Genomic DNA, 115,343 nt, shown 5'->3' on the forward strand with positions numbered 1-115,343 from the left:
TCGCTCTGAATATTTTATCTAAAAATTCAGGACTAACTGTTACCGGTAAAATACCAATGTTCAAAGAGTTTCCTTTGAAGATATCAGCAAAGAAGCTTGATATCACACAACGGAATCCGTAATCGTAAATTGCCCATGCAGCATGCTCACGACTACTACCACTACCAAAGTTTTTACCACCTACTAAAATTTTACCTGAGTAGATAGGATTGTTCAACACGAAATCTTTTTTCGGAGTATCGTCACCGTTATAGCGCCAGTCTCTGAAAAGATTATCTCCAAAACCTTCACGTTTTGTTGCTTTTAAAAATCTTGCAGGAATAATTTGATCTGTATCTACGTTCTCAATTGGTAAAGGAACTGCTGTAGAGCGTAGTACTGTGAATTTATCGTAAGCCATTGTATTTAGTTAAAAGTTATTAGTTATTAGTTTTGCTTTGTTGCCATCCGCACTGCTGATGAAAGGATTGCGACGCAACGATGATGCTATGAAAAACCGAAGCTGGTATTAAAATAAATAAAACACAATCTTCGCACCCCCCCCTTTAGGGGATGGGGGCGACTATGCTTCTTCAAGTAACTCCCTCGGATCAGTAACCACCCCAGTAACCGCAGCAGCAGCAGCCACATAAGGACTAGCCAACAACGTACGACTGTTAGGGCCTTGACGACCTTCGAAGTTTCTGTTGCTCGTGCTCACCGCATATTTACCTGCAGGAACTTTATCATCGTTCATTGCCAAACAAGCTGAACAGCCCGGTTGACGCAATTCAAAACCGGCTTCATTCAAAATATCTAAAATACCTTCTTCTTTAATTTGAGATTCCACAACATGAGAACCAGGAACCAACCATGCAGTGATGTTGTCCGCTTTTTTTCTTCCTTTTACGATAGATGCAAACGCTCTGAAATCTTCAATGCGTCCGTTGGTACAACTTCCCAAGAAAACGTAATCGATTTTTTTACCAAGGATAGATTCATCTTCATGAAAACCCATGTACTCCAACGATTTTTTGTAAGAAGCAGCACCATCCTGTACATCAGCAGCCATTGGAATATGTTTGCTGATACCGGTTCCTAAACCTGGGTTAGTACCGTAAGTAATTTGCGGTTCAATGTCTGCAGCATTATAGGTTAATTCGTAATCAAATGTTGCATCAGCATCTGTTTTCAAAGTTTTCCAATAAGCTAAAGCTTTATCCCATGCTTCACCTTTCGGTGCAAGATCTTTTCCTTTTAAATAATTGAAAGTAGTTTCATCAGGAGCGATCATACCGCCACGGGCACCCATTTCAATTGATAAATTACAAACAGTCATTCTTCCTTCCATGCTCATTTTCTCAAAAACCTCTCCGGCAAATTCGATGAAATATCCGGTAGCACCACTTGCACTGATCTGAGATAATATATATAAAGGAACATCTTTTGGTAAAACACCTTTTCCTAAACTACCGTTGATGGTTATACGCATTTTTTTAGGTTTCGGCTGCATAATACATTGAGAAGACAATACCATCTCAACTTCTGAAGTACCTATACCAAAAGCGATACAACCAAATGCACCATGAGTAGAAGTGTGTGAGTCACCACAAACGATGGTCATACCCGGAAGAGTGATACCATTTTCAGGTCCAACTACGTGTACAATACCGTTTTTAGGATTTCCTAAGCCCCAATGTGAGATGCCATATTTAGCAGAATTTTTTTCCAAAGCATTCAACTGATTGGCAGATAACGGGTCTTTTACCGGTAAATGCTGGTTGATTGTAGGAGTATTATGATCAGCAGTTGCGAATGTACGCTCAGGGAACATTACTCCAAGGCCTCTGCTTTCCAATCCAACAAAAGCCACCGGACTTGTTACTTCATGAATAAAATGGCGGTCGATCAGAAATACATCCGGACCATCTTCAATTTTGCGGACAACGTGGGCATCCCAAACTTTGTCGAATAAAGTACTACTCATAATTTTTGTATTAGGGGTGTCAAATTTAGCGATTAAACCAGCAATTACATAATATCAATCGCCAATTAGAGCACAAATATATTTTAATTCCTAAATTTGTAAAACCGTATTTTTCTATCGTTATCATTGATAAAACCGATTGATCATGGAGCTTCGACAACTTAGATATTTTATCCGTTCAGCAGAACTGCTCAATTTTACTGAGGCTGCAGGTACATTGTATATCAGTCAGAGTACTTTATCGCAGCAGATCAAGCAGTTAGAGGACGAATTGGGGATTCCCTTATTTGACAGGATCGGGAAACGGGTACATTTAACTGAAGCAGGTAATTTGTTTTTGCCCTATGCCCGACAATCATTGGTGGATGCAGAAAGCGGTAGGTTCGTAATTGATGATTTGAAAGGATTAAAAATAGGCGAACTTAGAATAGGTGTTACATACGGGTTATCAGCAGTGCTAACCCCAGTGTTGTTGCAGTTTTCCGAACTATATCCCGATATTAAGATCATCGTTGAATTTGGTACTTCAGAAGATATGCTGGATAAATTGAAGTCAACAAAAGTTGACTTTCTTCTTTCTTTTCTTGAATTGCAGGATAATGAAAAATTTATTTCTCAACGATTATATGATTCGCCTTTGGCATTAGCGGTACACCCGTCCAATATTCTATCAAAGAAAACCTCTATCAACATAAAAGACCTAAAGGACATTCCGTTGGTACTTCCTTCCACGGGTTTTCATACCCGACATTTTCTCAATGAAGCTTTGGCGAAAAACAATATTCAACCAAATATAAAAATGGAATTGAATGATATTAATGTATTGCTCCAATTGGTTGAAACAGGTAACTGGTGCACTGTCATGACTGTTGCTGCTGTAAAAGGCAGGCACACATTGAAGGCCATTCCTGTTAAAGGTTTGAATATTGTAAGCCAGGCTTCTATTACTTGGCCGAAAGAAAGCTATCGAAAAAAGGCAGCGTTGGTTTTTACCGAGATGATCAAAAAGCAGATGAAATAAATTAATATAATATTTTTTTGTACAGTATAAGATATTAATTATCTTGAAATATAATCTAATATCTTAAAATTTCATGAAACTAGTATACTTTACATTTTTATTTTCCATCTTCATAAGTCCATTTAAGTTAATTGGTCAAACTCCCAATTATATCAATCTCGATACTTCTAATTGCAAATTCCATAGTAGAAAAGTAAATCCAAGAATAGAGAAAGATTTTAAAGCATTGAAAAGTGCTGAAAAATATATTATTTCAATTGTAGGTAGGTCGGTTGCGAAAAACATTTGGTTTGACTGTTCACTTTCTACTAAAGTAATAATTCCACGATATTCTTCTAAACCAAAAGAATACAGAGGATTAGGTGTAGATACCTGTTATGAACTTTATTACTATGTTTTAGACAAGAAGAGAGTAATTGGAAATTTCGACTTATCAATTGATAGTTCTGGAGGTTTAGTAAGAAGTGAGTTTGGTTGTCCAATAGGTACTCGTCCAGCATTAATCAGAGGATTTAAAAAACATTTTGAGGGGAATTTAAAATTTAGTTTGGATATGGCTATAAAATTAGGTAGACAAAAAGGATTTGAATTTGCGCCAACTCTCGAATGTCAATTAGAAAGTATATTTAGCTCATCAAAACAAACTAAAGAATATGTTGGGATTCAATATTATTGGAGATTTTTTGAAGTCAAAAATGGAGGCGATATAGGAATTTTAGAAATAGATGCACAGAATGGAGAAATTATTAAAGAGGAGTATAGCCCGAGAATGCCTCAATAAATATAATTGAGTGTATCTAATAGTTTTTTAATCTGGCAAAGGCCCATAGGGCCAATATTTTGGTAGAAGAAATTTTGTACAATCTTATTGAGCCCCGAAGGGGCGACATTTTAATCAATCCTGTTATGGCTAATACATATTCGCAAGTTTTTATTCACGCTGTTTTTTCTGTAAAAGGTAGAGAAAATTTAATTGCATGTAATTGGCGAGATGATTTACATAAATATATTTCGGGCATTATCACAGGCAATGGTGCTAAGTCTTTAGCTGTAGGTGGTTGGAAAGATCATGTACATATTTTTTTCGGCTTGCCGATGACAACAACCATTGCTGATTTTATGAGTATTGTAAAAGCAAATAGTAGTAAATGGATTAATGAAAAGCAGTTTGTAAAAGGAAAATTTCAATGGCAATCTGGTTATGGTGCATTTTCACATTCAAAAAGTCAAAGAGATGTAGTTATAAATTACATTATGACTCAAGAAGAACATCATAAAGTCAAAACATTTCGCAAAGAATACATAAAAATGTTAAACGATTTTGAAGTAGAATACAACGATAAATATATCTTTGAGTTTTATGATTAACATTAGAGGGGGTTTAAAAATGTCGCTCCTACAGAGCTTAGAATCATGTTAAATATTTCTACCAAATTATCGGCCATACTGGCCTTGGCAACTTAAATATTTGTATTTCTAAAATTATATACTGTCAAAAATATTCATGTAGCATAAAATTATTATCTTACAATAACCTTCCTATGATTGATTGTTAGACTTTTTAATAACATCATCATGAAGCGACTTAATATACCCATTTGGAAAACAGCGCCGTTCCTGCGTCTGCTGTTACCATTCATTGCAGGAATATTATTAGAATGGTATCTGCAAATTCCATTGACTATCATTTGTATCAGCATTGTTTGTTTTACCACAGCTTATTTATTGTTTTATTTTTTGCCAATTGGGGTAAGATTTAAACTTCAATCATTGCAGGGCTTATTGCTTAATCTGATATTGATAAATTTTGGATTATTTATCACCTGGCAAAAAGATATACGGCATACCAATAATTGGTATGGACAAAATTATCATGACAGTGATTATTTGGTAGTGTGTATCAATGAACCGATTGTAGAAAAAACAAAATCGTATAAGGCAGATGGTTATATAGAATCTATGATCAGAAGCGATTCTGTTATAAAAGGCAAAGGAAAATTGCTTTTATATTTTTCGAAAGACTCTTCAGTAAAACAATTACACTATGGCGACAAAATTCTGATCAGTAAAAATTTACAAGCGATAAAAAACTCAGGTAACCCTGGTGCATTCAATTATGAACGGTATGCTGCCTTTCAACAAACTTTTCACAATGTATTTTTAAAAGATAAAGATTGGGTTAAATTGAAAGAGACAAAGGTGAATTGGTTTAATCAATTTATTTTTTCGGCAAGAGATAAAATTTTAGCAACGCTTGAGAAAACTGTTGGTGCTAATACCAATGAATTAGGAATAGCCGAAGCCTTGTTGATTGGTTATACAAATGATCTTGATAAGGATCTGGTGCAGGCTTACAGCAATACAGGCGTAGTGCATATCATCGCAATATCCGGTATGCACCTCGGTTTGATATATGTTATGCTCGTATGGATCTTTGCAAGAACACCACTAATAAAAAAATCGAAAATCACTCAGGTTGTATTGATATTATCCTGTTTGTGGTTGTTCTCAATTCTTACAGGAGGTTCAGCATCTGTTTTACGCTCCGCAGTAATGTTTAGTTTTATTACTGTTGGAAAAACATTTTTCAGACAAGCATCTATTTATAATTCATTAGCAGCGTCAGCATTTGTAATGCTATGTTACAATCCATATTATTTGTGGGATGTAGGTTTTCAGTTATCTTACTTAGCAGTAGTTGGAATCATTGTTTTTCAAAAACCTATTTATAATTTATTCTATGTAAAAAATAAATGGATAGATAAAGTTTGGCAATTGGCTGCAGTTTCATTGGCAGCACAAATATTGACTTTCCCAATTTGCATTTATTATTTTCATCAGTTTCCGAATTTGTTTTTGATCACTAATATTATTGCAGTGCCTTTATCTACTATAATATTATTTGCAGAAATAGGATTGGTCGCTTTAGCATGGGTTCCATTTGTTGGAATATATTTAGGAAAGGCAGTTGCATGGCTTGTTTGGTTGATGAATAAAATTATTCTTTCAGTCAATGATATACCTTTTGCCGTATGGGATAGAATCCCTGCAACTGTATTCACTACATGGTCGTTATATATAGTGGTTATTTGTTTAGCTGTATGGTTACTAAATAAGAATAAACAATTATTAGAAATCTCCTTGTTTTGTTTGCTGACTTTTACAATTGCACAGGTGTATGGGAAATGGCAAATAGCTAACCAACACAAATTAATTGTATATAATGTACCACAACATCAGGCAATAGATTTTATTGAAGGTAATAATTATCAATTTGTAGGAGATTCTGCTTTGTTAGCTGACGGGATGCTGCAAAATTTTCATTTAAAACCCGGCAGAATACAAATGCAGTTGAATAAGCAAGTTGATTCTGTAAAAAATATTTTCACTGCTCAGGATTTGTTCTATCAATTTGGTAATAAAAAGATTTTATTGATCGATAAATCGATTTCTTTTGAAGTGCCACAAGAAAAAATTAATGTTGATATAATAATTATTTCAAAAAGTCCAAAGCTCTACATCCCACAACTGACCAATGTTTTCAATTGTAAGCAAATTATTTTTGATGCGTCGAACAGTTTGTGGAAAATTGAAAAATGGAAAAAAGATTGTGAAAGATTACATTTGCAAAATTATTCAGTTCCTCAACAAGGAGCGTTCATTTTGGAGCTATAATTACCTCACACAACATGCAAAAAAAGATACAATCAGCGTTAATTTCAGTTTTTTACAAAGATGGGTTGGAGAATATTGTACGAGAGTTAAATAGACTTGGTGTTAAAATTTATTCAACCGGCGGCACACAAAAATTTATTGAAGACCTAAATGTCTCTTGTGTTCCAGTTGAGTCATTAACTACTTATCCATCTATCTTAGGCGGAAGAGTAAAAACTTTACATCCTGCTGTATTCGGTGGCATCTTAGGTAAAAGAGATGAAGCTCAACATGTTGATGAAATGAAGCAATTCAACATTCCGGAAATTGATCTGGTAATTGTAGATCTGTATCCGTTTGAAGAAACTGTTGCATCTACAAGCGATGAAAAATTAATTATTGAGAAAATAGATATTGGTGGTCCGAGCATGATACGTGCTGCTGCAAAAAATCACAAAGATGTGGTAGTGGTTGCTGCAAAAAAAGATTACTCATTATTAGAAGAAATTTTAAAATCTCAAAACGGTGAAACGACATTAGATCAACGTAGAGCATTTGCCATTAAAGCATTTGATGTTTGTACAGGATATGATCTGGCTATTTCTAATTATTTCAACCAAACTAATTTTGATAATCCTTTCAATAAAGAAAAATCAATATTACGTTACGGAGAAAATCCTCATCAACAAGGGTTTTTTTACGGCAATCAAAATGAAATATTTGATAAGCTACATGGCAAAGAGTTATCTTATAATAATTTGGTAGATGTTGATGCTTCAGTACAATTAATTGCTGAAGTAACATCTACAACATTTGCAATCATTAAACATACCAATGTTTGCGGCGTTGCACAAAGAGGAACGTTGAAAGAAAGCTGGGATGCAGCACTAGCAGGTGATCCTGAAAGCGCCTTCGGCGGTGTATTGGTTTGTAATGCAACAGTTGATAGAGCAACGGCAGAAGCTATCAATGAAATATTTTTTGAAGTGTTGATCGCTCCTTCATTTGATGCAGATGCTTTGACTATTCTTCAAACAAAGAAGAACAGAATTCTATTGAAACAAAAATCAGGATTGTCAACAACGCATCAATATAAGTCTGTATTAAATGGAATATTGACTCAACAAAATGATGTGGGCAATTTTACAGAATGGAAAGAAGTAGGTGGCAGAGAAACTACTGCGTCTGAAAAAGAAGATTTGGCTTTTGCAAATATTATTGCCAAACATTTAAAAAGCAATTCTATTGCTTTAGTAAAAAACAAACAGCTCATCGGTAAAGGTTGCGGACAAACATCAAGAATAGATTCTCTTCGTCAATCAATAGAAAAAGCCAAGCAATTTAATTTTGATTTGAATGGGGCGGCATTGGCAAGTGACGCATTCTTTCCTTTCGATGATTGTGTAAAAATTTCACATGCTGCAGGTATCACTTCGTTTATACAACCAGGTGGTTCTATAAGAGATAACGACAGCATTGAATATTGTAAGCAAAATAATTTGGCAATGGTCATTACAGGCCTCAGACATTTTAAACATTAACTTCGCTTTTATAAGCGAACTGTTGATGAAAAATTTTCCCAATCAAATGTTATCTAATTCCCCCTTCAGGGGGCCAGGGGGTAAAGCCTACTTTGCACTTGCATGGGTAAGTATTTTTTGGGGTACTACGTGGCTGGCTTCAAAGATCGCCGTATCCAGTATGCCTGCCTTTCAAATGATCGGTTTCAGGCAGTTATTCGGAGGATTAATGTTCGTTTCATTCTTTCTTTTTAGAAAAGAAGCATTGCCAAAGGGTAAACAGTGGCGCAGTATTCTGATAATGAGTTGTCTGAACTTTATGTTTAGTAACGGGTTTGTTATTTGGGCTGTAAGATATATTCCCAGTGGATTAGGAGCAATCATCGGAGCCATATTCCCTTTGTGGTTAGTTGTCATCACTTTATTTCAAGGAAAAAAAATGCAGCCGCAGGCATTGTTGGGATTTCTATTAGGTTTTGGCGGTGTATGTATTATTTTTTACGAACACATACACGATTTTTTCAATGCAGATTTTCGTTTCGGAATCATCCTTTCTCTTATAGCCTCTGTTACCTGGGCTTTCGGCACGTTGTTTACACAAAAAAATGCGGAGGGCTTCAATCCTTATTTTGGCATTGGTATACAAATGATGATCTCAAGCATGGTATTTTTAGGCCATGCATATATTAGTGGAGATGCAATTGCTCTAGCTGCAATTCCTGCGGAAGCTTGGTGGTCAATCTTATATTTAATAACAATTGGTTCTACTGCAACTTTTGTCGCATACATCTATGCACTGAAACATTTGCCTGTTTCGCTTACATCTGTGTATGCTTACATCAATCCGATTGTAGCTGTTTTATTGGGTGCTTTTGCTTTGAATGAAAAGATAACAATGCTTGTTGTTATTGGTGGTTTGGTTGCACTGCTTGGTGTGTATTTGGTAAACAATAGTTTTAGAAAGCAGATTACTTAGCTACCTGTTGCAAAAATTGTTCATACATCTTACCCCAACCTTCAAATAATTTATCGGAGCCGATCATGTGGTTATGGAAGATGGTAATTAAAGTGCCATTTGCTTCTTTACAAATTTTGTAGTAATGCATTAATTCATCAAATGCTTGCTCAGGTGAAAGTTTTTGTTCATAAAAACTATTGGCTTCCATAAAACAAAACGGATGAATTCGCAGCGTTGTTTGTTCCTCATGCAAAAGATCATACCAATAAAATGACGATGCTACTGAAGCTCTGAAGCCATTAATGCTGCCATACCCCATGCTATATTCATCTGTGATATCATCAGCAATCAATTTTCTGTAAGTCTCTGGTAAATGAAAGCGAATATAATGTTGTCTTGATTTTGTTATTCTCGACTCACTTAATTCTCTTAATAAGTGTTTTTCTTTCTGCAAAGAATATGCGTCGTCGCCGCTTTGCCAGCTTGGATGAATACCAAACACATATTTGTTGGTAAGGCGTTTTATTAATGCCTTCATGATATCTGTATTAGGCAAAATGTTTTTATCATATATACCATTCTTCTGCGCTAGTAAAAAAAAGTAAATAGGATATAGTTGATATCTTTCATGCAAACTATCCAGCCAATCATAAGTATCAAACGGATCTTTTTTGGTGCCTAATAAAACCTGTAATCTTTCCAACGATGGGGATCTTAAAAAACCACCTGCACTTCTTATAAACCCTTTGCCTTTGTAAGAGTAAGCAATGTCAATATCGTAGGTTGGGAGGAAGTTGAATGCTGGATATTGAATATTGAATATTGAATATTTCTTTTGTATGGTTTCAGCAAAATCTTTCAGCCAGATATTGATCAAAGGAAGATGAAGAAAATTTTCTTTGTATGCCAATGAATTTTCGTGAGCATACCTGCCATACATATCTTTTTTGTACGGAAGATATTCCTCATATCGACTGAGTAAATAAAACGATGCAGCGAAAATATCGAATGGGAAATCACTGTCAGTGGTTTTGTAAAACGCTTTGTAGTTGTTGATTTCAAAGCATTCTATTGTTTGCTCTTTTATACCTTTTTCATATAAGAGATTGCCGGCTCTGACAAAGATTTCATCTCCTGTAATTTGCTTTGATGAATAATTTATTTTAGGCCCATTGTGTTCTTTGAAAGAAGTGATATGTGTAGTAACAGAAAAATCTACCCCCATTAATTCTTTAAAAATAAAAGAACAGATATAAGAAAGGCGTACGGATGTATTATGGGAATAAACTAAGACCATAAAGAAAATGATTGATTAATTATATTTTTCTATGGGCTGTATGAGATGAAATTATTTATATTTTTTGCAATTGTCACCATAAAATGCTTTTCTCAAATTTACTATATTTTTTTTACTTATAGATAAGTGTTGTTAGTTATAGTTGACCTTAATTTGTCTTTTTTCGTTTGTCTTTAATCATTTGTATTAACACAAAAATTAGAAGAGTAACAAACCCTAAAAAGCTAATGCCAGCTCCAATAATTCTCCACTTTTCACCTATATTAATTGCTTTTAAAAAGATTAAGAATGTGGTAATTGAAAGGGCCGAACCTAAAACTATTGGGACTATATATTTTTTATTCATATTTCTTAATTTACATTTACTCCTACTTTCAGAATGTTCCGTCCAAAAAAAATCCGCCAAAACAAAAATGGAATGTCTGGAATTACCATTTTTGTTTTAGCGGATAAGATTCTAATACGAATATATTATAAAAATTTAGTTTTCAAAAAAATCTAAAAAATTTATATCGTACTAAATAAAAGTTTATGTCATAAATAACAAGTAGGAATAATGAGTTATCATTTTTTAAACTGTTCCTTCCACATTTCGTTGAATGTTTTTTTACTGAAATCCAAATCACTTCTGTTTTGTTTCCAGCCTTTGAATAAGCCGTTCACCACTTTGTTCTTTAAATTACCATTGCCCATATTCATGAAACCTCTTTTCAGACTTGCCATCTTCCACATTTTCCAGGCCATTTTTTCGGTTAATGTAGTGTAGCCTTCCTCAACACTTTCTTTTCTGTTCTCCAGTAAAAGTTCATGCAGGTTTATTTTCACAGCACATACTTCTGTACAATTACCACATAACGATGATGCATAACTCAAATGCTTGTAATTTTCCATGCCACTTAAATGTGGTGTAATAACACTGCCGATCGGTCCGCTATACGTTGCACCATACGCATGACCTCCAATATTTTTGTAAATAGGGCAGGCATTCAAGCAAGCACCACATCTTATACAATATAAACTCTCTCTTGTTTTTGGGTTTTGCAAGATGTTTGTTCTTCCATTATCAAGCAGTATCACATACATTTCTTCCGGGCCGTCCACTTCGCCGGCTTGTTTCGGGCCTGTAACGATTGTGTTATACACTGTAACTTTTTGTCCTGTACCAAATGTAGAAAGCAGTGGCCAGAATAATGCAAGATCCGTCATAGACGGGATCATCTTTTCTATACCAACAATTACAATATGCGTTTTAGGAAAAGCGCAACTTAATCTTGCATTGCCCTCATTTTCTGTAACTGCAATGCCGCCAATATCACTAATGATAAAATTTGCACCCGTAACACCCACTTCGGCCGCAGTATATTTTTTTCTTAAAACATCTCTTGCAACAAGTGTTAATTCCTGTGGGGTAAGGTTAGGCGCTGTGCCTAATTTCTGACTGAATAGTTTTGCAACATCCTCTTTGCTTTTGTGCATGGCGGGTGTTACAATATGGTAAGGGGCTTCGCCGTCTAATTGTTGGATGTATTCGCCAAGATCTGTTTCAATACTTTCAATACCGTTTTTTTCTAGTGCATCGTTCAGGTGAATTTCTTCCGTAACCATGCTTTTGCTTTTTACAAGCGTTTTGCAGTTTCTCTCTTTACAAATGGTCAATATCTCTTCAATGGCCTGAGTGGCATTTTCTGCCCAGATCACTTTGCCGCCTCTTTTGGTAAAATTCAGTTCAAATTCTTCTAATTGCTGATCAAGTGTTTCAATGGCCCGCCATTTAATATTTTTGGCTCTTTCTCTCACTAAATGAACATCAGCAAACTGCTCTTTACCCTCAGGCACCTTTTCGTTATACTTACCTATATTGAAATTGATCTTCCGTCTGTGCTCCAGATCGGCTGCTTTAATGGCACTTTTGGCTATAAATATTTGAGAATTTTCGCTCATTCTTAAACTTTCGGGGCTTTAAACGGGGTTTATTATTAGGGTAAAGTTACCTAAATGATGCAATTAATCGGACTTGACAATATATTAACTAATAAATAGGAGCTCATTTTTACCCAAAACCCTTATTCCAACTAAATTTTGTTACTTTTGCAGCCCTAAGTTCAGCCGGATATCGGTAAGATTATATGAGTTTAAAACATACTATAGATATGAACCGCCTGCCAAGGCATATTGCCATCATCATGGATGGTAACGGCCGATGGGCAAAAGAACAAGGTCAGGACAGACTTTTCGGGCATTTTCATGGCGTAGAAAGTGTAAGAAATATTGTGGAAGGAAGCGCTGAATTGGGTATAGAATATCTTACATTGTATGCTTTTAGTACCGAAAATTGGGACAGACCAGAATATGAAGTAACCGGTTTAATGGAGTTATTGGTAGATACTATTCGTAAAGAAGTACCTACGCTGAATAAGAATAATATCAGGCTCCATGTTATTGGAGATATGAGTATGTTACCCGATTCCGCAAAGAATGAATTGAATGAGGCATTGGCCGAAACTGCCACCAATACAGGACTTAACCTGATTATGGCTTTAAGTTACAGCAGTCGTTGGGAAATAACTGCCGCCATTAAACACATGGCGAAAGATATTGAAAATGGCAAACTGCATTCCGGTGATATTGATCAGTCAACCTTACAGCAATACCTTTCCACCAGTGAGTTTCCTGATCCCGAACTGATGATCAGAACAAGCGGCGAGTATCGTATCAGCAACTTTTTATTGTATCAACTTGCTTATGCAGAGCTATATTTTACCAATACAAGATGGCCGGATTTCAGAAAGGAAAACCTTTATGAAGCCATATTGGATTTTCAAGGGAGAGAAAGACGTTTTGGTAAGACAGGTGAGCAGATAAAACAGGAAGCAACAACAAATAATTAGTCATTTTATAGTTTTCTTTTCACTAAATAGAGTGTTAAAGATGTTTAACAAATAGTTTTCATTATTGGGCTTAATTTGCCGATCGTAAAAAACCAATTGGATGCAGCGTATTTACCGGACCATTTTCTCACTAGCAATATTATTTTCTTTTGGCATTTCAGCAAAGGCCCACAGTATTTCCGATACCACTCAACCGGTATCCATTGACCCTAGATTAATGGAGATATTCAATGCAAAAACTCCTGTTGAATATACCATTTCAGACATACAGGTTTCCGGTACAAAGGCATTCGATCCAAATCTAATCATATCAATTTCAGGATTAGCAATAGGTGATAAAGTGCAGATTCCCGGAACAGATGCATTCAGCAAAGCCATCGGAAAACTCTGGCGACAAAACCTGATTGCCGATGTTGAAGTTTTCATTACAAAGCTGGTTGATAAAAATATTACTGTTGAACTTGCCGTTACAGAAAGACCACGATTAGCAGATTTTAAATTTATTGGGGTTAAAAAAGGTGAGCAGGATGACCTTGAAACGAAAGTAGGACTTTCCAGAGACAGGGTTGTAACAGAGAACATGAAGCTTTCGGCTATAGAACTCATTAAAAAACATTATTACGATAAGGCTTACCGTAATGTAACAGTTGATGTGAAAGAAGAAGCAATGCCTGAATTAACAAATGCGGTATCACTAACTTTTTATATCAACAAGGGAAATAAAGTAAAAGTAAATTCATTGAACTTTTACGGTAACGACAATTTGCCGGATGCAAAGCTGAAAAAACAAATGAGAGGCACAAAGGAAATGAGCCGCTTTACGCTTTATCCACCTAAATACAGCAGCCCTTTTATTTCCGATAGTTTGAGAAATACTCAACTTACGTTTAAAGAATATTTAGGAGATTTCGGATTCTTATCAATTTCCAAAACAAAACAATTACTTGACCCATATTTCAGATTTAAACTCTTCAGCTCTGCTAAGTATAATGAAACAAAGCATGAAGAAGATAAAGAATCGCTTTTAAATTATTATAATGCTCAGGGATACAGAGATGCTGTTATTGTTGCAGATACACAAGTATATAACAAAGCTGGTAATGTAGATATTCATGTTAAAGTAAACGAAGGCCGCCGGTATTATTTTGGTGATATTGTTTGGCGAGGAAATACTAAATACTCCGATTCTATTTTAAATGTTTTATTGGGGATAAGGAAAGGAGATATTTACAATCTTGATATCTTAAATAAAAGATTAGGGAAACAATTATCTGCCGAAGGTGGCGATATCAGTAGTTTATACATGGACGACGGATACCTATTCTTTAGGGTGGATCCCGTTGAAACATCTGTTTATAACGATACCATCAACTTTGAAATAAGAATGATGGAAGGGCCGCAGGCTACTATTGGTAAGATTGGAATTACCGGAAATGATAAGACAAAAGATTATGTTATCCGCAGAGAACTCAGAACCATTCCTGGAGAAAAATTCAGTCGTGCAGATATTATCCGTACACAAAGGGAACTTGGACAGTTAGGGTTTTTTAATCCGGAAAAAACAACACCGAATGTAGTGCCGAATGCTGATAATGGAACAGTGGATATTGACTGGGGCGTAGAAGAAAAATCGAATGATCAGCTGGAATTATCTGCCGGTTTTGGCGGCGGTATTGGTCTAACTGGTACATTAGGGATTACCTTCAATAATTTCTCGATCAATAATATTTTCAGAAAGTCCACGTGGGATCCTTTACCGTCAGGCGATGGACAAAAATTGAGTGCAAGGATACAATCTAACGGTAAGGCATACAGGTCGTACAACTTCTCTTTTACAGAGCCATGGTTAGGAGGAAAAAAACGTAATGCATTTACAGTAAGTTATTTTAATACAAAATATGCTAATGCGTACGATCCGTTTACCGGATCTTATTGCAGATCTTGCGGAGATACATCTTTCATTAAAACTGTAGGTATTGGGGTTTCATTGGGAAAACAATTGAAATGGCCGGACGATTATTTTTCATTGATCTATGCATTCAATCTACAGCAGTATAAATTGAAAAACTACTCAAATATTTTTAAGGGAATCGATAACGGAACTTCTACCAATATCAGTTTAAAAATTGCTTTGGCAAGAAGTGCCACACAGGGTAATCCTATATTCCCGACAGGCGGTTCAAACTTCATGCTGAGCGGTCAATTTACACTACCTTACTCTTTGATGGGTATTACAAAGCCTGAAGACAATCCGTATCGTTATCCGGAGTTCCACAAATGGCGTTTTAATGGAGAATATTATGTGCCGTTGGGAGTTGGTCATGGAGCAGATAAGAGCAAACAGTTTATTTTGAAAGCTGCTGCAAAATTCGGTTTTATCGGAAAATATAACAGAGACCTGGAAGTTTCTCCTTTCGAACGTTTTCAAGTAGGTGATGCAGGGCTGAGCAACAATTTTGCATTACTTGGTTATGATATCATTGCACAGAGAGGATACCCGGTTTATTCAACTTCTAACCCTAAAGTAAACCCGGATAATATTACACCATCAGAGTTTTTTACTATTTTCAATAAATATACATTGGAGTTGAGGTATCCTTTCAGCACCAACCCGAGCAGTACTATTTATGGCTTAACATTTTTTGAAGCAGCAAACGGATGGTACAAATTCAAAGATTATAACCCTTTCAGATTACGTAGGTCTGCAGGTGTTGGTATGCGTTTCTTCCTGCCAATGTTTGGATTGCTTGGTTTTGATTATGGCATAGGCCTTGATAGGATAAAAGCAGGCGAACCACTTAAAAGTGCTTTCAAGTTTACTTTTATGTTAGGACAGGAGCCTGAATAATATTTGATCAAAAATTCTAACAATATGAAAAAAACATTACTGATAGCTTTTGGGCTATTATTAGCAGCACTAATTACCAATGCACAACGTTATGCCGTAATTGATTCAAAATATATTTTGGAAAAACTACCTGAATATAAAGAGTCGCAAACCAAGCTGGATAAGTTCAGTGAACAATGGCAACAGGAAATAGACAACAAACAGGCTGCCTTGGATAAGATGTACAAAGATTATGATGCTGAACAGATTATGCTGCCCGATGATCTGAAAAAGAAAAGAGAAGACGAGTTGTTTAACAAGGAAAAAGAACTAAGAGACCTTCAAAAAAAACGTTTCGGCTTTGAAGGTGATCTTTTTAAAAAGAGACAAGAGCTTATCAAGCCAATACAAGACAAGGTTTATAACGCCATTCAGAAGCTGGCAGTAGAAAAATCATTCGATTTTATTTTGGATAAAAGTGAAGGAATTACCGTTATATTTGCCGACCCAAAACTGGATAGAAGCGAAGATGTCCTTAAAATTTTGGGTGTTAAATAAATTATAAAGCGTATTGGTAAATGCAGCCAATTACCTTTAAAAACAAACTATATAAATTAAACAAGAACAATGAAAAAAGTATTTACTGTATTAGCGATCGGGGTTTCAATTTTAGGAATTTCAACAACAAGTAACGCTCAATCTAAAATTGGTTACATCAGCACAGAAGATCTAATTGGTGCAATGCCAGAAGCAAAATCAGCAGATTCTATTCTGCAGGATTACCAAGCATCACTTGAAATGCAAAGAGATGAGTATATCATGGAATTAAATGAAAAAGACAGCATATTTATTGCAGATTCAAGTAAAATGACTGCAGGTCAAAAAGAGTTAAAAAGAAACGATCTTTTTGCTTTATACCAAAAAGTACAAAACTGGAATCAAACAATGCAACAAATGATCGGTGAAAAAAATCAAGTGTTGGTTGGGCCAATCCGCAAAAAAGCATCTGATGCCATTAAAGCTGTTGCAAAAGCAAACGGGTACGGATATATTTTAGATGCCAATACGCTTATTGTTATGCCTCCGGCAGATGATATCTTACCATTGGTGAAAAAACAATTAGGTATTAAAGATCCGGCTCCTGCCAAAGCTCCTGTTAAAACCGGTGCAGGTCAATAATTCATTTGAATAAAAATTTTTGAAACCATCCTGTATAAGGATGGTTTTTTTATTTAGCTGATATTTTATTTAAACTTATTTTTGGATCATGGCAAACAAGGGAGCAATTGGAGTTTTTGATAGTGGTTACGGTGGGCTGACTGTTTTGAAAGAAATAGTCAATATGCTGCCTGCTTATGACTACTTGTATCTGGGAGATAATGCCCGTGCACCTTATGGACCAAGAAGCTTTGCTACCGTTTACGAATACACGCTGGAATGTGTAAAGTGGTTTTTCGATCAAGGTTGTCCGTTGGTAATTCTGGCCTGTAACACCGCCTCTGCAAAAGCCTTAAGAACCATTCAGCAAAATGATCTGGAAAAAATCGATCCCACCAAAAGAGTATTAGGTGTTATTAGGCCCACAACAGAAATCATAGGCAATATTACTACCACAAAACATATTGGAATTTTAGGAACAGCCGGAACGATTCAATCTAATTCATACCCGATAGAAATAGAAAAATTTTACCCGGATGTAAAAGTTTATCAGGAAGCCTGCCCGATGTGGGTGCCATTGGTAGAAAACAATGAACACAATATGCATGGCGCCGATTACTTTGTAAAACGCCATATCGACAATATAATGGATCAATCTCCTCAAATTGATACCTTATTGTTGGCTTGTACGCATTACCCCTTATTGATAGATAAGATCAGGCACTTCGTTCCCTCGAATATTCAAATTGTTTCGCAGGGACAGATCGTGGCAAAAAGTTTAGCCAATTACCTTGAAAGACATCCGGAAATTGATCAAAACCTATCGAAAAATGGCCAAATCGGCTTTTTTACGACCGATTCTGCGGAAGATTTTGATGATCATGCCTCCATTTTCTTCGGAAAACCAATAAAATCGACGCATTTAGCCTTATAAAAACCAATAAATTCAATATTCATAACTCATAATTCATAATTATTTACTACTTTTGCCGTCCTTTCACAATCAACGGGGATGGTGCCCCGATGGATGTTAGTAGAAATTAATTTTGTAAAAGGAAAAAACTAATAAAATGCCAGGTAAAAAAAGAACCTTCCAGCCCCATGTACGCCGTCGTAAATCGGTGCATGGTTTTCGTCAACGTATGCAAACTGCTAACGGCCGCAAGGTTTTGGCAAGTCGCCGTAAAAAAGGACGTGTTAAGTTAACAGTGTCTGACGAAAGATTCGGTAAAAAATAGAATAACAAAATTCTGTAATACGGATTTTAAAAATATTCAGCTCTCCTTTGGAGGGCTTTTTTAATTTTGTATAATTGGAGAAGAAGATACGATACACACTTGGTAAGAACGAAAGGTTGAAAAGCCGTAAGGCAATAGATCAATTGTTTAAGGAGGGTAAGTCCTTTTCTGTATTCCCATTCAGAATTATTTATTTGTTGGCGTCAGACGATGGAGGGCAGACGACGGACAATAGTTCAGTGGTCAGTAGCCCGTTGGTTGTCGTTAAAAGAACATTGCTTCAAGCAGGGTTTACCGTAAGTAGTAAAAACTTTAAACGTGCAGTAGATAGAAATAAAGTTAAGCGACTGATGAGAGAGGCTTATCGCTTACAAAAAAAGGAACTACAACAACTAGTGATTACCGGTAATAAAGGGATGAATGTATTTTTTATTTTTAGCGGAAATGAAATCCCGGAGTATGATCTTGTGTTTTCTAAAATGACAAAAGCACTAAAGCAATTGCAAAAATTATTAAATGAAAACACTGCTACAAATACTTAGTTTCCCTTTTATTGTAGCAATAAAATTATACCAGTGGATCATTTCTCCATGGTTGGGCAATAAATGTAGGTACACGCCAACCTGCTCACAGTACGGAATAGACGCTTTTAAAAAATATGGCCCGGTAAAAGGGTTTTGGTTGACATTGAAGAGAGTTTCACGCTGTCATCCATGGGGTGGGCATGGACATGACCCGGTGCCCTAGATAGGAACACGGATGACCCGTATTTTTTTGGATCAACACAGATTTATCCATGTTCCCTACAAATAAAAACGCCATCCTTTTGTAGGGACGGCGTTTTTAAATAAAATTGAAAATACTATTTAGCAGCACTAAATCTTTCAGCTACTTTACTCCAGTTAACTACACTCCAAAACGCAGCCAAGTAATCAGCACGGCGGTTTTGATATTTTAAGTAGTAAGCATGTTCCCATACATCACAACCTAAAATTGGTGTGCCTTTTACATCAGCAACATCCATTAAAGGATTGTCTTGATTTGGTGTAGATGAAACTTCTAATTTGCCGTCTTTAACAATTAGCCATGCCCAACCGCTACCAAAACGAGTCATACCTGCAGCAGCAAATTTTTCTTTGAATGCATCGAATGAACCGAAGGCTGAATCAATTGCAGCGGCTAAATCTCCTGAAGGAGTACCTCCTGTAGTAGGAGCTAAACTTTCCCAGAAAAAAGTATGGTTCCAATGCCCGCCACCATTGTTACGAACAGCCGGACTGATACTACCTGCAGCAGCAACCAATTGCTCTAACGTTTTACTTTCGTTATCCGTACCTGCAATAGCTTTGTTTAAATTATCTACATACGCCTGATGGTGTTTACCATGGTGTATTTGCATTGTTGTTGTGTCGATATGTGGCTCTAATGCATCGTGTGCATATGGTAAAGCCGGTAGTGAAAATGCCATAATTGTATTTTTAATGATTGTTTTAAATGGATGACAAAATTACTATCTAAATAATGAAAAACAACGGGCTAATTTTTTGTTTTTCGTAATTCGAAAACTATCTCCTGGCTTTGAAAAAATCTTTCATGAGTTGGGCGCATTCTTGTTGAAGAATGCCGCTTACCAATTCAGTTTTGGGGTGAAACGGGTTATTGGGCGAAGTGTTTTTTCTGTGCCCGTTCTTTTCATCATCGGTACCCCAAACGATCTTACCGATCTTGCTCCAGTAAAGTGCCCCTGAGCACATTAAACAGGGCTCAACGGTAACGTATAAAGTAGCTTCGGGCAGGTATTTGCTACCGAGAAAATTAAATGCAGCGGTCAATGCAATGATCTCTGCATGAGCTGTGCTGTCAGCTAATTTTTCAACTTGATTATAACCTTTGGCAATTATTCTGTCGTTCATTACCACAACAGCACCCACAGGCACTTCGCCTTCATCAAAAGCACGTTTGGCTTCTTTTAGTGCCAACTGCATATATTGTTCATCCGTCATAAAATTGTTTTGTGGTATCTTGCCAAAGAATAAAAATAAAGAGATTACGTGACTATACGACAAAAGTTTTTGCAGTTTGTGTACCCGATATGGATGATTCTTGCAAAGTTGATAAGAAAGGTAAAGCCCGTACAAACCAATGATCAGATGATTCAGCCATTACAATCATTTTATGATTTGAATGCAGTAAAAAATGACAGACTTCTATTTGGATTTTCCGGTTTGAAAAATAAAAAAGTATTGATCGTCAACACGGCATCTAATTGTGCCTATACAAATCAATATAGCGATTTAGAAAAACTATATCAATTACATAAAGATAAATTAGTAGTATTAGCATTTCCAGCAAATGATTTTAAAGAGGAAGAAAAAGGGAGTGATGAAGAAATTGCCGGATTCTGTAAAATCAATTTTGGCATCAGCTTTCCGATTATGCAAAAAAGCGTGGTAGTTAAAAAAAGCAACCAGCATGAGGTGTACCAATGGCTTACCAATACGGAGAAGAACGGTTGGAACAAACAAAGACCAACATGGAACTTCGCAAAATATCTTATCAATGAAAATGGTATACTTACACATTATTTTGAGCCATCTGTTTCTCCTTTAAGCGAAGAAGTTCTAAATGCTGTACAGCAATAATTTTGTTATCTTACATGGAAATTATTGCTATATGTTTTCTAAGACTGATATTGAAAAATATTTTATTGCGGAAAAAAATGAAAGCCTGTTATTTATCATTGTAGGAGTTGCTGCTATTATTCTTGCTTTGATCTTTTTCTTTTACTTAAAAACAAATTGGTACAAAGGGGCTGCTATTCCTTTTTTTGTAGTAGGTATTATGCATTTGGTAGTTGGTATAACTGTTTACAAAAGAAGTGATGGAGATCGACAATGTAATGTATATGCCTATGATCTAAATCCCGGCGAATTAAAAGCAAAGGAACTTCCCAGAATGGAAAAGGTAAATAAGAATTTTGTTGCTATCCGTTATTTTGAAATAGCGTTATTACTTATCGGGCTTGGACTAATTGTTTCCTTTAAGAATAATTTAGATAAAACTTTTTGGGTTGGATTGGGTATTGCTTTAGCAATAGAAGCAGTGGTGAGTTTAGGAGCCGATTATTTTGCAGAGAAGAGAGCGAAGGAATATACAAAGGGATTGAAAGAGTTTGTAGGGAAATAGAATCCAGTTCATAATCTTTATAAAATCTTTATACCTAACTTCAATAGTTTTACAAGCTGCTTATAAGTTCTGGTTTACTTTTGTATTGTCAATTAAAAATAAATGACAGCACTACTATTACATAAGTTCAGTAAGCCAAAACAATACATTATAAGTGGGTTACTTGTTTTGGCAGTAACTATATTTTGTCATTTCCTTTCAACTTATATCGGATATAGAGTAATAGCTTTTATTTTATTAATAACTATTTCTTTGCTTGCTGTTGTATTTGATATACTGCCTGTACTACTTTCCGCAGTATTAACTGCATTGATCTGGAATTTCTTTTTTATACCGCCACATTTTACTTTCAGGATTGATTCAACCGAAGATCGTATTTTATTCTTAATGTATTTTATCATTGCATTGGTCAATGCTGCACTGACCTATAAAATAAGACAGATAGAAAAAATTGCTGCCCAAAAAGAAGAAAAAGCAAATACAATAAAGCTATACAATACTTTGCTTAATTCCCTTTCGCATGAATTGAGAACACCCATTGCCACTATCATTGCAGCTACAGATAATTTACAGACCAATAGTAAAAACTTGTCTTTATTACAAAATCATGAACTAATAGACGAAATTTCAAAAGCATCATTTCGATTAAATAATCAGGTTGATAATTTATTGAATATGTCGAGAATAGATTCAGGAATTATTCAGCCTAAGAAAGACTGGTGCGATATTGAAGAGCTTATTTATAGTACGGTTAAGAAAGTGGAAGAGAATAGTAGCCCCTTACAAAAAATCACAGTTAACATCAACCCTTCTATTCCATTTTTTAAGATTGATAAAGGAATTTTGGAACAGGTGGTTTATAATATTTTAAACAATGCTGTATTGTATACGGCACCGAATTGCCGAATAGATATTGTAGCGCTCTGCCACACAGATCTTTTGCAAATAATTATCGAAGATAACGGAGAGGGCTTTCCTACAAATGAAATCAGCAATGTATTTAATAAATTTTATCGTTTGAATAACAGCAAACCGGGAGGTACGGGTTTGGGGCTATCAATTGTAAAAGGATTTACAGAAGCAATGGGCGGCTCAGTGCATCTTGAAAACACCAGTACCGGCGGTGCAAGGTTCACTATCAGTATTGCCGCAGAAACATCTTACCTTAAAAATTTAAAAAATGAATAGGGCAGAGATTTTAGTAATTGACGACGAAGCCGCTATACAAAAGTTGCTCGAAATAACATTGGAGAGTAATGGTTTTATGGTAAAGCTTGCTAAAACTGCAAAAGAAGGGTTTGTTGTTGCAGCCAATCATCCTCCGGATCTTATTATTTTAGACCTTGGTTTGCCGGATGAAAGCGGTCATGCTGTTTTGGTGAAATTAAGAGAATGGTTTACTAATCCTGTTATTATACTATCTGCACTTGCAAACGAAGAAAATATTGTTAAAGCGCTGGATAATGGGGCCAACGATTATTTAGTGAAGCCTTTTAGAACAGGAGAGCTGCTTGCACGTATTCGGTCTGCATTACGTGGAAGTATAAACGCAGGAAATACACCAGTGATTCATTGTGGAAATATTCAGATAGATTTATTATTACGTGTAGTTAAAAAGGATGATGTTGTCGTAAAGCTTACTGTGACAGAATATAGTCTACTCTCACTATTTGCTAAAAATGAAGGAAAGGTTTTAACACATCAGTATTTATTAAAAGAAGTATGGGGCCCTGGATACATCAATCAATCGCAATACTTACGGGTTTTTATAGCACAATTAAGAAAAAAAATTGAAGCGGATGCTAACAGACCGGAAATTATTGTTACGGAATCCGGAATCGGCTATCGCTTTGTAGTAAAAGAATAATCACAATCACATATTAATTTTTTAAGATGAATTCAAATCATAAAAGTTTGAACAGGGTAACTATTGCCTCATTGCTAGTAGCATTAGGAATTATTTACGGAGATATTGGTACCAGCCCTTTGTATGTTTTAAAAGCTATTGTTGGTGAAAGGCAAATCGATGAAACGCTTGTTTATGGCGGAGTTTCATTGGTCTTTTGGACATTGTTTTTTCAGACTACGATAAAATATATCTGGCTTACTTTAAAAGCCGATAACCATGGTGAAGGTGGCGTTTTTTCTTTATTTGCCTTGGTAAAAAGATATAATAAAAAGTTGGCCATTATAACGATATTGGGAGCTACAACCTTACTGGCCGATGGAATTATTACGCCACCTATCTCTATTGCTTCTGCAATTGAAGGGTTGGGTACAGTAAATGGGTTAGAGCATGTTTTTGCTCCCGGGAGTACTATCACTATTGCTATAGTCATTGGGATTATTTCTTCACTTTTCTTTTTCCAAAGATTTGGTACGCAAAAAATTGGTAAAGCTTTTGGCCCGGTAATGACCATTTGGTTTACAATGTTATTAGTTGTTGGGCTTAAAGAATTGATACATTCCCCTGGTGTATTAAAATCATTGAATCCTTATTACGGGTATCAATTATTAGTAAATTATCCAAAAGGGTTTTGGTTGTTGGGCGCCGTTTTCTTAGCTACAACAGGGGCAGAAGCATTGTATAGCGATCTTGGCCATTGTGGTATAAGAAACATTCGTATCACTTGGATCTTTGTTAAAATAAGTTTGGTGATCAATTATATTGGTCAAGCTGCATGGATCATGAATTTAAAATCGTCAACATTGAATGGCTTAAATCCGTTTTTTGAAATGATGCCACATTGGTTTTTAGTTCCCAGTATAATCATTGCCACCGCTGCTGCTATCATTGCATCTCAGGCCTTGATCAGCGGTTCATTCACATTGGTTAGCGAAGCAATGAACTTGAATTTTTGGCCAAGGGTAACTGTAAGGCAACCGTCAGATATTAAGGGACAAATTTATATTCCGAGTGTAAACACAATTTTGTGGTTTGGTTGTGTGTTGATGATCTTGTATTTTAAAACATCTTCTTCAATGGAAGCGGCTTATGGTTTTTCCATCACCATTGCCATGATGATGACAACCGTGTTGCTTAATTTTTATCTGAAGTTCAGGCTTAAGTGGAATCAGGTTTATGTTACATTAGTAATTGGTTTGCTTACTATTATTGAAACATCTTTCTTTATAGCCAATGTTGCCAAAATAAAAGAACGCTGGATGTTTTTGTTTTTTGAATTGTTCATTTTTATGATCATGTATGTTTGGTATTATGCAAGAAAAATAAATAACAGATTTACCAAGTTTGTTGATCTTGGAAAATATACTCCACAATTGATTGAGCTAAGCAATGATGATTCCATTCCAAAATTTTCTACACACCTTATTTATCTGACAAAAGCAAATAGTCGTACACAAATTGAAGAGAAATTGATGAAATCGATTTTCTCTAAGAAGCCTAAAAGAGCTGATGTGTATTGGTTTGTACACATCAATCGAACAGAAGAGCCGTTTACAATGAGTTATGATATATCTGAATTGGTAGATGATAAAGTAATAAAAGTAAATATCAATATTGGTTTCAGAATTCAGCCTAAAACAGAAATGTATTTTAAAAAAATTGTTCAGGAGTTGGTTGCAAATAAAGAATTGAATTTGCATATTCGACCCGACGGCTCTACAAAATATAATAATGAACCTGATTTTAAATTTGTGGTGATTGAAAAATTTATTTCTGTTGAAAATGAGTTTGCTTTAAAAGATAGCCTTTTATTACAGGCGTATTTTAAACTTAAAAGTCTTGGACAAAGAGATGAAAAGGCTTTTGGGTTGGATAAAAGTGATGTAGTGATTGAAGAAATACCATTGGTGTATCAATCGAGCCAAAATGCGACTTTGAGTAGAGTTGGGGCGCTATAATACCCCGACTCTAATTTATCGGACACTTCTCATGATAATTGATCAATTCGATCGGAGTTTTTTCAAACTCATAACCTGCATATTTCGTTACGATCTCATCTAGCACTGCATCAATTTCTTCAACCGTTTTTAAAGTAACCAATTGTAGGCGATAATCTTTTATGCCCGGTAGCCCTTTTAAATAATTGGTATAATGACGACGCATTTCAAAGATACCAACCACAGGCCCTTTCCATTCGTAAGATTTATGTAAATGTTTTTTGCAAACTTCTACTCTGTCTTCAATGCTTGGAGCAGGCAACATTTCACCGGTTTTGATAAAATGTTTGATCTCATCAAATATCCATGGGTAGCCAATTGCGGCCCTGCCGATCATCACTCCATCTACACCATATTTATTTTTATATTCTACTGCTTTTTGCGGACTATCAATATCGCCGTTTCCGAAGATGGGTATTTTAATACGTGGATTGTTTTTCACTTTACCGATCAACTCCCAATCCGCTTCGCCTTTATACATTTGCGTACGGGTACGTCCGTGAATGGCTAAAGCTTTTATACCAACATCCTGTAAACGCTCTGCTACCTCTTCGATATTTTTTGTGTGCTCATCCCAACCCAATCTTGTTTTAACCGTAACGGGTAATGAAGTTGATTTTACAACGGCGCTGGTTAAACGAACCATCAGATCAAGATCTTTTAGTACACCGGCGCCGGCTCCTTTCAAAGCCACTTTTTTTACAGGGCAACCAAAGTTTATATCCAACAGATCAGGATTGGTAACATCAACAATTTTAGCCGCTAATGCTAAACTCTCTTCATCGCCACCAAAAATTTGTATGCCTACAGGTTTTTCATAATCGAAAATGTCTAACTTTTTTCTGCTTTTAATAGCATCTCTTATCAAACCTTCACTGCTGATGAATTCTGTGTACATAAGATCTGCACCCTTGTCCTTACACACGGCACGGAACGGCGGATCGCTTACATCTTCCATAGGTGCAAGAAGTAGTGGAAAATCAGGGAGTTCTATTTTATCTACGTAAATCATTACTTATTTTACATCCTTTCAATTCAGGGAAAAGGAATAATTCCTGCAAAGTTCATGTTTTTTTTACAAAGATGGGCAATGATGCCTTAAACAAGTTTCAGATGAAAACCGAAGTGTTAGTGTTGACCGTTTGTCAATTAGGCATTGCAGCACAAGTATTTCATGTAAATTTGCATCTAAATTATTTTATTAATGCAATATAAAAGTGCCAGAGGATTTACAGGTTGGGCTCAATTGGGAATTCTGTTTGGTTTTCTAGGAGTGGGACTAATACTTGCCGGAGCTATTCAACTTTATTTTGGGTATAAAGCTTTAGGCGCAAATTCGCTGCCGCTTTCAAAAGTTGCAGATGCAATGCTTGAAGCCTTAATGAAACCAGAGAATGCAGTTTATATGCAGTTGTCACAGATATTTGGAACATTTTTTCTTTTATTTATTCCTTCTGTTGCGTTTATCATTGTTTGTCATAAAAAATTCAGTTGGGCCGGCTTCAATGCACATTTTAATTTATTGCAGATCGGGTTGGCATTTTTGATCATTCTGGCCACCACGCCGTTTGCTACGCCATTTGCAGATATCAGTAAATCTGTTTTGGCACATTTTCCTGCAATTGACAAACTTGCACAAGGTGCGGAAGAAACCTATAACAAAGCCGTGATGGCCATGAGCGGATTGAAAACATGGCCGCAATTTTTTACCGGTGTTTTTATTATTGCTTTTTTACCTGCATTATTTGAAGAACTGGCATTTAGAGGAGTGCTTCAAAATTTGTTAGTTAAATGGATAAAGAAACCGATCGTAGCTATTGTTATTACTTCTTTGGTTTTTAGTTTGGTACATGCTTCATATTATCTTTTTATAAGCAGGTTTATTCTTGGGCTTTCGCTCGGATTGCTTTTTTATAGAAGCAAAAATATTTGGGTAAACACTTTTGCTCATTTTATGAATAATTTGATGGCATTAACGCAACTCTTCTTTCTGAATAAAACTAAGGGAGCCAAAATTGATGTGAATGATATGGATATGAAAATGCCAATATGGAGTTTATTTATTACGTTGACAATACTGATTGGGCTATTCATCGTTTTTGAAAAATTAAGTTCTAAGAACCGCCAAGCGATTGAAGCGAAAGAAGCAGCAGAGGTGCCATATAGTGATAACCCATTTACTAATTACGCATAATTTTTATGGCACTAAATGTCGAGACTTTAAAAACACGTTCGTTAACTGCAGCAATTTTTGTAGTGGTTATGTTAACCGGGCTTTTCTGGAATTTCTGGAGTTTTTTAATTTTATTTTCAATCATTCATATAGGCTGTTGGATAGAATTTGTAAACCTTTTAAAGAAAATATATGGTGATCAATATAAAAAATACATTCTTTCAGGTGTATTGTATATTTCTCTTCCTATTGTTTTGTTGGCACATCTATCAACAAAATGGGAGCTGAATGCATCAATAGATATTTCTAACGGCACCTATTCTTATTTACTTCCATGCGCTATAATATTTTCTATCTGGATAAATGATACAATGGCCTATATCGTTGGTTCATTGATCGGCAAAACACCATTCTCAAAAATATCTCCCAAAAAAACCTGGGAAGGAACCATAGGTGGTGCCATACTTTGTATTGCGGTAATAGGACTATTAGGATACTATGTACCAATGGCAAAAGAGATAACAGTAAAACACTGGTTAGCAATAGCTGCTATTTGTGCCGTATTTGGCACAGCAGGAGATCTGTTAGAAAGTAAGATCAAGCGTATGGCCAATGTAAAAGACAGCGGTACTATCATGCCCGGACACGGAGGTTTTCTAGATAGATTTGATTCATTATTAATAGCAACACCATTTGTTTGGGTATATATTCAACTATTTATTTGAGTTTCAATTTAATAGTTTGTTTCTAAATTGTTTTGCTTGTCCCTTGCTGCTTGCATCTTGTAGCGTATCTTTGTTCCTCAATTTTAAAGCATGACGATTCACAGAGAAGGTTATAAAAGTATTGCTATTGGAAGTTTGATCTTTGGAGCAATTAATTTCCTTTATTTTTATTTTTTTAGTGCAGACTGTCCACTTTTGGGTTGGATCATATTTTTTGCCACATTAGGCCTATTGCTTTTTCTTATATCTTTTTTTAGGATACCGAATCGTAAACTTACCATTAACGAAAGTTCTATTGTGTCTCCTTGCGATGGCAAAGTAGTGGTAATTGAAGAAATTGTTGATGAGGAATATTTTAAAGATAAGCGTTTGCAAATATCAATTTTTATGAGCCCTGCAAATGTGCATGTAAACAGAAATCCTTTAAGTGGCGATGTAGTCTATAACCAGTATCACAAAGGAAAGTACCTGGTAGCATGGCATCCAAAATCATCTACCGAAAATGAAAGACATAGTGTGGTAATAAGAAAAGGAGATACGCAGGTGTTGGTGAAACAAATTGCAGGAGCATTGGCAAAGCGTATCGTAAATTATTTGCAGGTGGGCCAAAAGGTTAATCAGGCCGAAGAAATGGGCTTTATTAAATTTGGAAGTAGGGTAGACCTGATTTTACCTGTTGGTACTAAGGTTAATGTTGAATTGAATCAAAAAGTGCAAGGCGGTGTATCAGTTATAGCAACAATTTAATTATTTACAATAAAATTAAAGGCATGAAAAGAATATTTTTATTAGCTACTGCAGCATTCTTAGTTACAGGAGTAAGTTTTGCAAATGATGGGGGTAAAAAGAAAAAGAAGTGCTGTAAAAAAAGCGGCAAAACTTGTTGTAAGAAAGAAACAAAATCTTGTTGCAAGAAAAAAGCAGCAACTGCAGCTTTATAATTTTGTTTAACTGATTTATAAAAGTCTTCCGGTATTTGTCGGAAGGCTTTTGTTTTAAAAGATGGTGGTCAGTTCCTTTAAATTAGTTACGATGTATGTAGGGTTGAGCTCGGTTGTTTCGGCAATATGGTTAACAAATACACAGTCCATACCTGCATTGATAGCTCCCTGAATATCGGCCTCCAGATTATCTCCCAGCATAATACTTTCGTGTAAATGTGCACCGGCTTTTTCTAAAGCATAATCGAATATTGCTTTTTTGGGCTTAAGGCTATTGCTGGCTTCGGAGGTTATCACTTGTTCAAAGTATTTATCCAGTCCACTGCTTTTTAATTTATGACCCTGTACTATTTCAAACCCGTTTGTAATAAGGTGTAGTTTGTATTTTTTTTCTGTGAGATAATTCAGTACTTCAACTGTATCGGGGAAAAGATTTTTTTTGTAAGGTAGTATCTCTAAAAAGCTTTTGCTCATCTTATTTGCCAAAACTTCATCTCCTATTTTAAATTCAAGCAACGTTCGCCACATACGTTTCCATTTCAATTCATCAGCAGTTATTAATCCGTTATGATATTTGTTCCATAACGTTTGATTGTGCTGGATATAGTGAGCATAAAAAGCTTCAAAAGGAGCAACACCCTTTTTGTCTAACTCATAAATAGCATAAATTTCTGTAAGCGATTCACGGGCATTGGTATCAAAATCCCAAAGGGTATGATCGAGGTCAAAAAAAAGATGTTTATATTTATTCATTGCAGCATGTAGATTTGCAAAGAAAGGCGAAATATTCAATATTCGAACTTATGTTAATTATCAAATTTTAATCAAATGAATGTTGTCATTACCGGCGCAAGTAAAGGAATAGGGAAAGCATTGGCATTGGCTTTTGCTGCTGAAGGAGCCAACCTGTTATTATGTTCAAGAAATGAAACGGTTTTGAATGCAACAGCAAAGGAGATAGCCGCTCAATATCCTTCTATAAAAATAAAATGCAAAGCAGCAGACCTTTCTATTAAAACAGCAGCACAGGGCTTCGGCTTATGGGTGTTAAGCCAAACAGATTCTATTGATATTCTGGTGAACAATGCCGGTCTGTTTATCCCTGGCAATGTATATGATGAAGAAGATGGTTCGGTAGAACAAATGATGAATACAAATTTTTACAGTGCATATCATCTTACACGTGTGCTGCTGTTAAAAATGATAGAAAAAAAAGCCGGGCATATTTTTAATGTCTGTTCGGTAGCTTCATTAAAAGCCTATAAAGATGGTGGCAGTTACAGCATCAGTAAATTTGCTTTGATGGGATTTAGTAAAAATCTTCGTCAGGAATTAATGCCATTTAATATAAAAGTAACAGGAGTTTATCCCGGAGCGGTAATGACAGATTCGTGGAAAGGATTTGACAATTCTAATAAACGCATTATGGAGGCAAGTGATATTGCCACAATGGTTGTTGCAGCTTCAAAGTTAACGCCACAAGCAGTTGTAGAAGATATTGTAATAAGACCACAGTTGGGAGATCTGTAAAAATCTTTTAACTCTGATCGCATTGTACTACTTTTGCAAAAAAAATCGAGGAGTGTCTCTATTAAAGCAATCCATAGCTTTCATTTTTATTCTTTCGTTTGGGGCACAAACGTTTACTAAATCTTTGATCGTATTTGATTATTACTCCAATACAAAGGCTTATGCAAAAAATTGCGAAAACAAAGCCAAGCCGAAAATGCATTGTAAGGGGAAATGTCAGATGATGAAAAAATTGAAACAGGAAGAAAAGAAAGACGAACAAAATCCTGAAAGAAAATCAGAAAATAAGAACGAGATCACACTTTCTTCTAAATCATTTTATCCTGCGCTTAAATACACAAACAACCATGCGGACAATATTTATCCGGTGATCAATTACTGTAAAGAAACAAAAATGCCCAGGGCGCTTCTACGACCTCCCATTTCGGATCTCCTATTTATTTAATTCTATTTCATAGCCATTGTTTGTTATGAGATCGCCTGATCGCATTCTATAAAATTTTGTGGAATGACGAGAGCAATTTATTTACTCCGGTCGTAATTAAAAACCTTGACAGGTTAATTATGTCGGTGTGCTTATTCGTTAATTTTTAAAATAATAATTCAACAATGAAACATATATTGTTTTTTGGACTGATCGTTTCTGTCCTACTTACCTCATGCAAAAAATCGGCAAAATATGATCCTTCGGTGAAAGCAGCATTATCGGTGGAATTTGACAATATCGTCGGAGGCTCAGATCTTCAATTAACCACAGGTTCATACACCAATGCAGCAGGAGAGAGCTTTACTGTAAATAAGCTGAAATACTATGTAAGTAATTTTAAATTAACCAATGTAGATGGTTCCACTTATACGGTACCACAAGATGATTCTTATTTTTTAATAGATGAAAGTGATGCTACTACGCATGAACCGGAGCTTGAAATTCCCGAAGGTGAATACAAAACGTTAAGCTTCACCTTAGGAGTTGATAGTTTAAGGTGTACGAAAGACATTAGCGAACGTAGCGGTGTATTGGATCCTACTGCAACCGGAGGTGATATGTATTGGGGTTGGAACAGCGGCTATATTTTCTTTAAAATGGAAGGCTCATCGCCAGCAGCTGCAATGGGTTATATGTATCATATTGGAGGATTTGGCGGATATTCATCCTCTACCATCAATAATATAAAGCAAATAACTATCGATCTAACGGGAAGGGGTACTGCACAGGTAAAAGCGAATAAGGAAACCAATATTCATTTGATGGTGGATGTATTGAAAGTATTTAATGGAGCCGCTAATGTTAGCATTGCAACTAATTCAATGGTAATGTTTTCAGCTTTCAGTACCACAGTTGCCAATAATTACACAGTAATGTTTCAACACGATCATACTGAAAATTAATTGAGATGAACCGGAAACATTTCATAGTTATTTTTTTTCTTGTTGCAGGAATTGTTGCCTGTGATAAGGATAATCTTGATGCAATTTTCCCGGGCTTCCATAAGCCCGGGAATTTCCCGGAGCCAACGTATCATTTTACAACTAACCCTGTAACGCAGGATGGCTTTGAGTTAGGTAAGAAGCTATTTTACGATCCTGTTTTATCGGTAAACAATACCATTAGTTGTGGTAGTTGCCATATTCAATCTTCGGGGTTTACACAGCATGGGCATAGTGTTAGTCATGGAATATTCGATAGAATAGGTACACGAAACAGTCAACCCATAATGAACCTTGCATGGAGCCCAAGCTTTATGTGGGATGGGGGTGTTTTTGATCTGGACCTACAACCAATAGCGCCTATCACCAATCATGTAGAAATGGGAGAGAGTGTTTCGAGTGTGTTAGGAAAATTAAAAAAAAGTACGGTCTATCCACCTTTATTCAAAAAAGCTTTTGGTACAACCGATATAACAACAGCTAGTTTTTTGAAAGCATTATCTCAGTTTATGGTTATGTGTGTAAGTAACAATGCAAAGTATGATAGCGTAAAAAGAAACCAGTCTGTGTTTAGTGATGATGAACGGGCAGGCTATTCAGTGTATCAGCAAAAATGTAGTTCTTGTCATACTGAGCCATTATTCACAGGTCATTCATTTCGTAACAATGGCCTTAGTATTAGTTTGATCAATGATATGGGAAGATATGCTGTTACTTTACAGAACAGCGATAAATATACCTTCAAAACACCAAGCCTGCGTAACCTTGCCTTTACACCACCATACATGCATGATGGAAGGTTTTTTACTTTGGATGCAGTGTTGGATCATTACACCAGTCAGGTACAAGCAACACCGAATCTTGATCCGATTTTGCAAAACGGTTCACAATTAGGCATTGAGTTAACAACTGTAGAAAGACAACAATTACTTACTTTTTTGAAAACATTGAATGACAAAACTTTTGTGACAGACAAAAGGTTTGCCGAATGATTGGATCAAGAAATAAAACCATTTAAATAGTGATTATGAAAAAAAAATATGCATTGCTTTTAGCAGTAATTATTTTACCTGTATTTACAATGGCCTGCGATATTTGCGGCTGTGGTGTTGGCAATAGTTATATTGGTATACTGCCAGATTTTCACAAGCATATTTTTGGTATCAGGTACAGATATAATTCGATGTACACTCATTTAGGAGTTGGCGGAAGTACTACTTATCTCACAACAAAAGAAATGTATAATACTGTAGAGGCCTGGGGAGGTTGGAACATCGGAGAAAAAACAAGAATCATTTTATCTGTTCCTTATGGAGTGAATACAAGAAAAAATCAAGGTGAGAGTAATAGCAAAAACGGATTAGGAGATATTACTTTGTCAGGATACTATCAGTTGCTCAATAGCCGAAGAACCGTTTTGAATCAAAAATTATTTGTGCAAAGTCTTTGGATTGGCGCAGGTGTAAAATTTGCAACAGGTAAGTATAACTCGGCTGATAAAAATGTATCAGGAAACAATGTTAATCTGTTTCAATTGGGCACAGGTAGCAATGATTTTAATGTGGGCTTGATGTATGATGCTCGTCTACAGGATTTTGGTATCAATGTATCATCTAACTATAAAATATCTACCGTAAATAAAGATGATTATCGTTATGGCAATAAGCTCACCATTAATACACAGGCTTATTACAAATGCAGAATAAATAAGAAGATCATGCTGGCTCCGAATGCCGGTATTCAATATGAAAATGGAAGTACAGATACAGATAATAATTTCAAAGTAACAGCTTCCGGAGGTAGATTGCTGCTTGGTACAATTGGTGTTGAAACAGTACTTGGTCGGTTTGCAGTAGGAGCAAATGTGCAAACGCCATTATCACAAAATTTGGCTAATGGTATTGTAAAAGCCAATGGCCGTTTTATGCTGCATGTAGCAATAGCCTTGTAATATGCGCTAGTAAGGAAGAAATTAATATTCAGTAAACTTATAACCAATGCCCCTTACAGAGTGGAAATATTTCGGGTTGCGACTGTCTTCTTCGAAATATTTTCTGAAGCTGAGAATAAAATTATCAATGGTACGTGTAGTAGGATAAACGTTGTAACCCCAAACCGCTTGTAATATCTTTTCTCTTGTTACAACTTCGTTCTTGTTTTCGATCAATAATTTCAGTAACATTATTTCCTTTTTGGTAAGGGCTACTTTTTCGCCATCTTTAGTAATGCATTCCAGGGCTTTAAAGTCGATTGAATTTTTACCGAACTGATATTGTTGTTCCAAAGGTTTTCTAACGGCCAATCGCTGACTTTTTTCTACCAGTTTACTTACTCTCAATAAAAGTTCTTCTAAATTAAATGGTTTAGTAAGGTAATCATCGGCACCTTTTTTTAAACCCAGTACTCTATCTGCGCTGCTGTTTTTTGCACTTAAAATCAGAATAGGTATATCATTATTTTGGAGCCGAATGTTTTCGCAAACACTTATGCCGTCTAATTCGGGAAGCATTACATCCAAAATGATCAGATCAAAATGTTCGTGTTGAACGGCCTGCAAAGCTTCTACACCATCGTACACACCGGTAACCTCATAGTTTTCCAACTCAAGATTTAGCTTTAAGGCTTCTTGTAAGTTTTCTTCATCTTCAACCAGTAGTATCGAAATTTTTCTATCGCTCATGATGCACTCTTGAAATTAATGGTAAAAATACATCCTGAAGGGGTGTTATCTGTCATAGAAATGTTAGCATTGTGTTGCTGCGCTATTTTTTTTGTAAGATACAATCCCAACCCCGTTCCTTTTGCCGCCTTGGTTGCAGCGTTTCCGATGCGATAGTATTTATCGAATACTTTTTTCTTTTCTTGTACTTCAATTCCTCTGCCTTCATCTTTTACAGAAAGTAAGATTCGGTTTTGATCTTGTATCAAGTCGATTGTTACAACAGAGTCTTTTGGTGAATACTTGATGGCGTTATCAATTAAGTTGTTGATACCCATTTGCAGTAATAATCTATCGCCAATTATAAACAGATCATCGACAATATTACTCTGTAATATTCTTTGCGGAAAACGCATCTTAAAATCCTGCACACATTCATGTAATGCTTCGCTTAAATTGATCTCTTCTTTGGTAGTATTATGTCTGCCTGCTTCAATTTGCGATGCCAACAACATGTTATTACACAAAGTGTTTAAGCGGTTAGCTTCCTGAATGGTATTTTGTATGAGCCTTTGTTGTTGAGATTCATCGAGTTTTCTTCGCTGAAGTGTTTCCAGATTCAATTTTGTAACAGCAATCGGTGTTTTTAGTTCATGTGTAATGGCCATCATGAAATTATGTTGTTGCTGATTAGACTTGAATTGGCGGCGTACGGCTCTAAAAATAAAAACTGCACCGGCAATGATCAATAATAAAAAAATACTTCCCTCGCCGATATATTGTGCTGTTTTTCGTCTTTCAGTTTCCTTTATGGTTTCCACCATGCCTTCATAACGAACATCATCTTTGTTGATCTCAGATATTTTGTACAATGCCATCTGGTGATTTTGTGTATTTAATGCAATAAACCACCACACTAATGCAGCAATAATATATACCAGCAGAAACCAGTACACAATGAAGATGAGACGAAGGCGTTTTGTTTTATACAATGACATTATGGTTGTTGATACTTATTGTATTTTCTCAACTCTTATACCCACGCTAAGAATATTCGGCAACGGATTTTCTCTCATTACCTGGCCGATGGTGTATTTGTATTTACCCGGTTTTTTGAATTGGAAGGGTCGTGGTATTATCAATGTTCGTACCTCCCAAATATCATCCATACCTGTTCCTTCCCAACCTGTGGCATCAGTGCCTAATTGGAAATCATATTTCTGAAACCACATTGTATCGGCGGGTGCTTGTGTTCCGATGTTTAGCCAGATATTGTTATACTTATAGGCATCGGTATGTCTTATTACAGCATACAAATTATATTTAGCTGCTGTATCGGTTATATTAAACTCAAAATCAGGTTGAAAATTATAGCTCCATTGGTTTTTAGGGATAGAGGCATTTCTTTCAAAAACATCTATTTGGTTACAGCTTGTAATACAAGCAATAAGTAGAAAGCAATAAGTAATAAGTAAATGGGTTCTTTTCACAATAGATCTTTTCACAAAAATAATAAACTCTTTGCAAGCTGTATATAAATCAACAGTAGGCTTTATAAAACATTCAAAATTTGTTCTTTGGCTTTTTCAAGTTCATCTTTCATCATTACAACACATTTTTGTATTTCTGCATCGTAAGCTTTGCTGCCGGTAGTATTTATTTCTCTACCGATCTCCTGTATAATGAAAGACAATTTTTTTCCTTTTGAAGGTTCATCGTTATTCAATAGTTGCCTGAAATAATCGCAATGTTGTTTTAGCCTTACCTGTTCTTCGTGTATATCGATCTTTTCTATGTAGTAAATTAATTCCTGCTCTAAACGGTTGCCATCGTAATTTTCCTTACCTACATGTGTTTCCAATAATTGCTTAATTTCTTCTCTGATTCTTTTAATACGGTTGGGTTCAAGTTTAACGATCGCTTCTTCTTGTTCGTTGATATTATTAATGCGTTTGATCAGATCTTTTTCAAGACTTGCTCCTTCATCTATTCTGTGTTGATTCAATTCTGTAAGAGCGGCTTGCAATACATTTTTAAACTCCTCAAAATCTTTGTCGTTCAAAATATCGTTGGTAGGGGTTACTACTTCCGGTAGTCTTAACAATGCACTTAAAACAGAGTTGGTGTCAATTTTTAATTCAGCAGATAATTGCTCTATCTGATGATAGTAGGCTTTTATCAGATCAGTGTTTATGTTTACGGGCTTAGAAGTGCCGTTTTGTTTTATGGTGATGATGCAGTCTATAGTACCACGAACCAGTTGTTCCTGTAAAATATTACGGATATCAAATTCATAGGGTCTGAGTAACGGAGGTAAACGCAATTGCATTTCAAATTGCTTTCCATTAAGTGATTTTATTTCTACCAAAAAGGTTTTGTCGTTTACAGTCTGTTCGGCTCTTCCAAAACCGGTCATTGATTTTAGCATTGGGAATAATATAGTTTTGGGTTACAAGTTATATGATTTTGTCTGTATCGGTTTATTCAGGCATTAAAAAAGCAATTTATATAGCTCTTTTTCAGAAAATACCCTCATTTCTCCCGGATGCAGACCGTCAATAGTGCAGTTTTCTATCCTGTATCTGATAAGACGAAGAGTTGGGAAGCCTACGGCCGCAGTCATCTTCCGAACCTGCCGGTTTTTACCTTCTGTGAGGGTCAGTTTCACCCAGCTGGTAGGGATGTCTTTCCGGTACCGGATAGGAGGGTTTCTGTCTGGTACTTTTGGTTCGGTTGAAAATAGCTGTGCTCTACATTTTTGTGTTTGATACCACTTGCCATCTACAGTAATGGTAACACCATTTTGTAATTGTTGTAATGCCTCTTTTGTTATGGTACCATCTACCTGTACCCAATACTCCCGTTTATGTTTATACGAAGGATTTAATAACAGATTGTTTATTTTTTTATCGTTTGTAAGAATTAATAAACCCTCACTATCATAATCCAATCTTCCAACCGGATATACATCTGTTGGTACGTCAAAATAATCTTTCAATGTTTGTTTTCCTTCCTGAGAAGAAAATTGAGACAACACATTGAATGGTTTATAAATGATAAAATAGTTGTTCAAAATAGATAAGTAAGAGAAAAATTTGTTAGTGTATTTCAGTAAAGTAAAACTAAAAAATTACTTTAAACAAACATTGTAAAAATAATAAAGCCCGACATTTTATAGCCAGGCTTTGTTATATGGATGGGTTAGTAAGTACCAGGAAATAAATTTCCTTGCACAATATTAAAAATAATTTTTTCTAAACAAAAAAATATTTAAACATATTTTATTCACATTTTAAAATGGGCTGTGGATAAGGGTATATGGTTTGAGTGCAGTTATTTTTTTTCAAAAGAAGATAACAACATTTATTATTGCGTCTGTTTTTTTTAGCATAGCCTGAAAGTATTGATTTTACAGCTATTTCAGCGGATGATATTTTATTTAGAAAAAATATTTTTATCGTTGATACAAAAAAATACATTCAGTTTTTTCGATGGTATATTAATGATATTGAAATCAAAAATAATTCAATTTTTTTTGAAGAAATGACTTGTTTTGAGACTAAAACTGCCTTAATTCTTTATATCGACAATAATATCAAACCATGTTACCTTTGATAAAATTTTAGCTTATGCAATTTCCATCACCGATTTCTGTAAAATGGCTGGCCGAATTTATCAACGCTGAAGTAGCAGGAAATGAAAATTTATTTGCAACAGGTATCAACGAAATACATAAAGTAGAAAATGGAGATATTGTATTTGTTGATCATCCAAAGTATTACGATAAGTGTATTAATAGCAATGCAAATTTTATTATCATTAATAAAAAAGTTGATCATCCCGATAATAAAGTTTTATTGATTGTAGAAAATCCGTTTGATGCATATTGTAAAATTGTAGATCATTTCAGGCCGTTTGCACCATCGACTAAAACGATCAGCGAAACTGCGAAAATTGGTGAAGGAAGTTTTTTATATCCAAATACAGTTGTCGGTAATCATGTTGTTATTGGAAAAAATTGTATCATTCATCCTAACGTAACCATCATGGATTTTTGTGTGATCGGCGATAATGTAGTGATACAATCGGGAACAGTAATAGGTAGCAATGCTTTCTATTATAACACAAAAAAAGATCGTGAAATCTGGTATAAAAAGATGCCCGATTGCGGCAGGGTAATAATTGAAGATTTTGTAGAAATTGGCGCAAACTGTACTATCGACAGAGGGGTAAGCCATGATACAATTATTGGCAAAGGAACCAAGATCGATAACCTGGTGCATATCGGCCATGATACGGTAGTTGGTAGCAATTGTCTTTTTGCCGCTCAGGTGGGTATAGCAGGCGCCACAACCATTGGGAACGGAGTGATCTTATGGGGGCAGGTAGGGGTAAGCAAAACGCTTACCATCGGAGATAATGCGGTGGTATATGCCCAAAGTGGTGTGCCGGCATCCATCGATGGAAATAAGGTTTACTTTGGTTCTCCTGTAGAAAATGCCAAGGATAAGATGAAGGAATTGGTCTGGATCAAACGAATTCCTGAATTGTGGGAGAAGGTGACAGGGAAACAGTAAGGCTATTCATTTCCCAATCTTTTTTTGAAAGCATCACAAGTGTCTATAATTGTTTCTTCTATTGATCTGTATTTGAAGTCGGGTAGGTATTTAAAAAGTTTAACATTGCTAAAGTTTGATATTGCTAAACCGGTGGTAGCTGTTTCTTTTGTTACCAAAGGTTTTTTTCCTGTAAAGAAACTTCTGATGGCTTCTAACCGCCACACAATTTTAGCAAGGAGCGGAGTAACTTTTTTATGCGGTGCTTTTTTCCCGAAACCTGATGCAATAAGACCAAATATATCTTTATAGCTTCTGTTTTCGGCATTTAAAATAAATCGTTGTCCACTTATATCACTTTCCATTAATCGGATCATTGCTTTTGCAACATCTCTCACATCTACAAAACCATTTACCCCTTCGCTATACCATGGAAATTCGTTGTAGATACTTTTGAATATTTGTGAACTACCACTTTTCCAATTACCGGCACCTAAAATAATGGTAGGGTTAACAACGACTGCATCTAATCCTTCGCCAGAACCACGCCATACTTCCAGTTCACTGAGGTATTTACTTTTACTGTAATTACTATTGCTGGTTTCTTCGGTCCAGTTCATGGTTTCATCGATCGATTTTCCATTCCTTGTTTTACCGAGGGCTGCAACACTGCTTACATGTATTAACTTTTTCACGCCATTGTTAAGAGCAGCATTTACAATGTTTGCAGTACCTTCTACATTGATCTTAAAAAGATGATTTTTTTGTCCCTGTTCAAATGTAACAACTGCAGCACAATGATATACCTGTTCAATGCCTTGCATGATCTCTTCAAGACGTATTACGTCTAAAATATCACATTGATGTTGGGTTAAGTGAGGAGAATTAAAATCGGCCAATGGCGTTTTATTAAACAGGGCAACTACGTCTTTACCTTCAGCAAGTAACTGACTAATTAACTCCTTTCCAACTAATCCTGATCCGCCGGTTACAAGAACCATTAATTGCGAAGATTAAAAATGAATAATCATCAAAAGTACTAAAGTGTAGTTAGAAAAAAGCCTCCCCAATTAGTTGGGGAGGCTTTTTTATGAGTGAAAATTATTTTTGTTCTAACAACAAGAGTCTTTTTTCTAAATTCTCAAGTCTAATGTTTTGAGCTTCGATCGTTTTTTGTTGTTCCTGTACTGCTTCAATTAAAGGAACCACAAATGTTGCATAACGTAATGCATATCTTCCACCCGGTTTAGATGGTTTAACAACCCCGCTGAAGTTATAACCTACATTATTAGCAGCGGTTTCTACTTCCTGTGCAATAAAACCATTGTACAAACGACCTTCGCTTGTAGCAATTTTCTTTCTGTAAGCAGGAGAATTGTATTTAGCCAATACTTTGTCAAGGTCTTCACCTCTTCCATTTTGGTTAGATCTGTTACGAGTTTTCAACTGATTGATCTTAGCATCAACCATTTTTTGAATATTGTAATGATAATTTACCGGACGTAATTGCATAATGAAATCCAAACCTCCGTTTTCATTTTTAATATCTTTTTTAAATCTTCCGTCACTAATCACACTCCAATCAACTGCACCACCAATTTGCGATACATTTTCATCACCGATCCTAACCATGTCATCAACATCAGCCAACGCACCGGCACCAATAGCAGTAGAGTTGTTTACATCTACTTGACCAAGCGTATCGAAACAGTTTGCAAAGAAACCAACAGCGGTATTACCTGCACCACTATAGTTATCGATCATTGTATAACCACCCACACCTGTATTATAATAACCATCAATATTGTATGATAAAGCATTGCTACCTACGCCGGTGTTAACGTTTCCACCACCATAGTAATCATCATTATCAAATAACGAAAAATCACCAATAGCTACAGTGCTTTGGTCAATTGTATTTTGATACATTGCATAAGCACCAATTGCCACATTATAAGAAGTTGAATCGGCGTTTTGTAATGCTTTGAAACCTATACCAACGTTAGCTGCAGTAAAGTTTTCTCTTGCAACAACAGCAGCACTATCTCCCATAAAAATATTGCTACGGCTAAAATAACCGGCTTTAAAATTATTTATTCTGAAACGAATTGGTTGAGCATCTGTAGTACCTAGAAAATTTGCTGTAGTAGTACCTGCATTACCGGTAAGTCCCCAGCCTGAAGCACCGCCTGCATCACCTGTATTCAATAATTTTTTCCAAACAGGAGAAGCAGGTGTACCACTATTAAAGTAATAACCTACGCCTACGGTAGCATTGGTATTATAAACCAAAAGACTTGTAGCAGGAGCAGAAATTGTTGCATTGTCTGTTAGTGTTGTAAGGCTAACACGAGGAATTAATAAACCTTTGTTGGTAGCAGCTATTTCCAATCTTGCACTGTTATCGGGAATGTTTGTTCCAATACCCACGCTCTGTTGTGCATGAGCAGTAACATTCAATAACAACAAACCAATAGCCGAAAGTGATGTGTAAAGTACTTTTTTCATTTGCTTTTTTGTTTTAGTAATATTATAAACTAGTGTTGTATGGGTTATATACAATGATATGTGTAGTTGATTTTTTGAACAGAAGAAAGCCAATATCAAATAAACATTACCTCTAAGGTAAAAAGAACTGCTGAAAATCTCTTGTTTTTTATAAAAAAAGACAAAAAAAGGACCTTCATTCAATAAATATTGCAGAAAATATATATTTCTATGTAAAACAGAAGAAGTCTTGAAAACTTCTTTCGGCCATTAAAGTCCAATAATATTACATTTGCATCGATTATGGTCCCCGTCTTTGGCGGGGTTAAATGGGAAGCCGGTCTAAATCCGGCGCTATCCCCGTAGCTGTAAGAAAGCCATCATTGATTTGATGTACAATTGTTGAAATTATAACCACTGTTCCGATGCAATTGGGATGGGAAGGGTTCAAACAAGCTTTAAGCCAGAAGACCTGCCAAAATCGATCTAACATTTATTCAGCTTTCGGGTGAAAGGCTTGAGGATTTAAGGGTATAAGGGTACTCTTTTATTTTCTTCTCTTATTTTCCACGAAAGCAGTCACAAAAAAAATTTTTCAAAAATGAAAAAGAGAATTTTTATTGCGACTGCTGTATTATTCAGTAGTCAGTTGTATGCTCAGCAGGACAGTACAAAAACTTTAAACAAGATTGTGTTGACAGCAACAAAGTCGAGTATTAAACAATCCCAAACAGGTAAAGTGGTAACAATTATCGATCAATCTGTTTTAGAAAAAAGTAAAGGCAAAGATCTTGCACAATTATTAACCGAGCAGGCCAATATTATTGTGAACGGTGCTACCAGTAATCCGGGGAAAGACAAGCCGCTTTATATAAGAGGAGCAAAAAATGATAATACGGTTATTCTGATCGATGGTATTCCAATGGCAGATCCATCCGGTGTAACAGGTGCGTTTGATCCGAGATTGATACCAATGGAGAATATAGAAAGAATTGAAATTGTAAAAGGTGCTCAATCTGCTTTGTATGGAAGTAATGCAGTAGCAGGTGTTATCAATATCATTACAAAAAAAGGAGCCGGTAAAGAAGCTGTTGGTTACGGAACCATATCGGCAGGTAGTTATAAAAGTTTTAATGCAAATATTGGTGTAAGAGGTACAATTGAAAAATCGTCGTACGATGTTGGTTATATTCACAGACAAACTGATGGTATCTCCGAAGCAAAAGATATTGCAGGCAATCAAAATTTTGATAATGATGGTTTTGTTTCGAATGGTGCTTATTTGAATTTTGATGCTGCTATTACAGATAAGTTTCATTTCAAACCTTTTTTCCGCTATCAATATTTTACAGGTGGGTATGATGCTGATGCTTTTACTGATGGTGCAGATCAATACACTTCATCTGTTTTATCAACAGGAACAATTTTTAAATATGACGATAAAAAATTATCCCTGACCGCTCAGTATGCTCATGATGAAACGTCAAGATTGTATGATGGCGTATATGGTAAAACGCCTTATGAAGGAAGAAGCAATACCGCCGAAACATACGCTACTTATCGTATCAATGATATGTTTCAGGTTTTAGCCGGATTGGATTTCAGAGCACAACAATCATTGGATGATAATGCTACACCAAAACGTCCGAAAATAAATATTTTCAGTCCTTATACTTCAGTGTTGTACAAAAATGCAAATGGCATTAATGTAGAGTTAGGGGGTAGATATAATAAGCATTCTAAGTTTGGAGATAATTTTAATTACAGTATCAATCCATCTTACTTAATAAAAAATAAAGTGAAAGTATTTGCAAATATCGCATCTGCTTTCAGAGCTCCTTCTTTGGGTGAGCTTTACGGACAATACGGAAGCAATCCTGATCTGAAACCCGAAACATCTAAAACTTTTGAAGGTGGCGCACAGGCCTTCTTTAATAAAGGAGATATTCGTGCAGTATATTTTAACAGAGAAATAAAAAATATCATCAGCTCCGGTCCTGCATTTAGTTTATGGAATTACGATAGACAAAATGATCACGGATTTGAAGTTGAATCGAACATTGCGGTAAACAAAGATATAAAAGTGACTTTCTTTTATTCTTTTGTAGATGGAGAGATCACAAAGAAGAAAGGTAGCAAGGATACTACTTATTACAACTTGTTGAAATTGCCTAAGCATTCTTTTGGTGTAACAGTTGGCTACCAGGTAACACCACAATTATTTGTAAGCACGAATGGTTACAGTTATGGAAAAAGAAACGATTTATTCTTTAATCCAAATCCGCCATATGACAACTACGCAGTAGAATTGAGAAGTTATTTTATGTGGAATGCGTATGCACAATACAGCATCCTATCAAACAGAATAAAGGTTTTTGTAGATGTGAAGAATATTTTGGATAAAGATTATTATGAAGTGTACGGTTATGGTGTGCAAGGGTTTAATACAACCGCAGGGTTAAGTTTTAAACTATAATTTTTTTTGCAATAAGGTGGTCGACCTTTCAAAGGTCAACCACCTTTATTAAACTCGTTATTATGTGTCAGCACGAGAAAAAAATATGCCCCAAATGTAATATCAGCTTCGAGTGTAAAGTTGGCAATATCAGTCAGTGTCAATGTACAGCTGTTGTCTTATCTGTTGAAGAAAGAAATTATATTCAATCGGTTTACAGCGACTGCCTTTGCGCTAACTGTTTGTTAGCAATGAAGAACAAGCATCATAATGCATCAAAAGATAAACATATTGCTCAAGCAAGATTAAATAGGTAGCAGTTAATGAACAATATTTAATTTGCTGAAAAATTCCTCTTCTTCTATTTCTTGTATTTTACCAGGCTCCAAATTTCCCATCGTCATATTTTCAATGCTTACACGAATTAATCTTTTGCATTTGTGTTTTATAGCAGCTATCATTTTTCTTACCTGATGAAATTTACCTTCGGTAATTGTAATTAAAAGCCAGGTGTTTGGGTCATAAGCGGTCAACCTCTTTGACATCTTGCATAACGATTCAGGATTCTCTACTATTGAAACTTCACAAGGGCCGGTAGTGTACATAACATTGTCTTTAATTTTAAAACTTACGCCGGTTCTTAACCGATGTAACTTTTCTTCACTGATGATATTGTTGATCTGCACCAAGTAAGTTCTTTTATGTGGCACTTTACTTAAAAATAATAAACGAGTAACTTTTTTATTGGTTGTTAAAAGTAACAACCCTTCAGAATGATTATCTAATCTACCAATGGCATGAGTGCTCTCTGGAAAATCGAAATCAAGATCACCTAATAAACCAACGTCGTGGGAACTTACAAATTGCGACACCATATTAAATGGCTTATTCAAAATAAAATAACGATGGTTTGTAACTGACATAAATTGTGTTGCAAGTTCTGCAATTTCAGGCGTACAAAATATTAAAACTACCTTTGCTTTACATTTTACAGGTATGACATTTGACGATTTAAATTTAAACACCCCATTACTGACCGCATTGGATGATCTGGGATACACGAATCCTACAACTATACAACACAAGGTTTTCCCAATTGTGATGTCCGGAAGAGATGTGTGTGGGATCGCTCAAACGGGTACCGGTAAAACATTTGCTTACTTATTGCCTTGTTTGCGTCAATGGAAATTCAGTAAGGATAAAGATCCGCAAATTTTGGTGATAGTGCCCACAAGAGAGTTGGTTGCACAGGTGGTAGAAACGGTAAAAAAATTAACTCCGTACATGACGTTAACTGTTGTAGGTGTTTATGGTGGTGCAAATATCAATACACAGAAACTGGAAGTAGAAAAAGGGTTGGATGTGTTGGTAGCTACACCAGGTAGATTGTATGATCTTGCAATGGCGGGTGCGTTCAAAGTAAAAACGATCAAAAAGTTGGTGATCGATGAAGTAGATGAAATGTTGAATCTTGGTTTCAGAACGCAGTTAAAAAATATTTTAGATCTCTTACCGCAAAAAAGGCAAAATCTTTTATTCTCTGCAACGATCACAGAAGATGTAGAGGCATTGATAGAAACATATTTTAACGATCCGATAAGAGTAGAAGCGGCACCAACCGGAACACCACTGGAAAATATTATTCAGTCTGCTTATGAAGTACCAAACTTTTATACAAAAGTAAATTTGCTGGAGTTGTTATTGACCGAAGATAAAACCATGACCAAGGTATTGATTTTTGCGGCCACCAAGCAATTAGCAGATCAGTTGTACGAACAATTAGAAAATAAATTTCCGGGTACAGCAGGTGTGATACATTCCAACAAAGAACAGAATCATCGTTTCAATACAGTAAAACAATTTCAGGAAGGGAATTATAGATTTATCATAGCAACAGATATTGTTGCAAGGGGAATTGATATAGCAGAAGTAACACATGTCATTAATTTCGACACACCGGAAGTGCCGGAAAATTATATACATAGAATTGGTCGTACAGGAAGATTTGATAAAAAGGGTATTGCCATAACTTTTATTACTGAAAGGGAAAAGCCTCAGCAGGAGGCCATTGAAACTTTGATGAAATATCAAATCCCTATTGAGCCATTACCTGCCAATCTTGTTATTTCAGATGTATTAACTGAAGATGAGCTGCCGAAAGTGTTCATGAAGATCATTCAACCTAAATTGTCGAAGTCAGATGAGGCTGGCCCTGCTTTTCATGAAAAATCGGCCAAAAATAAAAAGACGAATTTTATTGTGAAAAAGAAAGATAGAATGATGAAGAAATACGGCAAGCCTAAAACAAGGGGGCAAAAAAAATAGCGCACTTTAAACAGCGTAAAAACAAAAACTTATCTTCGTAAAAACATTAAACCTTTGAATTTTTCAGAGATAGCCATAAAAGAAATTCTTACTGTGTCATTTACCTTGTTTGCGGTAATTGATGTGGTTGGCTCTGTGCCCATACTTGTTTCCTTAAGAGATAAGATGGGAGGGCATATAAAATCCACACAGGCAACATTGGTGTCGGGTGCTTTGATGGTATTATTCTTATTTGTTGGGCAGGAGTTCTTGAAAATATTGGGGGTAGATGTAAAGTCGTTTGCCGTAGCCGGTAGTATTGTAATTTTTATTTTAGGGTTGGAAATGGTTTTAGGGATTGAATTTTTTAAGCCCGATAAAAATGCAAAAACCGGTAGTGTGGTGCCTATAGCCTTTCCATTGATAGCCGGTAGCGGAACGTTAACCACTGTAATGAGTTTAAAAGCGAATTATGCGGATGTAAATATATTAGTTGGCATATTGATCAACTGTATGGTGATCTATCTTGTTTTAAAATCCTTGAAATGGATAGAGAAATTTTTAGGGCCAAGTGGTATGTCGGTGATACGGAAGTTTTTCGGTGTGATATTATTAGCGATCGCAGTAAAAATATTCGGTAGTAATATTGTTAAGTTTGGGAAGTAATTTGTATTTACGAATTACGATTTGGGATTTACGATTTTGTAGAGTTCTTTAAATCGTAGATCGTACATCACAAATCGTAAATAAATTGGCCTCGTAGTACAATGGATAGTATAAGAGTTTCCGAAGCTCCAGATTCAGGTTCGATTCCTGACGAGGCCACTAATATTTGTAAAAAATAGCAAGCAGTCGTTGTTTACTCAGTAATGTTTTCTAATAGTCTTTCGGCTAAAGGGAATAAGATATTATTTTCTAAATGCACATGTTTGTGCAGGTCTTCCTCAAACTCTTTTAATTCAGCCAGCGTTACTTTAAATGTTGTACAGGCATCTGCAGGCGGTGTGTAGTTGCTGGTTAGATTTCTTATTTCATAGAGTATTTCTCCTGCATGATCATGCTCTTGCTCCATTGAATTCACCGGCGCACTAATGTAGTTTCCCGAAATTTTTAGTTTTCTTTTTTCGTTTAATAGATTTTCAATTTCTTTTATTCTAGGGAACAAGACCATTTCTTCTTTTTGCATGTGCAAGGTCATTTCTTCATTGATCACAGTAAATAATTGAAAAACTTTAACCATGTATGGAAATCTGTCGCCATGTTTAGTTGCTACCTTTTGTAAATGGGGCAAAATTGTAAGCATTGATTGCTTTACATAAAAATGATGATGGATAAGAATGTAACTGATCAGTTGTTCTGCAGTCATTTGATTAAAGGGCAGACGATTGTTGTTTTCTGTTTCAGCTACATTTTCCAATTCATTGATAAGTTCTTCTACCGATACGCCTTTTTCAGTGCAGGCTTCAGCAAGTGTTCTTTTTCCTTTACAACAAAAATCAAGGTGATGTTTTTCAAGGATAGGAACAACCTGGTGGTTTTGTGTTACGATACTGGCGAGTGTTTGTTCTGATATATTTGTCATGATACATATTTTTTACAAAGGTGTATCAGTTTAATAATTTCAATTGTGATTGAAATCATCTTCAGTATTTAATTTCAAATTTGTAATAAGAATTAACAATCCTATGAACATGATCAGCGCAGCCAGCAACAAAGCTTCATTGATGAAAGGAATCGTTATATATGTCAGTGCCGATACGCCTTGGGTCATTAAAAATATTTCGTTAATAATAATGCCTGCTATAAATATACCTGCACTTATTGCAGTTGTTTTACTGATTGTAAATGTGTTGATCACAAACATGTATCCTAATAGAAAAATAGTGGTGACGCCTAATAATACTAAATGTAAATAACCAATTACAATAGGCCTGAAACCAAATGCCAATGTGCTTAACGAAGGAATGGTAGAGCCTAGTTGTAACAATAATTTTATGCTTAATGCTATTCCGGAAAAGATGAATAACCATTTAGAAATTGGAGTAAAAGCTAATTTGGTAGTGTTGCTTTTTATTAAATAGATCGTGTACATCCAGCCAAATACTTGTGCAAAAGCTGCAACAACAATCAAAATATAAACCCATACAGGTATGTGCATCCAAAGGGTAGATAAAAAATACGCCGGTGCAATTGCTCCGGCAAACAGTAGAAAAATTCTTTTTAATTTTTCAGGAGAAACAATAACTGATAGTTTGCTTACGATCAAACCCATACAGGCAAAAAAGAACCAGCCGTTGTATTGAAAATGCAGATAAAAATATTCAGCTGCTAAATACCAGTTTTGATGAACAATTTTTGCTGCCATCATTATAGCCAATGCAAAAGCTCCTAGTGAAGAAAATGAATTCAACAAAATAGCTGTCTTAAACCACGAATGTGCCGGGTTGTTTTCTTTTAGCTTGTTGAGGTCCTTCCAGTAGATAACCATAAATATGTACGATACAAAAATGGAACAGGTAGAAAAAATAATGGAGAACAAACCATAACCTTCAACTGGAAATGCAATCAGCATTGCATAAGCGGTGAATAGATTGCCATAAAGAAGCCATTGGTATTTTCTTAAACGTGCTGTTGGATTTTGCTTCGATAGATAAGCAACCAGTAGTGTCATAATAGCCTGCGATATCCATCCGGCAAAAGCAAAATGTGAATGACCATGTAATAAATGTTTTTGGTCGATAAAGGGGAGAGAAAAGGCGATCTTATATCTTAAGATCACCCCAAGCGTTGCAACGATCAATAAATTGATCAGAGAAATTTTAATCCATCGTTGCAGATTCAAAGACATAGATAATATTTATACAAAGAAAATAGTTGCAACGGCTTTTGGCTATGATTCAAATCATATTAGCAGTACACTTTGCCTTTTTCAATTACCAATTGCCCCTTGGTTTGCATATTTTTCATTGTGCGGATAACCGTCTCTACTCTTAACCCTGTCATATCTGCAATTTGTTGACGGGTAAGCTTTAATCTATTACACTTAGTGCAAATATTTTTCTGGTGCTCTTTAAAATAGCTGAGTAAGGTAGAAATACTTTGTTCCGGATTGTGATTGGCCATCTCTTTCAGGATAAAAAATTTGAACCTTAATCGTTGACTTAAGAGTTTACTAAAAGCCGAATGTATTTCGGGGTTCTCTTTTATTAATTCGTTAAAAGTGGATCTATGCAGGCGGATGATCACTGAATCTTCATTTGCTATTGCAGTAGCGGCAAAGGGTTCATCATCAAACAAAGGCAATTCCCCAAAACATTCCCCGGGCTCTATCATAACCTGTAAAAATTCTTTTCCCTCTTCATTGATATTTACCCAACGAATACTACCACTCACTAGTTGATAATAAAATTGGGCTGGCATTCCTTCGTGGAATATTATTTCATTAGCGCCTACTTTTTTAAAAGAAGCGCCCCAGGCTAATAGTGTATCAACATCAATCATCATAACATAAGATTTAAGTTCTATCGAAACAGTCCGTAAAGCTATATGGATAATGTTTTTTACTATATGATATTAGTTATCAAGGGATATGATTGTGGTCATATTCAAGGTGCTTTTTTATTAAAATGGTATCAATATGATTCAACGCATAAATAAACTGTAACAGGCTGCGTAAAATTGTGTAATCATTTAAAACAAAACATAAGTATCATGAAAAAATTAATAATTATTACAAGCATAGCTTTTTTTATGGTTGCATGCGGTGGTGGCGCCGGTAGCGATGTTAAACCAACCACCGATCCATATGATACAAAAGCAACTACAGAAAGTGGTAACCCTTCTTACGACCCCAAAAGAGGTGAAGGTAAATTCACGAAAGTTGAGGTTGGAGCTAGCCTTGATGCACCGATGGCTACCAATGGTGAAAAAGTTTTTGGTGTAAAGTGTAGCGGCTGCCACAAACTTTCAGATGAAAAATTAGTAGGGCCCGGTTGGAAAGATGTAACTAAAAGACATACCGCTGAATGGATCATGAATTTTGTAACCAACACAGATGAAATGTTGAATAAAGATCCAAAAGCACAAGCACAATTAGAAATTTGTCTGGTGCGTATGCCTAATCAAAACCTATCTGATGATGATGCAAGGTCATTATATGAATTCATGCGTAAAAATGACGGGATAAAATAATATTCAACAACTAGCGAAAACAATCAATATGAGAAATATAAAGTTTATAACAGCAGCTGTTTTAGTAATCAGTCTGGTGTTGGGTTTCAATGCCTGTAAACCAAAAAATGCAGGCAATGCGGTAAGTTCTGATGCAGCTGCAAAGGCATATGTTGCTCCCGGTAAATATGATGAGTTCTATAATTTTGTATCTGGTGGGTTTAGCGGACAAATGAGCGTATATGGGTTGCCGTCAGGTCGTCTTCTTCGGGTGATCCCGGTTTTTTCTGTTGACCCGGAAAAAGGCTATGGGTATAGTGAAGAAACAAAACCCATGTTAAATACGTCGCATGGATTTGTGCCATGGGATGATCTGCACCACGTTCAACTTTCAAAAACTGGTGGAGAGTATGATGGACGATGGGCATTTGGTAATGCAAATAATACACCAAGGGTTGCAAGAATAGATCTGAAAACTTTCCGTACTCAGGAAATCATTGAATTGCCCAATAGTGGTGGTAATCACTCATCACCTTTTATTACAGAAAATACAGAGTATGTAGTTGCTGGTACAAGGTTTAGTGTTCCTCCCGATGATAAAAATGGAGACATTGCTATCAATACCTACAAGCAGAATTTTAAAGGCACTTTGAGTTTTATTAGTGTTAGCAAGGAAGAAGGTAAAATGGATATCGCCTTTCAAATACAATGCCCGGGTGTGAATTTCGATTTAAGCCGTGCCGGTAAAGGGGTTTCACATGGCTGGTTCTTTTTCTCTTGTTATAATACAGAACAAGCCAACACCCTGTTGGAAGTAAATGCTTCACAAAAGGATAAAGATTTTATCATGGCAGTTAACTGGAAAAAAGCGGAGGAGTATTTGAAAGCCGGAAAAGGAAGAAAGCAAGCGGTAAAATATGCTCACAACGTTTATAGTGACAAAACGCATTCTGCTACATCTGAAATAAAAACAGAAGTGACTGTGCTTGATTCAAAAGAATTAAAAGATATCTGCTACTTTTTCCCATGCCCTAAATCACCGCATGGTTGTGATGTTAGTCCAACGGGTGAGTATATAGTTGGTAGTGGCAAACTAGCTGCACTTATTCCGGTGTTTAGTTTTGATAAAATGACAAAAGCCATTGCGGCAAAAGATTTTATCGGCGAATACGATGGCATTCCGGTACTTAAATACGAATCTGTGTTGTACGGGGAAGTTAGAAAACCAGGCCTTGGTCCTTTACATACTGAGTTTGATAATAAAGGAAATGCTTACACTTCCATGTTTGTTTCATCAGAAGTGGTGAAATGGAACATTAAAGACTTGAAAGTTTTAGACAGGGTTCCTACTTATTATTCTGTTGGTCACTTAACAGTAGCTGGTGGAGACACCAAAACTCCAAATGGGAAATATCTTGTGGCGTACAACAAAATAACCAAAGACAGGTATTTACCAACTGGTCCTGAATTATCACAAAGTGCTCAGTTATATGATATCAGTGGAGATAAGATGCAACTGATATTAGATTTTCCAACGATCGGTGAGCCGCATTATGCTCAGATAGCTCCGGCAGATGTGATCAGGAAAAACTCTTTGAAGTTTTTTAAAATGGAAGAAAACAAAAATCCATATTTCACTAACGGGGAAGCTGCAACTAAAATAGTACGAGAAGGAAATAAAGTCCATGTATATATGACAGCCATTCGTTCTCACCTTACTCCTGATAATATTGAAGGAATAAAAATGGGAGACGAAGTGTTTTTCCATATAACAAATCTGGAACAGGATTGGGATGTGCCGCATGGCTTTGCCATAAAAGGAGCTGCCAATGCAGAGTTACTGATCATGCCGGGTGAAACTCAAACACTAAAATGGAATCCGGATAGAGTGGGTATTTTCCCGATGTATTGCACCGATTTCTGTAGTGCATTGCACCAGGAAATGTCAGGATACATAAGAGTATCTCCGGCGGGAAGCAATGTGCCATTACTTTTTAGTACCGGTAAAAATCAACCGGCAGCTGATTCGGCGAATAAAAAATAATTTTTTTTGAGTAAGATAAAGGGGCAGGTAATTATGCCTGCTCCTTTTTATATTGATACAATAAATTCAAATAGATGCAAACGGCTCGGATACAAAATTGGGTAAGATTGGTTTTGATATTATGTGGTGTAGCATTGATTGCTGTTTTGTTTGTGCCGATGTGGAGGATCGATCTGGATGCACCGCAATATCCGGAAGGATTAAAATTATTGATCTATCCAAATAAATTGGCCGGCAATGTAGATATCATCAATGGCTTGAATCATTATATTGGAATGAAAACTTTACATGCCAATGATTTTATTGAGTTTACTGTATTGCCTTATATTATTGGTTTGTTTGCTGCACTTTTTATTTTGTTTGCTATTATTGGGAAAAGAAAATGGATCAATCTTTTACTGATCTTATTTATTTTATTCGGTGTTGTTGCCATGTATGATTTCTGGAGATGGGAGTACGATTATGGTCATAATTTAAATCCTGATGCAGCAATCATTGTTCCCGGGATGGCTTACCAGCCACCATTAATAGGGTTTAAACAATTATTGAATTTTGGGGCTTATTCTGTTCCGGATATTGGAGGATGGATCTTTATTGGTGCAGGTGCTTTATTATTTTTATGTGTTGTAGCAGAATGGAGGCTTAAAAAAATATCATCTGGAAATTCTGTTGTTGCAGCACTCTTGTTTTTATCTTTTTCGTTAAGCTCATGCTCAATAGCACCTGAGCCACTTAAGATTGGAGTTGATAATTGTTACTTCTGTAAAATGACAGTTAGTGATGTAAAGTTTGGAGCAGAGCTGATCACAACAAAAGGAAAGATCCATAAGTTTGATGATATCCATTGCATTTTAGCTTATCTGAAAACAAAAGAAACTCCAACTGCAAACATAAAAGATATTTATCTGGCTAATTTTTCGGGAGATCATCAGCTGATAAATGTCAACAAATCTTTTTTATTAAAAAGTGAAACATTGAGAAGCCCGATGGGAGGTAATATTGCAGCTTTCGACAGTAAAGATAATTTGATAGCAGTGCAAAAAAGTTTTCCTGGAACTATTGTAACCTGGACTGAATTAATTAAACAGTGAAAAAATATTTTTTCATATTAGCATTCCTCGGTGCTGCCGTTGCCGCTCAGGCAAAAACAATTCGGGTAGGTAAGCAACATGCGATCAAAACAATACAGCAGGCATTGTTGTTGTCTACCGATGGAGATTCTGTTTTGGTAGATGCAGGCATTTACAAAGAAAAAAATATCAACATCACTAAAAAGATTTCTTTTATCGGGTTAGGTCAACCCGTTATAGATGGCCAAAACAAATATGAGGTTATTTCTGTAAAAGCCAATGGCGTTATTGTAGATGGCTTTAAGATCATTCATTCAGGCATTTCAAGTATTGAAGATTTTGCCGGTATTAAAATTTACAATTCCAGAGAAGTGATCATACGAAACAATATTTTGGATGATACTTTCTTCGGTATCTATGCTCAATATGCAACCAATTGTATCATTGAAAAAAACACTTTAACCGCATATAGCAAACAGGAGCAGGAAAGTGGCAATGGCATACATTGCTGGAAAAGCGATAGCATGAAAATTATTGCCAACACAGTTTCAGGGCATAGAGATGGAATTTATTTTGAGTTTGTAACACATTCGATCATTTGGAGAAATACTTCGTTTTCAAATATTCGGTATGGATTACATTTTATGTTTTCAAATAACGATACATATATCACCAATATTTTCAGAGCCAACGGAGCAGGAGTTGCGGTGATGTTTTCTAACCATGTAAAAATGTTTCATAATTATTTCGAAGAAAACTGGGGAGATGCTGCTTATGGTTTGTTGTTAAAGGAAATTTCTGATAGCTATATAGAAAATAATTATTTCACAAAAAATACAACAGGTATCCACATGGAAGGTGCAAGTCGTATTAATATGGAAAAAAATGTGTTTGAAAATAACGGATGGGCTTTAAAGATCCAGGCAAGCTGTATGGACATTGCTTTAACTGCCAGCAATTTTATCAATAATACTTTCGACGTGGGTACCAATGGTAGTTTGGTGTTGAACACATTCAATAAGAATTACTGGGATAAATACGATGGCTATGATCTTGACAAAGATAAAATTGGAGATGTTCCTTATAGGCCGGTAAGTATGTATTCTGTGATCGTTGAACAAAATCCTACAGCAATGATGTTGTTCAGAAGTTTGATGGCTGCACTGTTAGACAAAACAGAGAAAGTGTTGCCTACGCTTACTCCTGAAAATTTAATAGATGATTTTCCATTAATGAAACCATTACCATTATGATAATTGCAAGCAATGTTTCAAAAAAATTCGGCAAGCTTGTAGCGTTAGACAATGTTTCGCTAACCTGCAATAAAGGGGAGTGCATTGCCTTGATCGGTCCGAATGGTAGTGGCAAAACAACATTGATAAAAAGTATTTTAGGAATGGTGGTATGTAATAGTGGCTTTATTACGTTTAATGGAAAAAATATTTCACATGACTGGAAATACAGGGAGCGTATAGGCTATATGCCTCAGATAGGCCGCTATCCGGATAATATGACAATTGGGCAAATGCTGGAAATGATGAAGGATATCCGCAATCAAAAAAACAGTTTGTTGGATGAAGATCTGATCATACAATTTAAATTGAATGAATTATTAGATAAACGTATGAGAACCTTGTCTGGTGGCACAAGACAGAAGGTGAGTGCGGCATTGGCATTTTTGTTTAATCCGGATGTGCTGATACTTGATGAACCTACGGCCGGGCTGGATCCTGTTGCTTCTGAAATTTTGAAAGAAAAAATAATAAAAGAAAAGGAAAAGGGGAAATTGATCCTCATCACTTCTCATATACTGAGTGAACTGGATGACCTGGTTACTCAGATAATATATATGCAGGAGGGTAGCCTGAAATTTCATAAAACTATTGAAGCGTTGCGATTGGATACTGGGCAGGAAAAATTATCCAAGGCCATTGCAAGCGTAATGATAAATGCATAGCATGAAAAAAATTATTAAATATGTGATCATTGATATCCTGCGTAATAAAATTATGCTGGCATACACTGTTTTTCTTTTGGTGATCTCTTTCGGTGTTTTTAGCCTGGAAGATAATTCAGCAAAAGGTTTGTTGAGCTTGTTGAATCTGGTGTTGATCATTGTTCCGCTCGTTAGTATTTTGTTTACTGCGATCTATATCTATAACAGTGCAGAATTTTTAGAGCTATTGGTCAGTCAGCCACTCAAACGTAAAACAATATGGCTGAGCATTTTTGCCGGATTAGCTTTTTCGCTTGCCTTTGCATTTTTTGTTGGTGTGGGTATTCCGATCTTGTTGTATCAGCCTACTGATACGGGTTTTATGATGCTGGCCACAGGTTTATTGTTGTCGATAATTTTTGTTGCAATTGCAATGCTGGCCGCTGTTAAAACAAGAGACAAAGCAAAGGGTATTGGTGTAACTATTTTATTATGGTTGTATTTTTCATTGATATTTGATGGCCTGGTATTGTTTTTATTATTTCAATTTTCCGATTATCCGTTGGAAAAAGCAATGGTAGGTATAAGTACTTTGAATCCGATCGACCTCAGCAGGATATTGATCTTATTGAAAATGGATGTATCAGCTCTAATGGGTTATACAGGAGCAATATTTAAAAACTTTTTCGGTACGCAAACAGGCGTAATCGTATCATTTTTTATTTTAATACTCTGGGTTGTATTACCTGCCTGGTTATCGCTCAGGAAATTCAATCGTAAAGATCTGTAATATGAAAAAGGATATTGAAACAATAACAGATATACAACTATTGGTAAATGCCTTTTATGAAAAGGTAAAGGCAGATAAAACCATTGGTTATATATTTAATGATGTTGTAAAAGTAAATTGGGAAAAACATTTGCCGGTAATGTATAATTTTTGGGAGAATACATTATTCTTCACAGGTACATACGAAGGCAATCCTATGGAATTACATAAACAGCTGCATCGGCTAACACCTTTAACAGCAGCACATTTCAAAGAATGGACCTTATTGTTCACGAGTACGGTTGATGAACTTTTTAGCGGCACTAAAGCTGAGCTTGCAAAGCAAAGAGCACTAAGCATTGCAACCATTATGCAGGTTAAAATTTTTACAGATCAATCTTCCAGGGATACAATTTTCTAAACTATGGAATAAAAAAAATGGCAACAACTGTTGCCATTTTTTTTTATTGCTGGTATAGGTTAGTCGATTATTTTGTTGCTGGTGGTAATAACACTGCATCGATCACATAAACAATTCCATTAGAAGCAGGAACTGTAGCAATCACATTTGCTACGCCATTTACTTTTATTTTGCCATCTATTTTGCTAATGGTGATATTGCCGCCATTTACTTGCCCAATTGACTGCCCATCTTGCAACATATCTTCTTTGAATACACCTACGGAAACGTGATACTGAAGAATATCAGTAAGGTCATTTTTCTTTTCCGGTTTCAATAATCCATCAACAGTACCTGCAGGAAGTTTATCGAATGCAGCATTGGTTGGAGCAAATACCGTGAAGGGACCTGCATTGCTCAATGCATCTACTAATTCTGCAGCTTTTACCGCAGTAACTAAAGTAGTGTGGTCTTTACTGCCGATGGCAACCTGTACAACATTCTTTGCTGATTGATCATCCTGTACTCCTGGCTGGCCGGCTCCTTGTGCATCTGTAGTGGGAGAGGATTTTGTTGCATCTTGATTAGTTGATGAATTGCAACTTAATGAGAGCGCAAATAAACTTATGGCTAAAGTCGATTTTATAATGCTGGTCATATTTACCGTTTTAGAGTTAAAAATTATACGGTAAATCTACTCATGCGGTCGCATTTATATTATGACTGCAATCATATTGTAAAATTATTATCGAAGCGCTTAATTATAAATTCTTTCTACAGCATCCTTATACTTTTCCATTACCACTTTTCTTTTTAAACTCATTTTAGGAGTGAGCTCACCACTGTCGATACTCCATTCGTGTGGTAATAGTTCAAAACGTTTTACCTGTTCAACATGATTGAAAAATTCGTTGAAGCTGTCGATCAGTTTTCTGTATAAGTCTAATACCTGAGGGTTGTGTATTGCATCTTCATTGGTTGTGAATGCAATGCCTCTATGGCGCATCCATTCCTTTAGCGTAGGGAAAGAAGGAACGATCAACGCACCAACAAATTTTTGTTCGGCACCAACAATCATGATCTGTTCTACAAACGGCGATTCCTTCATTTTGTTTTCGATGGGTTGGGGCGCCACATACTTTCCACCGCTTGTTTTAAAGAGTTCTTTTTTTCTATCGGTAATTTTTAAATATTTACCGTCTTCAAAAACACCGATATCACCTGTGTGTAACCAGCCATCAATAATTGTTTCTGCTGTCAGGTCCGGACGTTTATAATAACCCATCATCACACTTGGTCCTTTAACGCAGATCTCTCCATCTTCCATCAGTTTCACTTCTTGTCCATCTATTACCAATCCTACTGTACCGAATTTAGTACCACCCGGCTTACGGCAGTTCACACTAATTACCGGACTATTTTCTGTTGGTCCGTATCCTTCATAAATGGTGATTTTTGCAGCAGAAAAAATTCTGATCAATCGTACCTGACAAGCGGCACCGCCTGTTACAATAAAATCAATATTGTTGCCTAATGCCTCACGCCACTTGCTGAAAATAAGTTTGTTAGCAATAGCTAATTGTAAGTTATACCAAATGCCTCCCGTTTTTTGACTGTCGTATTGTAATCCTAATCCTACTGCCCAATTAAATAATTTTCTTTTTACACCGGTTAACTCAGCGCCTTTTGCCATGATCTTTTCATACACTTTTTCAAGCAGCCTTGGCACAGTAGTGAACAATGTTGGTTTCACTTCTTTCAGATTATCACCAATTGTTTCGAGGCTTTCTGCATAGTAAATAGATACGCCGGTGTACATATATATGTAAGAGATCAGTCTTTCAAAAATATGATTCAACGGTAAAAAACTTAAAGCTCTTCCATTTGGATTTTGCTCAAAAGGAAAACTATTAATGGCATTTGTAACATTACTTACAATGTTTCGATGGCTTAGCATAACACCTTTGGGTGTACCGGTGGTACCTGATGTATAAATAATGGTAGCACAGTGTTGGGGTTGAATGGTGGACCTTAGTTCCAGCACTTTATGTGTGTCATCCGACAATAATTTTTTCCAAAAATCTACACCTTGCAAGTCATCAAAGCTATAAATGTTTTTTATGGTAGGCGTTTGCGATCTAACATCATTTACTTTATCTAAAATGTCTTGTCCACTGACGAAGACATATTTTACGGCAGCATCGTTAAAAATAAATTCGAGCTCTTTTACATTAGTAGTAGGGTAGATGGGACAAAGAATGACACCAATCTGCTGGCAAGCAAGATCAAGCATGATCCATTCCGGTCTGTTTCTGCTAATGATGGCAATTTTATCCTGCGATTCAACGGTCATATTATTACCGCTTAATCCTAATTGCAGCAGTCCTGCACTTAATTGATCAACCGTTTTTTTCACAAAGGCTGTACTATACGTTTTCCATTCGCCATTTTCTTTGGCAGCCATCATATCATCTTTGGGAAAAGTGTCTGATTGATATTGCAGGAAATCAAACAGTCTGAAGCTTTCGTTCATATACAATCGTTAGTAGTTTAGTAAAATATACCTATACTAAGATAAATAAAAAAAGCCATTCCAAATAAATGGAACGGCCTTTAAAAATAACCACCTGTAACCTATTTGTTAGCAGCTGCTATATTCAGTTTTATGTTTACGGTTTTGCTGATAAACCAATCTTGTGGATTGTTTGGTCCTTTATAGTTTAGGCCCCATTGAGTTCTGTCGATATTAAAATCTGCTACTGCAGTTAGTTTATTCCCTTCAACGGTTACTTTAGCCGGGAAAGAAATGTTTTTAATACTGTCTTTTAAAGAAAAATTGCCTTTAATGGTATGTGTTGCATCTTTCATTACAACATCTTTCATAGTAGCACTGTCATATTTGAAAGGTTCAACACCGGTGATTTCAAATTTAGCTGTAGGGAATTTAGCTGCATCAAAGAAGTCGGCACTTTTCAAATGTCCTTCTAATTTGCCTTTTCCAGTAGCATCAGTAAGATCTTTATCACTCAATGTATTGATGTCGATAATGAAATTTCCAGCTGTGATATTGCCGTCTTTAGCCGAAATAAAACCTTCAGTTACAGCAAAAGTTCCCGTGTGTGCACCACCCGGTTTGGTTCCTGTCCATGTTACAAGTGAAGTACTATCTGTTTTGAATGAAGTTCCGTCTGCTGCTGCTGCTGTCTGTTTTTCTGTTGTTTCAGCTTTATCGGCAGTTGGAGTGTTGTTACAGGCTGCAAAAGTTACTACTGCAGCAATTGCGAAAATTATTTTTTTCATTTTGTATTATTTTAGAACAAAGATAAGGCTTTTTTATATTCAATGTTTAAACATTGAATAATTTTAACAAAAAAAATTAATTAACGATAATACTGGTTTTTAGGCATCTTAAAGGTTCTGCCCTTTTGAAAACGGAAGAATTCGCCGTACTCAGTAGCGTGGTTGTTGATCCAGGTTTGATAAGCAATAAGGTTTTGTGCGGTGCCGAAAAGCCATTGGTTGTAGGCATCAAACATGCCTTCTTTAATAAGTTGTTGCTGGTATTCGAATAATTTATAGGGGTATTTTTCAGATTTTCCATTAAACCAGTCTAATATAAACCTGGTTCTGATCATTGTTAAAGATTCCGGATTGATGCCTTGTATGGCAACATTGCTCTGATTATTCATAGTTTGTATGAAAGTAGCAGCAAATTTATTTTTCTCTTTATTACTTTTGGTAAGATCTGTTTCAACAAACATTTTTTTATACGTATCGAGTATGATCGTTTTTATTTCAGGTGTTCTGCTGCTCATCGGCTCCATATTTACAAATAGCTCACCGTACAACACACACCAGACTTTATCGTTTGTAACAGAATAATACCTGCAGGCATTGTAATAATTCTTCGAATATTCAGGATCTGCTTCTATGCCTTTTTCCCATTCAGTAATGGCATCGGCGGCATCTTTTCCACTCAGTAATTCGCCTAATTCATTATACAGTGCGCCGCTTTCAGGAAATTTATTGATTCCTTTTCTATATAATTTTTCGCAGTCTTTCACCTGATCCAGGCCACGGTAAATAGTACCGGCAATTTGATAACACTGATCATCTACTGCATCCATATCCAGTGCAGGTTTGATCACTTCCAGCGCCTTTGTATAGTCCTTTTGTATGTAATTGCTGATGGCCAGATCTTTTATGATCTCTATGTTTTGTGGTTCTAATTGAGTAGCTCTGTTTAGAATGAGAATGGCATTGGTGTAATCTCCTTGCGACATAAAAGCCTTGGCATTTGCCTGTAATTCCGCAACAGTTTGAGACATTGCCTTATTGGCAAAAAATACAAGGGTTAGCGTGAAAATAAATCCTGCAATTCTTTTCATTACAGTAAAGATAAAAAAAGAGAAGCAATATGGCTCCTCTTTTATTGTATTAACTAATTTTTTACTGTTTTATTCTTTCGTCAAAAAGGATAACAGAAAATCGGGATTTCTATTAAAATATTTATTTCTACGAATAGATCAAATGCGTCAGCAATCCATCTCTCAACTTAGGTTCAAACCAGGTGCTTTTTGGTGGCATTACATTTCCGCTATCTGCAATATCAAATAATTGCTGAATGGTTACCGGGTGTAAGCTAAATGCAATAGCCATTTCGCCGCTATCAACTCTTTTTTCTAATTCGCCTAAACCACGGATGCCGCCAACAAAATCTATACGCTTATCGGTGCGTTGATCTTTGATGCCAAGGATCGGGTCTAAAATATTATCAGATAAGATACTGATATCTAAAATGCCGATCGGGTCAGTAGTGTAAGTACCTTCTTTAGAAGTTAATGTATACCATTGTTTATCTAAGTACATACCAAACTCATGTAATTGAGCAGGAGAAACAGCTTTAGCAGCTTTTTCAATCGTAAATTTTACTTCTATTTTATTGATCAGCTCTTCTACACTTAACCCATTCAGATCTTTTACAACACGGTTGTAATCCATGATGTATAATTGATTAGATGGGAATAAAGTAGTAAGAAAAATATCGGCACCATTGGTTGCCTTATCGCCTAATGCTTTACGTACTTTCGCTGCAGATGCTGCTCTGTGATGCCCGTCAGCTATGTATGTACAAGGAACTTGTGTTTTAAATGTTGTTGATATTTTTTTGATCGTTGCATCATCATTAACGATCCAGATGCTGTGTTGTATCTTATCATCTGCCACAAAATCATAAACAGGGCTATGCGTTTTTTTCCAATCGTCGATAATATTATCGATCTCATCTACATTTTTATACGCTAAAAAAACATTACCTGTTTGTGCTCCGGATGTTTTGATGTGATTGATCCTGTCCTGTTCTTTTTCCGGACGGGTAAATTCGTGTTTCTTTATTTTATCTTTTTCATAATCATCCACGCTACTTCCGCAAACCAAACCGGTTTGGCTTTTCCCGTTCATGATCAATTGATAAATATAGTAGCAGGCTTTATTTTCTCTGAATAAAATATTGCGACTGATAAATGCATCCAGATTTTCTTTAGCAGTATCATATACTATTTGAGAATGTATGTCGGTATCTTCCGGCAAATCAATTTCACTTTTGGTGATATGTAAAAAAGAACTTGGGTTTCCTTGCGCTTCTACTTTCGCTTCTTTGCTATTTAATACGTCATACGGACGCGACGCAACTTTTTTTGCATGTTGCGCCTCTGGTCTAAGGGCCTTAAAAGGGTGTATGGAGATCATATTCAGATGTAATTTTGCCGCAAATGTAGGGCAAATGTTTTTTATGGGTTTAATGCTGCAAATTCTTTCATTGCATCTACTAATACTTGTACGCTACTGATGGGCAAGGCATTGTATAAAGATGCCCTGAAACCGCCTACCAGTCTATGTCCTTTAATGCCTACGATGCCTTTTTCTTTGGTAAAGGCTAAAAATGCGGCCTCCAGATCAGGATTATTCATCACAAAACAAACATTCATCTTACTTCTGTCTTCTTTTGCCACAGTGCCTTTGAATAATGGGTTGGCATCTATCTCATTATATAGCAGATCCGCTTTAGCAATATTCAGTTTTTCAACCGCTGCCACACCGCCGATAGATTTTAACCAACGTAATGTAAGCATGCAAACATATACCGCAAACACAGGAGGTGTATTCAACATACTGCCTTCTTTGATGTGATTGCGGTAATCCATGATGGTAGGAATAGCACGTTTTATCTTGCCTAAAATATTTTTATTAACTACTACTAAGTTTACACCTGCAGCTCCCATATTTTTTTGAGCACCAGCATAGATTAGATCGAACTGATTAAAATCCATTACACGGCTCAATATATCACTACTCATATCTGCTATTAACGGTGTACTTGTTTTCGGAATTTTTTGCCATTGGCATCCGTAAATAGTTTCGTTGGTAGTAATGTGAAAATATTTTGCATCATTCGGTACGGCAAAATCCTTTGGTATAACAGTGTAATTGCTTTCTTTTCCGGTACAAACAATTTCAACCTTACCAAAGAGCTTTGCTTCTTTGATAGCTTTACCACCCCAAACGCCGGTATCAGAATAAGCGGCTGTTTCTTTATCATCCAACAAATTCATCGGCACCTGCATGAATTGCGTAGAGGCGCCACCGTGTAAGAACAACACTTCATGATCGGCATCTAATTGCATCAATTCTTTCACCAACGCAATAGCTTCATCCATTACCGCTTGAAAAGTGGAAGTGCGGTGCCCTAACTCTAAAATTGATAAGCCACTGTTGTTGTAATTTAATACAGCTTCAGCAGCTTGTTTAAAAACTTCCTGAGGTAAAATAGATGGTCCTGCGTTGAAATTGTGAATCACTATAAAACTTTTGTTTGTTGAAAAATGAAATGCAAAAGTAAACTATTCACAAACAATATAGGCAACCAAATATTTCAAATATATCTTTTTTCATACATGAATAATCGTATTTTCGTACCTGATGTGTACCAACGCTTATTAATGAGAAAAATTATCCTTTATATACTTTGTATGTCGGGTATTGCTTACACAAATGCCCAGAAAATTTCCGGTATTGTTTTGAGCAATGATTCTTTAGCATTAAGTAATTCTTCTGTTTCTTTATTGGATGGGTCGGGTAAAAAATTGGTAAAACTGCATATTAGCAACGATGAGGGAAAATTTTTGTTTACAGAAGTTAAGCCGGGCACATATTTGATTAACATTTCTCATGTTGATTATAAAGGATTTACCAGCAAAATAATTAATGTTGTTGAAAATACGGATATCGAAATACCCATTATTCGCCTACAAAAAATATCCGGCACTTTGTCGGAAATTATTGTGAAGTATCAACGGCCAATGATAGAGGTGCAGGCAGATAAATTAGTACTCAATGTAGATGGTACAATAAACGCTACGGGTACGGATGCTTTGGAATTAATAAGAAAATCTCCGGGGGTTTCTGTTGATAAAGATGATAATATTCAAATGATCGGAAAATCAGGGGTGCAAATTTTTATAGACGATAAACCCAGTCCGCTGAATGGAGAAGAATTGGGTAATTATTTAAAATCTATCCAATCGTCACAAATAGAATTGATTGAATTAATTACCAATCCATCTGCAAAATATGAAGCCGCAGGTAATGGAGGTATCATCAATATTAAATTGAAAAAAAATAAGTCGGTAGGAACGAATGGTACTATTACGGCAGGTTATGGAGTAGGTGTTTATGGTAAGTACAATGCAGGCGTGTCGTTAAACCATCGCAACAAAAAAATAAACATTTTCGGGAATTATAATTTTAATCATGCTTTAAATTATATCGATTTCAGAATTAAAAGAATGCAACTGGATTCTTTGTTCGATTTTGTTTCTGATCGAAATATTAAGAATACAACACATGGCTTTAAAGCAGGAATAGATTTTTTTGCAAGTCCCAAAAATACATTTGGTTTTTTTGTGAGTGGAAATTTAGTGAATCTAAATCCTAAATCGTTAAGCATTACGCCTATCAGTTATATGCCAACACATGAGGTTGCTAAAGTGCTGGTGTCGGACAATGTTCAGGAGGGTTTTTCAAATAATATTAATCTGAATGGCAACTATAAGTTTTCAGGCCGTAAACAAAATCATTTGAATGTTGATGTCGATTATGGTTTTTTTGATATCACTCGAAATCTTTATCAACCGAATATCTATTATAAATCAGATACTACAACGGAATTGAGCCGAGCCATTTATCGCTTCCCTTCAAGAGCAGATATTGATATTTATTCTGTAAAAATGGATTATGAGCATCCTTTCGAACAAGGAATACTTGCTTACGGTATTAAAAGCTCCTTTGTAAAATCCGATAACAATTTCAGACGCTATAATGTATTAGGTAACACCGAAAGTTTAGATACCTACAAGAGTAATCAATTTAATTATAAAGAGTATATCAATGCTGCATACATGAGCTTCAATCGAAATATGCAATATATACAGCTCCAACTTGGGGTAAGAGTAGAACATACTGTTTCAAAAGGAGAATCGTATCCAATCAACGGAGTTGGTATTGTTCAGTACAATAGCAAGGAAAGTTTTACTAGAAGATATACCAACTTGTTTCCTAGTGTATCTATCAGTTTTGTAAAAAATCCGGAAATGATTTGGGGTATTACAGCCGGTAGGAGAGTGGACAGGCCTAATTATCATGATCTTAATCCTTTCGAATTCAAATTAGATGAATATACTTTTCGAAAAGGAAACACAGAATTAGTGCCGCAATTTTCCAGTAGTATCAGCATATCAAATACATACAAATCGAAACTGATCTCGAAACTTGGGTACAGTTACATTAAAGATCTGCTTGGGTTGTTGGTAGATACAATCGATGTAAGCAAAAACTTTATTACACCAAAAAATATAGCGGAACAAAAAATTATTACTCTCTCCGAGAACTATCAATTACACAAGGATTGGTACACAGGCTTTTTTAATTTCAATGCATTTTACTCAACATTTAATGCCGATTTTGGTGGCGGCGACAGGGTGGTGAACACTGAAATATTTTCTGTTATTACAGGTGTGCAAAATAGTTTTAAGCTGGGTAAAAATTGGATGGCTGAATTAAGCGCAACCTATAATTCACCTACCTTATCCGGAATACTAAAATCGAAATCAAGGTGGGGGATGGATGTTGGGGCTCAAAAAAGTATCATGAAAGGAATGGGTAATTTAAAGTTTGCTGTAACCGATATTTTCTGGTCAAATGTTGATAGGGGTTCTCTAATGTTTGCCGGACAAGAAAGCCGCAGTTATTTCAGAAGAGAAAGTCGTCAATTCAAAATTAATTTCACTTATCGATTTGGTAACAAGCAAGTAAAAAGTGCCCGTAACAGATCTTCGGGTTCTGAAGACGAGTTGAAGCGTTCAGAAAATACAGGATCTTAATTTTAATCTTCCTGCTTACCGATCATTTTTCCTTCACCGCTTTTCCATTTATTGTTCAGCTCCTCAAACTCCTTAGCATCAGCTTCGCTGAATTTTTGGTCTGTTAGGGATTTTAGATCGGGTTGCCCGGCGTTTACCCAGGCGGTGTACCAAAAACTTGCAACAGAGTAAATAGATTGTCTCATTCTTCTTTCAACCATTCCTCCCATTTTTTTATTAAATGCAATGGTAAAGTCAGATGAATATTGACGGATAACAACTCCGTTACGGGTTTCGAAACTATATTTTTGATCAGATGGGAATTCTTTGGTTAATTCCCTTTCAATATTTAATACCGAATCGGAGGCGGCGGCACTTTCTAAAACCCTCTCCCAGATATATTCTGATGGGTTGGTAATATATTGTGCTTTACCAATAAAAAAGTCGAATTCTTTTTCTGCAAGTAATTCCGGTACACGACTTTCCCAAAAGCCATGAATGCCTTTTTGATTGGTGTATTGTCCGTTGTGATTGCTGTTAGCGTGTAATGGTACATGTGAGTCTGCAATATAATGACCAAGCTCTGCACTGTTTTTCATGATCTTACTAAAATTCTTTTCTTTAAAAGCAGCAGTCAATCTACCCAACATGATTTGTAAATGCCATGGAACAATGCCATATTCTCTCACGGAATCTTCACCGAATTTTTCCACGGCATCTTTCCATTTGCGTGGAAGATTGGGGTAGGGATAAGTGCCGTAATGGTTGATGTCTATATAATGTCTTGGCCCTTCTTCTTTAACTGCATACCTGCGTTTATCCGGATCAACAGAATGTTCAACCAAAAAATCAATATTGGGTTTATATAATACCATCATTTCAGGCGGCAACAGAAATACTGCGTAGTAGTTTATTTTCTGATGACCATAAAATCCCCAGCAATAACTCTTTAAATAAGGAACGAGGAGTAGCGAAACAAGAAATATGGAACTAATTACTCTTTTCATTTACAAAGATTGAATATTGAATTTACAATTTTTTTTTATGCTGACCATACTTTCCAGTTTCTTATTTCTTCTATTCCACCACATCTGTTACACCACCACTTACTGCAAACTTCATAGTTTGGGTTGCACTAATATTGGTAATTGGTTTCACCCTGCTTTTAGGAATGATATAAACATTACCTGCTACCGAATAGGCCATCGGCACATACACTGCTATATAATCTTTAAAGCCAAACTCTTCCATATCCTCTTGCGTAACAAATCCTACACGCCACACATCATTGTCATCTACGTTAGCAAGCACATTGGCAGTAAATTTCTTTTTCTCTCCTGCAAAAGCTTCAAAAAAATCTTTAAGTGTAGAATAAATGAATTTGATGCCGGGTGTTTTTTCAAGCAGCTTATCAAATACCGATACAAGCTTATTGAATACAAATGTTGAAGAGATGTATCCTACAAACAGAATAAGCCCGATGATCACAATAAAACCTAAACCGGGTACCCGTTTGATAGTACCATCTGTATCTTCCATCAATCCCGGAAAAACTCCGTGAAGCAGGTTCGGCAAAATGCCGTCTATAAAATTAAAGGCTGCCGTTATTGCCCAAATAGTAATGGAAATGGGTGCTAATACCAGTAATCCCTGAAGGAAATACTGAAAAAGCAGTTTAAATGTAAATGGCTTTTTCATTGTAGAAAATATTTGATTATCAAAGATACTTGTTTAATAAGGATATGCTTAAAATGAGAAAAACAGGATGAACGGCAAAAAAAGAGCTTGGAAACTTTGGCGACACAAAAAGTTTCCATAGTTTTGTGTCCGATTTTAAAAAAAATGGAAGTAAAAGACAGAATTATACAGGGCTCGTTTGAATTGTTCATGCGCTATGGCTTCAGGTCGGTATCCATGGATGATATTGCCGGTAAAATGGGTATGAGCAAAAAAACATTGTATCAGCATTTTGCCGATAAGGACCAATTGGTTGAAGCGGCGTTGGATTATGATATTGAACATGACCAACGGGATTGTTTGCTTTGTACCAACAACTCAACCAATGCGGTGGAAGAAGTATATAATATCATAGATACCGTAGCCGAGCAACTGAGAGATATGAACCCGATGGTATTGTATGAAATGCAAAAATTTCATCCGTCGGCATTTAAGCGTTTTCAAAAACATAAAGATGAGTTTATTTTAAAAATGATCCATCAAAATCTGGAAAGAGGCATTACGGAAGGATTGTATAGAGATGATATAAATGTTGAAGTGCTTTCGAAATTCAGATTGGAATCAATGATGCTCATTTTTAACATTGAAGTTTTTCCTCTGGCAAAAACCTATCCTTTAAAAGAGCTGATGCTGATCATTGGTGAGCATTTCCTATACGGCATCTCATCTCCAAAAGGATATAAATTAATACAGAAATACCAACAAGAAAGAATCAAAAAATAACTACTGATGGAAAAAAACAGAATCACAAAAACACTGATTGCGCTATTGCTGATAGCGGGCAACAGTGCTGTAGCACAAAAGACGAATGAGTTTACGGTAAAACAAACTGTTGACTATGGATTAAAAAATTCGGTACAGGTAAAAAATGCTTTGCTGGATATTAAAGCACAAAAACAAACCAACCGTGAGTTTACTGCAAATGCTTATCCGCAATTGACTGCAGGTTTAGGGGTTACGCATTATTTTGATATTCCTGTACAGGCAATACCAAACTTTATCAGTCCGGCAACCTATCAAGTATTGGTAGACGAAGGTGTGAAAAACGGAAGTGGCAACACTATTACAATGCCCAATGGTGGCGACTTTGGAGTGATTGCTGCACAGTTTGGTACACCATGGACTGCCAACGGCGGTTTTGATGTGTCGCAAATATTATTTGACGGGCAGGTTTTTGTTGGCCTTCAGGCGAGAGGAGCTGCTATGAGTTTGGCAACAAAAAACGCTGAAGTAACGCAGGAACAAATAAAGGCAAACATCTATAAAATTTATTACCAACTGGCTGTCGGTAAACAACAACTGGCAAGTATAGACGATAATATTGCCACTTTCAATAAGTTGATGAGTGATACCAGAGAGATCTATAAAAACGGCTTTGTTGAAAAATTAGATGTAGATAAAGTGCAGGTATCATTGAACAATTTAACATCAGAAAGAGAAAAGGTTCAGAATGCTTTGGATGCCGGAAATGCAGCCTTGAAGTTTTTGATCAATATGCCTCAAAAAGAAATTTTGGTGTTAACCGATTCGGTGACAGAAGATGAGATCAAAGCAGACCTTTTGGATACTGCTTATAAATACGAAGACAGAAAAGAAATACAGGCGCTTGGGTTTGCTGCAAAGTTGAATGAGTTTAATGTTAAGCGTTTTCAACTAAGCAGATTGCCATCATTGGTTGCGTTTGGTACTTACAGCAGAAATGCACAACGTCAAAAATTTGATTTTTTCGATAAAGGTGATTGGTATAAAACTGCATTGGTTGGTGTAAAGATGAGCATTCCGATATTTGATGGTTTTGCACGTAGAGCTAGAATAGAAAATGCAAAAATTTCTTTGGAAAAAATAAACAATACCACAGAAGCGGCTAAACAAATGGTGGACTATGATGTAGCCAATGCAAAGATCAAAATGAAAAGTGCTTTGCTTACATTGGATATTCAAAAAAGAAATATTGACCTGGCTCAGAAAGTGTACAATACCACTAAGAAAAAATATGAACAAGGGTTAGGTAGTAATCAAGAGATTTCTCTTGCACAAACAGAATTCAGATTAGCACAAGCTAACTATTATGGTTCTTTATACGATGCAATTTCGGCAAAGATAGACTGGCTTAAAGCGATCGGTAAATTATAAAATCAAACTAACATGCTTACAAATCAAATTAACACTATAAAAATGAAAAATTTATTCATAATCGGCACAGCTACGGTATTGCTTTTGTCGGCCTGTGGCAGTAGCAAAAAAGATGGTGCCGCAGATTTAAATGACAAAAAAGCTGCACTCGAAAAATTAAAAGGCGACAAAGTCAAAACAGACGAGCAGATCAAAAAACTGCAGGAAGAATTACTGAAGCTGGATACAAATGCTGCAACTACTTCAAAAATAAAATTGGTAGGTATAACACCTGTAGTTGCTCAAAACTTTAAACATTATATCGATCTTCTTGGTAAAGTAGATGCTGATAATATTTCGTATATCTCTCCCCGTGGTATGCCCGGGCAAGTGAAAGCGATCTATATCAAGCAAGGCGATGCAGTGCGTAAAGGTCAGTTGATCTTAAAATTAGACGACGCTATTGTACAACAACAGGTAGTAGCAGCTCGTCAACAAATGGAAGGGATAAAAACGCAATTAGCTTTTGCTAAAACAATTTATCAACGTCAAAAAAATCTTTGGGATCAGGGTATTGGTACCGAAGTGCAATTAATTACCGCAAAAACTAATGTTGAAGCGTTAGAAAATCAATTAAAAACTGCAGACGAACAAGTGAAGATAGCTCAGGAGCAATTGAAAACAGCTAATGTTTACAGCGATGTGAGCGGTATAGCAGATCAGGTTAACGTAAAAGTTGGTGAATTGTTTTCAGGCGTTTCTGCAGCAGGTGCCCAAATTAAAATTGTAAATACATCCTCTTTAAAAGTAGTTACCAGCGTTCCTGAAAATTATTTAACAAGAATGAGAAAAGGTTCTCCTGTTGAGATCACCATTCCTGATGCTAATAAAAAAATTAGTTCTACTCTTTCTTTGATCAGTCAGTCTATTGATCCGCTTCAAAGAGGTTTTGTCGCAGAAGCAAAGATTCCTTATGATAATGTGTTGAAACCAAATCAAACTGCTATTATGAAAATATTGGATTACAATGCAGTGAATGCAATTGTAATTCCGGTGAATGTTGTACAATCTGATGAAACTGGTAAATATGTTTATGTGTTATCAAAAAGCAGTAATGGTAAAACCACAGCACACAGAGTAACCGTAACCATTGGCGAAGTATATGGTGATAGTGTGGAAATAAAAGGAGGATTAACTGTGAATGATCAATTGGTTACAGATGGTTTCCAGAATTTATATGAAGGACAATTGATCTCTACAGAGGTAAAGTAATTGGATAGCGTCTGCAAAGTTGAATAAAGAAATAATGTACAAGTCTCGAAGTGAATTCGGGAGAAGTTGAAAAGATAACTAACTGATGACAACAAAGATATTTTTATGAATATAATAGAAAAAGTAAAAGCAAAATTTAAAGAGTTTGCACCCACCAGCTGGGCCATAGATAACCGTACTGCAGTTTACATTATTGCAGTGTTGGTTACTTTATGGGGGCTTACAAAGTTCAATACAATGCCCAAAGAACAGTTTCCGGATATAGTTGTTCCAACCATATCTGTGGTTACTGTATATGCAGGTAACTCTCCCAAAGACATTGAGAACTTAGTAACCAGACCAATTGAAAAACAATTGAAAGGTATCAGTGGCGCTAAAGTAAATAAGATACAAAGTACATCGCAGGCCGATTATAGCTTGATCGTTATTGAGTTTGATACGGATGTAAAAACAGATCTGGCTAAACTCAAAGTAAAAGATGCGATCGACAAAGCACAAACTGACCTGCCGAATGATCTTACATCGCAACCCAATGTTGCAGAATTTGCATTCAGTGAAATGCCGGTAATGTTTGTGAATGTGAGTGGAGATTATGACGGTATTAAATTAAAACAGTATGCCGATAAAATGCAGGATAAGATCGAAGAATTAACTGAGATCACCCGTGCTGAAATTGTTGGTGCACCTGAAAGAGAAATTCAGGTAAATGTAGATCCGAATAAGATGTCTTTGGCTCGTATCAGTTTCATGGATATCGAAAATGCTATTGCAAGAGAGAACCGTGATATCACCGGCGGTATGATGGAAGTGGGGAACATGAAACGTACCATTAATGTAAAAGGGCAATTTGCAAGCGCATTGAATCTGCAAAATATTGTAGTGCGTAGTAGTTCACAAGGCGGTACTGTTTATTTAAAAGACATTGCACAACTGGTAGATACCATCAAAGAAAAAGAAAGTTATGCAAGGTTAGATGGAAAGAATGTTGTTACACTTAACATTGTAAAACGTGCCGGAGAGAATTTGATCAACGCTGCCGATAAAGTAAAAGGTATTGTGGCAGATATGCAATTGAAAGAAGAACTACCGAAAGACCTTAAAGTGGTTATCACCGGTGATTTGAGTAAGCAAACTAAAACATCATTCAATGAATTGGTAAATACCATTATCATAGGGTTTATTTTAGTGTTGATCATTCTGATGTTCTTCATGGGTGTTACCAACGCATTCTTCGTGGCGTTGAGTGTACCACTGAGCGTATTTGTGGCATTTATGTTTTTGCCGCTGGCAGATGGTATCATCGGTACAACGGTTACGCTTAACTTCATTGTACTCTTTGCATTGCTGCTGGGGCTGGGTATTATTGTGGATGATGCCATTGTGGTAATTGAAAATACACACCGTATTTATAATAATGGTAAGGTGCCGATCATACGCAGTGCCAAAGAAGCCGCAGGCGAAGTATTCATCCCGGTATTGGCAGGTACAGCAACTACGCTGGCGCCATTCTTCCCGTTATTGTTATGGAAAGGATTGATCGGTAAGTTCATGATCTATCTGCCTACGATGTTGATCCTTACATTGGCAGCATCATTGATCGTAGCATTTATCTTCAATCCGGTTTTTGCAGTAAGCTTCATGAAGCCGGAAGGGAAAGAATTTGAAAAGCCGAAGAAACATATTTGGACAAATAAATGGTTTTTAATTTTTGCAATTGCCGGTGTGTTATTACATCTGCCGGGTTTCCATGGTACAGCTAATTTATTGCTTACAATGGCTTTGTTAATGCTGTTGAATACTTATGTATTGAATGATGTTATACATGCATTCCAGAAAAAAGTGTTGCCTGCATTAATGAATCGTTATGAAAAATTACTGAAATGGATATTGGTAGGTTGGAGGCCGGTATGGGCTTTTGCATCACTATTTGTTTTGTTTATTCTGTCAATTGTTTTACTTGGATTAAGAGGTAATAAATCAACCTTCTTCCCAAGTGGCGATCCGAATTTTATTTATGTGTATTTAAAAATGCCTGTTGGTACTGATGTTAAATATACAGACAGTGTTACACATGTATTGGAAAACAGAGTGCATAAAATTTTAGCGAAAGAATTACCAACAGTACCCGGTGGAATTGTTGAAAGTATTATTACGAATGTTGCAGTAAGTGCAAATAATCCTCGAGATAATAATAGAAGTGTGCAGCCGAATTTGGGACGTATACAAGTATCGTTTGTAGAATATGATAAACGTGAAGGCAAGAAAACCAAACCTTTCATGGAAGAGATTCGTAAGCAAATGGTTGGTATCCCGGGTGCAAGTATTGAAGTTGGTCAGGAAGATGGTGGTCCTCCAACAGACCCTCCGGTAAACATCGAAATACAAGGAGATAATTTTGAAAGCATAGCAAAAGTAGCAAGTGATCTGTCTCATTATTTGGATACAAATCAAATAGATGGAATTGAGAACCTGCAAATGGATGTTGATCTGAACAGTCCTGAAATTGCCATCAATGTTGACAGAGAAAAAGCGATGATGGAAGGATTAAGCACCGGACAAATTGGTATGGAAATTCGTACAGCTGTTTTTGGTAAAGAAGTAAGTAAACTAAAAGACGGCGAAGATGAGTATAAGATACAGTTGCGTACTACAGATCTGATCAGAAACAATATTACCGACATCATGAATATGCGTATCACATTTATGGATATGAATACCATGAGGGTTAAAAGTATACCGATCAGTGCAGTTGCCACAGTTGATTATGGTATTGCCGCAGGTGCAATCAAACGTAAAAATGTAAAACGTACCATTCAATTACAAAGCAATGTATTAGATCCTACAATGGTTGGTAAAGTAAATGCTGAATTGCAGGATAAGATCGATGACTTTAAAACAAAAAACAAGATACCCGCCGACGTTAGTTTAAGATTAAGCGGACAAAGTGAACAGGAAAAAGAAACACAATCTTTCCTTGGTACGGCATTGTTGATCGCATTGGGTATCATCTTTATGATATTAGTATTGCAGTTCAATAGTATCAGTAAACCATTCATAGTAATTACAGAGATATTCTTTAGTATTATCGGTGTATTGTTGGGTTATGCGTTTACAGGTATGACCATTGCAACGATCATGTTAGGTGTAGGTATTGTGGCGCTGGCCGGTATCGTTATTAAAAATGGTATTCTCTTGATCGAGTTCACAGACGAACTTAGAGGAAGAGGTATGAAAACAAGACCTGCGGCAATTGAAGCAGGAAAGATCAGGATCATACCGGTATTACTTACAGCTGTAGCAACTATTTTGGGGTTGTTGCCATTGGCGGTAGGGTTTAATATCGATTTTGTTTCGTTGTTCCAGCATTTGAATCCCCATATTTTCTTCGGCGGAGATAGTGTGGTATTCTGGGGGCCTTTAAGCTGGACAATGATCTTTGGTCTGATCTTCGCATTCTTCCTTACATTGATTATGGTGCCAAGTATGTACCTGATCTCTGAAAGATTGAGAAGACCGATGGAACAATTCTATGGAACTAAGTTTATTGGTTTGTTAGGGTTTGCCGGTCCGTTCTTCTTCATATTTGTAGGTATTATGTATCTGGTAAGAAGAATTCAAGGGAAAAAAGTATGGAATGGCACCTATAAATCAGTGCCTAAAAGATCTTAGATAGCTTAAAAATGCTTAATATAAAAGCTGCATCACTAAAAGGATGCAGCTTTTTTTATTTTTTGAAAGTCTGATTTAAAATAAAATTGTATATTGCTGTGTAAATAATACACATTATTTCGAGATGATGAACATAATGTTGTAGTTTCCCTTTTTTTTAATCCTTCCGATACCTACAAAAAACGATCGCTTTTATACTTCCTTATCTCTATTGATCAAGCATTGATAATTCCAAAGCAGATTGTTGATATACCCTAATTGATAAATAACAAATACTTGTTCAAATGAAACAAAAACTCTACTTACTGTTTACTGCATTTTTTTACAGTTTCGCTGCCTTGGCACAATGCCCCGAAGGTGTTGCCATCAAAGGCATTACCAAACCCTCCGGTTGTACTACCACCGATGGAAAATTTACAATAACGGTAAAGCCTTCTTCTACTCCTGCAGTATATGAAAGTGGCTATGTAAGAGCCGGTAATACAGATACGCTTTGGTTTTCACATACCAGTGAGGATAATAATATTACTAACAAATCTGCAGGTACATATATAGTAATTGTAAGAAATATTGCAACAAAAGCAGTTTGTACAAAAAGAGATTTTGTACTTAGCTCAAATTATGCTGCAAGTTTTACAAACGTCTCTACACCTGCAACGGCATGTAATATTGCAGATGGTAAAATTGTTTTAAGTGGTGTGTCCGCAACCGATTCGGTTAGTTGGATATCGTCATTTGCTCCGGTATTTACAGTAGTTTCAAGTTTGTCTCCGGCTAATACCATTCCAAATCTTAAAACCGGATTGTATTACATTATTATAAAGAGCCCTAACGGTACTCAATGTTTTGCTACAGATACCACTTTGGTTGGAAATACCGGAGTTGGTGCAAATGCTTGTCCTGCACCTACACTTTGTACAAATGCTTATGGCCCTAATAAATTTACCAATGGTACATTTGGTGCAGGCGCATCTTTGAATGGACCAGCCTTGCCGACAGGAGAAACAAATTACGGCTATACACAATTGGCGCATTATGGCCCTGATGATGGATTTTATGCTATTGCAAGATCTACAGATTACAACGGTTCAGGAGGAAAGGTTTTTGATACATGGGTACTTACATCCGATCATACCGGAGATCCAAATGGGTACATGATGGTAGTTAATGCAAGCTTTGATAAAGACATTGTTACTGAAAAAACAATTACAGGATTATGTCCGAATAAAACATATCAGTTCAGTGCTTATGTAAAAAGCCTTCATACAGGTATAAAACCCAACCTCACATTTTTAATTGATGGAGTAGGTAAATACAGAACGGGAGATATCCTTACAAATGATTGGGTGAATATTGGGTTTACTTTTAAATCATCCGGTACTTCTGCAAAATTCAGTATTAGAAATAATAATCCGGGAGGTTCTGGTAATGATTGGGTGATAGATGATATTCTGGTAGGTGTATGTGCCCCTACTATTGCAATGATCCCTGTAAATGGCTCTAACTGTCAAAATCCTGCTACCAGTTTGTCGGCTACCGTTACGGATGTAAGCCATTTATACGTGAAATACAAATGGCAGGTAAACAGCGGAAGCGGATATGTTGATGCAGCCGGTGGCGCAGGCACAGGAACTTTTGTTGGTGATGCTTATACTGCTACATTAGTGCCTACCCCGAGTCCTATTACCAGTTTACAACACGGCTGGTCGTACAGGTTAATTGTAGCAGAAGAAGATGATGATTTTGCAGATATAGATTGCCGTTATGTTAATGCAACTACATTGGTTGTAGCTCAATGCGGAGCAGTTTTGCCTGTTAAATTCAATAATGTAAATGCAGTGTTCAATAATAATGCAGGAAAAATATCATGGGGGGTAGCGGATCAAACCAATGTAAAACAATATGAAGTAGAAAAAAGTATAGATGGTACTAATTTCAGTTATCTGACTACTATTGCAAATACCTCATTAAATAATTATTCAGCAATCGATAATGCATTACATGATGGAGTTAATTATTACAGAATAAAAGTTATCAATAACGACGGCAGATATTCATACAGTACAATTGTAACATTAGCTTTAAAAGGAAATGTCGGATCTGTCAGAGTTTTTCCAAATCCGGTGCAAGACAGATTGTTTGTATGGATGCCCGATAATACAAAAGCTGAAAACATTATTATTATGGATGCGGTTGGCAAAAAAATAATGCAAAAAGCTGTTGTTGGAAATGCTACCAATGTTGCTGATATTGATGTAAGGAATTTGCCAAAAGGTGTGTACAGAATTCAGGTAACAACCGATAAGAATGTAACAACCAATTTGAGTTTTATCAAAAAATAACCGTTCAGATATTCTAATATTCCGACCCTGTAATTTTACGGGGTCTTTTTTATGCGAAACATTTTTATGAACTACATTTGAAAAAAAATAACATGATAAGCAATCACGAAATAGACTACAAAATTTACGGAGAAGAACTTCAGTTTGTAGAAATAGAATTAGATCCGAATGAAACAGCCATTGCAGAAAGCGGCGCCTTTATGATGATGGATAACGGTATTGAAATGCAAACAATGTTTGGTGATGGAAGTCAGCAGCAAGGTGGACTCTTGGGCAAATTACTAAGCGCCGGTAAGCGTTTGATCGTTGGCGAAAGTTTGTTCATGACAGCATTCACCAATGCAGGACAAGGGAAAAAGCGTGTAAGTTTTGCAGCACCTTATACTGGTAAAATAATTGTGTTTGATCTGCAAAAACTGGGCGGAAAGATCATTGCACAAAAAGATGCTTTCCTGTGTGCAGCCAAAGGCGTAAGTATTGGTATCGAATTTCAAAAAAGATTAGGCACCGGAATTTTTGGTGGCGAAGGTTTTATCATGGAAAAATTAGAAGGAGATGGTTTGGCATTTGCTCATGCCGGTGGTTATATCATTGAAAGAGAATTGCAGCCCGGCGAAATATTAAAAGTTGATACAGGTTGTATTGTTGCCTACACACCAAGTGTAGATTTTGATATTGAAATGGTACGTGGTATCAAAAACTGGATGTTTGGCGGCGAAGGATTATTTTTTGCAAAACTGCAAGGCCCCGGAAAAGTATGGTTACAATCTTTACCCATTAGCCGTTTGGCCGGAAGGATCATGCAATATGGAAGTTTTGGTGGAAGAAAAGAAGAAGGAAGTATATTAGGTGGACTTGGTAATTTGCTCGACGGAAGAGAATAATTATTTCAGCATAATAAAAAGCCGTCTCATTTTTGGGACGGCTTTTTATTGGATCTTAGTCTTTGCTAATTCCCGGATAATTCGAGATCACTTCAAAATTATACTCATCTTTATTTTTCAGTTTTTGCATGAAGTTGCGTAGTGTTGCCGAGTCTGTAGCATCCGCATATACCTGATCATGCGCCAGCAATACAAGGTGGTCAGGTGTTTTAGTTTTTCCTTTAGAGAAAATACTATCTACCTGTTGCAATATTTCATCATCGGTATTTTCTAAATTCAATGCATTGTTGAAATGCCATTCCAGATCCCATCCAACAACCGTAAACCCTTTTGATTGTAAACTATCGGCTGCGGCCGTACTGTTTTTAAGATCGGTGCTGTTTACGCCGGTTGTTCGCCAGATGTTTCTTCCGGGTGTACGGATGATCTTACTTGATAAACGCAGACTGTCTTCACAACGCATAAAATCATTGGCAACACTATCGGGCATTGTATAAAATTTTGAATAGGCATTACCTGCATGAGAATAGCTGTGGTTGCTGATCTCAACATAATTGTTTAGTAACAAACTATCATAGGTGGCAGTTTGCTCTCTACTGCCATATACCTGCTCACCAATTAAAAACATGGTGATTGGTATTTGTTCTTCTTCTGCAATATGCATCACTTTACGAGTGCCTTTATTCGGACCATCGTCAAACGTGAGGTAAATGGTTTTCTTTTTTTTCTTTGTGCTTGTAACGTCACTTTTTTTTTGTTTCGTTGAATCGGGCAAAGAAAATTGAATGTTATTTACTGATACATTGGTTTCAGTTTTGTAACTGTGGCAGGCGGTAAAAACAACACTGATAAAGGTTGTTCTTAAAATTGTAGAAGCTGTCTGCTCGGCTTCAGCGTCGGGGTCCATAAAGTTTGGGGTATAAATTGATTTGTGATATGAAGATATATCTACGAAGAAGCTGTTTGCAAATTTTTGCTGTTAATGATTTTGTAAAGTAATTTTGATACCGGCTTAGGTTTTCCATGGCATCATCGTTGCGTCGCAATCCTTTCATCGACATACCAACAAGGAGCTTTTATCCAAGCGTATTTTGTCTGAATCAGAATTTACAGAATTATAAAATGAACAAAATTTCTTATCGATGTAAGCTGTTGCAAAGTTCCCCTTTAGGGGGCGGAGGGGGTATCTGGTTTCTTAAAAACAATTTTAGTACCCAACGCATCAAGCGCCACCGCTTCTTTCAATAATTTTTTAATGGCTTTTTCATTGATATCTTCAGGAGTATGATAGATCTTATAAAATATTTGCTTATTGGTGCCATGTGTTAAATAACCATCTACATCTTTTAATTGATTACCATACCAAAAACCTAACAGCACACCTTTCTTAATTCCTCCTCTCGGAATACTAGCCGGCCATACAATACAAATGCCTTTCTTGCCATAAAAGAACGGAACATTGTAAGAGATCTTTTCTTTACAGTAAGCCGGTAAATTTTCAATAATGATCTGGCGGAGTACATCAACAATGATCCGCTCATTTTCCGGAAGTAGTTCAAACAATTCTATGAGGGATTTGATTTTCATTTGCTCTTTAAGGATGCATTACAGTTTCAGATCACTTATATTATTACTTATTCGGTCGTCTTAGAAAAAATTTCTTTATAAGGGCATTTTAGGCAAGCAAAAGAAACATACAATTAGCAAGAGATAACAATTTAGTACGATCACCTACAAACTCAGTAACTCATCTTACAATTCTAGTCAGCCAAGCTATAAAATTAGTAGGGTTACTTACTAATTTAGTAGGCCTAGCTACAAATTTAGTAACCTGACATACTGATTTACTACCTCGGCATACAAAATTTAGACCTCTTACTTACAAAATCCCTAACATCTCCTACTAATTCAGTAACACAACCTATAAAACCGGTAGCTCTCCACAAAAATCATCAAATCCCCAAACTTACAAATCATCAAATCAACTCGGCAACGTTCCCGTTAAAAATTCTAAAAACAAAGTAAAAACCTCGATTTTCGGCGTAACTTTGCCCCCACTTTTAACGATTGTAATTATTATTATGAGTACAGTTTCCGAACAGGTTTTACAAGATGTGGTGATCAAATTCGCTGGCGATAGCGGCGATGGTATGCAATTAACCGGCAGCCAGTTTACCAACAATACAGCATTATTGGGTATCGACTTAGCTACTTTCCCGGATTTTCCGGCAGAGATACGTGCCCCATTAGGTACCATTCCGGGTGTGAGTGGTTACCAGTTGCGTTTCAGTAGTGATCGTGTTTTCACCCCGGGTGATAACTGCGATGTATTGGTTGCAATGAATGCCGCAGCATTAAAGACAAATTTGAAAGTAATTAAGAAGGGTGGTATCGTAATTGTAAACACAGACGGTTTCGATTCGAAGAACCTGCGTTTAGCCAATTACGCTGAAGGCGTAAATCCTTTGGAAGATAATACCCTTGATGCTTACACGGTATATAAAATGGATGTTACTAAAATGACCCGTGAGGCATTGAAGGACATTGCAATGGGTACAAAAGAAAAAGACAGAGCAAAAAATATGTTTGTGCTGGGCTTTTTGTACTGGATGTACAACCGTGATATGAATACAACCATTGAATTCTTTAAAGAAAAATTCGGTAAGAAGCCGGAAATTCTTGAAAGTAATATCAAAGCATTACAGGCGGGTTATTTCTTTGGTGATACTACCGAAACTTTTACTACTCGTTTTAAAGTAGAAAAAGCTAAGATGGAAAAAGGTGTTTACCGTTCTATCATGGGTAACCAGGCTTTATCATTTGGGTTGATAGCAGCTGCTGAAAAAAGCGGATTGAATATGTTCTTAGGATCTTATCCGATCACACCGGCAACTGATATCTTACATGAATTAAGTAAATACAAATCTTTCGGCATCAGAACATATCAGGCAGAAGATGAAATTGCAGCCATTACTTCGGCTATTGGTGCCAGTTATGGTGGTGCTTTAGGTGTTACAACTACCAGCGGTCCGGGTATGGCATTGAAAGGAGAAGCAATGGGATTGGCAGTAATGCTTGAAATTCCCTTGTTGATCGTAAATATACAGCGTGGTGGTCCAAGTACGGGTTTACCAACTAAAACAGAACAAAGTGATCTGATGCAGGCTTATTACGGCAGAAACGGTGAATGCCCGATGCCGATCATTTCAGCATCTACACCAAGCGATTGTTTTGCAGCAGCATACGAAGCAGCAAGAATTTCTGTTCAACACATGACTCCGGTTATTTTATTAAGTGATGGATACATTGCCAATGGTGCTGAACCTTGGAAATTCCCTAAATCTGCTGACTTGCCTGAATTCAACGTTAAATTCAAAGAAGGGTTGGATGAAGGAGAAGAAAAATTACAACCATACAAACGTGATGAAAAATTAGTTCGTCCGTGGGCTATCCCTGGTACTCCCGGTTTAGAACACCGTGTGGGTGGTTTGGAAAAACAAGATATCACCGGTAACATTAGCTATGACAGCGATAACCACCAACATATGGTAAAAACACGTCAGGCTAAAGTTGATAAAATTGCCGATTATATTCCATTACAAACATTGGATAGTGGTGCAGAAAAAGGAAAAGTGCTTGTGTTAGGATGGGGTAGTACTTATGGTGCTATTAAAAGTGCAGTAAAAGAATTGCAGGATGAAGGCGTTTCAGTTTCACATGCACATTTACGTTATATACGTCCTTTCCCTAAAAATTTAGGTGAGATATTACATAATTTCGATCATGTTTTGATCCCTGAGATCAACAATGGCCAATTGGTGAAGATCATTCGTGATCAATATTTTATTGATGCTAAGGCTTACAATAAGATCATGGGTGTACCTATCACTAAGGGTGAGATCATTGATCAAGTGAAGCAATTGATCAAATAATATTCTAACAAACAATATGTTCAAGCCCCCGCTATCAAAGCGGGGGCTTTTTCTTTTGATCCCACATATTATAAAAAAAATCATGTTCAAATAAAATAAAACTAAGCACTAACACGTTCTACTTAGTAGAATTCCGAGATCCTGATAGTAAAAACTGAAACAAACCCAATACCTCATGTGCATGAATATTACTATATCTGCGCCGGCAGATTATACCAAAAAGCCCCACAACTCTTATCGGATTTATTTTCATTTAAACAATTCAGATAAAATTTTTCTTTAAATCAATTGGTTTAAAGTAAAATATATTATACCAAGCCCCAGTATTTTATAAACTTATGACGATGAATAGATCCTATACGAAAACCTTTGCATTGAGTTGCCTGCTGCTACTTTTTTGTGTAGTTGGTTTTGCTCAGTTACAGTTAGAGTTTGATGGTAACAGTTATCCTTCTGCTCCATCAGGGCCCAGCGTTGCGCCGGTTTCGGCAAATTTCAGACTGAATACAACCGGTACTACTTTTACAAATTATACCTTGGCGGGGCAGCCGCTTACAGTAACAGCAAGCTGGTCTAACCAACAATATACGGCCGTAGCTGGTGGTGGAACACAAACGGGTAATGCGTTTGGTTTGAACTCCAATAATAGTTCAAAATTGGCAAATACTTCGGAGCCTGTTTGGTATACATTAAATACAATCAGTTCTCCTACTAATGCAATGATGACCTCTAACCCTTACGGAACCGGAGGCACAGGCATTGATGTGGCTACCAATTATGGGTTCAACTGTTTTACTACAACAGAACCGTTATATGCAGCCAATGTAAGCACTTCCGGCAGGTATTATTATAGTGATCTTACATTAACGTTTAGCAAGCCGATTTCCAACCCGGTTTTTCATGTTATAGGATTGGGAGGAACAGTGAGTGGCCTTGGCTTTGCAACAGAATTCGATTTGGTAACAAGTGGCATTACTTTAGCAAGAATTTCAGGGAGCAATGTATTTAAAGTAACATCTAATCAAATATTAAATAATTCGGGTACTATAAACGCAACTTCATCTTCAGCCGGTGCTTTATTGGCAGATGGTGCAGGTTCTGGTGCAGCTTCAGGTAGTATAAGAATGACAGGTAATAATATTACCAGTGTCAAATTTAAAGTGTACCTGAGAGGTGATGGAAGTGGAACGAAATGGGGGGCGTCGAATAGTTATTCTGGCGATAAATGGCTGCTCGGTTTTTCAATGAACCAGCCAGTAATTACCGGTAATGTATATGATGATGCAAATGCATTAAAAGCTTCTCCGTTAAATACAATTGATGGTACGGGAACTAATGCCGGGGGAACATTATATATTAACCTTATTAATGCTCTTGGTAATGTGGTGCAAAGTGTACCCGTACAATCTGACGGAACTTATACATTTCAAGATCTGTTACCAACATCATATCCGGTAACTTATACAGCCAGGTTAAGTACAACACAAGGAACAGTTGGTAGTGCTGCACCAGCTAACAGTTTACCATCAGGATGGATAAATACAGGAGAATTAATTGGTACAGGTGCAGGTACAGATGGTATAGTAGATGGAACATCTGCCCCTATTATATTAACAGGTGGCGCAACATATTATGATAACGTAAATTTTGGCATAGAAAAATTACCTGTTGCAAACGATGTAACCGCAGCAAGTCAGACAAACCCTGGGGGAACAATTAAAGTAATTGTGCCAACATTAAATGGTACGGATCTGGAGCAAGGAACTTTTTCAGGTACAGGTAATTTGGATACAGTTATTATTAATACAATACCATCCGTTTTAACAATGGGTAGGCTGTATTACAACAATGTTTTAGTAGTGGCGGGTGATACCATAAAAAATTACGATCCAACAAAATTAACTTTCGATCCGATCAACGGAGCAGTAACAGCAACTTTTACTTATAGTGAAGTAGATGCTGCCTTAAGAGCAAGCACTCCGGCAACTGTAACGATGCCTTTTGCAACAATTAGTATAAGCGGTACAGTAAATGATGATGCAAACGGATTAAAAGGTACTCCATCTAATACGGTTGATGGCACAGGCACTAACGCCGGAGGGTTAAACGCAGTTTTATATGATGCAGTACAAGATACTGTTGTTGCAAAAATTGTGCTTCCTTCAAGTGGTGTATATAGTTTCACAGGAATTAATGCAGGAACTTATTCTGTTAAAATAACAACAAATAATGCTACGATGGGTGCAGCTTCGCCTGCAGTAGCATTGCCTCCAAACTGGATACATACAGGTGAGTATTTAGGAGCAGGAGCCGGTAATGATGGTACTGTAAATGGTATCCTATCAATCGGAACTATTTCAATAAACACAACCAATGCTAACTTTGGTATTGAGCAGTTGCCAACTGCGAATGCAGTGACTGCGTCAAGTCAAACCAATCCGGGTAGCACGATAAAAGTAACTGTACCAACATTGAATGGGGCTGATCCTGAACAAGGAACATTTGCCGGTACAGGAAATTTAGATACAGTTATTATAAATACATTACCTAATACAACAACCATGGGTCGATTGTATTACAATAATGTTTTGGTAGCAGTAGGTGATACGATAAAAAATTACGATCCAGCGAAATTGACTCTAGATCCAGCTGACGGCGCAATCACTGCAACATTTACTTATAGTGAAGTAGATGCCGCATTAAGATCAAGTAGTACCGCTACAGTAACGATGGCTTTTACAACAATTAGTATTAGCGGTAATATATATGATGATGCAAACGGATTAAAAGGTACTCCATATAATACGGTTGATGGCATAGGCACTAACGCCGGAGGATTAAACGCAGTTTTATATGATGCAGTACAAGATACTGTTGTTGCAAAAATTGTGCTCCCGTCAAGTGGTGCATATAGTTTTACAGGACTTAATGCCGGAACTTATTCAATTAAGGTAACAACAAATAATGCTACAATAGGCGTAGCTTCTCCTGCAGTTATATTACCCTCAAGTTGGGTAAACACCGGGGAGTATTTAGGTGCAGGAGCCGGTAATGATGGAACAGCAAATGGTATTTTATCAATCGGTACAGTTGTTGTAAATGTAACCGGTGCAAACTTTGGTATAGAACAACTGCCAACGGCTAATGTAGTGACGATGGCTAGTCAAATAAATCCTGGAGGAACAATAAAAATAACGGTACCTGCATTAAATGGATCAGATCCCGAACAAGGTACATTTGATGGTTTATCAAATCTTGATACAGTGATTATTAAAACATTGCCAACCAACGGAACATTGTATTACAATAATGCACCCGTTGTAGCAGGAGATACAATCAAAAATTACAATCCGTCTTTATTAAAAGTAGATCCCAATGACGGTGCTGTAACGATAAGTTTCACTTATGTAGAAATAGATGCAGCATTGCAATCAAGTTCATCAGCATCAGTGTCGATGCCATTTGGTACGACAAGTATCAGTGGTATGGTGTATAATGATGCAAATGCTTTACAAGATGCGATAGTGAATGGTACAGGTACTAATGCCGGCAATACTTTATATGCTCAATTATTGAACAGCAGCAATACAGTTATAGCAACAACAGCAGTTGCAACAGATGGTACATATAGTTTTGCCGGATTGAATGGCGGAACATACACTGTGTTGATCAATACAGTTTCAAGTGCATCAACATCAACAACTTTACCAACCAATTGGATAAACACTGGAGAATTTAACGGTACAGGTGTAGGTAATGATGGAACAGTAAATGGCACATCAGCAATAGTTACTGTGTCAACTGCAAGTATAACCGATGTAAACTTTGGCGTTGAACAATTGCCGGGAGCTAATGCAATAACCGCGGCGAACCAGGTTAACCCTGGAGGTTCAATTAAAGTAACTGTACCAACTTTAAATGGTTCTGATCCTGAACATGGAAGCTTTACCGGTATCAGCAATTTAGATACAGTAATTATTAAAACATTGCCAGCTAACGGAACATTGTATTACAATAATGTTGCTGTTGCAGCAGGCGATACGATTAAGAATTATAATCCAACTTTATTAACTGTTGATCCGAATAATGGCGCTGTCACATTAAGTTTTACTTATGTAGAAGTAGATGCAGCATTGCAATCAAGTAATACAGCTTTAGTGTCAATGACATTTACTACACTTACTTTAAGTGGTACTTTGTTCGATGATGCAAATGGATTAACGGATGACACTGTGAATGGTGTAGGCGCAAACGGCTCAGATATTGACACGGACTTGGCAGGTAGTCAATCATTGTATGCACAGTTATTAGATAACAGTAACAATGTAATTGCTACAACAGCAATTGCATCAAACGGTACATATAGTTTTACAGGATTAGATGCAGGAGTATATGCTATAGTGATCAACCAATCTGCTTCAGCAAATGTAACTCCGGGTCTACCTTCGGATTGGATAAATACAGGCGAATATGGAGGAACAGGCCCGGGTAATGACGGTAATACTAACGGTGCCCTATTATCAATAATATTGAGTACAGCCAATGTTAATAATATAAACTTTGGTCTAAATAAAATTCCTGTTGCAGATGATGTAACAACAGCTAATCAAACGAATCCTGGTGGTACTGTTAAAGTAACCGTACCAACATTAACCGGAGATGATTATGAAGATAATGTGTATAATGGCATAAGTGGTACAAATACTTTGATCATAAATACCTTGCCAACTAACGGGGTGCTGTATTACAATAACACAGCAGTACTAGCGGGAGATACCATTAATAATTATAATCCGGCATTATTAACTGTTGATCCGAATAATGGCGCTGTCACTGTAAGCTTTACATATAGCGAAGTAGATGCTTCGTTGCAGTCAAGTGCGCCGGCTACTGTAACTATGGTATTTGGTACAATTAGTTTAAGTGGAAATGTGTATGACGATGCAAATGGTTTACAAGATGCTATTGTTAATGGAATTGGAACGAATGCTGGCGGTAATCTATATGCACATTTATTAGACGATAATAATATTGTAATAGCAACTACCAATGTTTCGAATAATGGTTCTTATAGTTTTACCGGATTGAATGGCGGTACATACAGTGTATTGATCAATACATCATCAACCGCATCAACATCTACACAGTTACCAAATGGTTGGGTAAATACAGGAGAGTATAATGGCATAACAGCAGGTAATGATGGTTTGATTAATGGTGTATCAGCAATGATAACCTTATCTTCTTCAAATGTAAGCAATATAAATTTTGGTATTGAACAAACACCAACTGCTAACATAGTAATGGCTCCCTCTCAGGTTAATCCGGGTGGTACAGTTAAAGTGATAGTGCCTGTATTAAATGGTTCGGATCCTGAGCAAGGGAATTTTATCGGAACCGATAACCTAGATACGGTAATAATAAAAACTTTACCAAACAACGCTGTATTATATTACAACAATGTAGCGCTAGTTTCAGGTGATACTATTAAAAATTATAACCCTACTTTGTTAATGATAGATCCTAACGATGGAGCAATTACTATAAACTTTACATACGCTGAAGTTGATGCTGCATTGCAATCGAGTTTGTCAGCTAACGTAAGTATGTCATTCGGCACTTTGAAAATAAGTGGTAATGTATTTAACGATGCAAATGGATTAACCGATGGTATAGTAAACGGATCGGGAACAAATGCTAACGGAGCTTTACGTGCTCAATTAGTAAACAGTAGTAATGCCATTATTGCAACTGCTATTGTTGCAAGTGATGGAACCTATAGTTTTTCAAATGTGAATGGAGGTACTTATACAGTAATTGTAAGTGCATCGTCTGTAACACCACTGAATTTATTGGCTACGCCACCAACCGACTGGGTAATAACAGGTGAGCATATTGGAACAGGTCCGGGTAATGATGGTGCTGCTAACGGTAAATCATTGCCAATCATAGTTTCAACTACAGATATCGACAATATCAATTTTGGTCTTGAGCAAATATCTGTTGCTGATGAGAAATGGGCTAATCCTCAATTGAATCCGGGTGGTACAATTAAAGTACCGGTGCCGGTATTAACCGGAAATGATCCTGAAGATGGTAGTTATATTGGCGTAGATCTGTCGGATACGATCATCATTAAAACACTGCCTTTTAACGGTAAGTTATATTACAATGATCTGCTTGTAAACGCAGGTGATACTATTAAAAATTACGATCCGGCTAAATTAATGTTAGATCCTAACCCAGGAATTATAACTGTATCATTTACTTATAGTCAAGTAGATGCCGCACGTTTTGGTGGAAGAGCAGCAAGTGTATATTTACCTTTCAGCGCCGTGCTACCTGTAACCTTAATTGACTTTGCAGGTAAATTTACAGGTAGTAGTGTTGATCTTACGTGGTCAAGTGCTACTGAAACTAATACAAGTTATTATGAGTTGGAAAGAAGTGCTGATGGTACCACATTTACGTCGATCGGTAAAATGTATGCATCGGGTGCTAACTCTTCTTATTTCTTGTCTGATGTTATGCCATCAACCGGTGTTAATTACTACCGTTTGAAAATGTTTGATAAAGACGGAGAATTTACTTTCAGTAAAGTAGTAGTGATCAAAATTGATGGTAACGTTGTTGCGATCACTTCGGTTAAACCTAATCCGTTTGTAAGTAACGTAGATGTATATGTTGATCTTACCAATGCAACAGACATTAAAGTAGGAATATTTGACATGGGTGGAAAAACGATCTATCAAAACATAACAAAAGGTAATAAGGGATTGAACTGGTTAAATGTGAAAGATCTGGATAAACTTCAGAAAGGTGTTTACATTCTTAGAGTAACTGCCGGCGAAACAACCATCCAAAAGAAAATATTGAAGAATTAATAAACTAATTGCTGTTTAAATTAGAGGGCTGCTTCATCATTGAGCAGCTCTTTTTATTTAAAGCAATTTTTATTTTTTTGATTTGCTTAATATTTCAGTTAAAGTATATGTTGCAATGTTTTTACAATTGTTTTTAAACGAATTTAAAACCGTGATGGCGCCAATGGTAGGTGCCATGATGAAATAGTTAGATTCACTGTTCTTTGCATTTATAAATTCTCTTGATGCAAAGAACATTTTTTTAATTTCCAGTTTCTGATATTCTTCGGGCAATAAAGAGATGCAAGCCACATACACGGAGTTCAATTTGTTTTTTAAAACAGAGTCAGCAGCAGTTTGTACAATACATTTTTCCGCAACGTCGAGCTGTATTCCGGACGAATCATATTTTGTAAGTGTATCTTTAAGATTATCTATAAATGTGTTGATGTTCTCGATTGCTAAATAAATTTTGTTGGCTTCAGAAGTAAAAGCAGTATTCTTACCTTTTTTTATTTGTTTATATAAATTCAGCAAGATGTTTGATTGTAGAATATCGTTACTTCTAGATAACGATGAATCAATGTGTTTAAATTTTTCTAAAATTTCATCAGATGCAGGTGTTTGACCGTTAGTAGAAAACGATGTTACAATAAATGCTGATATAATTGCTGTGGATCTCAATAAAATTTTAATTCAAAAATAAAAAGGTTCCGAATTATTTCGGAACCTTTTTAAAATATTCTTTATTGTTTTAGTTTATTCTTTCTCTACCAAATGTAATTCCAAGTTTCAGCATGAAAGTAAAGAAAGCATCTTTATCTCTTGGATCGCCACGTATTTGACCGCCTTTGGGATTGATATAAACAGGGTTATTAAGTACTTCAGCTCTTCTGTCATTCAATTCTTTCGCATTATCCAATCTGTTACCGGCAAAATAGTTTGCATATAATGCTGGGTCAATATATCTTGTACTTACATCATCTAAATAATCTGTTCTTAAAATACGTGGAGCAATTTCAGCTCTTAAGTTGAATACGCTAGATAATTCGTATTTAACACCAATCCCTACAGGAAAACTAATCTGATTTAATTTATATTTTTTCCGTTGAGGATATTCAGCAAATCCCTGTCCTTCCGTACTTAACGGTTGAAGATCCACCCATTGCCCTGCTGAGTTTTGTGCTTGTGGGTTAAAATGATAATAACCAACACCTGCTAATATGTATGGAGAAATTCTTGGTGGCTCCCTATCTCTCGAAGCCCAATCAATAAAAATATAAGTAGGGTGTATTTCGGCAATTAAACTGATTTCAGAAATTTTGCTTCTAAAATGAAGGCCTCTCCAGTAACGCATACCCGAATTATCTCGTATTGGATATAATACACTATCGTAGGCTTTTACCGTTCCGAAAGTTCCTTCAAGCCTAATGGCTATTTTGTTTTTGTAAAGTGCACTAAGGTAACCGCTCATAGCAAAACGGTTGTTTCCAAAATTAAGATCTTTAAGGAAAGGCTTACCTATACCTTTGTGCCCCCCCAGATCGGTAAGGCAGTTCATGCCACCGAGTGAGCCGCCGAGCTCGTAGATCCAATCGGTGTCGTAGTAGTCGTTGTCAAAGAAATAATACCCACCTTGTGCTTTGGAGCTAACGGATGCACTCATAAGCAAAGCCAAGAGGCTTAGAAAAATTGCTGTTTTTTTCATAGAAATCCTACTTTAATAATAAATTTTAAAACCGGTTTTGTTTAAGGATAATTGAAATAAGTCAATCACTTGGTTGTTTAAAGTAACAACAAATAATTGTAATAGTTCTACTTATTAACAATTTGGCTATTGTTTATTAACAATTTGCGTATAGTATTTACAGACGGTTTTTAGGCCACATTCGTTGCATTTAGGACTCCTTGCTGTGCAAATATATCTGCCATGCAAGATCAACCAATGATGAGCCTTGTGCACATACTGTTTTTCTATATGCGTAATTAATTGTTTTTCTGCTTCTAAAGGAGTTTTGGCATTGGTTGTTAAACCAATTCTTGCGCTCACTCTAAAAACATGGGTGTCAACAGCCATGTTAGGTTGACCGTCAATTACCGATGTAATTACATTGGCGGTCTTCCTTCCAACACCCGGTAACAAAATTAACTCATTAACAGTCATGGGAATCTGCCCGGAGAGGGTTTCCCACACTATACGAGACATGTGGATAAGTTGTTTAGATTTATTATTGGGATATGAGATGCTTTTTATTAATGCAAAAATTTCGTTAAAACTGGCTTTACTCATGCTTTCAGCATCGGGAAACTTTGCAAAAAGGGCAGGCGTGGTAAGGTTTACTCGTTTATCTGTACATTGGGCAGATAAGATCACGGCTACGAGTAATTGAAATGGAGTTTCGTAATTCAGCTCTGTTTCTGCATTTGGAGCGTTTTCCAGAAAATAATTCGTAAAGTATTGATATCGTTCCTTTTTAGTCATAAAAAAATCGTCACGCTCAAGGCGTGACGAATTTAAGGTTAAATACTTTTAAAACGGTTAGACTTCATCTGTAAGTTCACCCACCGGAACCGCAGCGTTGCTAAGAATAGCATTCACTACCTTTTTTCGGGGCGAAAAATTGAGCTTTTCCAGGTTCTTTTGACCATCCAGTAATTGCTCATATTTTTCACGTAAACTCCAATCCGTTTCTAATGCAGCCGCTATAGCAGCAGCTTTTTCGGTAGAAGATTCGTTGTACAGATATTGTACAAGATCTTCAATCTTAAAATTGTGCATAGAAATTTTTAAGGGGTTGAAAAATAGCTTAATTCGTATCTAAAACGCAGAAAAGGATAAATTATTGCCCATATCATACTATTTGCTACTTATTGCAGGGGCAATTACGAAAAGATCTTCGTTGTCTTTTTTCATCAAATACTTTTCCCGGGCATATTTTTCAATGGTTTGGGCATTGTTTTTTAGTTGATTTTCTTCCAGTTTGGTATCAACTATCAAGTCTTTCAGATGAGCTTCACTTTTTCTAAGTTCAGAGTACTTTTTACTACGAGCTACACTGGAGGGAATATCTTTAGGGTCGAACCAAAACATCCAAGCTAAAAAAACAGCACCTGCTATCAGGTATTTGTTTTTCAGAATGGATAATATTTGTTTGGCTACTTTCATTTGTTTTAGTTCTCAGTTTTTAGTTCTTAGTTGGGAGCATTTTAATTGAAAATCTATTCAACTCATTATACTACTTAACTAAGAACTAAAAACTAGAAACTAATAATTATTTACCAAATTTAATTTTTCCTTTTGGATAAATGGCAGAATCTCCCAACATTTCTTCGATACGAATTAATTGGTTGTATTTTGCCATACGGTCTGTACGTGATGCAGAACCTGTTTTAATTTGTCCGCAATTCAATGCAACTGCAAGGTCAGCAATGGTTGTATCTTCTGTTTCTCCACTTCTGTGACTCATAATTGTATTGTAACCGGCTTGTTGTGCCATGCTTACTGCGTTGATGGTTTCGGTGATCGTACCAATTTGATTTACTTTAACAAGTAAGCCATTAGCTGTGCTTTCTTTGATGCCTCTTTCCAAACGGGTAACGTTTGTTACAAAAAGATCATCACCGACTAACTGAACTTTTTTACCGATAGTATCAGTTAAGTTTTTCCAACCTGCCCAATCGTCTTCTGCCATACCATCTTCAATACTGCAGATAGGGTATTGTTTAGCCCAACTTTCCCAGAATTTAACCAATTGATCGCTGGTCATTTTTTTACCATCGCTTTTATGGAAGATATATTTTTTCTCTTTTGCATTCCATAATTCACTGTTTGCTGCATCCATAGCGATCATGATCTGACTGCCAGTTTTGTAACCTGCAGCTTGAATCGCAGTTAATACAGTTTCAATTGCTTCTTCATTGCTTTGGATGTTTGGTGCAAATCCACCTTCATCACCAACATTCGTACTGAAGCCTTTTTTCTTCAATACAGTTTTTAATGCATGAAAAATATCAACGCCCCATGCTAAGCCTTCGCTGAAAGTTTTTGCACCAACAGGCATTACCATGAATTCTTGAAAATCTATTTTATTATCAGCATGTGCACCACCATTCAAGATGTTCATCATTGGAATAGGCAAAATTTTTGCGTTGGTACCACCGATATATCTGTACAAAGGAAGGTTAGCTTCTAGTGCGGCAGCTTTAGCAACAGCCATACTTACAGCCAACATTGCGTTAGCACCTAATTTGCTTTTGTTTGGTGTTTTATCTAATGCGATCAAAGCGGCATCAATACCTGTTTGATCTGCAATATCCCAACCCAATAAATTTTCAGCAATAACTGTATTTACATTTTTAACAGCTTTCAACACACTTTTACCACCGTAATATTTTTTATCGCCATCTCTTAATTCAACAGCTTCGTGAATACCGGTACTTGCACCACTTGGTACAGCAGCACGACCTAAATGTTCGTTTTCTGTTAATACGTCAACTTCCACAGTAGGATTACCGCGGCTATCTAAAATTTGTCTTGCATGAATGGAGGCGATGTAACTCATTTTCTATTTTATTTATGATTTATGTAATAAATTTTTAATTTGTCAAATTTCGGAAAATATCCTCTAAACTGGAGCTTTCACTCTGCAAAGAAACGATGTTAAGGTTATTTTTCAAACTCAATTCCAATAATTGTTTACGCACACTCTCCGGATTGGAGGTTGTTAGTTTGAAGTTGGAAGTTTGAGGTTGCTCTATTTTTGTTACTTCTTTTAGCGATTTGATGGTTTCAATACCAATATTTTCTTTGAACTGAACCAATACGGTGTGGTTATTAGATTTGTTTTTTTGAAGATTACTTAGTTGATCATCCGCTACAATATTTCCTTTATTGATGATGATCACTCTATCGCAAATAGCTTCTACTTCCTGTAAAATATGAGAGGAGAAAAGAACTGTTTTGTCTTTCCCTAATTTTTTAATGACCTCTCTTATTTCTATGATCTGATTTGGATCCAAACCACTCGTTGGTTCATCTAATATCAATACTTCGGGATCATGAATTAATGCTGCCGCTAGGCCTACCCGTTGTTTATATCCTTTGCTTAGTTGCCCGATTTTTTTATTCGCTTCAAGTAACAATCCTACCGTTTCAATAGCATTTTTAATTTTTATCTTTTCATTTTTAATTTTATGTACACCTGCTACAAATTCTAAGTACTCTCTCACGTACATATCAAAGTATAAAGGATTTGCTTCAGGTAAATATCCAATTTTCTTTTTTGTTGAAAGTGAGTCAGGGCTTACGTTTTCGCCACAAACTTGTGCATTACCGTTATCTGCCGATAAATACCCGGTGATGATCTTCATTGTAGTGCTTTTGCCGGCACCATTTGGACCAAGAAATCCTACTATTTCTCCTTTGTTAATGGTAAAGGAAATATTGTTTACGGCTTTTTGAGTGCCGTATATTTTAGTAAGATTATTGACTACTATTGACATTCAGTAATTATTTATTCTCTCCACCTGTGTTAGCAGGGCCTTGATCAGGTTTTTGCGGCGGCCTGTTTTGCGGTTGCCCCTGTCTGTTACCTTGCTGTGGATTATTTGGCCTTTGTTGATTTTGTCCGCCACGATTTTGTTGAGGTCCTCCTTGTGGTCTGTTCGCTTGTGGCGGTCTATTTTGTTGAGATCCTCCTTGTTGTGGTCTCTGTTCATTGCCTCTTTGCCTATTACCTCCTTGCCTGTTTTCCCCACCACGATTTTGTTGAGGCCCACCTTGTGGTCTGTTCGCTTGCTGAGGTCTGTTTTGCTGAGGCCCTCCTTGTTGTGGTCTCTGTTCATTGCCTCTTTGCTTGTTTCCTCCTTGCCTGTTTTCTCCGCCTCTCTCATTATCTCTTCTTCTGCGGCTTGTTTTTTCCAAACTACGTAAACTGATCTGTCCTACAACATCTGCATAAGTTGGTTCAACTTCCACAGGTTTTTTGCTCACTACTTCTACAGTTTCTAGTTCCTCGGGTTTGATGCCTTGCTTGTTAAGTGCTTTTATTTTTAAAACTCTTTCAATGGTCAGCGGATATTGTTTATTGCTATCCGGCATAGTGTACCACATCAAGTTTCTGAAAATATCTTTCTTTACCAAAAACGCACGGCTACGAGCTACTTCAATCATATCACAATCATCCGGGAAATTTTGCAATGCATCTAAATAAGTATCCAGTTCATAATTCAAACAACATTTTAAACGGCCACATTGTCCGCTTAGTTTTGTTTGATTAATACTTAAGTTCTGGTAACGTGCTGCATTTGTATTGACACTTTTGAAATCTGTGAGCCAGGTGCTGCAACAAAGTTCACGGCCGCAAGAGCCTATTCCGCCTACTTTTCCGGCTTCCTGCCTTGCACCTATCTGCTTCATTTCAACTTTTACTTTGAATTCAGAAGCATATATTTTGATTAATTCTCTAAAATCAACCCTGTCATCTGCAATGTAAAAAAAAGTAGCTTTTCTGCCATCGGCTTGTATTTCTACTTCCGCTACTTTCATTTGCAAGTTCAATTGCTTTGCAATAGCACGACTGCGGATCATAACATCTCTTTCTCTTGCTTTGGTTTCTTTCAGTTTTGTAAGATCAGTTTCGTTTGCACGGCGTAAAATTCTTTTTATATCTGCACTGTCTTCCTTAATATTGTTTTTCTTCAACTGTAAACGCACCAACTCTCCTGTGAGGTTTACACTACCTACATCAAAACCGCTAACGCCTTCAACAGCAATTAGGTCGCCTTTTTCGTAAAAATTTGTAGAGGGATTTTTAAAATAATCTTTTCGGCTTCCATTGTTGAAACTTACTTCCACAATTTTGCAACTGCTTTCAGGATCGGCAAAAGGCAGATTAGCCAGCCAATCGTGTACATTCATTCTATTGCAACCGCCGCTTGAGCAACTGCCATGACTTCCGCAGCCACCCGGTGCTCCGTCTTTACCTGTTCCGCAACTTCCACAACCCATATTCTTTGGTAATTAAAAATTAAGAATTAAAAATGAAAAGTTGAGGAGGAGATATTTATGTACCAGGCTTTTGTACTACTATTCGGCTTCATTGGCGTCGCACCCTTTTACTGTATATCCATACTCGGCAATGATAGATCCATATTGATTTGCCGTACAAGTGAGTGACACAACGATGATGCTATGAAAAACTAAAGCTGGTATCAAAAATAAATTTATCACACAACTGCAAGTTCGTTACCACAAAAACTCTACCTCAATTGACCAAAATTAGCGAATTGTTGGCAATAATGTGGTAGAACTTAATGGAAAGTGCATGGAAGAGCATTTTTGGGTTGGCATTACGCTCTATATAGTAGATGGCCTGGTTCAATTCTTCGATTATGGCTTCTTGCTGGTGAATACTGCAAATTTTATTGAAACGGAGGCAAAAATCATTGTAAGCGCTTGAATTTTCGGGGGTATTTATAACACTGAGCCTGATAGCATCTTCTATAAGATGGATGAAATATTTGAGAAATTGCTTCTGTTTTTCACGTCCTTCCTTGCTGATGCTCTCGATCCATTTAACCTGAGCATCGGTATTTCGTTTAACGATCATGTTCAACCACTCCCTTACAACGGTTTGCCAATCGCTTTCAGCATGTTGTAATAATTGCAGCGCTTCACGGTAATTGCCTTCGCTTAAAAGGGCAATTTGTTGGGCCGTTTCTATTTTGGCACCGGCTCTTAATTCAAGCGCCGCTTCAATTTCCAAATTGGAAAGAGCAGGTATTCTTACCAGTTGTGTACGGGAAATGATAGTAGGCAATATCTGATCTTCGTTTTCTGCAACCAATATAAATAATGTATTGGCGGGTGGCTCCTCAATCAACTTTAATAACTTATTACCTTCTTTGCCCAAAAATTCGGGCAGCCACATGATGAGTATTTTATATTCGCTCTCAAAGCTTTTGAGGTTGAGTTTTTTTATGATCTCGGTACATTCCTGTGCGGAAATATTGCCTTGCTTATTTTCTGCCCCGATGAACTGAAGCCAGTCAAATACATTTCCATAGGGTTGAATGGAAATAAATTCTCTCCACTCGTTGATGAAATCTGCACTGATGGGCTTTTCGCCGGCTTTTTTTGTAATGACCGGGTAAGAAAAATGGATATCGGGATGAATGAGTTTTTGTGCTTTTGTGCAGGCGGGGCAGGTGCCGCAGCTATCGGTCCATGGTCCACGATCCATGGACGGTTCTGATTCTCCAAATAGAGAAGGGCCTGGATCTTGCTTTCCATTGGCTTTTTCACAAACAATATATTGTGCAAAGGCCATGGCTAATTGCAAGGCACCACTTCCTTCCTTTCCTAAAAACAATAAAGCATGGCTCAGTCTGTTATGCTGCACCATTTCTGCCAAATGTTCTTTGGTGTTTTTCTGACCTATGATCTCTTTGAACTGCATTGCTGCAAACTTAATTCATTATAATTTACCAACGATCTCTTCGTCCATTGGTTTTACGCTACTAGGGAAGTAGGCAATGAGGTGTCCGTTTTCGTCCAACAAAAATTTATTGAAATTCCATTTTACCTCGGCATCTAAAACACCATTTTCGGCTTTACTGCAAAGCCATTTGTAGATAGGTGCTGTATCATCTCCTTTTACAGAAATTTTAGCAGCCATTGGAAAAGACACACCATAATTTCTTTTACAGAATTCTTTAATCTCGGTGTTGCTGCCGGGTTCTTGTCCGCCGAAATTATTTGCAGGAAAACCAACGATCACTAATTTGTCTTTGTATTTTTTATATAATTCTTCTAGCCCTTCGTATTGATAAGTATAACCACATTCGGATGCGGTATTAACGATCAATATTTTTTTTCCTTTAAAATCTGCGAAATTAATAGTGCCGCCATCTAAACCTTCTGCTTTGAAATTATAGATAGTATGTGTTGTATCTGTTGATATAATTTGTTTGTCCATAGGAATTGTTTTTGTTTGACCGCAAGATGAAATTAATAGTGCTGCGATGGTTAATAATCTTATCATAATTTTTTTATTTATAACAACGAAGAGAGTGTTATTGTTTTTCGTAGCAGCCGATATCGAAAGGGGCAATTCGGTCATTATCATCAAGGTCTTTCTGTAAAAGGATAGAGATGGGTGCACCTGATTGGAAACTTGGGGCATTCGGATTCGAAATATGAAAATCAAAATATCTTCTATTCACATTAATGCTATCAAACAAAGGCGGTTGATTTCTAAATGCAACTGAACTTGAAAAATCTGCAAATAAAGGATCAGTAGTTTCTCTTTTATAGATACAATTTATAAACTCAGCCGAAAAAAGGGCGCCTTTAGTATTTACAAATACTTCGTCTTTTACACTTCCATTTTCACCCCAGAAAATGCAATTGGTAAATGTAGCAGTCAAGTCATTAAGGTCATCAGTTGCATTATAATCAGTAACTGCAAGTACAGGATTTCTATGTTCAATAAAACTATTGCCGTAAGATGCGACAGTGCAATTTGTAAATGTGTAATTACCTCCGTATAAAAGACTAACGTTGGTGCCGCAATTTGAGATTAAAGTATTGTCTGCTTTTATGCTACTGGCAAGAGAAAGTATACCTGCATCGTATGCATTATCAATGATGCATTGGTGCAGCGTTACTTTTGTCGTTGTCGGATTGGGAGAAGATGGTAATAAGGACACTACAGCCTGATAGGCATTTTTAATCACTGCAAAAGTTAAAATACTATTGCTGCTGGATTCTCTAAAGTAAATACCCGGCCAACTTGCAGGAAGGTCTTTGTAGCCTTCATCTAACCTGTCACCTGAAAAAATTACTTCATTGCCCTTTTTTCCCAAAACAACAAGTCTACCATCAACAATAAAAGGTGCATTTGCATGAAAATATATTTTACAACCATCGAAAATCCTAAGTGCTGCTCCGGCATTAATTTTTAAGCTGTCTAATATTACATATGGTTTGTCATTTGTCCAGCTTACTGTGCCGGAATTTATTGTTTCCCCGGTTAAAAAATGTGCATTCTGTCCATACGCCTGTAGCTGCACATAACGAGTGTTGCCATTATATTGTATTTGAATGCTGTCTTGTATAATGAATGGAAGATTAGCAGAAGTTGGATCAATATTTACAGTAACAAAAATATAGATGCTGTCATTGGCAGCAACTTCAATATTATTTACCTCAGGTGCAGCAATACCGTTTACGTTTATGGTAAATGCAGAGGTATCAATGCCCATTAACTTTACTTTGCTGAGGAGTAATTTTTGATCGTTTAAATTATTGATCTTGAAAAACTGAGTGATAGATCCTACTGAAGTAAAAACAGTATCAAATTTTAAACTGTCAACACTGGTTGATAGTTTTGCGTTAGTGCTGGTAATGAAAGAATCTTTTTTACAGGAAGTTAATAGTAGGCAAAAAGCAATGAGCAATGAGCAAAATATATGAAGTCCCTTTCTAATCATTTTTCAAATTTAAACTAAAACTTTCAACAACAATTATTTAGCTGCATAAGCCAGCGATGCAACGCTTAATTGTAATCCTTCAATTTTTAATAAAGCATTTCCACAGGCTTCAAAAGTAGCACCGGTCGTTACCACATCATCTACCAGTAAAATATGTTTTCCGGTTAATTTATTTTCATTTTGTACAACAAAACTTTCGGCAACATTTTCCCAACGTTCGGTACGGTGTTTTTTAGTTTGGGTTTCGGTGAATTTTTGACGAACCACCACATTATTCAACACTGGGATGTTCATTGTATTAGACATTCCTTCGCAAATTACCGTTGCCTGATTATATCCCCTTTTACGTTCTTTGTCGGGAAACAGGGGGAGGGGCACCAACGCATCAATATTTCTGAACCGATTGGTGTTTTGGAGCGATTTTCCCATCAATTCTCCCAAATAAATGCCGATTTCCTTGTTTGCGTCGTATTTAAGTAGGTGAATCAGTTGCTGAATAAGGGAACTTTTGGCAAAATAGAACTCACTTGTTGCCGCCACAAGGGGTAATCTGCCCCAAAATATCTTTTCGATCGGATTATTGGCATGCATTGCAAAATTTGTATGCGGTAAATTATTGATACATTTTAAACAAAGTAAATGATCTCCATTGATTAGATCGCTACCACAACCTGTACATATATGCGGATAGAAAAGATGCAATGCATTTGCAAAAACTTTTTGAACTGATAACATTTTAATGGTTTAGCGTATTCTAAAAAATTAAAAGGTTTTTGTTTAGGAGGTTTAGGAGTTTCGTTAGAATTAAAATAAATATTGATAGAGCTCTTCTACTTTCGCCAAAGGCACTACTTCAATATTGAATTTAAGTTTTCCTAAAGATTTTGCGTTGTATTTACTTACGATGATCTTTTCGAAACCTAATTTTTCAGCTTCGGCAATGCGTTGTTCAATTCTATTTACCGCTCTTATCTCTCCACTTAAACCAACTTCACCTGCAAAACAATAATGTTGATTGATAGGCACATCTTCATAACTACTTAGTAATGCACATACTATTGCAAGATCAATGGATGGATCTTCTACTTTTAATCCGCCGGCAATGTTTACAAAAACATCTTTTACGCCAAAATGAAAGCCTCCTCTTTTTTCGAGTACGGCTAATAGTAATTGGAGTCTTCTTAAATCAAATCCACTAACAGTTCTTTGCGGTGTTCCGTAAACACTTTGTGTTACCAATGCTTGCCCTTCAATTAATAACGGACGCATTCCTTCAATGGTTGCAGCAATAGCAATACCACTTAATTGTTCTTCTTTTTGTGTTATTAAAATTTCACTCGGATTGCTTACGGCTCTCATACCTTCACCTGTCATCTCATAAATACCTAATTCGGCCGTAGAGCCAAAACGGTTCTTTAAAGTACGCAGAATTCTATAGGCATAATGACGATCGCCTTCGAACTGCAAAACCGTGTCCACCATATGTTCCAGGATCTTTGGCCCTGCTATATTTCCGTCTTTTGTGATATGACCAATTAAGAAAACAGGCGTGTTGGTCTCTTTGGCAAATCGTTGTAATTCTGCAGCACATTCACGAATCTGGCTTACACTGCCTGAACCACTTTCCACGAAAGGCGATTGTAATGTTTGAATGCTATCTACAATTACAAGTTGCGGTTTTAATTTTTTTATTTCCTGAAAAATAGTTTGTGTATTTGTTTCGGTAAGCAAGTAAAAATTTTCACTCTTTGCACCAACTCTATCTGCCCTCATTTTTACCTGTTGCTCACTTTCTTCACCACTTATATATAATGTTACAATATCATTTAACTGCAAGCCTATTTGTAAGAATAAAGTTGATTTACCGATACCTGGTTCGCCGGCAACCAAAACAATGCTTCCCATTACAATTCCACCACCCAATACACGATTTAATTCTCCATCGTTTGTAATGATCCTTTTTTCTTCTGCACTGCTTACCTCATTAATGGAAATCGTTTTTACTTTTCTATCTCCGCTATATTCCTTCCATTCGTCTTTTTCTTTTTTGTCATTTCCTTTAACAACAACTTCTTCTACAAATGTATTCCATTGATTACAGCTCGGACATTTACCCGACCACTTAGCGCTTTCATATCCACAACTCTGACAAAAAAATGCCGACTTAGTTTTACTCATCTGACGAAATTAAAATTTAGAGATACGAATGTAGAATAGAATTGTTTCAGGATAGAATAAAAATTGAAAGCAAAGGTTGTATGCAGAAAAAATATTTTTATCTGCATACGGAAAAATATTTTTTGAGGAGTTTATTAAAAGTAAAAGAGCCATCATTTCTGACAGCTCTTTGTACTTACTAACCCATTAAATTCTATTGCTAAAGTACAAAATTGACCCACATAAAAAAATAAATTTTGGACAATGTTAATAAGTTTTTTGACGGATACTAGAAAGTTATTATCTAACCAATATGTTCATATTTGTATGATTATCAATGATTTAAAATGATAAAGAAACCCCTTTTACTAACGACTACCCCTACAAGAAAAACAATAAATTAATTTGGTTTATATAATAGACTAATTTATATTTGAAATTTATTTATGGATAAAATATTCAAAGACTTAGACCCTATATTACACGCCCAACTAAGGCTGGCGTTGATTAGCACATTAACGGCCATCAAGGAGGCGGAGTTTAGTCTTTTGAAGGAAAAAACCGGGGCAAGTCCCGGTAATTTGAGTGTACAGATCAATAAATTGAAGGAAGCCGGTTACATAGATGTAAGTAAACAGTTTAAAAACAATTATCCGCAAACAATTTGTAAAATAACCCCCAAGGGTATTGGTGCTTTTCACGATTATGTAAAGACACTGAATGAATATGTCAATCCCGATAAAGCATTACTGTTAAAAGAATAACAAATTATCCTTATTTATAAGCGGCGAGGTTTACCTTTGCTGATATTCTTTCTCATGTCGCTGATTATTGATGTAAAAAATCTTACTAAAAAATTTAATGATCTTACTGCGGTCGATAATTTATCGTTTTCCGTTAATCAAGGAGATGTTTATGGCTTTTTAGGGCAAAATGGTGCAGGTAAAAGTACCAGCATCAGAATGTTGCTTACCCTTATCAAGCCAACTTCAGGGGAGATCAATATTTTTGGTAACAATCTTACAACGCATCGTTCACAAATTTTAAGGCAGGTTGGTGCAGTTATTGAAAAGCCGGATCTCTACAAATACCTTTCTGCTTACGATAACCTGAAAATTTTTGCCAAAATGAGTGGTATTAAAGTCAGTAGAACTTTGTTGATGGACCAATTGGAGATGGTTGGTTTGGCAGACAGAGCAAACAGCAAAGCAAAAACATATAGTCAGGGTATGAAGCAACGTTTGGGTATTGCGGTTGCTTTGGTACACGATCCTCAACTTATCATTTTAGATGAACCAACTAACGGTTTAGATCCTCAAGGAATTGCTGATATCAGGAATTTAATTTTAAGATTGAGCAGAGAAATGGGAAAGACTGTTGTAGTATCATCTCATTTATTAAGTGAAATTGAATTGATCGCTAACAGGATGATCATCATCGACAAAGGAAAGAAAATTGTAGAAGGCAATGTTGCTGAATTATTAGATCCTGCTCATTCTCTGATACAAATAGAAACAACCAACAATGCGGCTGCAAAAGAAAAGCTACAACAAACACAATGGTCAGTTTTTCTTCAATCTAATAATGCGTTACAATTAAAGATGCATAAAGACAAAGTTCCTGCACTTACGTTTGATCTGGTACAAATGGGCATTGAAGTACTATCGATCAACTCAAGCCATTCTTTAGAAAATTATTTTTTATCACTCACAACCAGATCCAATCATGTGGAAGCTTTTACAAATTGAGTTATTTAAAATAAGTAAGCGTCCACGTACCTACATTGCGTTTGTAGCCATATCGGCCATCGCATTTATTTTTCAGTTTGCATTTAAGGTAGATGGGCAGAGTTATATGGATCTGATTCTACAAAGTGTAAGTGATAGTTTCGAACTGGATAAGGTAAAAGCTATCAATGGTTATTTCATGTGTTACATCATATTGAACACCTTGTTGGTTCAGGTGCCAATATTGGTTGCATTGATTGCTGCTGATTCCATTAGTGGTGAAGCGAATATGGGTACGCTTCGTTTACTTATCAGTAAACCAATCAGCCGAACACAATTGATATTGGTGAAATTTGCCGCAGCAACCATTTTCACTATTTTGTTGTTACTGTGGATGGCCATCAGTGCATTGTTCCTGAGCCTTTTAATTTTTGGTGCGGATGATATGCTCATCTTTCGGGTAAAAGGAGAAGATTCTTTGATCTTACAAATAACCAAAGACGATATCATGTGGCGATACTTTGCTGCTTTTGCATATGCAACTGTTGCATTAACGGTAATAGCGGCGCTGTCTTTGTTCTTATCCATCTTTGCAGAAAATTCCATCGGCCCTATCATTGCTACTGTTTGTATTGTAATTGTATGTACTATTATTTCAAATATTAATGTACCTGTAATTGATAGAAATGTAAAACCATATTTGTTTACATCTTACCTCGTTGGCTGGAAAGGCTTTTTCTACATTGGTTCAACTGAAGAAGGGGAGCCGATCAAAGGAAGTCTGGAAAATTGGCCGGCTATTCGAAACAGTCTGCTGATTCTTGTGGGACATATTATAGCATTTGTATCGCTATCCATTATTGTATTCAGAAAAAAAGATATTTTATCGTAAATCATTGGAGATGAAAAAAATATTAATGCCTCTTTTCGCTTTATGCACAGTAATGCTCATATCAAGTTTTGTGCAGTCACAAGATGCGGAATCATTGCTGCAAAAAGTAAAAGCTAAAATAGATAAAGTAAATAATTATCAGGCCTCCGGAAAAATGAAGACTAATGTTGCATTTCTAAAAGTACCTGTGGCCAATGTTACCATCTATTTTAAAAAGCCGGATAAACTTAAAATAAAGAATGAAAAAGGTTTATCATTTGTGCCAAAAGGAGCTGTTAATATTAACCTCAATAGTATTTTAAGCAGTAACAAATACTCAGTGATAGATGCAGGTACAGATAAGATTGGAGGTAAAGCTGTAAGGGTAATAAAACTTTTGCCGGAAGATGACAATGCTGATGTTGTATTATCTACTTTATATATTGATGAAACCAATCTGGTTATTAAGAAAGCAAAAACAACCACAAGAGAAAATGGTAGTTATGAGTTGGAAATGACCTATGGAAAATATACCGAATACGGTTTGCCTGATAAGGTTGTGTTCTCTTTCAATACAAAGGATTATAAACTGCCAAAGGGAGTAACTTTTGATTTTGATGATGGTACATCTGCCAAAAAACCTGTTGATGCCTCCAAAAAGAAAAAGGGGAAAGCTGAAATAACTTTTAGCTCATATACCATCAACAAAGGCATTGACGACAATGTGTTCAAATAACACATTAGTCGATTATTTGTTATATTTACGCAGCCAACTGCGATAAATATGAAAAAGAAATACTCGATTGCTACAATCATTCTATTAATTTTTTGTCAATGTCTGTTAGCGAATGACATATTGATTCCTTTCGGACAAGCAAGTTCATCTGCTCCTGAATGGAAATATAAAGGTGGTGGCTCTAATTATGATGCTGTAAGTTGGAAAGACCTTCTTTATACTGCCTCCGATTGGCTAACAGGAAAATCTGCATTAGGTTTTGGTACAAATCCTCCGGCAAGAAATACAAATATTCCTGAGGATGCATCTGCCGGCGGTGGTGGTATTGCCGGTGCAAGATATACAACCATGTATTTCAGAAAGATCATTAATATAGCATCAATAAATGCTTACGCAAGTTTTCAGATCAACACAAAATTTGACGATGGTATTGTTATATGGATCAACGGCGTAGAGGCATTCAGAAATAATATTGCAGCCAATCCTTCTTATGCAACTTTTGCTACGGCTGCAATGACAAATAATGGCGCTGATATATATAGCACAACAATCGCTTCGTCATTTTTTAATAGCGGAGACAATATTATAGCTGTAGAGATACATCAAAATCAGGCAGGAAGTAGTGATCTGTTTTTTGATATGGAACTGGTTGGAGTAACCAGTAATATCTTTTTAAATTTCGGTGGTACAAGTGCATCTGCACCCGATTGGAAATACAAAGGTGGTGGTTCTAATTACGATGCGGTAAATTGGAAAGATATTGCTTATCCTGCTTCTGATTGGGTTACAGGAAAATCTGCACTTGGTTTTGGTACCAATCCTCCGGTAAGAAATACCAATATTCCCGAAGATGCTTCTGCGGGAGGAGGTGGTGTAACGGGAGCAAGATATCCAACCATGTATTTCAGAAAAATCGTTAATATTCCTGCGCCCAATAACTATGTAAGTTTTCAGATCAATACAAAATTCGATGACGGTATTGTTATCTGGATCAATGGTGTAGAAGCATTCAGAAATAATATTGCGGCTAATCCAACGTATGCAACTTTTGCAACAGGTGCTATCACCAATAATGGAGCAGATGTTTATACCGGCTCCGTTGCACCATCATTTTTTGTGCCCGGTGATAACATCATTGCGGTTGAAGTGCATCAAAATCAAGTAGGAAGTAGCGATCTGTTTTTTGATATGGAATTAATTGGTCTAACAAATGCAACGCTAACTCGTGGGCCGTATTTGCAGTCTGGCAGTAAAGACTCTATTACATTACGTTGGCGGACAGACGCAGCTACAAATTCAAAAGTTAAATGGGGAATTGTGTATGGTGTATATACCGACTCAATTGTTGATGCTGCACTAACGACTGAACATATTGTTCGTATCGGAAAACTATTGCCCGATACAAAATACTATTATACTATAGGTGCAACAGGACTTACATTGCAACAAGGGCTCGATAATATTTTTACTACAGCTCCACCAGACAATCCAACAAGAAAATTACGTTTTATGGCGTTGGGAGATTGCGGAACAAATACATCCAACCAATACAATGTAAAAAATTCATTTGTGAATTACATGGGGGGGAAAGATGTAGATGCTATGTTGTTACTAGGCGATAATGCATATTCATCTGGTACAGATGATCAGTATCAAAGCGGCTTTTTTAATGTTTACAAAGATGATCTGCTTAAATACAATAAGCTTTACCCATCACCCGGAAATCATGACTATGGTGACAATTCAGCAAATACCGGTAGTAGAAGCCTGCCATATCACACTATATTTTCATTTCCAACAAATGGAGAGTGCGGTGGCGTTGCATCAGGAGTAACCAATTATTATTCTTATGATATTGGTAATGTACATTTCGTTTCACTTGACTCTTATGGAAAAGACGATGCCAATACTACAAAACTGTATGATACTGCAGGTGCTCAAGTTGCCTGGTTAAAAAACGATCTAGCGGCTAATACAAAAAGATGGACAGTTGTTTATTTTCATCATCCACCCTATACTAAAACAAGTCATAATTCTGATTCGGAGCAGGACCTTGCTGCTATTCGTGAAAGGTTTGTACAAATATTGGAAAGATATGGGGTTGATCTTGTTTTATGTGGTCATGCACATGGTTTTGAAAGAAGCTATTTGTTAAAAGGATATTACAGAACATTCGCCAATCAGATCCAGGACGCAGATTTTAATGCAACCTTACACACTTCTACAGGAAATCTGCAAACAGCTAACTATAGCGGAGCAAATAATTCCTGTGCATATACTTATAAGTCGGGTAAATATGCACATGGTAGTGTCTATGTTGTATCAGGCTCTGCAGGAAAGTTAGATGTAGCACAGGCTTCGGGCTATCCCCATGATTGTATGTCTTATTCAAATATAAATAATGGAGGATGTTTTTATTTTGAAGTGGATAGCAACAGATTAGATGCAAAATTTATCTCTTATGATAATGGAAGCCCGACAGTGCCTGTTGTGAGAGATTCTTTCACTATGTTTAAGGATGTGAATAATGTGCAACAATATGTTGTGCTGAAAGATTCGGTTTTATCTCTCACAGCTTCATGGAAGGGTAGTTACAATTGGATCAATAACGGCAATGCAGCATCGAAAACAATAACCCCTTCTACAACTGCAGGAGGTAATTTTGTTTATGTTGTAAGAGATAATTATAGCTGTATCAAAGATTCTTTTTATGTAACAGTAGTAAGTCCGGATGTAAAACTTTGTGCCCCGTCATCGAATGCTGTTCTTTTGCCAGATATTAATGGCACTGTATATCAATGGCAGGTTGATGCAGGAGCTGGGTTTGTAAACATTAGTAATAATTCCAACTACTCCGGAGCAAATAATAAATTGTTGCAACTTACCAATGTACCATCATCTTATACAGGGAATAAATATCGCTGTGTGGTGGATGGAAACAATAGTCAGGTGTATGAAGTGAGGTTTGTAAATACATGGATCGGCGGAATGAGTAATGCCTGGGAAAACCCGGCTAACTGGAGTTGTGGCGTTTTGCCCGATGAAAATACAGATGTAGTGATCAATAATGGAATTTGTGTATTGAGCTCAAATGCTTCTATAAGAAGTATAAGAGTGAATCCTACTTCATCATTTTCAATAAGTTCAAATTTTAAGCTAACTACAAAATAATTGTGTAGGCTTGCAACCTTTTTTTCTAAAAGTCTATCTAAAATAAATTGAGCAAAAAATAAGAGGTTGGCTTTGGATGTAAAATTCCAATGGCTGACCTTTTTTATTCAGGGCCTTCGGTTATTGCTTCATCCACAGCATTAGCGATCATTCGTTTGCTTATTTTACGAAGGGGGTTTGCTCGTTGTTCTGCAAACTCTTTTCTTGCATTGATGATATCTACACAAGTATAAATTGCCTGACGGAAAGATGCTTCATCGGCTTTATTCTTTCCTGCAATATCAAATGCTACACCATGATCCGGAGAAGTACGAACGCCACTGATACCAGCAGTAAAATTTACGCCCTCGCCAATGGCCAATGATTTAAACGGAATTAAGCCCTGATCATGATACATAGCTAATACTGCATCAAATCTTTCATGATAACCTCTTGCAAAAAAGGCATCGGAGCTATAGGGTCCAAAACAGAAAATATCTTTTTGTTTGGCTTCTTTAATAGCAGGCTTAATGATCTCTGCTTCTTCTTTACCAATTAAACTTTCATCACCGGCATGTGGGTTCAAACCTAATACGGCAATCTTAGGTTTGTCAATATTGAAATCTTTTTTAAGAGAATTATTCAACAACGTAAGCTTACTTAATATGCTTTCTTTTGTTATGAAAGATGCTGCGTCTTTAACTGCAACATGCTCGGTTAGTAATGCAACCCTCATGTTTTCCGCTACCATGAACATTACTACATCATTCGCATTAAATAATTTTTTTAAGTACGGCGTATGGCCTGTAAAATCAAAGCTGGCAGATTGCGTATTTTTTTTATGTATAGGAGCTGTAACCAATCCGTCGATCTTACCTTCTTTCAAAGCTTGTCCTGCTGCAACCAGACTCATAACTGCATACTTGCCGCCAATATCATTTAATTCGCCGGGAGTAATGGCTACTTCATCTTCCCAGCAGTTAAATAAATTGATCTGTTTGTGATTGATTCTGGTAGCATCTTTAGTACTGGTAAAATTAAAATTCACATCAGGAATACCCTTACGGTAAAAATTAAGCACTTTGTTATTTGCAAAGATCACGGGAGTACATAATTCAAGTAAGCGGCTGTCAGCCACCGTTTTGATGATGAGTTCAAGGCCGATGCCGTTAACATCTCCGCAGGTAATACCAATTACAGGCTTATTATCGTGGTGCATAGTGTGTGAATATGGGTTGTAAAAGTACAACATTTGTGGCAGGGTTGCCAACCCTTACTTAAATCATTGGGGTATTAGTTGAAATATAGCATAATGTAGAATTACTAATATCGAGTTTACAGTAGTACAAAAGTTTAATCAGGGAACGAACCCGAAAAGCGGAGGTAATGCTTTTCGGGCGGCTTTTTTGGTTACTTTTTTTCTGCAAAAAAAGTAACATAGAAGATCTTTAACTCAAAATGACACACTAATATAAATTCAGTAATTTCACCGCTCCTTATGTACACACTCAAAAAATCACTGGGCCAGCATTTTTTAAAAGATGAGCATATTATCCAAAAGATATTAGATGCTTTGAAGCAGGATGGCTTTGCTAATTTGCTTGAGGTTGGCCCCGGTGGTGGTGCTTTAACCAAACATCTGATTCAACTACCGGGCATAAATTTTAAAGCCGTTGAGTTGGATGATGAGAAAGTGGCATTTTTGAAAAAAACGTATCCTGTTCTGCAAGACAAGATCATTGCTCAAAGTTTTTTGGATATTGATGTGCCCTTTGACGAACCTTTTACAGTAATAGGTAATTTCCCTTATAATATATCTACCCAAATATTATTTAAGGTGTTGGATTGGAAAGATCAGGTGCCTGTTGTGATCGGAATGTTTCAAAAAGAAGTAGCAGAAAGAGCTGCATCAAAAGAAGGCAGTAAAGTATATGGAGTGTTAAGTGTATTGATACAGGCTTTTTACGAAGTAGAATATCTATTTGACGTAAGTAACGAAGCCTTTAATCCCCCGCCGAAAGTGCAGAGTGGAGTCATTCGTTTAAAAAGAAAAACAACAACGTTACCTGTAAAATCAGATAGGGCATTTACAGTACTGGTAAAAACTGCGTTTCAGCAACGCCGTAAGACACTGCGTAATGCCGTTAAAAGTTTATTTACTGCAGAAGTTTTGCAAGATGAAATTTTTACCAAACGAGCCGAAGCTCTGAGTGTGGAAGATTTTGCAGCCCTTACTTTTAAAATGGGGTAAGGTGTGAACTCTATTGTTGCTACGTGGTAATTGCCTTTTTGAAAAATTTGCCTACTATAGGTAGCTGTACAAATTCCTTTCTTTCTACAAGCGAAATAAACCAAACATAGATCAACAAGAGGAATGATGCAGCAATAAGATTGAAAGCAAGGCTACTCCAAACTGCGGTAAGGCCTTTGTGAATGAAAAATAAGAGAACAACAATCACCAGATAAGCCAGTAATTTTTTCCAGGCATAGGGAATGCGATAATTTTTTTGTCCCCATACAAAAGAAATAATCATCATGCTGCCATAACAGAAAAAAGTAGCCCATGCACAAGCCATATAGCTATACCGGGAAATAAAAATATAATTAATAGCAATGGTTATACTTGCGCCTATCAATGTGATCCATGCGCCTGCCATGGTTTTGTGTGATAATTTGTACCAGATGGATAAATTATAATAGATACCAAGAAACATATTGGCCAAAAGCAATATCGGTACTACGGCAAGCCCTTCCCAGTATTTGGGGCCGATGAAATGTTTCCAAATTGGCATAAAAAGACTTACTACCAAAAACATAACGGTTATCACTAACACAAAAAACTTCATCACTCTGGCATAAGTGCGTTGAGGGTTTTGTCCTTCTGCCTGTTTAAAAAAGAAAGGTTCGGCTCCCATTCTGAATGCCTGAATAAAAAGCGTTATCAGAATAGATAATTTATAGCATGCATTGTAAATACCAACCTGATGCTCTCTTGCAAATGTATCACCGGGCAACCACCAAACCAGCATCAGTCTGTCGAAAGTTTCGTTGATCATACCACCCATACCGGCTACAACTAACGGCAAAGAGTACAACATCATTTGCTTCCATAATTTCACATTGAATTGGAGACGTATCTTTTTTATTTCTGAAGAAAGCAGGAGTAATGTGAATGCCGACTGTATAAGATTTGCCAAAACTACATATACAATGGGGTTGGTGGTCGTGTTATAGAAAATCGATACCCAACTTGAAGGGTTATTTTGTATTTGAGTTGAACAATAACTGATAAAAAACCAGGTAAAGAAAATGTTCAATAAGATGCTGGTAATTCGTATAAATGCAAACTTTCTTGGCCGTCCATCGGCACGAAGCCTAGCAAATGGAATGGTGCTTAATGCATCCAATGCGATAATAAGAATACTCAATTGCAATAACGACGGGAAATCAGTCAGACCGGTTATCTTTCCCAGAAAAGGTTGGCAGAACCACAGAATAACAGAAAAAAATATTGTTGAGAAGATCAGTGACAATGCTGTCGTGCTATAAATACTTTCTTTGTTTTCTTCTTTGGATGCAAATCTGAAATAAGCCGTTTCAAAACCATAGGTAAAAATGATGTTTAGAATAGGGATCAAGGAATAAATGATGCCCATCTTGCCAAAATCGTCTGTTTTTATAGCAGCGTTATATGTTAAATAGGGTGTAAGCAGATAATTGATAAACCGGGCGGCGATAGAACTGGCTCCATACCATATAGTTTGACCGGCTAATTTTTTTATACTGCTCAAGTATTTCGTAATTTTAAACTCAAATTTAAAGGCATTTTTGTTTATTTACTATTATTTGTAGGTGCCTGCAACTCTTTAACCCTATTATCAGTCTTATAAAAAAATTAATTATGAAAAAATCTATTATTATTTGCTTGCTTTTTTTAGGAGCATACAGCATTACAAACGCACAATCTACTACTGCACAGGTTGAATATAACAAAGTGAGTCAGGCCGGAATTGTCAATGAATTACCATTTGACCCTGGTATAACCGAAGATGCGATCGTTAATAAAATGAAATCTTTAGGCTATAGCGGAAAAAGCAGTAAAGGTTTTATTGTTTTTAAAGCAGTAAAGCTGGCAGAATTAGGTGCAGATACTTATGATATGTACTACAAGATCGAAAGAAAAAGCAAAAAAGAAAAAGACAAATCAACCGTATCGTTGTTATTGACAAAAGGCTATGAGAATTTTGCAAATGAAACATCTGATCCGGCCTTGTTTGCCAATGCTAAAACATTTTTAAACGGCTTGACAGAAGTGGTTGCAGCAGCCGATCTTGAAAGACAAATTGAAGAACAGGAAGCAGTCGCCAAAAAAGCACAAAAAAAATATAATAACTCAGTAGATGATGGTGCAGATCTTGAAAAAAAGAAGCGTCAAATAGAACAGGATATTGCTGATAATATTAAAGATCAGGCGAACAAAAAAGCAGAAGCTGCTACTCAGCAACAAATATTAGAAACATTAAAGGCAAAACGTAAAAATTAAGATTTTCGGATTTTATTTTTAAAGGTGTAGTTCAACAACTACACCTTTTTTAATGCTTGTCAATAAATACAGGTGAATTATTGATCGGGGAAGAAAATCTGGCGTCGTGTGTCATTGCTGAATCGGTGAGTGTATGCAAAAATGCGATCAGATCAACTCTATTGCTTGGAGTAACGATTATTTTTTTTGCTTTCAATACAGGATCAATATTTTTTAAATTGACAATATCTAATGTATTGTAGTGCTCTATTATTTTACTGAAATTGATAAAGCGGCCATCATGCATATAAGGTTGTGACAATGCAATGTTGCGTAAGCTGGGTGTTTTGAATTTTAAGGAATCTTCCGGCTTGTTGGTTATTTTCATCTGACCATAATCTTTTAAAGAGTTATTGATTGGTAACCCTATATTGTGAAAAGCATTATCGGTGAACAACGGTTCTTTATGACATGTGTTACAGTTTGATTTAAAAAATTCGTAACCCGCCTGTTCGCTTGCAGAGAAATTTGCCTCGCCGTTTTTTACTTTATCGTATTTACTGTTGTACGATTGAATGCTGCCGGTGAATTGTGCAAGCGCTTTCAATACTCTTTGTGTATTAATAATCGTATCGCCGAATGTTTTTGAAAAAAGATCAACATACACTTTATCTCTTCTCAGTTTATACAAAACATTTTCAAGCGTTTCACCCATTTCGTTTTCAGCTGTAATAGGGGCGATGGGTTGCACTTCAATATGATTGATGCCACCATCCCAATGCAACTCCCTCATCCAGGCTAAATTGAAAAGTACAGGTGCATTACGGGTTGTAAGCGAATTGTTGATGCCATGACTAAGATTATGATCGAAAGAAGAGAACCCGGCAAATTGCTGATGGCAGGTAGCACAAGCAGTGCTTCCATCACGGCTTAAGATGCCATCATAAAATAATTTTCTACCTAATTGAAAACCTTCTTCAGTAACAGGGTTATTTTCAAAAATATCAAACGTAGGTTTTGGCCATCCTTTCGGAATGTATAAACCTATGGTGTGTTGTTTTTGTAAAGATGAAACCTTACTGCTTTTGCATGCATCTATGATCAACACAAAAAACATCGATGCACAAAAAACTAATATTGTAATTCGTTTTATCAAAAGGAATATATAGAATGAATTATTTTAGTGCAACTAAATATCTGACTAAAGTTGTCGGCAATTTTTTTTGCTTCAATTCCTTCTGAAGTACAAATGGGTATTTCACTTATTTTAAATGACTTTCCGTTTTCCCAAAATTTACGCAGATCTGCTTCAAAAATTAATTCCGTATTTGTATTTTCCGTTACTTCAAGTGAGGATAAATTAAATGTTACTCGGCGTAGTGTATTATTAAGCCCCTGAAACCCGCCGATATGATATTCGAATTTATTATCGGCCATCTTGCTTTGTGGAGAGGTGCCTTCTACTTTGAACATAATGTAGCCGCTATTCCATGTCCAGAACATACCATTTAAAGGATCCAATGCACCCGTTTGTGCACCGGAAATATTTTTAATGCTATCTACACCAATTAAAAAAGAAACAGACTTGTAAGTGCCGGATTTTAATGCAAATGAAAAACGATTCGATTTAGGAACAGTATTTTCTTCTGCCACCGAAATTAAATGGTAGCTATCTTTTTCTGAAATCACTTTGCCTTTTGTAGTAGTGAATGTGAGATTGCTGATGTAATATTTTAGTTTGGTAATAGTGTACTGTTCTTCATATACAACATCATCTTCTTTGTATTGATTAATGTATTGCTCAGATCCTAATATAATTGGTTTGTCCCGAACCACATTTGTAAAGAAGATTTCTATATTATGCGGTGCTTCGTTTGCACTTGTGCTTGGCAACTTATGGCAGGATGCAAAAACTATAACCATAAAGAGTAAGCTAAGTAACCTCATATTGTTATAGTTTAATTTTCTTACGGTTTTGTTTGATCTCTCCTTTTTTCTTTTTGCTATCCAGTGTTTTTTCTTTTACGGCTTTGGGCACTTTGGTTGCTTTTCTTTTTTTAGGAATGATAAGGGCTTTAGTAACCAGTTCATTCATTTTTTTAATAACCTGTGCTTTATTCCCCAATTGGCTTCTTTCTGTCTGACTTTTGATCAATAAACAGCCATCCGCATTAATTCTGTTGGATAATTTCTCCT

General features: G+C 36.3%; 104 protein-coding genes, 1 tRNA gene, 1 pseudogene and 1 riboswitch (2 of these 107 cut by a window edge). Of the genes and pseudogenes, 57 read left to right on the plus strand and 49 right to left on the minus strand.

Annotation, left to right across the window (positions count from 1 at the left end):
* A protein-coding gene (gene leuD / locus ACQ33O_RS04615) for a 3-isopropylmalate dehydratase small subunit (RefSeq protein WP_430994391.1) crosses the window boundary here: on the minus strand, positions 1-400 show its 5' portion. Its footprint begins 197 nt before the window's first position; the window shows 400 of its 597 coding nt (coding positions 1-400); it begins with the start codon at positions 398-400; its stop codon lies beyond the left edge, outside the window.
* 162 nt (positions 401-562) lie between these two features.
* Positions 563-1,966 (minus strand): 3-isopropylmalate dehydratase large subunit, encoded by a 1,404-nt coding sequence (gene leuC / locus ACQ33O_RS04620; RefSeq protein WP_430994392.1) that lies wholly within the window; start codon positions 1,964-1,966, stop codon positions 563-565.
* Between the two features lie 145 nt (positions 1,967-2,111).
* On the opposite strand from leuC, the gene ACQ33O_RS04625 reads away from it, so the two are divergent.
* The 6 genes from ACQ33O_RS04625 to ACQ33O_RS04650 all read left to right on the plus strand — a co-directional run bounded on the left by ACQ33O_RS04625 (position 2,112) and on the right by ACQ33O_RS04650 (position 9,137).
* On the plus strand, positions 2,112-2,987 hold the full coding sequence (locus tag ACQ33O_RS04625) for a LysR substrate-binding domain-containing protein (protein ID WP_430994393.1): 876 nt from the start codon (positions 2,112-2,114) through the stop codon (positions 2,985-2,987).
* A gap of 73 nt (positions 2,988-3,060) precedes the next feature.
* Entirely contained in the window at positions 3,061-3,768 is a 708-nt protein-coding gene (locus ACQ33O_RS04630) for a hypothetical protein (RefSeq protein ID WP_430994394.1), read from the plus strand.
* Positions 3,769-3,893: 125 nt separating this feature from the next.
* On the plus strand, positions 3,894-4,355 hold the full coding sequence (gene tnpA / locus ACQ33O_RS04635; protein ID WP_430994395.1) for an IS200/IS605 family transposase: 462 nt from the start codon (positions 3,894-3,896) through the stop codon (positions 4,353-4,355).
* A gap of 207 nt (positions 4,356-4,562) precedes the next feature.
* Positions 4,563-6,662 (plus strand): ComEC/Rec2 family competence protein, encoded by a 2,100-nt coding sequence (locus ACQ33O_RS04640; RefSeq protein ID WP_430994396.1) that lies wholly within the window; start codon positions 4,563-4,565, stop codon positions 6,660-6,662.
* A 14-nt stretch (positions 6,663-6,676) separates the two neighbouring features.
* Positions 6,677-8,182: a bifunctional phosphoribosylaminoimidazolecarboxamide formyltransferase/IMP cyclohydrolase gene (purH, locus tag ACQ33O_RS04645; protein WP_430994397.1), complete on the plus strand. Its 1,506-nt coding sequence runs from the start codon at positions 6,677-6,679 to the stop codon at positions 8,180-8,182.
* Positions 8,183-8,228: 46 nt separating this feature from the next.
* Positions 8,229-9,137: a DMT family transporter gene (locus ACQ33O_RS04650; RefSeq protein ID WP_430994398.1), complete on the plus strand. Its 909-nt coding sequence runs from the start codon at positions 8,229-8,231 to the stop codon at positions 9,135-9,137.
* On the opposite strand, the gene ACQ33O_RS04655 is transcribed toward ACQ33O_RS04650, so the two are convergent.
* From ACQ33O_RS04655 to ACQ33O_RS04665, 3 genes are all read right to left on the minus strand, one after another.
* Positions 9,130-10,416 carry a polysaccharide deacetylase family protein gene (locus ACQ33O_RS04655; RefSeq protein WP_430994399.1) on the minus strand — a complete coding sequence of 429 codons (1,287 nt, stop codon included), beginning with the start codon at positions 10,414-10,416 and terminating at the stop codon, positions 9,130-9,132. The two genes, ACQ33O_RS04650 and ACQ33O_RS04655, sit on opposite strands and share 8 nt — an antisense overlap.
* A 148-nt stretch (positions 10,417-10,564) precedes the next feature.
* Positions 10,565-10,762, minus strand: a complete 198-nt coding sequence (locus ACQ33O_RS04660) for a hypothetical protein (protein ID WP_430994400.1) — start codon at positions 10,760-10,762, stop codon at positions 10,565-10,567.
* Positions 10,763-10,980: 218 nt separating this feature from the next.
* Positions 10,981-12,357: a LutB/LldF family L-lactate oxidation iron-sulfur protein gene (locus tag ACQ33O_RS04665; RefSeq protein ID WP_430994401.1), complete on the minus strand. Its 1,377-nt coding sequence runs from the start codon at positions 12,355-12,357 to the stop codon at positions 10,981-10,983.
* Between the two features lie 209 nt (positions 12,358-12,566).
* On the opposite strand from ACQ33O_RS04665, the gene ACQ33O_RS04670 reads away from it, so the two are divergent.
* The 8 genes from ACQ33O_RS04670 to yidD all read left to right on the plus strand — a co-directional run bounded on the left by ACQ33O_RS04670 (position 12,567) and on the right by yidD (position 19,274).
* Positions 12,567-13,304, plus strand: coding sequence for an isoprenyl transferase (locus tag ACQ33O_RS04670; RefSeq protein ID WP_430994402.1), 738 nt, complete (start codon positions 12,567-12,569; stop codon positions 13,302-13,304).
* Between the two features lie 100 nt (positions 13,305-13,404).
* Positions 13,405-16,152 (plus strand): BamA/OMP85 family outer membrane protein, encoded by a 2,748-nt coding sequence (locus ACQ33O_RS04675; RefSeq protein WP_430994403.1) that lies wholly within the window; start codon positions 13,405-13,407, stop codon positions 16,150-16,152.
* A gap of 24 nt (positions 16,153-16,176) precedes the next feature.
* Entirely contained in the window at positions 16,177-16,689 is a 513-nt protein-coding gene (locus tag ACQ33O_RS04680; RefSeq protein WP_430994404.1) for an OmpH family outer membrane protein, read from the plus strand.
* Positions 16,690-16,758: 69 nt separating this feature from the next.
* Complete coding sequence (locus ACQ33O_RS04685; RefSeq protein WP_430994405.1) at positions 16,759-17,310, plus strand: OmpH family outer membrane protein; 552 nt, start codon at positions 16,759-16,761, stop codon at positions 17,308-17,310.
* 88 nt (positions 17,311-17,398) lie between these two features.
* Positions 17,399-18,223 carry a glutamate racemase gene (gene murI, locus ACQ33O_RS04690; RefSeq protein WP_430994406.1) on the plus strand — a complete coding sequence of 275 codons (825 nt, stop codon included), beginning with the start codon at positions 17,399-17,401 and terminating at the stop codon, positions 18,221-18,223.
* 136 nt (positions 18,224-18,359) lie between these two features.
* Positions 18,360-18,527 (plus strand): 50S ribosomal protein L34, encoded by a 168-nt coding sequence (gene rpmH, locus ACQ33O_RS04695; protein WP_229761966.1) that lies wholly within the window; start codon positions 18,360-18,362, stop codon positions 18,525-18,527.
* A gap of 74 nt (positions 18,528-18,601) precedes the next feature.
* The gene (rnpA, locus tag ACQ33O_RS04700) at positions 18,602-19,069 is read left to right on the plus strand and encodes a ribonuclease P protein component (protein WP_430994407.1); all 468 of its coding nucleotides are present in this window, start codon (positions 18,602-18,604) and stop codon (positions 19,067-19,069) included.
* Positions 19,044-19,274: a membrane protein insertion efficiency factor YidD gene (yidD, locus tag ACQ33O_RS04705; protein ID WP_430994408.1), complete on the plus strand. Its 231-nt coding sequence runs from the start codon at positions 19,044-19,046 to the stop codon at positions 19,272-19,274. Before rnpA ends, yidD begins: the two co-directional genes overlap by 26 nt.
* Positions 19,275-19,389: 115 nt before the next feature.
* Here the strand turns inward: yidD and ACQ33O_RS04710 are convergent, their stop codons facing one another.
* Both ACQ33O_RS04710 and ACQ33O_RS04715 read right to left on the minus strand, forming a co-directional pair.
* Positions 19,390-19,995 (minus strand): superoxide dismutase, encoded by a 606-nt coding sequence (locus ACQ33O_RS04710; protein ID WP_430994409.1) that lies wholly within the window; start codon positions 19,993-19,995, stop codon positions 19,390-19,392.
* Between the two features lie 97 nt (positions 19,996-20,092).
* Positions 20,093-20,530 (minus strand): nucleoside deaminase, encoded by a 438-nt coding sequence (locus ACQ33O_RS04715; RefSeq protein ID WP_430994410.1) that lies wholly within the window; start codon positions 20,528-20,530, stop codon positions 20,093-20,095.
* Positions 20,531-20,677: 147 nt separating this feature from the next.
* On the opposite strand from ACQ33O_RS04715, the gene ACQ33O_RS04720 reads away from it, so the two are divergent.
* From ACQ33O_RS04720 to ACQ33O_RS04740, 5 genes are all read left to right on the plus strand, one after another.
* Positions 20,678-21,169, plus strand: coding sequence for a glutathione peroxidase (locus ACQ33O_RS04720; RefSeq protein WP_430994411.1), 492 nt, complete (start codon positions 20,678-20,680; stop codon positions 21,167-21,169).
* Between the two features lie 31 nt (positions 21,170-21,200).
* A complete protein-coding gene (locus tag ACQ33O_RS04725; protein WP_430994412.1) occupies positions 21,201-21,713 on the plus strand; it encodes a hypothetical protein in 513 nt (170 codons plus the stop codon).
* Positions 21,714-21,815: 102 nt separating this feature from the next.
* A complete protein-coding gene (locus ACQ33O_RS04730) occupies positions 21,816-22,901 on the plus strand; it encodes a sensor histidine kinase (protein WP_430994413.1) in 1,086 nt (361 codons plus the stop codon).
* Entirely contained in the window at positions 22,894-23,580 is a 687-nt protein-coding gene (locus tag ACQ33O_RS04735; RefSeq protein ID WP_430994414.1) for a response regulator, read from the plus strand. The genes ACQ33O_RS04730 and ACQ33O_RS04735 overlap by 8 nt, the downstream gene beginning before the upstream one ends.
* A 26-nt stretch (positions 23,581-23,606) precedes the next feature.
* Complete coding sequence (locus ACQ33O_RS04740; protein ID WP_430994415.1) at positions 23,607-25,577, plus strand: KUP/HAK/KT family potassium transporter; 1,971 nt, start codon at positions 23,607-23,609, stop codon at positions 25,575-25,577.
* A gap of 10 nt (positions 25,578-25,587) precedes the next feature.
* Here ACQ33O_RS04740 and dusB read toward each other — a convergent pair whose 3' ends face one another.
* The gene (gene dusB / locus ACQ33O_RS04745; RefSeq protein WP_430994416.1) at positions 25,588-26,628 is read right to left on the minus strand and encodes a tRNA dihydrouridine synthase DusB; all 1,041 of its coding nucleotides are present in this window, start codon (positions 26,626-26,628) and stop codon (positions 25,588-25,590) included.
* A 192-nt stretch (positions 26,629-26,820) separates the two neighbouring features.
* Here dusB and ACQ33O_RS04750 point away from each other — a divergent pair, with 192 nt between their 5' ends.
* The 4 genes from ACQ33O_RS04750 to ACQ33O_RS04765 all read left to right on the plus strand — a co-directional run bounded on the left by ACQ33O_RS04750 (position 26,821) and on the right by ACQ33O_RS04765 (position 29,455).
* Positions 26,821-27,810 carry a lysostaphin resistance A-like protein gene (locus ACQ33O_RS04750; RefSeq protein WP_430994417.1) on the plus strand — a complete coding sequence of 330 codons (990 nt, stop codon included), beginning with the start codon at positions 26,821-26,823 and terminating at the stop codon, positions 27,808-27,810.
* A gap of 5 nt (positions 27,811-27,815) precedes the next feature.
* Positions 27,816-28,514 carry a phosphatidate cytidylyltransferase gene (locus tag ACQ33O_RS04755; protein ID WP_430994418.1) on the plus strand — a complete coding sequence of 233 codons (699 nt, stop codon included), beginning with the start codon at positions 27,816-27,818 and terminating at the stop codon, positions 28,512-28,514.
* Between the two features lie 90 nt (positions 28,515-28,604).
* Entirely contained in the window at positions 28,605-29,261 is a 657-nt protein-coding gene (locus ACQ33O_RS04760; protein WP_430994419.1) for a phosphatidylserine decarboxylase family protein, read from the plus strand.
* 23 nt (positions 29,262-29,284) lie between these two features.
* A complete protein-coding gene (locus ACQ33O_RS04765; protein WP_430994420.1) occupies positions 29,285-29,455 on the plus strand; it encodes a hypothetical protein in 171 nt (56 codons plus the stop codon).
* 54 nt (positions 29,456-29,509) lie between these two features.
* On the opposite strand, the gene ACQ33O_RS04770 is transcribed toward ACQ33O_RS04765, so the two are convergent.
* Positions 29,510-30,208 (minus strand): YjjG family noncanonical pyrimidine nucleotidase, encoded by a 699-nt coding sequence (locus tag ACQ33O_RS04770; protein WP_430994421.1) that lies wholly within the window; start codon positions 30,206-30,208, stop codon positions 29,510-29,512.
* A 75-nt stretch (positions 30,209-30,283) separates the two neighbouring features.
* Between ACQ33O_RS04770 and ACQ33O_RS04775 the strand changes: the two genes are divergently transcribed.
* The 5 genes from ACQ33O_RS04775 (at position 30,284) to ACQ33O_RS04795 (ending at position 34,364) form a co-directional block, all read left to right on the plus strand.
* Entirely contained in the window at positions 30,284-30,985 is a 702-nt protein-coding gene (locus ACQ33O_RS04775) for an SDR family oxidoreductase (protein ID WP_430994422.1), read from the plus strand.
* A gap of 52 nt (positions 30,986-31,037) precedes the next feature.
* Positions 31,038-31,430 (plus strand): hypothetical protein, encoded by a 393-nt coding sequence (locus ACQ33O_RS04780; protein ID WP_430994423.1) that lies wholly within the window; start codon positions 31,038-31,040, stop codon positions 31,428-31,430.
* Positions 31,431-31,594: 164 nt separating this feature from the next.
* Positions 31,595-32,374 carry an MbnP family protein gene (locus ACQ33O_RS04785; protein ID WP_430994424.1) on the plus strand — a complete coding sequence of 260 codons (780 nt, stop codon included), beginning with the start codon at positions 31,595-31,597 and terminating at the stop codon, positions 32,372-32,374.
* Between the two features lie 5 nt (positions 32,375-32,379).
* Positions 32,380-33,405: a cytochrome-c peroxidase gene (locus ACQ33O_RS04790; RefSeq protein ID WP_430994425.1), complete on the plus strand. Its 1,026-nt coding sequence runs from the start codon at positions 32,380-32,382 to the stop codon at positions 33,403-33,405.
* Positions 33,406-33,440: 35 nt separating this feature from the next.
* Positions 33,441-34,364 (plus strand): transporter, encoded by a 924-nt coding sequence (locus ACQ33O_RS04795; protein ID WP_430994426.1) that lies wholly within the window; start codon positions 33,441-33,443, stop codon positions 34,362-34,364.
* Positions 34,365-34,385: 21 nt separating this feature from the next.
* Here the strand turns inward: ACQ33O_RS04795 and ACQ33O_RS04800 are convergent, their stop codons facing one another.
* The 5 genes from ACQ33O_RS04800 to ACQ33O_RS04820 all read right to left on the minus strand — a co-directional run bounded on the left by ACQ33O_RS04800 (position 34,386) and on the right by ACQ33O_RS04820 (position 38,145).
* On the minus strand, positions 34,386-35,093 hold the full coding sequence (locus tag ACQ33O_RS04800; RefSeq protein ID WP_430994427.1) for a response regulator transcription factor: 708 nt from the start codon (positions 35,091-35,093) through the stop codon (positions 34,386-34,388).
* Positions 35,090-36,070, minus strand: a complete 981-nt coding sequence (locus ACQ33O_RS04805) for a sensor histidine kinase (protein ID WP_430994428.1) — start codon at positions 36,068-36,070, stop codon at positions 35,090-35,092. The genes ACQ33O_RS04800 and ACQ33O_RS04805 overlap by 4 nt, the downstream gene beginning before the upstream one ends.
* A gap of 15 nt (positions 36,071-36,085) precedes the next feature.
* The gene (locus ACQ33O_RS04810; RefSeq protein WP_430994429.1) at positions 36,086-36,562 is read right to left on the minus strand and encodes a gliding motility lipoprotein GldH; all 477 of its coding nucleotides are present in this window, start codon (positions 36,560-36,562) and stop codon (positions 36,086-36,088) included.
* Positions 36,563-36,624: 62 nt separating this feature from the next.
* Positions 36,625-37,500: a YicC/YloC family endoribonuclease gene (locus ACQ33O_RS04815; protein ID WP_430994430.1), complete on the minus strand. Its 876-nt coding sequence runs from the start codon at positions 37,498-37,500 to the stop codon at positions 36,625-36,627.
* A gap of 63 nt (positions 37,501-37,563) precedes the next feature.
* Positions 37,564-38,145 (minus strand): pseudouridine synthase, encoded by a 582-nt coding sequence (locus ACQ33O_RS04820; protein WP_430994431.1) that lies wholly within the window; start codon positions 38,143-38,145, stop codon positions 37,564-37,566.
* Positions 38,146-38,701: 556 nt separating this feature from the next.
* On the opposite strand from ACQ33O_RS04820, the gene lpxD reads away from it, so the two are divergent.
* Complete coding sequence (gene lpxD / locus ACQ33O_RS04825; RefSeq protein WP_430994432.1) at positions 38,702-39,649, plus strand: UDP-3-O-(3-hydroxymyristoyl)glucosamine N-acyltransferase; 948 nt, start codon at positions 38,702-38,704, stop codon at positions 39,647-39,649.
* 2 nt (positions 39,650-39,651) lie between these two features.
* On the opposite strand, the gene ACQ33O_RS04830 is transcribed toward lpxD, so the two are convergent.
* Both ACQ33O_RS04830 and ACQ33O_RS04835 read right to left on the minus strand, forming a co-directional pair.
* Entirely contained in the window at positions 39,652-40,629 is a 978-nt protein-coding gene (locus ACQ33O_RS04830; protein WP_430994433.1) for an NAD-dependent epimerase/dehydratase family protein, read from the minus strand.
* Positions 40,630-40,729: 100 nt separating this feature from the next.
* The gene (locus tag ACQ33O_RS04835) at positions 40,730-42,136 is read right to left on the minus strand and encodes a tail fiber domain-containing protein (RefSeq protein ID WP_430994434.1); all 1,407 of its coding nucleotides are present in this window, start codon (positions 42,134-42,136) and stop codon (positions 40,730-40,732) included.
* Between the two features lie 266 nt (positions 42,137-42,402).
* Positions 42,403-42,609, plus strand: a riboswitch (cobalamin riboswitch).
* Positions 42,610-42,716: 107 nt separating this feature from the next.
* Here ACQ33O_RS04835 and ACQ33O_RS04840 point away from each other — a divergent pair.
* A complete protein-coding gene (locus ACQ33O_RS04840) occupies positions 42,717-44,591 on the plus strand; it encodes a TonB-dependent receptor plug domain-containing protein (protein WP_430994435.1) in 1,875 nt (624 codons plus the stop codon).
* A 62-nt stretch (positions 44,592-44,653) separates the two neighbouring features.
* Positions 44,654-44,887 carry a cysteine-rich CWC family protein gene (locus ACQ33O_RS04845; protein ID WP_430994436.1) on the plus strand — a complete coding sequence of 78 codons (234 nt, stop codon included), beginning with the start codon at positions 44,654-44,656 and terminating at the stop codon, positions 44,885-44,887.
* Between the two features lie 3 nt (positions 44,888-44,890).
* On the opposite strand, the gene ACQ33O_RS04850 is transcribed toward ACQ33O_RS04845, so the two are convergent.
* Positions 44,891-45,493 (minus strand): pseudouridine synthase, encoded by a 603-nt coding sequence (locus tag ACQ33O_RS04850; protein ID WP_430994437.1) that lies wholly within the window; start codon positions 45,491-45,493, stop codon positions 44,891-44,893.
* 73 nt (positions 45,494-45,566) lie between these two features.
* Here ACQ33O_RS04850 and ACQ33O_RS04855 point away from each other — a divergent pair, with 73 nt between their 5' ends.
* From ACQ33O_RS04855 to ACQ33O_RS04865, 3 genes are all read left to right on the plus strand, one after another.
* Entirely contained in the window at positions 45,567-46,895 is a 1,329-nt protein-coding gene (locus ACQ33O_RS04855; protein ID WP_430994438.1) for a DEAD/DEAH box helicase, read from the plus strand.
* A gap of 54 nt (positions 46,896-46,949) precedes the next feature.
* A complete protein-coding gene (locus ACQ33O_RS04860) occupies positions 46,950-47,540 on the plus strand; it encodes a MarC family protein (protein WP_430994439.1) in 591 nt (196 codons plus the stop codon).
* A gap of 87 nt (positions 47,541-47,627) precedes the next feature.
* Positions 47,628-47,699: transfer RNA gene (locus ACQ33O_RS04865), tRNA-Arg, on the plus strand.
* Positions 47,700-47,733: 34 nt separating this feature from the next.
* On the opposite strand, the gene ric is transcribed toward ACQ33O_RS04865, so the two are convergent.
* Genes ric through ACQ33O_RS04880 form a run of 3 tightly spaced genes read right to left on the minus strand, consistent with a single transcriptional unit; the run spans position 47,734 to position 50,378 of the window.
* Entirely contained in the window at positions 47,734-48,456 is a 723-nt protein-coding gene (gene ric, locus ACQ33O_RS04870) for an iron-sulfur cluster repair di-iron protein (protein ID WP_430994440.1), read from the minus strand.
* Positions 48,457-48,495: 39 nt separating this feature from the next.
* Positions 48,496-49,722, minus strand: coding sequence for a hypothetical protein (locus tag ACQ33O_RS04875; protein ID WP_430994441.1), 1,227 nt, complete (start codon positions 49,720-49,722; stop codon positions 48,496-48,498).
* 59 nt (positions 49,723-49,781) lie between these two features.
* The gene (locus ACQ33O_RS04880) at positions 49,782-50,378 is read right to left on the minus strand and encodes a Crp/Fnr family transcriptional regulator (protein ID WP_430994442.1); all 597 of its coding nucleotides are present in this window, start codon (positions 50,376-50,378) and stop codon (positions 49,782-49,784) included.
* Between the two features lie 207 nt (positions 50,379-50,585).
* On the opposite strand from ACQ33O_RS04880, the gene ACQ33O_RS04885 reads away from it, so the two are divergent.
* The 7 genes from ACQ33O_RS04885 to ACQ33O_RS04915 all read left to right on the plus strand — a co-directional run bounded on the left by ACQ33O_RS04885 (position 50,586) and on the right by ACQ33O_RS04915 (position 57,284).
* Complete coding sequence (locus tag ACQ33O_RS04885) at positions 50,586-51,065, plus strand: c-type cytochrome (RefSeq protein WP_430994443.1); 480 nt, start codon at positions 50,586-50,588, stop codon at positions 51,063-51,065.
* A gap of 28 nt (positions 51,066-51,093) precedes the next feature.
* On the plus strand, positions 51,094-53,088 hold the full coding sequence (gene nosZ, locus ACQ33O_RS04890; protein ID WP_430994444.1) for a Sec-dependent nitrous-oxide reductase: 1,995 nt from the start codon (positions 51,094-51,096) through the stop codon (positions 53,086-53,088).
* Between the two features lie 74 nt (positions 53,089-53,162).
* On the plus strand, positions 53,163-54,179 hold the full coding sequence (locus tag ACQ33O_RS04895; RefSeq protein ID WP_430994445.1) for a nitrous oxide reductase accessory protein NosL: 1,017 nt from the start codon (positions 53,163-53,165) through the stop codon (positions 54,177-54,179).
* Positions 54,176-55,411 (plus strand): nitrous oxide reductase family maturation protein NosD, encoded by a 1,236-nt coding sequence (locus ACQ33O_RS04900; RefSeq protein WP_430994446.1) that lies wholly within the window; start codon positions 54,176-54,178, stop codon positions 55,409-55,411. Before ACQ33O_RS04895 ends, ACQ33O_RS04900 begins: the two co-directional genes overlap by 4 nt.
* The gene (locus ACQ33O_RS04905; protein WP_430994447.1) at positions 55,408-56,115 is read left to right on the plus strand and encodes an ABC transporter ATP-binding protein; all 708 of its coding nucleotides are present in this window, start codon (positions 55,408-55,410) and stop codon (positions 56,113-56,115) included. Before ACQ33O_RS04900 ends, ACQ33O_RS04905 begins: the two co-directional genes overlap by 4 nt.
* A 1-nt stretch (position 56,116) precedes the next feature.
* On the plus strand, positions 56,117-56,884 hold the full coding sequence (locus ACQ33O_RS04910) for an ABC transporter permease subunit (RefSeq protein ID WP_430994448.1): 768 nt from the start codon (positions 56,117-56,119) through the stop codon (positions 56,882-56,884).
* 1 nt (position 56,885) lies between these two features.
* A complete protein-coding gene (locus tag ACQ33O_RS04915) occupies positions 56,886-57,284 on the plus strand; it encodes a group III truncated hemoglobin (RefSeq protein ID WP_430994449.1) in 399 nt (132 codons plus the stop codon).
* A 67-nt stretch (positions 57,285-57,351) separates the two neighbouring features.
* Here ACQ33O_RS04915 and ACQ33O_RS04920 read toward each other — a convergent pair whose 3' ends face one another.
* The 6 genes from ACQ33O_RS04920 to serC all read right to left on the minus strand — a co-directional run bounded on the left by ACQ33O_RS04920 (position 57,352) and on the right by serC (position 64,120).
* Positions 57,352-57,921: a fasciclin domain-containing protein gene (locus ACQ33O_RS04920; protein ID WP_430994450.1), complete on the minus strand. Its 570-nt coding sequence runs from the start codon at positions 57,919-57,921 to the stop codon at positions 57,352-57,354.
* Between the two features lie 99 nt (positions 57,922-58,020).
* Positions 58,021-59,796 carry an AMP-dependent synthetase/ligase gene (locus tag ACQ33O_RS04925; protein ID WP_430994451.1) on the minus strand — a complete coding sequence of 592 codons (1,776 nt, stop codon included), beginning with the start codon at positions 59,794-59,796 and terminating at the stop codon, positions 58,021-58,023.
* 101 nt (positions 59,797-59,897) lie between these two features.
* Positions 59,898-60,563 (minus strand): YceI family protein, encoded by a 666-nt coding sequence (locus ACQ33O_RS04930; RefSeq protein ID WP_430994452.1) that lies wholly within the window; start codon positions 60,561-60,563, stop codon positions 59,898-59,900.
* 80 nt (positions 60,564-60,643) lie between these two features.
* Positions 60,644-61,651 (minus strand): tetratricopeptide repeat protein, encoded by a 1,008-nt coding sequence (locus ACQ33O_RS04935; RefSeq protein WP_430994453.1) that lies wholly within the window; start codon positions 61,649-61,651, stop codon positions 60,644-60,646.
* 127 nt (positions 61,652-61,778) lie between these two features.
* Positions 61,779-63,011, minus strand: a complete 1,233-nt coding sequence (locus tag ACQ33O_RS04940) for a DUF1015 domain-containing protein (protein WP_430994454.1) — start codon at positions 63,009-63,011, stop codon at positions 61,779-61,781.
* Positions 63,012-63,052: 41 nt separating this feature from the next.
* The gene (gene serC, locus ACQ33O_RS04945) at positions 63,053-64,120 is read right to left on the minus strand and encodes a 3-phosphoserine/phosphohydroxythreonine transaminase (RefSeq protein ID WP_430994455.1); all 1,068 of its coding nucleotides are present in this window, start codon (positions 64,118-64,120) and stop codon (positions 63,053-63,055) included.
* Between the two features lie 141 nt (positions 64,121-64,261).
* On the opposite strand from serC, the gene ACQ33O_RS04950 reads away from it, so the two are divergent.
* Positions 64,262-66,700 (plus strand): outer membrane beta-barrel protein, encoded by a 2,439-nt coding sequence (locus ACQ33O_RS04950; RefSeq protein WP_430994456.1) that lies wholly within the window; start codon positions 64,262-64,264, stop codon positions 66,698-66,700.
* A gap of 2 nt (positions 66,701-66,702) precedes the next feature.
* On the opposite strand, the gene ACQ33O_RS04955 is transcribed toward ACQ33O_RS04950, so the two are convergent.
* Positions 66,703-67,686, minus strand: a complete 984-nt coding sequence (locus tag ACQ33O_RS04955) for a zinc dependent phospholipase C family protein (RefSeq protein WP_430994457.1) — start codon at positions 67,684-67,686, stop codon at positions 66,703-66,705.
* Positions 67,687-67,756: 70 nt separating this feature from the next.
* Positions 67,757-68,377 (minus strand): DUF502 domain-containing protein, encoded by a 621-nt coding sequence (locus ACQ33O_RS04960; RefSeq protein ID WP_430994458.1) that lies wholly within the window; start codon positions 68,375-68,377, stop codon positions 67,757-67,759.
* 144 nt (positions 68,378-68,521) lie between these two features.
* Here ACQ33O_RS04960 and ACQ33O_RS04965 point away from each other — a divergent pair, with 144 nt between their 5' ends.
* The 6 genes from ACQ33O_RS04965 (at position 68,522) to ACQ33O_RS04990 (ending at position 78,695) form a co-directional block, all read left to right on the plus strand.
* Positions 68,522-69,139 carry a TetR/AcrR family transcriptional regulator gene (locus ACQ33O_RS04965; protein ID WP_430994459.1) on the plus strand — a complete coding sequence of 206 codons (618 nt, stop codon included), beginning with the start codon at positions 68,522-68,524 and terminating at the stop codon, positions 69,137-69,139.
* A gap of 6 nt (positions 69,140-69,145) precedes the next feature.
* A complete protein-coding gene (locus ACQ33O_RS04970; RefSeq protein WP_430994460.1) occupies positions 69,146-70,549 on the plus strand; it encodes a TolC family protein in 1,404 nt (467 codons plus the stop codon).
* 42 nt (positions 70,550-70,591) lie between these two features.
* A complete protein-coding gene (locus ACQ33O_RS04975) occupies positions 70,592-71,800 on the plus strand; it encodes an efflux RND transporter periplasmic adaptor subunit (RefSeq protein WP_430994461.1) in 1,209 nt (402 codons plus the stop codon).
* Positions 71,801-71,905: 105 nt separating this feature from the next.
* Complete coding sequence (locus ACQ33O_RS04980; RefSeq protein WP_430994462.1) at positions 71,906-75,469, plus strand: efflux RND transporter permease subunit; 3,564 nt, start codon at positions 71,906-71,908, stop codon at positions 75,467-75,469.
* 284 nt (positions 75,470-75,753) lie between these two features.
* Positions 75,754-77,811 (plus strand): T9SS type A sorting domain-containing protein, encoded by a 2,058-nt coding sequence (locus ACQ33O_RS04985; RefSeq protein WP_430994463.1) that lies wholly within the window; start codon positions 75,754-75,756, stop codon positions 77,809-77,811.
* Positions 77,812-77,903: 92 nt separating this feature from the next.
* On the plus strand, positions 77,904-78,695 hold the full coding sequence (locus tag ACQ33O_RS04990) for a TIGR00266 family protein (protein ID WP_430994464.1): 792 nt from the start codon (positions 77,904-77,906) through the stop codon (positions 78,693-78,695).
* Positions 78,696-78,750: 55 nt separating this feature from the next.
* Here ACQ33O_RS04990 and ACQ33O_RS04995 read toward each other — a convergent pair whose 3' ends face one another.
* Together ACQ33O_RS04995 and ACQ33O_RS05000 are read right to left on the minus strand one after the other, a co-directional pair.
* The gene (locus ACQ33O_RS04995) at positions 78,751-79,602 is read right to left on the minus strand and encodes a polysaccharide deacetylase family protein (protein ID WP_430994465.1); all 852 of its coding nucleotides are present in this window, start codon (positions 79,600-79,602) and stop codon (positions 78,751-78,753) included.
* 260 nt (positions 79,603-79,862) lie between these two features.
* A complete protein-coding gene (locus tag ACQ33O_RS05000; protein ID WP_430994466.1) occupies positions 79,863-80,282 on the minus strand; it encodes a DUF1801 domain-containing protein in 420 nt (139 codons plus the stop codon).
* A gap of 494 nt (positions 80,283-80,776) precedes the next feature.
* Between ACQ33O_RS05000 and ACQ33O_RS05005 the strand changes: the two genes are divergently transcribed.
* Positions 80,777-82,627, plus strand: coding sequence for a 2-oxoacid:acceptor oxidoreductase subunit alpha (locus ACQ33O_RS05005; RefSeq protein WP_430994467.1), 1,851 nt, complete (start codon positions 80,777-80,779; stop codon positions 82,625-82,627).
* Between the two features lie 344 nt (positions 82,628-82,971).
* Positions 82,972-89,511, plus strand: a complete 6,540-nt coding sequence (locus ACQ33O_RS05010; RefSeq protein WP_430994468.1) for a T9SS type A sorting domain-containing protein — start codon at positions 82,972-82,974, stop codon at positions 89,509-89,511.
* Between the two features lie 69 nt (positions 89,512-89,580).
* Here ACQ33O_RS05010 and ACQ33O_RS05015 read toward each other — a convergent pair whose 3' ends face one another.
* From ACQ33O_RS05015 to radA, 14 genes are all read right to left on the minus strand, one after another.
* The gene (locus tag ACQ33O_RS05015; RefSeq protein WP_430994469.1) at positions 89,581-90,174 is read right to left on the minus strand and encodes a hypothetical protein; all 594 of its coding nucleotides are present in this window, start codon (positions 90,172-90,174) and stop codon (positions 89,581-89,583) included.
* A gap of 70 nt (positions 90,175-90,244) precedes the next feature.
* Positions 90,245-91,198 carry a hypothetical protein gene (locus ACQ33O_RS05020; protein ID WP_430994470.1) on the minus strand — a complete coding sequence of 318 codons (954 nt, stop codon included), beginning with the start codon at positions 91,196-91,198 and terminating at the stop codon, positions 90,245-90,247.
* Between the two features lie 126 nt (positions 91,199-91,324).
* Entirely contained in the window at positions 91,325-91,972 is a 648-nt protein-coding gene (nth, locus tag ACQ33O_RS05025; protein ID WP_430994471.1) for an endonuclease III, read from the minus strand.
* Positions 91,973-92,029: 57 nt separating this feature from the next.
* Positions 92,030-92,269, minus strand: a complete 240-nt coding sequence (locus ACQ33O_RS05030) for a hypothetical protein (RefSeq protein WP_430994472.1) — start codon at positions 92,267-92,269, stop codon at positions 92,030-92,032.
* A 78-nt stretch (positions 92,270-92,347) separates the two neighbouring features.
* Entirely contained in the window at positions 92,348-92,656 is a 309-nt protein-coding gene (locus tag ACQ33O_RS05035; protein ID WP_430994473.1) for an FtsB family cell division protein, read from the minus strand.
* 106 nt (positions 92,657-92,762) lie between these two features.
* Positions 92,763-94,052: a phosphopyruvate hydratase gene (gene eno / locus ACQ33O_RS05040; protein WP_430994474.1), complete on the minus strand. Its 1,290-nt coding sequence runs from the start codon at positions 94,050-94,052 to the stop codon at positions 92,763-92,765.
* Between the two features lie 34 nt (positions 94,053-94,086).
* The gene (gene gldA / locus ACQ33O_RS05045) at positions 94,087-94,992 is read right to left on the minus strand and encodes a gliding motility-associated ABC transporter ATP-binding subunit GldA (protein WP_430994475.1); all 906 of its coding nucleotides are present in this window, start codon (positions 94,990-94,992) and stop codon (positions 94,087-94,089) included.
* 7 nt (positions 94,993-94,999) lie between these two features.
* Positions 95,000-96,499 (minus strand): regulatory iron-sulfur-containing complex subunit RicT, encoded by a 1,500-nt coding sequence (ricT, locus tag ACQ33O_RS05050; RefSeq protein WP_430994476.1) that lies wholly within the window; start codon positions 96,497-96,499, stop codon positions 95,000-95,002.
* Between the two features lie 78 nt (positions 96,500-96,577).
* A complete protein-coding gene (locus ACQ33O_RS05055) occupies positions 96,578-96,706 on the minus strand; it encodes a hypothetical protein (protein WP_430994477.1) in 129 nt (42 codons plus the stop codon).
* Between the two features lie 49 nt (positions 96,707-96,755).
* Positions 96,756-97,949, minus strand: coding sequence for an ATP-binding protein (locus ACQ33O_RS05060; protein WP_430994478.1), 1,194 nt, complete (start codon positions 97,947-97,949; stop codon positions 96,756-96,758).
* 18 nt (positions 97,950-97,967) lie between these two features.
* Complete coding sequence (locus ACQ33O_RS05065) at positions 97,968-98,534, minus strand: glutathione peroxidase (RefSeq protein WP_430994479.1); 567 nt, start codon at positions 98,532-98,534, stop codon at positions 97,968-97,970.
* A 31-nt stretch (positions 98,535-98,565) separates the two neighbouring features.
* Positions 98,566-99,984, minus strand: a complete 1,419-nt coding sequence (locus ACQ33O_RS05070) for a hypothetical protein (RefSeq protein ID WP_430994480.1) — start codon at positions 99,982-99,984, stop codon at positions 98,566-98,568.
* Positions 99,985-100,017: 33 nt separating this feature from the next.
* Positions 100,018-100,719 (minus strand): ComF family protein, encoded by a 702-nt coding sequence (locus tag ACQ33O_RS05075; RefSeq protein WP_430994481.1) that lies wholly within the window; start codon positions 100,717-100,719, stop codon positions 100,018-100,020.
* Positions 100,720-100,788: 69 nt separating this feature from the next.
* Entirely contained in the window at positions 100,789-102,162 is a 1,374-nt protein-coding gene (radA, locus tag ACQ33O_RS05080; protein ID WP_430994482.1) for a DNA repair protein RadA, read from the minus strand.
* A 425-nt stretch (positions 102,163-102,587) separates the two neighbouring features.
* On the opposite strand from radA, the gene ACQ33O_RS05085 reads away from it, so the two are divergent.
* The 5 genes from ACQ33O_RS05085 to ACQ33O_RS05105 are packed head-to-tail and all read left to right on the plus strand — an operon-like array spanning position 102,588 to position 108,646.
* Complete coding sequence (locus ACQ33O_RS05085) at positions 102,588-102,905, plus strand: winged helix-turn-helix domain-containing protein (protein WP_430994483.1); 318 nt, start codon at positions 102,588-102,590, stop codon at positions 102,903-102,905.
* Positions 102,906-102,959: 54 nt separating this feature from the next.
* A complete protein-coding gene (locus ACQ33O_RS05090) occupies positions 102,960-103,889 on the plus strand; it encodes an ABC transporter ATP-binding protein (protein WP_430994484.1) in 930 nt (309 codons plus the stop codon).
* Positions 103,867-104,760, plus strand: a complete 894-nt coding sequence (locus ACQ33O_RS05095) for an ABC transporter permease (protein WP_430994485.1) — start codon at positions 103,867-103,869, stop codon at positions 104,758-104,760. The genes ACQ33O_RS05090 and ACQ33O_RS05095 overlap by 23 nt, the downstream gene beginning before the upstream one ends.
* 10 nt (positions 104,761-104,770) lie before the next feature.
* The gene (locus ACQ33O_RS05100) at positions 104,771-105,475 is read left to right on the plus strand and encodes a LolA family protein (protein ID WP_430994486.1); all 705 of its coding nucleotides are present in this window, start codon (positions 104,771-104,773) and stop codon (positions 105,473-105,475) included.
* 48 nt (positions 105,476-105,523) lie between these two features.
* Positions 105,524-108,646 carry a metallophosphoesterase gene (locus tag ACQ33O_RS05105; RefSeq protein ID WP_430994487.1) on the plus strand — a complete coding sequence of 1,041 codons (3,123 nt, stop codon included), beginning with the start codon at positions 105,524-105,526 and terminating at the stop codon, positions 108,644-108,646.
* 103 nt (positions 108,647-108,749) lie between these two features.
* Here the strand turns inward: ACQ33O_RS05105 and pdxA are convergent, their stop codons facing one another.
* A complete protein-coding gene (pdxA, locus tag ACQ33O_RS05110; protein WP_430994488.1) occupies positions 108,750-109,844 on the minus strand; it encodes a 4-hydroxythreonine-4-phosphate dehydrogenase PdxA in 1,095 nt (364 codons plus the stop codon).
* 279 nt (positions 109,845-110,123) lie between these two features.
* On the opposite strand from pdxA, the gene rsmA reads away from it, so the two are divergent.
* Positions 110,124-110,876 carry a 16S rRNA (adenine(1518)-N(6)/adenine(1519)-N(6))-dimethyltransferase RsmA gene (gene rsmA / locus ACQ33O_RS05115; RefSeq protein WP_430994489.1) on the plus strand — a complete coding sequence of 251 codons (753 nt, stop codon included), beginning with the start codon at positions 110,124-110,126 and terminating at the stop codon, positions 110,874-110,876.
* Between the two features lie 19 nt (positions 110,877-110,895).
* Here rsmA and ACQ33O_RS05120 read toward each other — a convergent pair whose 3' ends face one another.
* Positions 110,896-112,416 (minus strand): lipopolysaccharide biosynthesis protein, encoded by a 1,521-nt coding sequence (locus ACQ33O_RS05120; RefSeq protein WP_430994490.1) that lies wholly within the window; start codon positions 112,414-112,416, stop codon positions 110,896-110,898.
* Positions 112,417-112,526: 110 nt separating this feature from the next.
* Between ACQ33O_RS05120 and ACQ33O_RS05125 the strand changes: the two genes are divergently transcribed.
* Complete coding sequence (locus ACQ33O_RS05125) at positions 112,527-113,168, plus strand: hypothetical protein (RefSeq protein WP_430994491.1); 642 nt, start codon at positions 112,527-112,529, stop codon at positions 113,166-113,168.
* Between the two features lie 49 nt (positions 113,169-113,217).
* On the opposite strand, the gene ACQ33O_RS05130 is transcribed toward ACQ33O_RS05125, so the two are convergent.
* From ACQ33O_RS05130 to arfB, 3 genes and pseudogenes are all read right to left on the minus strand, one after another.
* On the minus strand, positions 113,218-114,303 hold the full coding sequence (locus ACQ33O_RS05130) for a cytochrome-c peroxidase (protein ID WP_430994492.1): 1,086 nt from the start codon (positions 114,301-114,303) through the stop codon (positions 113,218-113,220).
* Complete coding sequence (locus ACQ33O_RS05135; protein ID WP_430994493.1) at positions 114,300-115,094, minus strand: MbnP family protein; 795 nt, start codon at positions 115,092-115,094, stop codon at positions 114,300-114,302. The genes ACQ33O_RS05130 and ACQ33O_RS05135 overlap by 4 nt, the downstream gene beginning before the upstream one ends.
* A 4-nt stretch (positions 115,095-115,098) precedes the next feature.
* Positions 115,099-115,343: pseudogene (arfB, locus tag ACQ33O_RS05140) on the minus strand (alternative ribosome rescue aminoacyl-tRNA hydrolase ArfB) (its annotated part continues 133 nt past the right edge of the window); the annotation flags it as partial.

Origin of the sequence: Ferruginibacter sp. SUN002 (assembly GCF_050611725.1) — a bacterium.
GTDB lineage: Bacteria > Bacteroidota > Bacteroidia > Chitinophagales > Chitinophagaceae > Ferruginibacter.

Bases quoted from the DNA above. Each gene is read 5' to 3' on its own strand.
- ACQ33O_RS04925 (WP_430994451.1), bottom strand. From the start codon at position 59,796: ATGAACGAAAGCTTCAGACTGTTTGATTTCCTGCAATATCAATCAGAC.
- ACQ33O_RS04670 (WP_430994402.1), top strand. From the start codon at position 12,567: ATGAACCGCCTGCCAAGGCATATTGCCATCATCATGGATGGTAACGGC.
- ACQ33O_RS05005 (WP_430994467.1), top strand. From the start codon at position 80,777: ATGAGTACAGTTTCCGAACAGGTTTTACAAGATGTGGTGATCAAATTC.
- nth (WP_430994471.1), bottom strand. From the start codon at position 91,972: ATGACTAAAAAGGAACGATATCAATACTTTACGAATTATTTTCTGGAA.
- ACQ33O_RS04730 (WP_430994413.1), top strand. From the start codon at position 21,816: ATGACAGCACTACTATTACATAAGTTCAGTAAGCCAAAACAATACATT.
- ACQ33O_RS04740 (WP_430994415.1), top strand. From the start codon at position 23,607: ATGAATTCAAATCATAAAAGTTTGAACAGGGTAACTATTGCCTCATTG.
- nosZ (WP_430994444.1), top strand. From the start codon at position 51,094: ATGAGAAATATAAAGTTTATAACAGCAGCTGTTTTAGTAATCAGTCTG.
- pdxA (WP_430994488.1), bottom strand. From the start codon at position 109,844: ATGCACCACGATAATAAGCCTGTAATTGGTATTACCTGCGGAGATGTT.
- ACQ33O_RS04995 (WP_430994465.1), bottom strand. From the start codon at position 79,602: ATGGACCCCGACGCTGAAGCCGAGCAGACAGCTTCTACAATTTTAAGA.
- ACQ33O_RS05010 (WP_430994468.1), top strand. From the start codon at position 82,972: ATGAATAGATCCTATACGAAAACCTTTGCATTGAGTTGCCTGCTGCTA.
- leuC (WP_430994392.1), bottom strand. From the start codon at position 1,966: ATGAGTAGTACTTTATTCGACAAAGTTTGGGATGCCCACGTTGTCCGC.
- ACQ33O_RS04760 (WP_430994419.1), top strand. From the start codon at position 28,605: ATGACGATTCACAGAGAAGGTTATAAAAGTATTGCTATTGGAAGTTTG.
- ACQ33O_RS04640 (WP_430994396.1), top strand. From the start codon at position 4,563: ATGAAGCGACTTAATATACCCATTTGGAAAACAGCGCCGTTCCTGCGT.
- ACQ33O_RS05000 (WP_430994466.1), bottom strand. From the start codon at position 80,282: ATGAAAATCAAATCCCTCATAGAATTGTTTGAACTACTTCCGGAAAAT.
- ACQ33O_RS04735 (WP_430994414.1), top strand. From the start codon at position 22,894: ATGAATAGGGCAGAGATTTTAGTAATTGACGACGAAGCCGCTATACAA.
- ACQ33O_RS04720 (WP_430994411.1), top strand. From the start codon at position 20,678: ATGATTCAGCCATTACAATCATTTTATGATTTGAATGCAGTAAAAAAT.
- ACQ33O_RS05065 (WP_430994479.1), bottom strand. From the start codon at position 98,534: ATGATAAGATTATTAACCATCGCAGCACTATTAATTTCATCTTGCGGT.
- ACQ33O_RS04680 (WP_430994404.1), top strand. From the start codon at position 16,177: ATGAAAAAAACATTACTGATAGCTTTTGGGCTATTATTAGCAGCACTA.
- ACQ33O_RS04920 (WP_430994450.1), bottom strand. From the start codon at position 57,921: ATGACCAGCATTATAAAATCGACTTTAGCCATAAGTTTATTTGCGCTC.
- rsmA (WP_430994489.1), top strand. From the start codon at position 110,124: ATGTACACACTCAAAAAATCACTGGGCCAGCATTTTTTAAAAGATGAG.
- ACQ33O_RS05105 (WP_430994487.1), top strand. From the start codon at position 105,524: ATGAAAAAGAAATACTCGATTGCTACAATCATTCTATTAATTTTTTGT.
- ACQ33O_RS04805 (WP_430994428.1), bottom strand. From the start codon at position 36,070: ATGTCATTGTATAAAACAAAACGCCTTCGTCTCATCTTCATTGTGTAC.
- ACQ33O_RS04790 (WP_430994425.1), top strand. From the start codon at position 32,380: ATGAACCGGAAACATTTCATAGTTATTTTTTTTCTTGTTGCAGGAATT.
- ACQ33O_RS04975 (WP_430994461.1), top strand. From the start codon at position 70,592: ATGAAAAATTTATTCATAATCGGCACAGCTACGGTATTGCTTTTGTCG.
- radA (WP_430994482.1), bottom strand. From the start codon at position 102,162: ATGAGTAAAACTAAGTCGGCATTTTTTTGTCAGAGTTGTGGATATGAA.
- ACQ33O_RS04895 (WP_430994445.1), top strand. From the start codon at position 53,163: ATGCAAACGGCTCGGATACAAAATTGGGTAAGATTGGTTTTGATATTA.
- ACQ33O_RS04885 (WP_430994443.1), top strand. From the start codon at position 50,586: ATGAAAAAATTAATAATTATTACAAGCATAGCTTTTTTTATGGTTGCA.
- ACQ33O_RS04930 (WP_430994452.1), bottom strand. From the start codon at position 60,563: ATGAAAAAAATAATTTTCGCAATTGCTGCAGTAGTAACTTTTGCAGCC.
- rpmH (WP_229761966.1), top strand. From the start codon at position 18,360: ATGCCAGGTAAAAAAAGAACCTTCCAGCCCCATGTACGCCGTCGTAAA.
- lpxD (WP_430994432.1), top strand. From the start codon at position 38,702: ATGCAATTTCCATCACCGATTTCTGTAAAATGGCTGGCCGAATTTATC.
- ACQ33O_RS04970 (WP_430994460.1), top strand. From the start codon at position 69,146: ATGGAAAAAAACAGAATCACAAAAACACTGATTGCGCTATTGCTGATA.
- ACQ33O_RS04950 (WP_430994456.1), top strand. From the start codon at position 64,262: ATGAGAAAAATTATCCTTTATATACTTTGTATGTCGGGTATTGCTTAC.
- ACQ33O_RS04625 (WP_430994393.1), top strand. From the start codon at position 2,112: ATGGAGCTTCGACAACTTAGATATTTTATCCGTTCAGCAGAACTGCTC.
- tnpA (WP_430994395.1), top strand. From the start codon at position 3,894: ATGGCTAATACATATTCGCAAGTTTTTATTCACGCTGTTTTTTCTGTA.
- ACQ33O_RS04905 (WP_430994447.1), top strand. From the start codon at position 55,408: ATGATAATTGCAAGCAATGTTTCAAAAAAATTCGGCAAGCTTGTAGCG.
- ACQ33O_RS05020 (WP_430994470.1), bottom strand. From the start codon at position 91,198: ATGAAAAAAACAGCAATTTTTCTAAGCCTCTTGGCTTTGCTTATGAGT.
- ACQ33O_RS04910 (WP_430994448.1), top strand. From the start codon at position 56,117: ATGAAAAAAATTATTAAATATGTGATCATTGATATCCTGCGTAATAAA.
- ACQ33O_RS04840 (WP_430994435.1), top strand. From the start codon at position 42,717: ATGAAAAAGAGAATTTTTATTGCGACTGCTGTATTATTCAGTAGTCAG.
- ACQ33O_RS05090 (WP_430994484.1), top strand. From the start codon at position 102,960: ATGTCGCTGATTATTGATGTAAAAAATCTTACTAAAAAATTTAATGAT.
- eno (WP_430994474.1), bottom strand. From the start codon at position 94,052: ATGAGTTACATCGCCTCCATTCATGCAAGACAAATTTTAGATAGCCGC.
- ACQ33O_RS05070 (WP_430994480.1), bottom strand. From the start codon at position 99,984: ATGATTAGAAAGGGACTTCATATATTTTGCTCATTGCTCATTGCTTTT.
- ACQ33O_RS04765 (WP_430994420.1), top strand. From the start codon at position 29,285: ATGAAAAGAATATTTTTATTAGCTACTGCAGCATTCTTAGTTACAGGA.
- ACQ33O_RS04935 (WP_430994453.1), bottom strand. From the start codon at position 61,651: ATGAAAAGAATTGCAGGATTTATTTTCACGCTAACCCTTGTATTTTTT.
- dusB (WP_430994416.1), bottom strand. From the start codon at position 26,628: ATGATTTACGTAGATAAAATAGAACTCCCTGATTTTCCACTACTTCTT.
- ACQ33O_RS04775 (WP_430994422.1), top strand. From the start codon at position 30,284: ATGAATGTTGTCATTACCGGCGCAAGTAAAGGAATAGGGAAAGCATTG.
- ACQ33O_RS04750 (WP_430994417.1), top strand. From the start codon at position 26,821: ATGCAATATAAAAGTGCCAGAGGATTTACAGGTTGGGCTCAATTGGGA.
- ACQ33O_RS04835 (WP_430994434.1), bottom strand. From the start codon at position 42,136: ATGAAAAAAGTACTTTACACATCACTTTCGGCTATTGGTTTGTTGTTA.
- ACQ33O_RS04875 (WP_430994441.1), bottom strand. From the start codon at position 49,722: ATGTCTTTGAATCTGCAACGATGGATTAAAATTTCTCTGATCAATTTA.
- ACQ33O_RS04845 (WP_430994436.1), top strand. From the start codon at position 44,654: ATGTGTCAGCACGAGAAAAAAATATGCCCCAAATGTAATATCAGCTTC.
- ACQ33O_RS04855 (WP_430994438.1), top strand. From the start codon at position 45,567: ATGACATTTGACGATTTAAATTTAAACACCCCATTACTGACCGCATTG.
- ACQ33O_RS05030 (WP_430994472.1), bottom strand. From the start codon at position 92,269: ATGCACAATTTTAAGATTGAAGATCTTGTACAATATCTGTACAACGAA.
- ACQ33O_RS05060 (WP_430994478.1), bottom strand. From the start codon at position 97,949: ATGCAGTTCAAAGAGATCATAGGTCAGAAAAACACCAAAGAACATTTG.
- ACQ33O_RS04630 (WP_430994394.1), top strand. From the start codon at position 3,061: ATGAAACTAGTATACTTTACATTTTTATTTTCCATCTTCATAAGTCCA.
- ACQ33O_RS04725 (WP_430994412.1), top strand. From the start codon at position 21,201: ATGTTTTCTAAGACTGATATTGAAAAATATTTTATTGCGGAAAAAAAT.
- yidD (WP_430994408.1), top strand. From the start codon at position 19,044: ATGAAAACACTGCTACAAATACTTAGTTTCCCTTTTATTGTAGCAATA.
- ACQ33O_RS04785 (WP_430994424.1), top strand. From the start codon at position 31,595: ATGAAACATATATTGTTTTTTGGACTGATCGTTTCTGTCCTACTTACC.
- ACQ33O_RS04755 (WP_430994418.1), top strand. From the start codon at position 27,816: ATGGCACTAAATGTCGAGACTTTAAAAACACGTTCGTTAACTGCAGCA.
- ACQ33O_RS04800 (WP_430994427.1), bottom strand. From the start codon at position 35,093: ATGAGCGATAGAAAAATTTCGATACTACTGGTTGAAGATGAAGAAAAC.
- ACQ33O_RS05125 (WP_430994491.1), top strand. From the start codon at position 112,527: ATGAAAAAATCTATTATTATTTGCTTGCTTTTTTTAGGAGCATACAGC.
- purH (WP_430994397.1), top strand. From the start codon at position 6,677: ATGCAAAAAAAGATACAATCAGCGTTAATTTCAGTTTTTTACAAAGAT.
- ACQ33O_RS04675 (WP_430994403.1), top strand. From the start codon at position 13,405: ATGCAGCGTATTTACCGGACCATTTTCTCACTAGCAATATTATTTTCT.
- ACQ33O_RS05100 (WP_430994486.1), top strand. From the start codon at position 104,771: ATGAAAAAAATATTAATGCCTCTTTTCGCTTTATGCACAGTAATGCTC.
- ACQ33O_RS04795 (WP_430994426.1), top strand. From the start codon at position 33,441: ATGAAAAAAAAATATGCATTGCTTTTAGCAGTAATTATTTTACCTGTA.
- ACQ33O_RS04660 (WP_430994400.1), bottom strand. From the start codon at position 10,762: ATGAATAAAAAATATATAGTCCCAATAGTTTTAGGTTCGGCCCTTTCA.
- ric (WP_430994440.1), bottom strand. From the start codon at position 48,456: ATGACAAATATATCAGAACAAACACTCGCCAGTATCGTAACACAAAAC.
- ACQ33O_RS04985 (WP_430994463.1), top strand. From the start codon at position 75,754: ATGAAACAAAAACTCTACTTACTGTTTACTGCATTTTTTTACAGTTTC.
- ricT (WP_430994476.1), bottom strand. From the start codon at position 96,499: ATGGGTTGTGGAAGTTGCGGAACAGGTAAAGACGGAGCACCGGGTGGC.
- ACQ33O_RS05135 (WP_430994493.1), bottom strand. From the start codon at position 115,094: ATGAGGTTACTTAGCTTACTCTTTATGGTTATAGTTTTTGCATCCTGC.
- ACQ33O_RS04770 (WP_430994421.1), bottom strand. From the start codon at position 30,208: ATGAATAAATATAAACATCTTTTTTTTGACCTCGATCATACCCTTTGG.
- ACQ33O_RS04880 (WP_430994442.1), bottom strand. From the start codon at position 50,378: ATGATGATTGATGTTGATACACTATTAGCCTGGGGCGCTTCTTTTAAA.
- gldA (WP_430994475.1), bottom strand. From the start codon at position 94,992: ATGTCAATAGTAGTCAATAATCTTACTAAAATATACGGCACTCAAAAA.
- ACQ33O_RS04980 (WP_430994462.1), top strand. From the start codon at position 71,906: ATGAATATAATAGAAAAAGTAAAAGCAAAATTTAAAGAGTTTGCACCC.
- ACQ33O_RS04710 (WP_430994409.1), bottom strand. From the start codon at position 19,995: ATGGCATTTTCACTACCGGCTTTACCATATGCACACGATGCATTAGAG.
- ACQ33O_RS04850 (WP_430994437.1), bottom strand. From the start codon at position 45,493: ATGTCAGTTACAAACCATCGTTATTTTATTTTGAATAAGCCATTTAAT.
- murI (WP_430994406.1), top strand. From the start codon at position 17,399: ATGGCAAACAAGGGAGCAATTGGAGTTTTTGATAGTGGTTACGGTGGG.
- ACQ33O_RS04990 (WP_430994464.1), top strand. From the start codon at position 77,904: ATGATAAGCAATCACGAAATAGACTACAAAATTTACGGAGAAGAACTT.
- ACQ33O_RS04915 (WP_430994449.1), top strand. From the start codon at position 56,886: ATGAAAAAGGATATTGAAACAATAACAGATATACAACTATTGGTAAAT.
- ACQ33O_RS04655 (WP_430994399.1), bottom strand. From the start codon at position 10,416: ATGGTCTTAGTTTATTCCCATAATACATCCGTACGCCTTTCTTATATC.
- ACQ33O_RS04665 (WP_430994401.1), bottom strand. From the start codon at position 12,357: ATGAGCGAAAATTCTCAAATATTTATAGCCAAAAGTGCCATTAAAGCA.
- ACQ33O_RS04715 (WP_430994410.1), bottom strand. From the start codon at position 20,530: ATGACGGATGAACAATATATGCAGTTGGCACTAAAAGAAGCCAAACGT.
- ACQ33O_RS04955 (WP_430994457.1), bottom strand. From the start codon at position 67,686: ATGAAAAGAGTAATTAGTTCCATATTTCTTGTTTCGCTACTCCTCGTT.
- ACQ33O_RS04965 (WP_430994459.1), top strand. From the start codon at position 68,522: ATGGAAGTAAAAGACAGAATTATACAGGGCTCGTTTGAATTGTTCATG.
- ACQ33O_RS04830 (WP_430994433.1), bottom strand. From the start codon at position 40,629: ATGGTTCTTGTAACCGGCGGATCAGGATTAGTTGGAAAGGAGTTAATT.
- ACQ33O_RS04815 (WP_430994430.1), bottom strand. From the start codon at position 37,500: ATGCTAAAATCAATGACCGGTTTTGGAAGAGCCGAACAGACTGTAAAC.
- ACQ33O_RS05085 (WP_430994483.1), top strand. From the start codon at position 102,588: ATGGATAAAATATTCAAAGACTTAGACCCTATATTACACGCCCAACTA.
- ACQ33O_RS04650 (WP_430994398.1), top strand. From the start codon at position 8,229: ATGTTATCTAATTCCCCCTTCAGGGGGCCAGGGGGTAAAGCCTACTTT.
- ACQ33O_RS04960 (WP_430994458.1), bottom strand. From the start codon at position 68,377: ATGAAAAAGCCATTTACATTTAAACTGCTTTTTCAGTATTTCCTTCAG.
- ACQ33O_RS05075 (WP_430994481.1), bottom strand. From the start codon at position 100,719: ATGTTATCAGTTCAAAAAGTTTTTGCAAATGCATTGCATCTTTTCTAT.
- ACQ33O_RS05035 (WP_430994473.1), bottom strand. From the start codon at position 92,656: ATGAAAGTAGCCAAACAAATATTATCCATTCTGAAAAACAAATACCTG.
- ACQ33O_RS04685 (WP_430994405.1), top strand. From the start codon at position 16,759: ATGAAAAAAGTATTTACTGTATTAGCGATCGGGGTTTCAATTTTAGGA.
- ACQ33O_RS04940 (WP_430994454.1), bottom strand. From the start codon at position 63,011: ATGATCTCCATACACCCTTTTAAGGCCCTTAGACCAGAGGCGCAACAT.
- ACQ33O_RS05095 (WP_430994485.1), top strand. From the start codon at position 103,867: ATGTGGAAGCTTTTACAAATTGAGTTATTTAAAATAAGTAAGCGTCCA.